The organism is Kitasatospora sp. NPDC056731 (assembly GCF_040687675.1).
Classification (GTDB): Bacteria; Actinomycetota; Actinomycetes; order Streptomycetales; family Streptomycetaceae; genus Kitasatospora.
The window spans coordinates 453,322-534,937 of sequence record NZ_JBFBNR010000001.1 but is presented as its reverse complement, the minus strand read 5'-3'; the positions used below and the strand labels follow the sequence as shown (position 1 = coordinate 534,937).

General features: G+C 73.3%; 63 protein-coding genes, 1 tRNA gene and 2 riboswitches (1 of these 66 cut by a window edge). Of the genes, 31 read left to right on the top strand and 33 right to left on the bottom strand.

Annotated elements, in window-relative coordinates; all coding sequences use genetic code 11:
* From AB0R04_RS02280 to AB0R04_RS02215, 14 genes are all read right to left on the bottom strand, one after another.
* Positions 1 to 1,075 (bottom strand): 1-deoxy-D-xylulose-5-phosphate synthase N-terminal domain-containing protein (locus AB0R04_RS02280; protein ID WP_363367307.1); only part of this gene is annotated, 1,075 nt, incomplete at its 3' end.
* A gap of 126 nt (positions 1,076 to 1,201) precedes the next feature.
* Positions 1,202 to 2,230, bottom strand: coding sequence for an adenosyl-hopene transferase HpnH (gene hpnH, locus AB0R04_RS02275; protein ID WP_363367305.1), 1,029 nt, complete (start codon positions 2,228 to 2,230; stop codon positions 1,202 to 1,204).
* A gap of 2 nt (positions 2,231 to 2,232) precedes the next feature.
* Positions 2,233 to 2,913, bottom strand: a complete 681-nt coding sequence (locus tag AB0R04_RS02270; protein ID WP_363367303.1) for a 1-hydroxy-2-methyl-2-butenyl 4-diphosphate reductase — start codon at positions 2,911 to 2,913, stop codon at positions 2,233 to 2,235.
* Positions 2,910 to 4,994: a squalene--hopene cyclase gene (shc, locus tag AB0R04_RS02265; RefSeq protein WP_244293508.1), complete on the bottom strand. Its 2,085-nt coding sequence runs from the start codon at positions 4,992 to 4,994 to the stop codon at positions 2,910 to 2,912. The genes AB0R04_RS02270 and shc overlap by 4 nt, the downstream gene beginning before the upstream one ends.
* Positions 4,995 to 5,001: 7 nt before the next feature.
* Positions 5,002 to 6,072 carry a polyprenyl synthetase family protein gene (locus AB0R04_RS02260; protein WP_063351559.1) on the bottom strand — a complete coding sequence of 357 codons (1,071 nt, stop codon included), beginning with the start codon at positions 6,070 to 6,072 and terminating at the stop codon, positions 5,002 to 5,004.
* A gap of 257 nt (positions 6,073 to 6,329) precedes the next feature.
* Positions 6,330 to 7,766, bottom strand: a complete 1,437-nt coding sequence (gene hpnE, locus AB0R04_RS02255; protein ID WP_363367301.1) for a hydroxysqualene dehydroxylase HpnE — start codon at positions 7,764 to 7,766, stop codon at positions 6,330 to 6,332.
* A 142-nt stretch (positions 7,767 to 7,908) separates the two neighbouring features.
* Positions 7,909 to 8,766, bottom strand: a complete 858-nt coding sequence (hpnD, locus tag AB0R04_RS02250; protein ID WP_063350097.1) for a presqualene diphosphate synthase HpnD — start codon at positions 8,764 to 8,766, stop codon at positions 7,909 to 7,911.
* Positions 8,767 to 8,807: 41 nt separating this feature from the next.
* A complete protein-coding gene (hpnC, locus tag AB0R04_RS02245) occupies positions 8,808 to 9,755 on the bottom strand; it encodes a squalene synthase HpnC (RefSeq protein WP_363367299.1) in 948 nt (315 codons plus the stop codon).
* 293 nt (positions 9,756 to 10,048) lie between these two features.
* Positions 10,049 to 10,858, bottom strand: coding sequence for an ABC transporter ATP-binding protein (locus AB0R04_RS02240; protein WP_363367297.1), 810 nt, complete (start codon positions 10,856 to 10,858; stop codon positions 10,049 to 10,051).
* A complete protein-coding gene (locus AB0R04_RS02235) occupies positions 10,851 to 11,792 on the bottom strand; it encodes an ABC transporter permease (protein WP_363367295.1) in 942 nt (313 codons plus the stop codon). The genes AB0R04_RS02240 and AB0R04_RS02235 overlap by 8 nt, the downstream gene beginning before the upstream one ends.
* A 136-nt stretch (positions 11,793 to 11,928) precedes the next feature.
* Positions 11,929 to 12,828: a glycosyltransferase gene (locus AB0R04_RS02230; RefSeq protein ID WP_063350093.1), complete on the bottom strand. Its 900-nt coding sequence runs from the start codon at positions 12,826 to 12,828 to the stop codon at positions 11,929 to 11,931.
* A complete protein-coding gene (locus AB0R04_RS02225) occupies positions 12,825 to 13,562 on the bottom strand; it encodes a CDP-alcohol phosphatidyltransferase family protein (RefSeq protein WP_063351558.1) in 738 nt (245 codons plus the stop codon). The genes AB0R04_RS02230 and AB0R04_RS02225 overlap by 4 nt, the downstream gene beginning before the upstream one ends.
* A 91-nt stretch (positions 13,563 to 13,653) precedes the next feature.
* On the bottom strand, positions 13,654 to 14,715 hold the full coding sequence (locus AB0R04_RS02220; protein ID WP_063350092.1) for an iron-containing alcohol dehydrogenase family protein: 1,062 nt from the start codon (positions 14,713 to 14,715) through the stop codon (positions 13,654 to 13,656).
* Positions 14,703 to 15,458, bottom strand: a complete 756-nt coding sequence (locus AB0R04_RS02215) for a phosphocholine cytidylyltransferase family protein (RefSeq protein WP_363367292.1) — start codon at positions 15,456 to 15,458, stop codon at positions 14,703 to 14,705. The genes AB0R04_RS02220 and AB0R04_RS02215 overlap by 13 nt, the downstream gene beginning before the upstream one ends.
* A gap of 516 nt (positions 15,459 to 15,974) precedes the next feature.
* On the opposite strand from AB0R04_RS02215, the gene idi reads away from it, so the two are divergent.
* Complete coding sequence (idi, locus tag AB0R04_RS02210; RefSeq protein WP_363367291.1) at positions 15,975 to 16,631, top strand: isopentenyl-diphosphate Delta-isomerase; 657 nt, start codon at positions 15,975 to 15,977, stop codon at positions 16,629 to 16,631.
* A gap of 32 nt (positions 16,632 to 16,663) precedes the next feature.
* Here idi and AB0R04_RS02205 read toward each other — a convergent pair whose 3' ends face one another.
* A complete protein-coding gene (locus tag AB0R04_RS02205) occupies positions 16,664 to 17,083 on the bottom strand; it encodes an ATP-binding protein (RefSeq protein ID WP_063351556.1) in 420 nt (139 codons plus the stop codon).
* A gap of 492 nt (positions 17,084 to 17,575) precedes the next feature.
* Between AB0R04_RS02205 and AB0R04_RS02200 the strand changes: the two genes are divergently transcribed.
* Both AB0R04_RS02200 and AB0R04_RS02195 read left to right on the top strand, forming a co-directional pair.
* Positions 17,576 to 17,660 (top strand) — tRNA-Leu (locus tag AB0R04_RS02200).
* Positions 17,661 to 18,018: 358 nt separating this feature from the next.
* A complete protein-coding gene (locus tag AB0R04_RS02195; RefSeq protein WP_363367289.1) occupies positions 18,019 to 19,701 on the top strand; it encodes an APC family permease in 1,683 nt (560 codons plus the stop codon).
* 125 nt (positions 19,702 to 19,826) lie between these two features.
* Here the strand turns inward: AB0R04_RS02195 and AB0R04_RS02190 are convergent, their stop codons facing one another.
* A complete protein-coding gene (locus tag AB0R04_RS02190; protein WP_363367287.1) occupies positions 19,827 to 20,807 on the bottom strand; it encodes a class I SAM-dependent methyltransferase in 981 nt (326 codons plus the stop codon).
* Between the two features lie 609 nt (positions 20,808 to 21,416).
* Between AB0R04_RS02190 and AB0R04_RS02185 the strand changes: the two genes are divergently transcribed.
* Complete coding sequence (locus tag AB0R04_RS02185; RefSeq protein ID WP_363367285.1) at positions 21,417 to 22,847, top strand: aldehyde dehydrogenase family protein; 1,431 nt, start codon at positions 21,417 to 21,419, stop codon at positions 22,845 to 22,847.
* 120 nt (positions 22,848 to 22,967) lie between these two features.
* Here AB0R04_RS02185 and AB0R04_RS02180 read toward each other — a convergent pair whose 3' ends face one another.
* Positions 22,968 to 24,458, bottom strand: a complete 1,491-nt coding sequence (locus tag AB0R04_RS02180) for a glycine hydroxymethyltransferase (protein ID WP_363367283.1) — start codon at positions 24,456 to 24,458, stop codon at positions 22,968 to 22,970.
* A 29-nt stretch (positions 24,459 to 24,487) separates the two neighbouring features.
* Positions 24,488 to 24,583, bottom strand: a riboswitch (ZMP/ZTP riboswitch).
* 305 nt (positions 24,584 to 24,888) lie between these two features.
* Here AB0R04_RS02180 and AB0R04_RS02175 point away from each other — a divergent pair.
* The 4 genes from AB0R04_RS02175 to AB0R04_RS02160 all read left to right on the top strand — a co-directional run bounded on the left by AB0R04_RS02175 (position 24,889) and on the right by AB0R04_RS02160 (position 30,553).
* A complete protein-coding gene (locus AB0R04_RS02175) occupies positions 24,889 to 25,854 on the top strand; it encodes an ABC transporter permease (RefSeq protein WP_363367281.1) in 966 nt (321 codons plus the stop codon).
* Positions 25,855 to 25,930: 76 nt separating this feature from the next.
* Positions 25,931 to 27,682, top strand: coding sequence for an ABC transporter substrate-binding protein (locus AB0R04_RS02170; protein ID WP_363367279.1), 1,752 nt, complete (start codon positions 25,931 to 25,933; stop codon positions 27,680 to 27,682).
* Positions 27,683 to 27,801: 119 nt separating this feature from the next.
* Entirely contained in the window at positions 27,802 to 28,794 is a 993-nt protein-coding gene (locus AB0R04_RS02165; RefSeq protein ID WP_063350084.1) for an ABC transporter permease, read from the top strand.
* Between the two features lie 118 nt (positions 28,795 to 28,912).
* On the top strand, positions 28,913 to 30,553 hold the full coding sequence (locus AB0R04_RS02160; RefSeq protein WP_363367277.1) for an ABC transporter ATP-binding protein: 1,641 nt from the start codon (positions 28,913 to 28,915) through the stop codon (positions 30,551 to 30,553).
* On the opposite strand, the gene AB0R04_RS02155 is transcribed toward AB0R04_RS02160, so the two are convergent.
* Complete coding sequence (locus AB0R04_RS02155; RefSeq protein ID WP_363367275.1) at positions 30,550 to 31,179, bottom strand: GNAT family protein; 630 nt, start codon at positions 31,177 to 31,179, stop codon at positions 30,550 to 30,552. The genes AB0R04_RS02160 and AB0R04_RS02155 overlap by 4 nt on opposite strands.
* Positions 31,180 to 31,220: 41 nt before the next feature.
* On the opposite strand from AB0R04_RS02155, the gene AB0R04_RS02150 reads away from it, so the two are divergent.
* Complete coding sequence (locus AB0R04_RS02150; protein ID WP_363367273.1) at positions 31,221 to 31,667, top strand: cytidine deaminase; 447 nt, start codon at positions 31,221 to 31,223, stop codon at positions 31,665 to 31,667.
* A gap of 105 nt (positions 31,668 to 31,772) precedes the next feature.
* Positions 31,773 to 32,336, top strand: a complete 564-nt coding sequence (locus AB0R04_RS02145) for an EF-hand domain-containing protein (RefSeq protein ID WP_063350081.1) — start codon at positions 31,773 to 31,775, stop codon at positions 32,334 to 32,336.
* 54 nt (positions 32,337 to 32,390) lie between these two features.
* Here AB0R04_RS02145 and AB0R04_RS02140 read toward each other — a convergent pair whose 3' ends face one another.
* Entirely contained in the window at positions 32,391 to 32,966 is a 576-nt protein-coding gene (locus tag AB0R04_RS02140; RefSeq protein WP_363367271.1) for a TetR family transcriptional regulator, read from the bottom strand.
* 149 nt (positions 32,967 to 33,115) lie between these two features.
* On the opposite strand from AB0R04_RS02140, the gene AB0R04_RS02135 reads away from it, so the two are divergent.
* From AB0R04_RS02135 to AB0R04_RS02115, 5 genes are all read left to right on the top strand, one after another.
* On the top strand, positions 33,116 to 33,709 hold the full coding sequence (locus tag AB0R04_RS02135) for a dihydrofolate reductase family protein (protein ID WP_363367270.1): 594 nt from the start codon (positions 33,116 to 33,118) through the stop codon (positions 33,707 to 33,709).
* Positions 33,710 to 33,864: 155 nt separating this feature from the next.
* A complete protein-coding gene (locus AB0R04_RS02130) occupies positions 33,865 to 34,284 on the top strand; it encodes a gamma-glutamylcyclotransferase family protein (protein ID WP_363367268.1) in 420 nt (139 codons plus the stop codon).
* 102 nt (positions 34,285 to 34,386) lie between these two features.
* Positions 34,387 to 35,625 carry a precorrin-6y C5,15-methyltransferase (decarboxylating) subunit CbiE gene (cbiE, locus tag AB0R04_RS02125; protein WP_363367266.1) on the top strand — a complete coding sequence of 413 codons (1,239 nt, stop codon included), beginning with the start codon at positions 34,387 to 34,389 and terminating at the stop codon, positions 35,623 to 35,625.
* Positions 35,622 to 36,383 carry a precorrin-4 C(11)-methyltransferase gene (gene cobM, locus AB0R04_RS02120; protein ID WP_363367265.1) on the top strand — a complete coding sequence of 254 codons (762 nt, stop codon included), beginning with the start codon at positions 35,622 to 35,624 and terminating at the stop codon, positions 36,381 to 36,383. The genes cbiE and cobM overlap by 4 nt, the downstream gene beginning before the upstream one ends.
* A gap of 5 nt (positions 36,384 to 36,388) precedes the next feature.
* The gene (locus AB0R04_RS02115) at positions 36,389 to 37,132 is read left to right on the top strand and encodes a cobalt-precorrin-6A reductase (protein WP_363367263.1); all 744 of its coding nucleotides are present in this window, start codon (positions 36,389 to 36,391) and stop codon (positions 37,130 to 37,132) included.
* Between the two features lie 249 nt (positions 37,133 to 37,381).
* On the opposite strand, the gene AB0R04_RS02110 is transcribed toward AB0R04_RS02115, so the two are convergent.
* Positions 37,382 to 38,911, bottom strand: coding sequence for a UDP-N-acetylglucosamine 1-carboxyvinyltransferase (locus AB0R04_RS02110; protein WP_363367261.1), 1,530 nt, complete (start codon positions 38,909 to 38,911; stop codon positions 37,382 to 37,384).
* Positions 38,912 to 39,048: 137 nt separating this feature from the next.
* Positions 39,049 to 40,188, bottom strand: coding sequence for a cobalt-precorrin-5B (C(1))-methyltransferase (locus AB0R04_RS02105; protein ID WP_363367362.1), 1,140 nt, complete (start codon positions 40,186 to 40,188; stop codon positions 39,049 to 39,051).
* A gap of 400 nt (positions 40,189 to 40,588) precedes the next feature.
* On the opposite strand from AB0R04_RS02105, the gene AB0R04_RS02100 reads away from it, so the two are divergent.
* Entirely contained in the window at positions 40,589 to 42,328 is a 1,740-nt protein-coding gene (locus AB0R04_RS02100; protein ID WP_363367259.1) for a TIGR03767 family metallophosphoesterase, read from the top strand.
* Between the two features lie 107 nt (positions 42,329 to 42,435).
* Here AB0R04_RS02100 and AB0R04_RS02095 read toward each other — a convergent pair whose 3' ends face one another.
* Genes AB0R04_RS02095 through AB0R04_RS02085 form a run of 3 tightly spaced genes read right to left on the bottom strand, consistent with a single transcriptional unit; the run spans position 42,436 to position 45,946 of the window.
* A complete protein-coding gene (locus tag AB0R04_RS02095) occupies positions 42,436 to 43,956 on the bottom strand; it encodes a precorrin-2 C(20)-methyltransferase (RefSeq protein WP_363367257.1) in 1,521 nt (506 codons plus the stop codon).
* Positions 43,953 to 44,579 (bottom strand): precorrin-8X methylmutase, encoded by a 627-nt coding sequence (locus tag AB0R04_RS02090; RefSeq protein WP_063350072.1) that lies wholly within the window; start codon positions 44,577 to 44,579, stop codon positions 43,953 to 43,955. The genes AB0R04_RS02095 and AB0R04_RS02090 overlap by 4 nt, the downstream gene beginning before the upstream one ends.
* On the bottom strand, positions 44,576 to 45,946 hold the full coding sequence (locus AB0R04_RS02085; protein ID WP_363367255.1) for a hypothetical protein: 1,371 nt from the start codon (positions 45,944 to 45,946) through the stop codon (positions 44,576 to 44,578). Before AB0R04_RS02085 ends, AB0R04_RS02090 begins: the two co-directional genes overlap by 4 nt.
* 167 nt (positions 45,947 to 46,113) lie before the next feature.
* Positions 46,114 to 46,199: riboswitch (cobalamin riboswitch) on the top strand.
* Positions 46,200 to 46,500: 301 nt separating this feature from the next.
* Between AB0R04_RS02085 and cobN the strand changes: the two genes are divergently transcribed.
* Positions 46,501 to 50,187 carry a cobaltochelatase subunit CobN gene (cobN, locus tag AB0R04_RS02080; protein ID WP_363367253.1) on the top strand — a complete coding sequence of 1,229 codons (3,687 nt, stop codon included), beginning with the start codon at positions 46,501 to 46,503 and terminating at the stop codon, positions 50,185 to 50,187.
* Positions 50,188 to 50,276: 89 nt separating this feature from the next.
* Entirely contained in the window at positions 50,277 to 51,965 is a 1,689-nt protein-coding gene (gene lnt / locus AB0R04_RS02075) for an apolipoprotein N-acyltransferase (protein ID WP_363367251.1), read from the top strand.
* A 102-nt stretch (positions 51,966 to 52,067) separates the two neighbouring features.
* Here the strand turns inward: lnt and AB0R04_RS02070 are convergent, their stop codons facing one another.
* The 4 genes from AB0R04_RS02070 to gdhA form a co-directional block, all read right to left on the bottom strand.
* Positions 52,068 to 52,832: a VOC family protein gene (locus AB0R04_RS02070; RefSeq protein ID WP_363367249.1), complete on the bottom strand. Its 765-nt coding sequence runs from the start codon at positions 52,830 to 52,832 to the stop codon at positions 52,068 to 52,070.
* A 76-nt stretch (positions 52,833 to 52,908) separates the two neighbouring features.
* The gene (locus AB0R04_RS02065) at positions 52,909 to 53,817 is read right to left on the bottom strand and encodes an NADP-dependent oxidoreductase (protein ID WP_363367247.1); all 909 of its coding nucleotides are present in this window, start codon (positions 53,815 to 53,817) and stop codon (positions 52,909 to 52,911) included.
* A gap of 239 nt (positions 53,818 to 54,056) precedes the next feature.
* Positions 54,057 to 54,926, bottom strand: a complete 870-nt coding sequence (locus AB0R04_RS02060) for an AraC family transcriptional regulator (protein ID WP_363367245.1) — start codon at positions 54,924 to 54,926, stop codon at positions 54,057 to 54,059.
* 202 nt (positions 54,927 to 55,128) lie between these two features.
* Entirely contained in the window at positions 55,129 to 56,517 is a 1,389-nt protein-coding gene (gene gdhA / locus AB0R04_RS02055; protein ID WP_363367244.1) for an NADP-specific glutamate dehydrogenase, read from the bottom strand.
* A gap of 348 nt (positions 56,518 to 56,865) precedes the next feature.
* Between gdhA and ribA the strand changes: the two genes are divergently transcribed.
* Positions 56,866 to 57,495, top strand: a complete 630-nt coding sequence (ribA, locus tag AB0R04_RS02050; RefSeq protein WP_063350064.1) for a GTP cyclohydrolase II — start codon at positions 56,866 to 56,868, stop codon at positions 57,493 to 57,495.
* Positions 57,496 to 57,620: 125 nt separating this feature from the next.
* On the opposite strand, the gene AB0R04_RS02045 is transcribed toward ribA, so the two are convergent.
* The 3 genes from AB0R04_RS02045 to AB0R04_RS02035 all read right to left on the bottom strand — a co-directional run bounded on the left by AB0R04_RS02045 (position 57,621) and on the right by AB0R04_RS02035 (position 64,352).
* Complete coding sequence (locus tag AB0R04_RS02045) at positions 57,621 to 61,037, bottom strand: hypothetical protein (protein WP_363367242.1); 3,417 nt, start codon at positions 61,035 to 61,037, stop codon at positions 57,621 to 57,623.
* A 233-nt stretch (positions 61,038 to 61,270) separates the two neighbouring features.
* Positions 61,271 to 63,385, bottom strand: a complete 2,115-nt coding sequence (locus AB0R04_RS02040) for an EAL domain-containing protein (RefSeq protein ID WP_363367240.1) — start codon at positions 63,383 to 63,385, stop codon at positions 61,271 to 61,273.
* A gap of 160 nt (positions 63,386 to 63,545) precedes the next feature.
* The gene (locus AB0R04_RS02035) at positions 63,546 to 64,352 is read right to left on the bottom strand and encodes an SAM-dependent methyltransferase (RefSeq protein WP_363367238.1); all 807 of its coding nucleotides are present in this window, start codon (positions 64,350 to 64,352) and stop codon (positions 63,546 to 63,548) included.
* A gap of 304 nt (positions 64,353 to 64,656) precedes the next feature.
* Here AB0R04_RS02035 and AB0R04_RS02030 point away from each other — a divergent pair, with 304 nt between their 5' ends.
* From AB0R04_RS02030 to AB0R04_RS01995, 8 genes are all read left to right on the top strand, one after another.
* Complete coding sequence (locus AB0R04_RS02030) at positions 64,657 to 65,121, top strand: SRPBCC family protein (protein WP_063351550.1); 465 nt, start codon at positions 64,657 to 64,659, stop codon at positions 65,119 to 65,121.
* 73 nt (positions 65,122 to 65,194) lie between these two features.
* Positions 65,195 to 66,340, top strand: a complete 1,146-nt coding sequence (locus AB0R04_RS02025) for an aminotransferase class I/II-fold pyridoxal phosphate-dependent enzyme (RefSeq protein WP_363367236.1) — start codon at positions 65,195 to 65,197, stop codon at positions 66,338 to 66,340.
* Positions 66,341 to 66,661: 321 nt separating this feature from the next.
* Entirely contained in the window at positions 66,662 to 67,951 is a 1,290-nt protein-coding gene (egtA, locus tag AB0R04_RS02020; RefSeq protein ID WP_363367234.1) for an ergothioneine biosynthesis glutamate--cysteine ligase EgtA, read from the top strand.
* Complete coding sequence (gene egtB / locus AB0R04_RS02015) at positions 67,948 to 69,291, top strand: ergothioneine biosynthesis protein EgtB (RefSeq protein ID WP_363367232.1); 1,344 nt, start codon at positions 67,948 to 67,950, stop codon at positions 69,289 to 69,291. Before egtA ends, egtB begins: the two co-directional genes overlap by 4 nt.
* Complete coding sequence (gene egtC, locus AB0R04_RS02010) at positions 69,291 to 70,040, top strand: ergothioneine biosynthesis protein EgtC (protein WP_363367230.1); 750 nt, start codon at positions 69,291 to 69,293, stop codon at positions 70,038 to 70,040. Before egtB ends, egtC begins: the two co-directional genes overlap by 1 nt.
* A gap of 45 nt (positions 70,041 to 70,085) precedes the next feature.
* Complete coding sequence (gene egtD / locus AB0R04_RS02005) at positions 70,086 to 71,057, top strand: L-histidine N(alpha)-methyltransferase (protein WP_063350058.1); 972 nt, start codon at positions 70,086 to 70,088, stop codon at positions 71,055 to 71,057.
* A gap of 143 nt (positions 71,058 to 71,200) precedes the next feature.
* Positions 71,201 to 72,625 (top strand): sugar porter family MFS transporter, encoded by a 1,425-nt coding sequence (locus tag AB0R04_RS02000; RefSeq protein ID WP_244293502.1) that lies wholly within the window; start codon positions 71,201 to 71,203, stop codon positions 72,623 to 72,625.
* Positions 72,626 to 72,745: 120 nt separating this feature from the next.
* On the top strand, positions 72,746 to 73,999 hold the full coding sequence (locus AB0R04_RS01995; RefSeq protein ID WP_363367227.1) for a nitric oxide synthase oxygenase: 1,254 nt from the start codon (positions 72,746 to 72,748) through the stop codon (positions 73,997 to 73,999).
* A gap of 85 nt (positions 74,000 to 74,084) precedes the next feature.
* Here AB0R04_RS01995 and AB0R04_RS01990 read toward each other — a convergent pair whose 3' ends face one another.
* Positions 74,085 to 74,810, bottom strand: coding sequence for a TetR/AcrR family transcriptional regulator C-terminal domain-containing protein (locus AB0R04_RS01990; RefSeq protein WP_363367225.1), 726 nt, complete (start codon positions 74,808 to 74,810; stop codon positions 74,085 to 74,087).
* 138 nt (positions 74,811 to 74,948) lie between these two features.
* Here AB0R04_RS01990 and AB0R04_RS01985 point away from each other — a divergent pair, with 138 nt between their 5' ends.
* The 4 genes from AB0R04_RS01985 (at position 74,949) to AB0R04_RS01970 (ending at position 79,997) form a co-directional block, all read left to right on the top strand.
* Positions 74,949 to 76,112 (top strand): acyl-CoA dehydrogenase family protein, encoded by a 1,164-nt coding sequence (locus AB0R04_RS01985; protein WP_363367223.1) that lies wholly within the window; start codon positions 74,949 to 74,951, stop codon positions 76,110 to 76,112.
* Between the two features lie 151 nt (positions 76,113 to 76,263).
* Positions 76,264 to 77,466, top strand: coding sequence for an acetyl-CoA C-acyltransferase (locus tag AB0R04_RS01980; protein ID WP_063350054.1), 1,203 nt, complete (start codon positions 76,264 to 76,266; stop codon positions 77,464 to 77,466).
* 109 nt (positions 77,467 to 77,575) lie between these two features.
* Complete coding sequence (gene fabG / locus AB0R04_RS01975) at positions 77,576 to 78,373, top strand: 3-oxoacyl-ACP reductase FabG (protein ID WP_363367222.1); 798 nt, start codon at positions 77,576 to 77,578, stop codon at positions 78,371 to 78,373.
* A 253-nt stretch (positions 78,374 to 78,626) separates the two neighbouring features.
* Positions 78,627 to 79,997: a S53 family peptidase gene (locus AB0R04_RS01970; protein ID WP_363367221.1), complete on the top strand. Its 1,371-nt coding sequence runs from the start codon at positions 78,627 to 78,629 to the stop codon at positions 79,995 to 79,997.
* A gap of 158 nt (positions 79,998 to 80,155) precedes the next feature.
* Here the strand turns inward: AB0R04_RS01970 and AB0R04_RS01965 are convergent, their stop codons facing one another.
* Positions 80,156 to 81,616 carry the 3' portion of a hypothetical protein gene (locus AB0R04_RS01965; protein ID WP_363367220.1) on the bottom strand. It continues 741 nt past the right edge of the window, so the window shows 1,461 of its 2,202 coding nt (coding positions 742-2,202); its start codon lies off the right edge, out of view — the gene reads right to left on this strand; its stop codon occupies positions 80,156 to 80,158.

Sequence of the window (81,616 nt, the reverse complement as noted above, 5' to 3'; positions counted from 1 at the left end):
GAAGGTGGCGATGCGCAACTGGCTCACACCGCACGACGGTACCCGCTCGCCGGGGGAGGGGGCGCGGCTTGAGCCTGTAGGGCATACCGGGTATAAGCTCGTCGCCGAACACCGAGGTCCAGGAGACTCCGCCGCTGGGCGAGATCGGCAGGCAGGTGTACGGGTCGATCGGGTTGACGGCGTGGAAGCGGTCGGCCTCGTCCTGTTCGGCGGGCCGGTAGCCGCGCCCCTTGACGGTGAGGCAGTGCACGATGACGGGGCCGCCGAAGTTGCGCGCCTGGCGCAGCGCCTGTTCGACGGCGCCGAGGTCGTGGCCGTCGATCGGCCCGAGGTACTTCAGCCCGAGGTCCTCGAACATGCCCTGGGGCGCGAAGGCGTCCTTGAAGCCCTTCTTGGCCCCGTGCAGCGCGTCGAAGATCGGCTGGCCGACGAGCGGGGTGCGCTGCAGCGCGCCCTTGCCGAGGGCGAGGAAGCGTTCGTACCCCTGGGTGGTGCGCAGGGTGGCCAGGTGGTTGGCGAGGCCGCCGATGGTCTTGGCGTAGGAACGCTCGTTGTCGTTGACGACGATGACCAGCGGCCGGTCGCGGGCCTCGGCGATGTTGTTGAGCGCCTCCCAGGCGAGCCCGCCAGTGAGCGCGCCGTCGCCGATCACCGCGACGGTGTGCCGGTCGTGCTGGCCGAGCAGTCGGGCGGCCTTGGCGAGGCCGTCGGCGTAGGACAGGGCGGTGGAGGCGTGCGAGTTCTCGACCAGGTCGTGTTCGGACTCGCCGCGCGAGGGGTAGCCGGAGAGCCCGCCCTTCATCCGCAGCCGGGAGAAGTCGTGGCGGCCGGTGAGCAGTTTGTGGACGTAGCTCTGGTGGCCGGTGTCGAAGACGATCCGGTCGTACGGGGAGTCGAAGACCCGGTGCAGGGCGATGGTCAGCTCGACCACGCCGAGGTTGGGCCCGAGGTGGCCGCCGGTGCGGGTGACGGCGTCGATCAGGAACGCGCGGATCTCGTCGGCGAGCAGCGGGAGTTCGGCCGCCGGAAGCTTTCGCAGTTCGGCCGGTGACGTGACGCTGGAGAGCAGTGACATGGGTACACCTCACGACTCGGAGTGGCGCGGTGGTGCCGCCGCCCGGCGGGGGCGGGGCCGGCCCGGGCGCGGGGCCCGGGCCGGACGGGGTGTCCTCGGGAGCGGTGGCGTGGTCGAACGACCGGCTCAGTGGCCGCGGTTGGCGCCGATGGTCTCGGTGATGGCGCGCAGCGACTCCTTGAGCGAGCCCATGGTGGCGAGTACGGCGGTCGGCTCGTAGCCGCAGTGCGCCATGCAGTTGGCGCAGCGCGGGTCCTTGCCGCGGCCGTACTTGCTCCAGTCGGTCTTCTCGACGAGTTCGCGGTAGGTGGGCACGTAGCCGTCGGCCATCAGGTAGCAGGGCCGCTGCCAGCCGAACAGCGAGTAGTTGGGGATGCCCCAGGGGGTGCACTCGAAGTCGGCCTTGCCCTCCAGGAAGTCCAGGAAGAGCGGGCTGTGGTTGAGCCGCCAGCGGCTCCGGTTGCCGCCGGAGAAGGCCTTGCGGAAGAGCTCCCGGGTCTGGTCGACGCCGAGGAAGTGCTCCTGGTCGGGGGCCTTCTCGTAGGCGTAGGCCGGGGAGATCATCATCTCGTCGACCTTGAGCTCGTCGTTGAGGAAGTCCAGCACCTCGATGATGGTCTGCGGGGTGTCGGTGTTGAAGAAGGTGCTGTTGGTGGTGACCCGGAAGCCGCGCCGCTTGGCCTCCTTGATCGCCGCCACCGCCTCGTCGAAGGTGCCCTCCTTGGCCACCGACTCGTCGTGCCGCTCGCGCATGCCGTCGATGTGCACGGCGAAGGTGAAGTACGGCGAGGGCTTGAACTTGTCCATCTTCTTGCGCATCAGCAGCGCGTTGGTGCAGAGGAAGACGTACTTGCGGCGCTCGACGAGCTGGCGGACGATCTCGTCGATCTGCGGGTGCATCAGCGGCTCGCCGCCGGCGATCGAGACCATCGGGGCACCCGACTCCAGGACCGCGCCGACCGCCTGGGCCACCGGCATGCGCTGCTTCAGCACACCCGCCGGGTGCTGGATCTTGCCACAGCCCTCACAGGCGAGGTTGCAGGCGAACAGCGGCTCCAGTTCGACGATCAGTGGGAACTTGTCCCGGCGCTTGAGCAGCTTCTGCTGCATGAGGTAGGTGCCGACCCGCACGGTCTGGCGCAACGGCATGGCCATGGCTAGCTCGCCTCCTGGGGGAGCGTCGAGGATGTGGGGTGGTTCAGGTCCGCGGGGCCGGGCCGGGACTCCTGCCGGTACCAGTCGACCAGGGCGGGGACCGCCGCCCGCAGGGTCCGCCAGGCACGCACCCCGGCCGGGAGGGTGCCGGGCCGCAGCAGTTCGCGCTCGGGGGTGTCCACGACCACCCGCAGGACGGCGGCGGGCAGCGTCGGCCGCCGTTCCCGCAGCGCGGCCAGCACGGCGGCGGCCTCCATGTCGACGGCGATCGCGCCCTGGAGGTGCAGGGCGCGCCGTTCGAGGCCGCGGACGACGTGGTCGGCGGTGTGGTGCACCCCGGCGTGCGCGGTCAGGCCGAGTTCCTTGAGGGCCCTGGCGAGCTCCGGCCCGGAGTCGACGGGGTACAGGTGCCCCTCCGCGTCGCGCACGCCGTCGGCGACCACGATGTCGCCCGGCAGCACGCCCGGGCCGACCGCGGCGCCGAAGCCGGCCACCACGACCGCGCCGTAGCCGCCGGGGGCGGAGCCGAGCAGCCGGCGGACGGTCAGCGCGGCCCGCCGCCGGCCCATGCCGGTGCGCACCAGCACCGGCGGCCCGCCGGCCGCGCCGCGCCAGTCGCCGCCGCGCAGCGCCCAGACCTCGGGGCCCAGCGCGCAGAGCACCAGCAGCGGGGCGGTGGTCACCGCGCCGCCCCGATCGCCGGGGTGTCGCCGTTGCGGCGGCCGAGGGCGGGGCTGCCGTGCAGGTAGCGGCCGAGCGCGGTGACCGGGAAGACCAGCCGGTACAGGTGGTAGTTGATGGAGAAGTCCCACGGGAAGCCGGTGCCGGTGAACTGCGGCTCGTCCCAGGTGCCCTCGGGCAGTTGGGTGCGCACCAGCCAGTCCACGCCGTGTTCCACCGCCGGGTTGGCCCGGCCGTCCGGGCCCTCGCCGGCCGCGAGCAGCGCCATCAGCGCCCATGCGGTCTGCGAGGCGGTGGAGTCACCGCGGCCGGCCCAGCGGGCCGGGTCCTCGTAGGAGCGCATGTCCTCGCCCCAGCCGCCGTCGGTGTTCTGCCGGTCCTCCAGCCAGCGGACGGCGCGCCGGATCGCCGGGTGCTCGTCCGGGACGCCGGCCGCGACCAGGGCGGGCAGCACCGAGCCGGTGCCGTAGATGTAGTTGGTGCCCCAGCGGCCGAACCAGGAGCCGTCCGCCTCCTGGTTGTGCAGCAGCCACTCGACGCCGCGCCGGGTGCGCCGGTCGCGGGCCCGGCCGGTCTCGGCGAGCATCTCCACCACGTGGGCGGTGACGTCGGCGGACGGCGGGTCGACCACCTCGCCGAAGTCGCAGAACGGCAGCTTGTTGGGCAGCGTGCTGGTGTTGTCGACGTCGAAGGCGCCCCAGGCGCCGTTCTTGGACTGCATGCCGAGGTTCCAGAGCACGCCGCGGTCCATCGCCGCATCGACCTTGGCCGGGTCGGGGTGGTCGACCCGGCCTAGCGCGAGCACCACCTCGGCGGTGTCGTCGATGTCGGGGTAGGTGTCGTTCTCGAACTCGAAGGCCCAGCCGCCGGGGGCCAGCGTGGGCCGCTGGACGGACCAGTCGCCGTCCTTGCGGATCTCCTCGCCGAGCATCCAGTCGACGGCCGAGACCAGCGCCGGGTGGTCGGCCGGCAGCCCGGCGTCGACCAGCGCGATGGTGGCCAGGCAGGTGTCCCAGACCGGGGACTGGCAGGCCTCCAGCCAGCGCCGGCCGTCCTCGGTGTGCACGGTGAAGCGGTCGAAGGAGGAGAGTCCGGCCTGCATCACCGGGTGCTCCAGCTCGTAGCCCTCCAGGTGCAGGGCGATCAGCGAGTACACGGCGGGCGGCTGGATGCCACCCCAGCAGCCGTCGGCCTCCTGCCGTTCAACGATCCAGCGGCAGGCCTGCGAGACGGCGAGCCGGCGCAGCGGGCGCAGGGCGCGGTGGTGGTAGGCGTGCAGGACCTTGTCGAGGCGCTCGAAGAGGCCGTCCCAGCTGGTGGCGGGGGCGAGCGGCCGGTCCGGGTAGGGGTGGTCCGGGTCGGTGTGCAGCTCGGTGAGCGGGAAGGGCGCCGGACGGACGGGGCGGTGGGCCGAGACGACGGTCAGCGGGACGATGGTCTGGCGGGCCCAGCAGCCGAAGGCGTAGATGTTCAGCGGCAGCCACTTGGGCAGGAAGATGATCTCGGGCGGCATCTCGGGGAGCCGTTCCCAGGGCCACCAGCCGAAGAGCGCGAGCCAGATCCGGGTGAAGACCCGGGCGGCCGCGATGCCCCCGGCGGAGCGGACGTACCGCGCGGCGGCCACCATGTGCGGGGCCTCGGGGTCGTCGCCGGCGAGTTTGAGGGCGACGTACGCCTCGACGGTGGTGGACAGTTCGGCCGGCCCGCCGTGGAAGGTGGCCCAGGTGCCGTCCTCCCGCTGCTGGGACCGGATCCATTCGGCGGTGGCCTTGGTCTGGTCCTCGGTCCGGATCCCGAGGAACTGCCGCAGCAGTAAGTCCTCGGCGTCCATGGTGACGTTGGTCTCCAGGTCGCCCTTCCACCAGCCCTCGGAGCTCTGCAGCGAGAGCAGGTGGGTGGTGGCGCGGGCCAGTGCCTCCCGCGCGTCGGCCGCTCCGAGGTCCGCCTCACCGGCCGGCCGGAGCTGGTCGGTGTCTTCGGGCTGCCACCGCCCGGCGCCCAGGAGGGTCGGGGGGCGGTCGCCCACCGCGACCGGCTCGGAATCGTACTCAGGGTCGAGCCGGCCGTCCGCGGTTGCTGTCAACGTAACGTCACCTCTCTCGTACCACCACGAATTCGGCGAGTGCGACGAAGTGCTCGCGCACCTCGTCGGACATGGGCACCTCGTCCAGGGCGGCGAGGGCAGTCGTGTGCTGGCGGCGGGCTTCCTCCTGGGTCCAGGCGCGGCCGCCGGCCTCCTCGATCAGCGCGGCCCGGGCGGCGAGCTCGGGCTCGCCCTCCTCGCCGCGGCCCTTCGGGTCGGCCAGCTGCTCGGCGAGCCGGCGCGAGGCCGCGCCGCCCTCGGCCAGCGCGGCGGCGACCGGCAGGGACTTCTTGCGCTGGCGCAGATCGCCCCAGTGCGGCTTGCCGGTGACCTCGGTGGCGCCCCAGATGCCGAGCAGGTCGTCCACCGCCTGGAAGGCCAGGCCCAGGTGGTGGCCGTAACGCTGGAGCGGTTCGGAGACCTTGTCGTCGGCCCCGGCCAGGACGGCGCCGATCGCCGAGGCGGCCGCCAGCAGCGCCGCGGTCTTGCCGCCCTCCATCTCCAGGCACTCGGCGACGGTGACGCTGTCGCGCTGTTCGAAGGCGACGTCCATGGCCTGGCCGTCGATCAGTCGGCGGGTCGCCGTGGTGAGCAGTCGGACGGCACGCGCGGCGTCGGTGGGGCTCGTACCGCCGGTCACCGCGGCGTCGAGCAGCACCTCCGTGCCGAGCGTCGCCAGGGCGTCGCCGGCCAGGATCGCCTGGGCCGGACCGAAGACCGTCCAGGCGGTGGCCCGGTGCCGTCGGGTCTCGTCACCGTCCATCAGATCATCATGGAGCAGGGAGAAGTTGTGCACCAGTTCAACCGCGACCCCGCCCGGCACGCCGACCTCGGCGGCGGCGCCGGTGGCCCGGGCGGAGAGCAGGGCCAGGGCGGGGCGCACGGCCTTGCCGCCGTCGCCCTTGGCCGGGGTGCCGTCCCGGTCGATCCAGCCGAAGTGGTACGCGGCGACGGTGTCCATCGGTGCGGCCAAACGGGCGACGGCGGACCGTAGCGGCGGGGTGCAGAGCGTGCGGCTGCGGGCCAGCAGCTCCGGCACCGAGACCGGTTCGGCGTGCGCCGTGCCTCCGACGGCGATGCCGGTGCGTGACTCCACGTGCGTTCCCTCTCCCTCGTGGTGCCGGACCGCCCGGGGCGGCCGGGTGCTTGCGCTGTCGGTGCGGCTGGTGTCGATGTGGCCGGTGTCGATGCGGCCGGTGTCGATGCGGCTCGGGTCGGTGCGGCTGGTGCCGGTGTCACCGCTGTCAGTGCCGCCGGTGCGGCCGGTGTCGTTACCGCCGGTGCGGTCGACGGGAGGCCCGCCGGCTCTGGCGGGGTCCCCGGCGGCGCCCGCCGTCACCGGGGCCACCTCCCGTCGCCCCGGTCCACCGGGAGCCGACTGCCGGCCGCGGCGAGCGCCGCGTCGGCCGCGGCGTGGCCGCTGCGCACGGCCCCCTCCATGGTCGCGGGCCAGCCGGTGGCCGTCCACGCGCCGGCCAGCAGCAGGCCGGGGACGTCCGTACGGGCCGACGGGCGCAGCAGCGCGCTGCCGGGCGCCGGGTCGAAGGTGGCGGTGCGCTCGCGGGTGACGAAGAAGTCCAGCACCTCGGCCCCGGCGGCGGCCGGGAGCAGCCGGGCCAGCTCCGGCAGGTACCGGCGGCGCAGCTCGGCGACCGGCAGGTCGATCTCGTCCTGGACGGCGGACTGCGAGAGCGCCAGGTACTGGGCGCCGGGGTGGGCCCGGCCGAGCCCGGTGCCGGCCAGGCCGGAGTGCGCGGTGCGGTCGAAGACCCACTGCACCGGGGAGCCGAGGGCGGCGAAGAACGGCCGGCGCAGCACCTTGCGGTCGTAGACCACGTGCACGTTGAGGATCGGCGCGGTGCCGAAGTCGGCCAGCCGGTCCTGGCCGGGGAGGGCGTTCGGGGGCAGCAGGGCGGCCGCGCTGTCCTGGGCGCCGGCCAGCACGACGGTCTCGGCGGCGAGCGGCTCCGCGCCGCCTTCCAGATGGACGGCGTGCTGGGGCACCGCCGGCTTGAGCTCCGTCACGCGGGCGCGCAGCAGCACCTTCACGCCGGCGCGTTCCAGCTCGGCGAGCGCCCGGTCGTGGTGGATCACGCCGAGCGGGACGGCGGCCATGCCGATGTCGGAGGCGCCCGGGTCGGAGAGCAGGCCGGTCTTGAAGACCATCGCCGCCAGCGCCAGCGACACCTGGTCGGCCCGGGCGTTCAGGGTGGCGACGCCGACCAGGTCCCAGAGGGCGGCGAGGGTGTTCGCGTTCTGCCCGTTGCGGCGCAGCCACTCGCCGAAGGAGATCTCGTCCAGTGCCGGGTCGGCGAGGTCCAGGCCCTGGAGCGCCAGCGCGCCGCGGACCACCCGGGCGCGGTCGGCCGGCCCGAGGTGCGGGTAGCGGGCGAGGCTGCCGGCCAGGTGCAGCGGGACGGGCAGGCCGGCCCGGCGCAGCCGCCCGAGGGTGCGCACCGGGGCCGCGTCCGGCCCGGCGACGGAGAGCACCGGGACGTCCAGCCGGTCCTGTACGTGGACCAGCCGGGCGGCGCCGAGCCGCTCCAGCAGGCCGCGGTAGGCGGTGCAGCAGCGCAGGTAGACGTGCTGGCCGTTGTCGACGGTCAGCTCGCCGCGCTGGAAGGAGAACGCCAGCCCACCGAGCCTGGGCCGCCCCTCGACCAGCGTGACCCGGTGGTCGGCCTCGGCCAGCCGCAGCGCGGCGGTGATCCCCGCCAGGCCGCCGCCGACCACCACGGCGGCCGGGCGCGCGGCATCGGCTCGCCCGGTCATCGGCCCTCCCCCTCGCGATTGCTGGACCGCCCTGCGGCGGTCGCTCCGGCCGGCACGCTCGTGACCGGCCCGGTCCTGGTCAACACTGCTCTGCCCGCTTGTGATTCCCCGCTGACACAGCGTGACAGAACTGCGGTGAGAATCAAGAACGCCCCCCGGCGAGCCCGGAAAGCGCGACGTACGCCTTCTCCCAGCCCGGCAGCGAGACCCGGCCGCGCAGGACGGACTCGGGGTCGGCGGCGATCCGGCCGAGCAGCCGGTGGTAGATCCCCGCCATCGCGGCGGTGCAGGCCCGGCTGCGGCGGTCGAGCATCGGCAGCAGCCGCAGGCCCTCCTCGAAGGCGGCCTGGGCGCGGGCGGCCTCGAAGGCCACCAGGCCGGTGAAGTCGGCGCCGACCGGCGGCCTGGGCAGCGCGAAGCCCTGCTCGCAGCCGAACCGGGCCAGGTCCTCGGCGGGCAGGTAGGTACGGCCGTTCAGGGCGTCCTCGCGCAGGTCGCGCAGGATGTTGGTGAGCTGCAGGGCCAAGCCCAGGGTGTCCGCGTAGCCCGCGCCGCGCTCGGGGTCGTCGCAGCCGTACACGCCGAGCGAGAGCCGGCCGACCGAGCCGGCCACGCAGCGGCAGTAGACCTTCAGTTCCTCGTAGGTCTGGTACTCGGCGCCCTTGAGGTCCATCTCGACGCCGTCGATCAGTTCGTCGAAGCCGCCGAGCGGGATCGGGAAGCGCCGGGCCGCGTCGGCCAGGGCGACCTTGATCGGGTCGGTGTCGTCCTCGGCGACCACCCCGGCGCGGACCTCGTCCACCAGTTCCCGGGTGCGCACCAGCGCCTCGGCCTTGCGGTCGGACGGAAGGTCCCCGTCGCCGATGTCGTCGACCCGGCGGGCCAGGGCGTACAGGGCCGACATGGCCAGCCGCTTGGGTTCGGGCAGCAACCGGATGCCGTAGCTGAAGTTGCGTGCCTGAAGTCCGGTGACTGCCTCGCAGTACCGGTACGCCGCCATGACCTGGGCCGACGCCAGTGGTGATGCCGCCACTCGGGCGTTCACCTTCCCTTCGCGAAGATTGCCGCCGCCTTCGCTGCGAGGCGGCGCTTGTCCGGCTTCGCCTGCTGCGCGAGCACGTCGTACCCGGCGTCCTCGATGGCCGCCAGGGCCGCGTACCCGCCGGCGGTGAATCCCGCCAGGAGCAGTCGAAGCCTCCCCCGAACCGTACCTACCAATGGCGCGCCGCGGTCGAGCAGGGTGCGGGCCCGCTGCACCTCGAAGGCGATCAGCTCGCGCACCGGGCCACTGGCGGTGGGGGCGGCGAGGTCCGCCTCGGTGACGCCGAACCGGGCGAGGTCCTCGGCGGGGAGGTAGATCCGCCCGTGGGCGAGGTCCTCGGCGACGTCCTGAAGGTGTTCGACCACCTGGAGGGCGCTGCAGATCGCGTCGGACAGCTCGATCCGCTCGGGGGTGGCGACACCGGCGATGGCCAGCACCAGGCGGCCGACCGGGTCGGCGGAGAGGGTGCAGTAGCCGATCAGGTCGTCGTAGCCGGCGTAGCGGGTGGTGGTCTGGTCCACCCGGTTGGCCTCGATCAGGCGGCGGAACGGCTCCGGGGTGAGCCCGTGCCGGTCGACCAGCGGGACGAGGCTGCGCAGCAGCGGGTGGCGGGGGCCCTCGGAGGCTCCCGGGTGGAGCGCCGCCTCGAAGACCCGGTCGAGATCGCGCTCCAGTCCGTCCAGCAGTGCGAGGCGGAAGGCGACCTCCTGCGGACTCGGCGGGCCGGACTGGGCCGAAGGGGTGGCGGGAGGCGTGGCCTCGACCCCGAGCAGGGCGGCGGTGGCGGCCGGATCGGCCAGGTCGCCGTCGCCGGCGTCGTCGACCAGCCGGGCGTAGCCGTAGACGGCCATCAGGTCGTCGCGCCAGGCCGCGGGCAGGAAGAACGGGGCGACCGGGAAGTTCTCCGCGCCCGCCTTGTCCAGGGTCTCCCCCGCGGAGCGGTTCACCGACGTATCTCTGGGCTGGGCCGAAGCCGACACTGCTGTCACTCCCCCGTTCTACACCGCTGGGCATCACCGGCCCGACTCGGACACGCGTCCGAGCGGGGGCGCCACCTCCGGCACACCGCCCCCGCGCATACAGCCTGACACCACGGGGCGCGCCGGAGAAGAGCGCCCCGCCCGGCGCACGGGGGCGCTCACCCCCGCGGCGGCGGGCCACCCGGGGCACCGGCGGGGGCGCACGAACAGGGGGCCGGCCCCGGAAAATCCCCGGAACCGGCCCCCTGGACGGCTTGTTATTACGGGCGCTCGCCGCGCTCGTAGCGGCCGACGACCTCTTCGGTCGGGCCGTCCATGATCAGCTCGCCGGCCTCGATCCAGATCGTCCGCTCGCAAACCTCGCGGATCGAGCTGTTGTCGTGGCTGACCAGGAAGACCGTACCGGCGGACTTGCGCAGTTCGTCGATCCGCTTCTTGCTGCGCTGCTGGAACGCCTGGTCGCCGGTGGCCAGCGCCTCGTCGATCAGCAGCACGTCGTGGGTCTTCGCGGCGGCGATGGCGAAGCGCAGGCGGGCGCCCATGCCGGAGGAGTACGTGCGCATCGGCAGAGAGATGAAGTCGCCCTTCTCGTTGATGCCGGAGAACTCGACGATGTCCTCGTAGCGGCTGCGCACGTCGGCCGGCGCCATGCCCATCGCCAGGCAGCCGAGGATGACGTTGCGCTCACCGGTGAGCTCGTTCATCAGCGCCGCGTTCACGCCCAGCAGCGAGGGCTGGCCGTTGGTGTAGATGCCGCCCTTCTCGGTCGGCAGCAGGCCCGCGATGGCGGCCAACATGGTCGACTTGCCGGAGCCGTTGGAGCCGATCAGGCCGATCGCCTCGCCCTTGTAGGCGGTGAAGCTGACGCCGCGCACGGCGTGCACCTCGCGCACGCCCGCGGAGCGCTTGCGGCTGATGATGCGGCTCATCGCCGAGGTGGCGCTGCCCTTGCCGGAGCCGGCGCCGTGCACCCGGTAGACGATGTGCACGTCGTCGACGACGACGGTGGGCTCGCGGGCGACGTCCGCGTCCCGGATGGTGTCCAGCTTGCTCAGTTCGACGTCAGCCACGGCCGTACTCCTCCTCGGCCTTCCAGAAGAAGACGTATCCGATCACGAACATCACGACCGCCCACCCGATGGCGAAGGTCCACTGGTGGTGCGGGAGTTCCTGGTGCGAGGGCTGGTGCGGGTTGTAGATGATCGGCGCGAAGGCGTGCCGCAGCAGGTCCATGTAGACCGAGGCCGGGTTGAGGGCCATCAGCGTCTGGATGTAGTGCGGCCATTCCTTGATCTTGTCCTCGATGCTGAACATCACGCCGGACAGGAACATCCAGGCCCGCATCACGAAGGGGATCAGCTGGGAGATGTCGCTGGTCTTGGAGCCGAGCCGCGCCATGACCAGGGCGATGCCCGTGTTGAACATCATCTGCAGCACCAGGGCCGGGATGATCAGCAGCCAGGTCCGGCCCGGCTTGATGCCGCTGACCAGCACGGTGCCGACCAGCACCACCATCGAGATCAGCAGCTGCTGGAGCTGGATCACGGTGAACGCGATCGGCAGCGAGGCCCGGGGGAAGTGCAGCGCTCGGATCAGCCCGAGGTTGTCGGCGATCGCCCGGGTGCCGGACTGCACCGCGTTCTGGGTGAACTGGAAGACGAAGACACCGATGCAGAGCCAGGCGATGTAGGTGTCCGGCGGGAAGTTGTCCTTGCTCTTCAGGATCACACCGAAGACCAGGTAGAACACCGCGCAGTTCAGCAGCGGCGTCACGACCTGCCACAGCTGGCCGAGCTTGGCGTCGGTGTACTGGGCCACCAGGCGGGCGGTGGCGAAGGCCCAGATGAAGTGGCGCCGGGCCCAGAGCTGCTTGGTGTAGGAGACCAGGCCGGGCCGCTTGCCGCTCACGGCCAGGCCGTACTTGTCCGCAAGCTGCTTGGGGGTCAGGCCCGCGTCCACCCCCCTGGGGGATGAGAGGCTGACGGGTTCACTCACTGTCGACACATTCGTCCTTCACGCGGGATCGGTCGGGGCGGCCGGTCGACGGGGGTCCGCCGGCCTTGCGCCGATGGGGATCCACTGGATCACGGGGAGAGTCCGGCCGGTGTGTGGCCACCGGCCGCAGCGATCGATCATTCGATCAGATGACCGGTGGCCGGCCCAGCCTGGTCAATCGCCAAACGGTACGCCATCGCATGGGCCGCCGCGGACCGCAGGGTTCGCGCCAGCCCGCCCGGAACCCGCCCCACCAGGCCTTCAGCGCCTCCGAGGAGGGGCGGCGGGCCAGGGTCAGCAGGAACCAGGTTCCCAGATAGAGAGGCACCAACAGGGCCGGAAGGTTCCGTCTGGCGAGCCAAACCCTGTTACGGGCGATGTTGTGGAAGTAGGTGGCGTGCCGGGCGGGCGAGGTCGTCGGGTGGTGCAGCACCACGTCCGCGCGGTAGTCGATGGCCCAGCCGGCGTCCGCCGCGCGCCACGCGAGGTCGGTCTCCTCGTGGGCGTAGAAGAACTCCGCGGGCAGCTGCCCGGCCTGCTCGAACACCGCGCAGCGCACGGCGGTCGCGCCGCCCAGGAAGGTGGTCACCCGGGACGAGCGCAGCGGGTCGCTGGCGCGCAGCCGGGGGACGTGCCGACGCTGGGTCACGCCGGTGTCGGGGTCGGCGATCCGGAAGGCCACGATGCCCAGCTCCGGGTCGGCGGTGAAGGCCTCGCGCAGCAGGCGGGCCGAGTCGGTGCGCGGCAGGTGCCCGTCGTCGTCCAGGAAGAGGACGGCGTCCACGTCCCGGCCGTCGCGGCCGAACAGCTCGATGCCGACGTTGCGCCCACCCGGGATGCCGAGGTTCTCCGGCAGCTCGACGCTGCGCACGCCCTCCGGCAGCGGCGGCAGCTCGGCGCCCTGGCCCACCACGGCCAGCTCGACCGCCGCGCCCTCCTGGGCGCGCACCGAGTCGATCAGGGCGGCCAGTTCCTCGGGGCGGTTGCCCATGGTGATGATGACGGCTCCGAGGCGGAAGCTCTCCGCGCTGGTCGGGGCGCTCATCGCAGCCTGCTGGAGAGGACGATGCTCAGCAGGTGCAGCACGGTCTGCAGCATGGCGATCGCCGCCAGCGCCACCACCGCGATCCGGGTGAAGAACAGCCCGCCGTGGACGGCGTCGGCGATCCCGGCCGCGAGGATCAGCAGCGAGGCCTCGACCGCGCCGACCAGGCGGTGGAACTTCAGGAAGGAGGCCGCCCGGCGGGCCTTGGCCACCGAGGACGAGCGCGGCACCGCGGCGCTGTCCTCGACCGCCGTCAGGCCGCTGCGAGCCCGGGCCACGTCCACCAGGTCCGTCTCGGACTTGATCAGGATCGCGCCGAGCGCGGCCAGCGTGCCCAGGAACGCCCACTCCCAGTGCGAGCCGCCGCCCTCGCGGTGCAGCAGGTCGGTGGCGCGCAGGCCCAGCCCGGTGAGCAGGGCCGCCTCGGACATGTAGTGGCCGACCCGGTCCAGGTAGACGCCGGTGAGCGAGGTCTGCCGGCGCCAGCGGGCCACCTCGCCGTCCACGCAGTCCAGCAGCAGGTAGACCTGGATCAGCAGGGCCCCCAGGACCGCGCCCGCGATGCCCGGCACGACCAGCGCGACGCCGGCCAGGACGCCGGTGAACATCATCAGGTACGTCAGGCCGTTCGGCGTGATCGCCGTCACGGTGGAGAGCACGCGGGTGATCCGCAGCGAGATCCGCCGCATGTACAGGCGCCCGGCCCAGTGCTCGGCGCTGCGGCGCTGGAGCATGCCCTCCGGGTGGATCACCGCGCGCAGTTCCTCGATCGAGGGCCGGCGGGTCAGGTCCACCGGGGGCCGCTCGGCGCCCGTGGTGGAGGGGTCAGCTGTTGACGGCTTGGACATAGTCGGCGTACGCGTCCCTGATTGCTGAGGGGGAGAGGTCGAGGTGCTCAAGGATGGTGAAGCGCCCCGGGCGGGTGTTCGGAGCGTAGTGCACCGCATCGGTGAACTCCGCCTCGGTGAAACCGATCTGAGCTGCGGTCACCGGCAGTCCATGGCTCGCCAGGCGCTCCACGATCAGACCGGTCAGCTCGCGCTCGCCCCGCAGGAAGCTGGCGAACGCGGCGCCGAGGCCGACCTGTTCGCCGTGCTGGGCGGAACGCTTGGGGTACAGCACGTCCAGAGCATGCGAGATCTCGTGGCAGGCACCCGAGGAAGGCCGGGTGCTGCCCGCGATGTTCATCGCGATGCCGGACAGTACCAGGGCTTCCGCGAGGGCCGTGAGGAGGTCCTGATCCTGAGTGTTACCTGGGTGCCGCAGCAGGTTCTCGCCGGCCGAGCGGGCCATCGCCACGGCCAGTCCGTCCACCGGCTCGCCGGTGACCGCGTGCGACAACTCCCAGTCCGCGCAGGCGGAGATGTTGGAGACCACGTCGCCGATGCCGGCTGCCACGAAGCGCGGCGGGGCCTGCCGGATCACGTCCAGGTCGACGATGATTCCGATCGGGCTGGGCACCCCGTAGGAGCCGCGCCCGGCGTCGTTGTCGAGCGTGGAGACCGGCGAACAGATGCCGTCGTGGGCCAGGTTGGTGGCGACCGCGACCAGCGGCAGGCCGACCCGGGCGGCGGCGTACTTGGCGGCGTCGATGATCTTGCCACCGCCGAGGCCGACCATCGCGTCGTAGTGTCCGCCGCGCACCGACTCGGCCAGGCGCACCGCGCTGTCCAGGCTGCCGTCGTCGACGTTGTACCAGTCGGCGCCGGGCAGGGCCGGCTCCAGGCGCCGGCGCATCGCCGCGCCCGAGCCGTTGCTGATCGCCACCGCGATCCGGCCCGAGGCGGACAGCCGCTGGTCGGCGAGGATGCCGCCGAGCGCGTCCAGCGCGCCCGGGCGGACCTCGACGAACAGCGGCGACGGGACCAGCCGGGTCAGTACTGGCACGCGATCTCCCGCGCCTTCGCCAGGTCGTCGTGGTTGTCGACCTCGACCCAGGAGACCTCGCCGATCGGCTGCACGTCGATCCGCAGGCCGCGGTTGACCATCTCCTGGTAGCCGTCCTCGTAGTACAGCTGCGGGTCGCGCTCGTAGGTGGCGCGCAGCGCGTCGGTCAGGTCGACGGCGGCGGCGGGGTTGATCACGGTGACGCCGATGTACTCGCCGGTGGCCTCCGTGGGGTCCATCAGCTTGGTGATGCGGCGCATGCCGGCGGCCGGGTCGACGACGACCTTCATCTCCTCGTCGGCGAGCTTCTTCACCGTGTCGAGGGCCAGCAGGATGCCGGGGGCGGTGCCGGCCTCGACGAGGCGCTGGTTGCCCTCCAGCATGGTGCGCTGCACGGACGCCGGGTGCACGGTGTCGCCGTTGGCCAGCAGCAGGCCCTCGGCGAAGAGCTCACGGGCGCACCAGAGCGAGTACGCGTTGTTCCACTCCTCGGCCTTGTCGTTCTCGACCAGGTGGAGCTTGACGCCGTACTTGCTCTCCAGGGCGTCCTTGCGGTCGTACACCGCTTCCTTGCGGTAGCCGACGACGATCGCGGCCTCGCGGATGCCGACCTCGGCGAAGTTGCCGAGGGTGAGGTCCAGCACGGTCCGCTCCCCGTCGACCGGCACCAGCGCCTTGGGCAGGGTGTCGGTGTACGGGCGCAGCCGGCGGCCGGCGCCGGCTGCCAGAACGAGGCCGATCATGCGGGGTCTCCTGATCCGTCGTGCGGTGCGCGGGGCGGTGCGCGCGGGGTGCCGGGGCACCGGCTTTCCGTCCGGCCGGGCCGCGAATCGGCGCGCCGGTGCCGCCGCGAGTGCGGGCACCGTGCCGTAAGCGATGGTAGGCGACCCGGGCGGCCGACCCGAACGCGGCCGGGGGCCGCGAGGTGACGGGAGGGTGGCGATGCGGTGATCGAACGCGGGGGCGAGGCGATGATCGAACGAGGGGGCGAAGCGGCGATCGAACGCGACTCGAACGAATGCCGAACAATTCTGCTATTCCGATGACCCTTCCGGGAGCGACTTGGACCCATCTGTGCCCGGAATCGACCTGCGGACGGTCATGATCTGCCCGGTTGTGCGTGGGACCCGTCCCCACCGCCACCCATACGGCAGACTGGAGCCCGACGCCGGCGCCGGTGCCCCCGCTGCGTCCGCTGCACCCGGTGTACCGGACGTACCCCGATGCTTCCGTTGCTCCCCCCTCCCGAAAGAGGCCCCATGCCCCAGAGCCTGCCGACCAACCCGACACACTTCGACTCCGAGATCGACACCGGTCTCGACGTCGAGACGGACGTGACGGTCGCCCCGGGGGCCTCGACCGGGACCGCCGGCACCGGTCCCGAGATCCTGCTGGAACTGGTCGACGACGAGGGCGTCACCACCGGCACCGCCGAGAAGCACTGGGCACACCAGCAGCCCGGCCGGCTGCACCGCGCGTTCTCGGTCTTCCTCTTCGACCGCCAGGGGCGGCTGCTGCTCCAGCGGCGGGCACTCGGCAAGTACCACTCCCCCGGCGTCTGGTCGAACACCTGCTGCGGCCACCCGTACCCGGACGAGCCGCCGTTCGTCGCCGCCGCCCGCCGCACCGCCGAGGAGCTCGGCATCGCGCCGGCGCTGCTCTGCGAGGCGGGTACGGTCCGTTACGACCTGCCGGACGAGGCCACCGGGCTGATCGAGCGGGAGTGGAACCACCTGTTCGTCGGGCTGGTGACCGCGCCCGTCGAGCCCAACCCCGACGAGGTGGACGACTACGCCTTCGTGACCGCGCAGGAACTGCGGGAACTGCGCGCCGAGCGGCCGTTCTCGGTGTGGTTCGAGACGGTCTTCGAGGCGGCGCTGCCGGGGATCCGGGAGATCGCCGGGCGGGACTGGTAGGCGGGCGGGACCGGTCGGCGGGCCCGCGGCGCTCAGTCGTCGGTCTCCGGAGGGACGGGCAGCGAGGCCCAGATGACCTTGCCGCCCTCCCCCGTCCGCTCCACGTCGCACACCCCGCCGGCCTGCAACGTCACGCTCTTCACCAGCAGCAGGCCGCGGCCACCGGTCCGCCCGGTGTCGCTCTCCAGCGCCTTCGGCCGGTACGGGTCACCGTCCTCGACCGACACCCGGACCCAGCCCCGGCGGACCGCCAGCTCGGTCGTCACCTCCGGCGACAGCTTCGCCGCGTGCGTCACCGCGTTGCTCACCAGCTCCGAGACGATCAGCAGCACGTCGTCCACCAGCTCCTGGTAGCGCACCCCGGCCATCCCCTGGGCCAGCAGGCGGTCACGGACCGCGTGCCGGGTCAGCGGCACCGAGGCCTCCTCGGCCGGCACCGGGAAGCGCCACACGCCCTCGACCGGTCCGGCGGGTGCGCGTTCCGGCCCGGTGCGTCTTGGCTCGGCGGGTGCGCGCTCCGGTCCGGCGCGTCTCGGCTCGGCCTTCGCCGCCCCGCTGATCTGCTCCACGTCCAGCCGCCCTTCGTCCGCGACCCGGGAGTGTCCGCGACCCGGGAATCAGGCGTTCCGCTCATGGCGCCCTCGATCCACAGAGGCTAGGAGAGGCACCGCCGGGACCGTGGCACCGTCGACAACTTGCCCGTGTCGGACCGCTTCCGGCCGGAACGGACCGCGGCCGCCGCCGGGGTCGACCGTTTCCTTCGCGCTCGCCACCGCTTCGGCCGGGGTTCGCGCACCGTGGCGACCCATCCCAGCCAGCCCGACCACCCCGACCGACCCGGACGTCCCCCCACCCGGGGAAACGCAGGTGAGAAGCACTCCAGAACCCTGGTAATGTTCTCTCTGTCGCCGAGGGGGCGAGAAAAACCCCGAAGCACACACCCTGTCCGGGTGGCGGAATGGCAGACGCGCTAGCTTGAGGTGCTAGTGCCCTTTATCGGGCGTGGGGGTTCAAGTCCCCCCTCGGACACAACCGAATTCCCCGTGGGATCCGAAAGGAACCCGCGGGGAATTTCTTTTTCCCGGCGTGCCGTCGCCATCCACGGGTTCTTCCGGGTCCTCTCGGATGCTCGCAGGTTCTCTCGGGTTCTCCGTGCGGACCGGGTGGCCACTGCGGCGCTCGCGACCCCCGCAACCGCTGTGACCCAGGCGACTTCTGCGGCTGTCGTGACCCGGAAAGCGGACACGAGATGGCAACGATCGGACAGTTTGAGCTTCCCTTGAGGTATTCGCCCGTTTTGGCCCCATAGGCTGTCGCCGTTTGTCCGGAAACCAGCGTAAAAACCACGACACCACCCGATGAAACCCCGAGCGAGAGGACCGATACGTTGAGTGAGCCAGAGTCTCCGACGGCATCACATCAGAACTACCGGCGATCGCTCGGCACCATCAGCCTCACCGCCGTGGGGCTCGGATCGATCATCGGATCCGGGTGGCTGTTCGGCGCCGAGCGCGCCGCCCGGCTGGCCGGCCCCGCGTCGATCCTGGCCTGGGTGATCGGGGCCGCCGTGGCACTGACCATCGCGCTCACCTACAGCGAGCTCGGGTCGATGTTCCCCAAGGCCGGCGGCATGGTCCGGTACGGCCAGTACTCGCACGGCTCGCTGGCCGGCTACCTCGCCGCCTGGGCCAACTGGATCGCCATCGTCTCGGTCATCCCCGGCGAGGCCACCGCCTCCGTCCAGTACATGAGCTCCTGGCACTTCGGCTGGGCACAGGGGCTGTACAACGGCAAGGAACTCACCCTGAGCGGGGTGGCACTGGCCAGCGTGCTGCTGGTCGGCTACTTCATCCTCAACTGGTTCGCCATCACGATGTTCGCCAAGACCAACACGGCGATCACCGTCTTCAAGGTCATCGTCCCGACCCTGACCGCCGGCGCGCTGCTGTTCGCCCATTTCGACACCGCCCACTTCACCGACCACGGCGGCTTCGCGCCGAACGGCTGGAGCGCCGTGTTCACCGCCGTCGCGGTGTCCGGCATCGTCTGGGCCTTCAACGGCTTCCAGTCCCCGCTCAACCTGGCCGGCGAGGCCCGCGACCCCGGCAAGTCGCTGCCCAAGGCCGTCATCGGCTCGATCCTGATCGCCCTGGTGATCTACGTCGCGCTGCAGATCGCCTTCATCGGTGCCATCCCGGCCGCCGACCTGTCGCACGGCTGGAGCAGCCTCGCCTACACCTCGCCGCTCGCCGACCTCGCGATGGTCTGGGGCCTCAACTGGCTCGCCCTGCTGCTGTACGCGGACGCCTTCGTCTCCCCCAGCGGCACCGGCATGATCTACGCCGCCACCACCTCGCGCATGATCCACGGCGTGCAGGAGAACGGCCACCTGCCGAAGATCTTCGGCAAGGTCGACGCCAAGACCGGCATCCCGCGCCCGGCCCTGGTGCTCAACCTGGTGGTCGCCTTCCTGTTCCTCGCGGTCTTCCGCGGCTGGGGCTCGCTGGCCGAGATCGTCTCGGTCGCCACCGTGATCTCGTACGTCACCGGCCCGGTCGCCGTGATGGCGCTGCGCCGCCTCGCGCCGGACCTGCCCCGGCCGGTCCGGCTGCGGGCCATGCCGGTCATCGCGCCCGTGGCGATGGTGTTCGGCTCGCTGGTCCTGTACTGGGCCCGCTGGCCGCTCACCGGCAAGGTCATCCTGCTGATGGCCGCCGGTCTGCCGATCTGGGCCTGGTACGAGCTGCGCAAGCCGTGGGCCGAGCTGAAGCCGCACCTGAAGGCGGGCGCCTGGATGGTCGCGTACCTGTTCGTGATGGCCGGCGTCTCCTGGGCCGGCAGCACCGACTTCGGCGGCCAGGGCTACCTGCCCGAGGGCTGGGACCTGCTGGTCGTCGCGGCCATCGCGCTGGCCTTCTACTACTGGGGCGTCGCCAGCGCCTGGGCCAACCCGTCCCTGGCCGCCGTCCGGCGCGAGCTGGCCGAGGAGGCCGCGGCCGCCGAGGGCTCCGACGGCTCTGCGGGCTCCGCGGGCTCCGGCCAGGAGCCGCGGGAGGCCTCGCGGGCCTGAGGGAACGGGCATCGCTGAAGGGCCGGTCGAGTTCGTCGACCGGCCCTTCGGCGTTGGCGGGGCGGGACAGGGCGGGGCCGAGTGTCGGGTGACAGTCGGACCCGTCGGCCGTCGGCGGGCGGCCGTCAGCCGCGGCGGGCGCGGCGGATGACGGAGGTGACGACCGGGGGCAGCAGGTCGCGGGCGGCGCGCTTGGCGACATTGGCCGGGCGGCGCAGTTCGGCGGCGCGGGCCCGGCGGGCGGCGAGGTCGCGGGCGGCCTCCTCCTGGACCGCTTGGCGGGACTGCGAGGCCTCGTCCCGGGCCGCCTCGGCGGCCAGCCGCCGGTGGTGGCGGGAGGGGCGGAACGCGCCGATCCCGTCCGAGTCGCCGGTCATCCGGAGCACCTGCTGCCCGTTCAAGGTCTCGGAGCTGAGGTAACAGCCGGAGGCGAGGTCCACCCGGTCGAGCAGATCACGCTGGAACGGCTCCGGATCCCCCCAGGTGCCGTAGAACTTGCACTCGGTCAACATGATCGGCTTGAGCCCGTGGTTGAAGACCGCGCCCCAGGTCGCGGCGGCCACGCCCGGGGTGTGCTGCGAGCGGTAGTCGTCCAGGACGACGACACCCTGGTCCTGGAGCGCGACACGGGCCACCTGGAGGTCGCCCACGACGTGCTCGTACAGGTGCGAGGCGTCGATGTGGATGAAGCGGAACGTGCCCGCCGCGATCCGCCCGCCGGCCAGGGCGGAGGTCGGGGCCTGGATTATCTCCGGCAGTTCCTCGTGGAAGGCGAGGTAGTTGACCTCGAAGGCCGAGCGGGTCAGCGACTTCCGGTAGGAGGTGTCCATCTCGGCCGCGTTCTCGTCGTCCGGCGCGTCCGAGTCGAAGAGGTCACAGACGGTGAAGGACTCGCCGGGCTGGAGGTGCTCGCCGATCACGATCGCGCTGCGGCCCAGGTACGCGCCCATCTCCAGCAGGTTACCGGTGACCCCGGTCTTCTCCTGCCGTCCCATGAACCAGTCGAACGAGTGCCGGTCATGGTCCCAGAACCAGCCCGGAACGTCCTCCAGCACGGCTGGTTCGGCAGGCCGCTGCGACTCGTCCTTCAACGCGGCATCGGTCACGGGATGCTCCTTATGCGGTACGGATGACCTGCGGATTTGAGCCAGACCTCAGCCCGGTGGAAGCCCCCGCCCGACCGTGGGACGCGCTGGTCCCGGACCATGTGCACCACTACGAACCACTGGCAACAGTAGTGCCTCACCGCTGAGTTCGCTGCAATCTACAGCGGTGCCCGCAGGCGTGAGGAGCTTTTCGCGCAATGATTTTCGCGGACCGTCGTTTCGCTGTCGGAGGGTGAACGCGGAGCCTTCGGGACGGTTCGTCCGGTGTCCCGCGACGGCGGACCGCCGCCCGGCTGGTCGCGCCGCACGCTGATCGTCAACTGGACGTCCGGGGGCGGGCGGTGGAGCTGACGGCGGAGGCGGTGACGAGGCCGGTGGGCGGGCGGCCGCCCCGGTGCCGTGGCCGTGCGAGGTCCTTGAGCGGTCGGACGAGCGGGGCGCGGGCGCGGGGACCGAGCCGTTCGACGAGTACACCGCGCGGTTCGCCCCGGGGTAACCCGCCGGCCCACCGGGCCGGATTGGCTCTTGCGCACGGCCGACCGGGCCGCCTTGACTGGCCCCTTGACTAGCGCTGTTGGTCAATCGGCCGACCGGATGAGAGGACACTCGGTGCAGCAGCACGCGGAGTACGGCGACCAGTACATCGACGGCGCCTGGCGGCCCTCCCTGGACGACGCCGGGTCGATCGAGGTGCTGAACCCGGCGACCGAGCAGGTGCTCGCCACCGTGCCGGCCGGCGGGTCGGCCGACGTCGACGCCGCGGTCGCCGCGGCCCGCCGGGCGGCCCGCGGCTGGGCGACGACCGCCCGCGCGGACCGGCTCGCCCTGCTGACCCGGCTGCGGGACGGAATCGCCGCCGCCCAGGAGGAGATCACCGCCACCGTGGTCGCCGAACTCGGCGCCCCGGTCGGCTTCGCCGCCGCCGTGCACGCCGGACTGCCGCTGACCGTGGCGACCTCCTACCTGACACTGCTCGCCGAGCACCCCTTCGAGGAACGGATCGGCAACTCGGTGGTGCTCGCCGAGCCCGCCGGGGTGGTCGCGGCGATCACGCCGTGGAACTACCCGCTGCACCAGATCGTCGCCAAGGTCGTCCCGGCCCTGGCGGCCGGCTGCCCGGTGGTCCTCAAACCCGCCGAGGACACCCCGCTGGTGGCCCGGCTGTTCGCCCGGCTGGTGCACGAAGCGGGCTTCCCCGCAGGCGCGTTCAACCTGGTCACCGGCACGGGCGCGGTGGCGGGTGCGGCGCTCGCCGCCCATCCGGGCGTGGACGTGGTCTCGTTCACCGGATCCACCGCCGTCGGCCGGCAGGTCGCCGAGACGGCCGGCCGGGGTCTGAAGCGGGTCTCCCTGGAACTCGGCGGCAAGTCCGCCAACGTGGTGCTGCCGGGCGCGGACCTGACCCGGGCGGTCAACGTCAACATCGCCAACGTGTTCGCCAACTCGGGCCAGACGTGCAGCGCGTGGACCCGCCTGCTGGTGCACCAGGACCAGTACGAGGAGGCCGTCGCGACAGCCGCGAAGGCCGCCGCCAAGTACGCCCCGGGCGATCCGACCGACCCGCAGACCCGGATCGGCCCGCTGGTCAACGCCAAGCAGCTGGCCCGGGTGCGCGGTTACGTCGAGGGCGCGCTCGCCGCGGGCGCCCGGCTGGTCGTCGGCGGCGCGGAGCCCGTCCCGGGTCTGCCCACCGGCTTCTACGTCCACCCGACCGTGCTCGCCGACGTCACGGGGGACATGGCGATCGCCCGGGAGGAGGTGTTCGGCCCCGTCCTGGTGGTCCTCCCCTACCGGGACGAGGACCACGCCGCCGAACTCGCCAACGACACCGAGTACGGCCTGGCCGGCGGCGTCTGGGCCGCGGACACCGACACCGCCGCCGCCTTCGCCCGCCGCCTCGACACCGGCCAGGTCGACCTCAACGGCGGCCGCTTCAACCCGCTCGCCCCGTTCGGCGGCTACAAGAGCTCCGGCCTCGGCCGCGAACTGGGCCGCCACGGGCTGGAGGAGTTCCTCCAGTACAAGTCGCTGCAGTACTGACCTCGGTACCGAGCGGGGTGCCGGCCTCGGCGCCGGCTCCGGGCCCGCCGCAAGTGGGGCGGCGGGCCCGGGGGTTCGGGTTTCGGGGTCGGTCGGACGAGTCCGGTCGGGCGGGGCCGGTCAGGTGAGGTCGACGCCCGGGTAGAGGGGGAAGGGGGCGAGGAGGTCGGTGGCGCGCTTGGCGACGCCGTCGCGCACGGCGTCGTCGAGGCGGTACTGGGCCTTGGAGGGGGCGCCGCCCGCGGTGGTGGTCGGGGTGGTAGCGCGCAGGACGGTGTCGATCAGGGCGGCGATCTCGTCCATCTCGGCGGTGCCGAGGCCGCGGGTGGTGAGGGCCGGGGTGCCGAGGCGCACGCCCGAGGTGTACCAGGCGCCGTTCGGGTCCTGCGGGACGGAGTTGCGGTTGGTGACGACGCCCGAGTCCAGCAGCGCCGCCTCGGCCTGACGGCCCGTCAGGCCGTAGCCGGAGACGTCGGCGAGGACGAGGTGGTTGTCGGTGCCGCCGGTGACCAGCCGGCCGCCGCGGCGCAGCAGGCCCTCGGCGAGCGCCCGGGCGTTGTCCACGACGGCGCGGGCGTAGGTCTGGAACTCGGGTCGGCGGGCCTCGGCGAAGGCGACCGCCTTGGCGGCCATGACGTGCGAGAGCGGTCCGCCGAGCACCAACGGGCAGCCGCGGTCGACGTGTTCGGCCAGTTCGGTGTCGCACAGCACCATGCCGCCGCGCGGGCCGCGCAGCGACTTGTGGGTGGTCGTGGTGACGATCTGGGCGTGCTGGACGGGGTCGTGGTCGCCGGTCAGCACCTTGCCCGCGACGAGGCCGGCGAAGTGCGCCATGTCGACCATGAGGGTCGCGCCGACCTCGTCCGCGATCTCGCGCATCCGCCGGAAGTCGACCAGTCGCGGGTAGGCGGAGTAGCCGGCGACCAGGATCAGCGGGCGGAACTCCCGGGCGGTCTCGCGCAGCGCGTCGTAGTCGATCAGGCCGGTGGCCGGGTCGGTGCCGTAGCTGCGCTGGTCGAACATCTTGCCCGAGATGTTGGGTCGGAAGCCGTGGGTGAGGTGGCCCCCGGCGTCCAGGGACATGCCGAGCATCCGCTGGTTGCCGAGCGACTGGCGCAGCTGCGCCCAGTCCTGCTCGGTGAGGTCGTTGACGCCCCGGACCTTGGCCCGCTCCAGCGCCGGGCTCTCCACCCGCTGGGAGAGGACGGCCCAGAAGGCGGTGAGGTTGGCGTCGATGCCGGAGTGCGGCTGGACGTAGGCGTGGTCGGCGCCGAACAGGGCGCGGGCGTGCTCGGCGGCGATGGTCTCGACGGTGTCGACGTTGCGGCAGCCCGCGTAGAAGCGCCGGCCCGCGGTGCCCTCGGCGTACTTGTCGCTGAGCCAGTTGCCCATGGCGAGCAGGACGGCCGGGGAGGCGTAGTTCTCGCTGGCGATCAGCTTGAGCGAGGCGCGCTGGTCCTCCAGCTCCTGGCCGATGGCGGCGGCGATCCGCGGCTCCACGCCGGCGACCACGTCGAGGGCGCTGCGGAAGGCGGTGTCGGCGGCCGCGCCGGCGGCGGTGTGCGGGGCCTGAGCGGCCTCAACGGCATGAGGGGTGTGCGGGGTGGCCAAGGCGGTCTCCTCGTGGTGCACGGACGAGTACGGACGGCCCAGGCGCTCGGCAACTGTCGTGCGGGTGCACGGAGCCGCTTCCCGATGGTCGGTTCCATCCGTGCGCGCCAGTCGCGGCTCCCCGGGATCGTACCAATGCCCGGGGGGATGTGGCGGAGATCTCAGGATTCGGGACGGCACGCCCGTTTCGCCCCTCGATGTCCGTTCTTCTGCAACGCCGGTATTGCGGCGCAATGACGCCGAATGAAGCCGCAATACGCGCCGAAACAATGCCGGGGAAAACCGCCGGAGGTGATTTGCGGACCTCCCCGCGCATCCGGTCTGATGGCGCTCGAACGGCCGACGGGAAACCCCCGGGGGCCGGTTCGGAAATGCACACCAGCGCACCCTCACCCACAGGGCGGCGGAGAATTCGGGGAGTACGCCTCTCATGGCCGTGGTCGAAACAGCAGCGGGCTCCGTCCCCGCACCCGCCGCGCCGAGGCTGCTCGGCCGACTCCTGCGCGACCGGGTCGGCGCCGCCGCCCTCGCCGTCGTCCTGCTCTTCCTGCTGCTCGCCCTCGCCGCCCCGCTGATCGCCGCCCTGTACGGGAAGAACCCGGTCGAGCACTACGGCCAGAACTCCCCCGGCCTGCTCAGCGACAGCGGCCTGCCCGTCCTGCCGAACGGCGGCATCTCGGGCGACTTCTGGTTCGGCCTGGAGCCGGGGCTCGGCCGGGACGTCCTGACCCAGCTGCTCTACGGCATCCGCACCTCGCTGCTGATCGCCTTCGCCTCCGCCGCCGTGACCACCACGCTCGGCGTGCTGGCCGGGGTCGCGGTCGGCTACCTCGGCGGGATCGCCGACCGGCTGTTCGGCTTCCTGGCCAACGTGCTGCTGGCCTTTCCGACCCTGCTCCTGCTCCTCGCGCTGAGCCCCGTCATCCAGTCCCGGCTGGTCGATCCGGGCGCCGCGGAACCGGAGTGGATGCAGTTCCTGGTGCTGATCCTGGTCTTCTCCGCGTTCGGCTGGATTCCGCTCGCGCTTTCCCTGCGGGCCACCGTGCGGTCGCTCCGGGAAAGGGATTTCGTGCAGTCCGCCCGGGCCCAGGGCGCCGGCCGATTCCATGTCGTCGTCCACGAACTGCTGCCGAACGTCCGCTCGCAGCTGCTGGTGCACGCCACCATGGCGGTGCCGACCTTCGTCGCCTCCGAAGCGGTGCTGTCCTTCCTCGGCGTCGGCATCACGGAGCCGATCCCGGACTGGGGGCGGATGATCTCCCGCGGCTCCGAGGTCTTCCAGGCCGATCCGACCTACATGGTCTTCCCCGGTGTCGCCCTGCTGCTCTTCGTGCTCGCCTTCAACCTGCTCGGCGATGCCGTCCGGGACGCGCTGGACCCGCGCGCCGCCCGCTGAGCCCCCGTCCTCCTCCGTCCATCACCCCAAGACCGCCCCGACCCGCCCCGACTCCCGGGGCAAGGAGAGATTCGCCATGCGCTGGACCAGACCGTCCCTCGCCGTCGTCGCCACCGCCCTGCTGGCGACCGCCTGCTCGGCCGGCGCGGGCACCGGCCCGGCGCCCGCCGGGGCGGCCGCCAAGGAGACGTCCCCGCTGACCGCCGCGCTCGGCGGCGAGAAGGAGAGCGCCGGCCCGGCCCCCGCCGTTGCCGGCGCCCGCGTGGGCGGCACCGTCAACGTGTACAACAGCGTCGAGTTCCGCCACCTCGACCCGCAGAAGGCCTACGCGGGCGCGACGTACAACGCCTCGCTGCTCTGGGGCCGCCAGCTGACGCAATATCAGATCGTCGACGGCAAGGCCAAGTTGGTCGGCGACCTGGCGACCGACACCGGCACCTCCGGCGACGGCGGGCGCACCTGGACGTACAAGCTCAAGGACGGCGTGGCCTGGGAGGACGGCAAGCCGATCACCGCCCAGGACGTCAAGTACGGCATCGAGCGCAGCTTCGGCAAGGGCTACGAGGTCGGCCCGCCGTACTGGCCGCAGTGGCTCACCGGCGAGGCCAGCTACGAGGCTGCGCGCGCCAAGTACGCCGGCCCGCAGGACGGCGACCTGGCCGCGATCGAGACGCCCGACGAGCACACCCTCGTCTTCCACTTCCCGCAGCCGCAGGCCGACGTCCCGTACATGGCCGCGCAGTCCTCGTCCTCGCCGGTGCGCCGGGACAAGGACACCGGGACGGACTACGACCGGCAGCCGTTCGCCACCGGCCCCTACCGGATCGTCGAGCACGTCCAGAACACCCGCATGGTGCTGGAGCGCAACCCCGCCTGGAAGGCCGAGACCGACCCGATCCGCAGCCAGTACCCGGACAAGTTCGTCTTCACGTTCGGCAAGGAGGCGCTCAACATCAACCAGGAGATCCTGTCCGGGCGCGACGGCGGCGCCAGCGCCACCACCGCCTCCGACGTGCTCTCCCCCGAGCTGTACCAGACCGCCGACACCGACCCGAAGGCCAAGGACCTGGTCGTCTCCGGGCGCCAGGGCGCCTTCGTCACCCAGCTGGTGATCAACAACGAGCGGGTGCCGGACGTCGAGGTCCGCAAGGCCCTGCACCTCGGCTACCCCCGCCAGCAGGCCCGCCAGGTCCAGGGCGGCTCCCGGATCGGCGAACTCGCCAGCACGCTCAGCTCGCCGGCACTGATCGACTGGGAGAAGTACGACCTCTACCCGGTCAAGCCCGAAGGCGACCCGGAGGCCGCCAAGGCCGCGCTCGCCAAGGCCAAGCAGGCGCCGACGAGCCTGACCTACGGGTACAAGAACACCCCGGACGGGCAGCGCACCGCGCAGGTGCTGGTGGACGGCTTCGCCAAGTCCGGCATCACCATCGTGCCCAAGCCGATCGACCCCAAGGCGTTCCTGGACGAGGTGCACCGCGCCGACTCCCCGTACGACCTGTTCGAGGAGACCTCCTCCGTCGACTGGCCGACCCCGTCCACGCTGATTCCGTTCTCCTTCGACGGCCGCGCCGGCAGCGACCTCAACTCCGCGCGCTACCGCAACCCGGCGGTGGACAAGGAGATCGACCGGATCAACCAAATCGGCGAGCCGCGTGCCAAGGCCAAGGAGCTGTACGCGCTGGAGAAGACCGTGATGCAGGACGTCCCGGTGCTGCCGTTCGTCTACGCGAACGTCAACCAGGTGCGCGGCTCCAACGTCGGCGGGGCGTTCATCCACCCCATCTACGGCACGGTCAGCCTGGCGTGGCTGTACCTGAAGTCCTGACCGCCGTACCCGCCCCCGCGCCGGTCGGTGCGGGGGCGGGCCCCTGAAGTCCTGCACTCCCCGTGTGCTCCACGTAGCCCTCGCGCACGCCTCCCCGTCCCGTCGACCCCGGACCGGCCATGCTCTCCTTCGCCCTGCGGCGGACCCTCCAGGCCCTCGCCGTCCTGGTCGCGGTCTCCGCCGCCGCCTTCGCCCTCTTCTACGCCGCGCCCGCCGACCCGGCCCGCGCCGCCTGCGGCCCGCGCTGCGACAGCGGCCAAGTCGCGGCGGTGCGCCAGAGCATGGGCCTGGACCAGCCGCTGCTCACCCAGTACACCGACTACCTCACCGGGGTCGTCGCCGGGCGCGACATCAGCGACGTGGACGGCTCGGTCATCCACTGCGACGCGCCCTGCCTCGGCTACTCCTACCGGCTGCACCAGCCCGTCACCGAGGCCCTGGCCGACCACCTGCCGGTCACCTTCTCGCTCACCGCCGGCGCCCTCGCCGTCCTGCTGGTGCTCGGCCTCGGCACCGGGTTCGTCTCCGCGCTACGGCACGGCGGCCGCACCGACCGGCTGCTCTCCGGCTTCACCCTCGTCGGCGCCAGCGTGCAGATCTACTTCCTCGGATACGTCGCCCAGTGGGCGCTGGTCTACTCCACCGGCCTGCTGCCACTGCCCTCCTACACCCCGCCGACCGAGGACCTCGCGGCCTGGGCGGGCGGGCTGCTGCTCCCCTGGCTCGTCCTCGGCTTCGTCAACTCCGCCGTGTTCGCCCGGCTTTCACGCTCCCAGCTGCTGGAGACGATGAACGAGGAGTACGTCCGCACGGCACGCGGCAAGGGCCTCGGCCGGCTGCGCGCCCACCTCAAGTACACCTCGCGCGGCGCCGCCGGACCACTGGTGCAACTGCTCGGCCTGGAGGCCGGGGTGCTGCTCGGCGGGGCGGTCATCACCGAGACGGTGTTCGGGCTGAACGGGGTCGGGCGGTTCGCCGCCCAGGCGGTGTCCGGGCAGGACCTGCCCGCGGTGGTCGGCGCGGTGCTGCTGGCCGCCTGCTTCGTGGTGCTGTTCGTCGCGCTGGCCGACCTGGTGGTGGCCTGGCTCGACCCGCGAATCCGCCTGAGCTGACTGGAGCCGTTCGATGACGTCCACTGTTGAATCCGTGTCCGGGGGCGTGCCCGGAGCCATGCCTGGAGCCGTGTCGGAGGCCGCTCCTGGGCCTGGTGCCGCGCCCTCCGCAGAGCCCGTGCTGAGCGTTCGCGATCTGACCGTCACCTTCGCCGACCCGCGCGGCGGGGCGCCCGCGACCGCCGTCCGGGGGCTCTCCTTCGACCTCGCCGCCGGTGAAGTCCTCGGTCTGGTCGGCGAGTCGGGCTCCGGCAAGTCGGCCACCGGCCTCGCCGTCCTCGGCCTGCACGACCCGCGCACCACCACCGTCACCGGCTCGATCCGGCTGGGCGGGCAGGAGTTGGTGGGCGCGACGGAGTCCACGCTGCGCCCGGTCCGGGGAGGCCGGGCCGCGCTGGTCTTCCAGGACGCGCTCACCTCGCTCAGCCCCTTCCACGGCGTCGGCGCCCAACTCGCCGAGATGTACCGGCTGCACCACCCCGGCGCCGGCCGCGCCGAGGCCCGCCGACGGGCCGCCGCGATGCTCGACCGGGTCGGCATCCCGGCCGCCCGGGTGCGCGACTTCCCGCACCAGTTCTCCGGCGGAATGCGCCAGCGGGTGATGATCGCCATGGCACTGATGAACGACCCGCAGGTGCTGATCGCCGACGAGCCCACCACCGCCCTGGACTCCCGGGTGCAGCGGCAAGTCCTCGACCTGCTCGGCGAGTTGCAGCGCGAGCACGGCACGGCGGTGCTGCTGGTCAGCCACGACCTCGGCGTGGTCGCCGGGACGACGGACCGCACGCTCGTGCTGCGCGGCGGCGTCGAGGTCGAGTCCGCGCCGACCGCCGAGCTGCTGGCCGCGCCGCGCGAACCGTACACCCGCGCACTGGTCGGGGCGGCGCTCACCCTGGACTCCGTACCCGGCTCGCCGTTGCCGACAGTTGACGACCCGTCACCCAGCGCCGAATTCGCGCCCCGGACGGTCGGACACCCCGAGCGCTGGCTCGTCGAGGTGGCGGACCTCGCCGTCCACTTCCCCGGGCGGCGCCGCCTTCCCAGCCTGCGCGCCGAGCCCGTCCGGGCAGTGGAGGGCGTAGGACTGCGGATCGCCCCCGGCGAGACGCTCGGACTGGTCGGCGAGTCCGGCTCCGGCAAGTCCACCACCGCCCGCGTCCTGGCCGGCCTCCAACAACCCACCTCGGGAACGGTCCTGTACGACGGCCAGGACGCCACCCGCCCGAGCCGGGAGCTGCGGCGCCGGCTCAGCCGGGAGATCCAGCTGGTCTTCCAGGACCCGTACGCCTCCCTCAACCCGCGCCGCACCGTCGCACAGACCCTCGACACCCCGCTGCGCCTGCACACCTCACTCGACGCGGCGCAGCGGCGGGAGCGCTCGGCCGAACTGCTGGACCAGGTCGGGCTGCCCGCCGCCCACCTGGACCGCTACCCGCACGAGTTCTCCGGCGGACAGCGCCAGCGGATCGGCATCGCGCGGGCCCTCGCCCCGCAGCCGCGCCTGATCATCGCGGACGAACCGGTGTCGGCCCTCGACGTCTCGGTCCAGGCGCAGGTGCTCAACCTGCTGATGGAGCTGCGCGAACGCCTCGGCGTCGCCTTCCTGTTCGTCTCGCACGACCTCGCCGTGGTGCGGCACTTCTGCGACCGGGTGGCCGTGATGCACCGGGGCCGACTGGTCGAGTCCACCGACCGCGACCGCCTGTTCAGCGCGCCGCACACCGAGTACACCCGGGAACTGCTGGCCGCGGTGCACTAATCCTGGGACCGGTCCTCGCTGGGGTCGGTTGCCGCGTGGTCGGGCGTGACCGTGCGGTCGGGCGTGGCCTCGCGGGGGTCGGTGGGGAGGAGTGCGTAGAGGTGCATGTCGCGGCGCTCGTCGCCGACGATGCGGTGGCTGCGCAGCAGGCCCTCGCACCGGAAGCCGGTCCGCTCGGCGGTCCGGAGGGACGCGGCGTTCCAGGGTTCGATGTACAGCTCCAGCCGGGCGAGGCCGAGGTCGTCCAACGCCCAGGCCGCGACCGTCCGCAGCGCGTGTCCGGCCACCGCACGGCCGCGCGCCGAGGGGGCCGTCCAGTAACCGATGGAGGCCCTGCCGTCGGCCTGCGGGAACAGCCCGACGAAGCCGACGGCCCGGTCGTCCGGCCGCGACGCCACGGTGAAGGAGTAACCGGTGCCGTCCGCCGCCCTCGCCCACTGCCGTTCGACGAACGCCCGATCGGCCTCGTCGTCGTACCCGGCGGAGGCGGCCGGGACGGTGGTGACCAGCGGGATGTACGGGTCGGTGCCCGCCTCCCGGACCACGGCGAGGTCGGTGAGGCGCCAGGGGCGAAGGGTGAAGGGGCCCGCGCAAAGCGTTGGCACGGTCAGGGGCGGTCGGTCCATGCTCGAAGCCTGTCATGTGCGATCAAGGAGTCCCAGCGAATATGTCCGCCAGCGATCAATCCGACCCCGTAGGAGACCGCGCAGCCGTCGACCAGGAGCTCGTCGAGGCCGCCCGGGCGGTGGCCCAGCGCTTCTCCCGGGGCGACAACCACACCGTCGCGGCCGCCGGACGCAACGCCGACGGGCGGATCGTCACGGCCTTGAACGCCTACCACTTCACCGGCGGCCCGTGCGCGGAGCTCGTCCTCATCGGCGCGGCCGCCGGCCAGGGCGCGTACGACCTCACCACGGTCGTCGCGGTCGGCGACCGGGGCCGGGGCGTCGTGCCGCCGTGCGGCCGCTGCCGGCAGGTGCTGCTCGACTACTTCCCGACAGTCGAGATCATCGTCAAGCGGGGAACGGAACTGCTCGCCCTGCCCGTCCTCGACCTGCTCCCCGAGGCGTACGTCTGGGCCGAGCACCAGGACGGCCAGCAACCTCGCCCTTGAGTTGCGCCCGTGTGGTCGTTCGCCCGTCGTTCGGCTGCGCGAGCGCGACTCCAGGCACTAGCGTGCTGGCGACGTGTCGTAGTGATCGCCAACAGAGGGGGCACATTGTCGGACGACCTGCTCACAGCAAAGATCAACCACGGGTTCGACCACCTCGACGCCGACGGCGACGGACTCCTCACCGAACGGGACCACGTCCTCATGGGCATCGCCGTCGCCCGCTCGCTCGGCCACCAGGAGGGCTCGGAGGCCGAGGCCGTCATCGTCCGCGCCTACCTGACGGTCTGGCACGACCTGCACCTGGCCCACCTGCCCGCCGGCACCGAGGCGATCACCCGCGAACAGTTCGTCCGCTCGACCGGCGCCCTCTCCGACGACCCCGAGGCCGCGCGGACCAGCTTCGGCGCACTCGCCGACGCCTTCCTCGCCGTCGCCGACACCGACCGCAGCGGAACGGTCGACGCCGGCGAGTTCTTCGTCTTCCAGCGCGGCCACTTCGCCGGCCTCTCCCGCGACGACGCCGACGAGGCCTTCCGCCACCTCGACCGCGACGGCGACGGCACCCTCTCCGCAGCCGAGTTCACCAGTGCGATCATCGAGTTCTGGACCAGCCGCGACCCCGACGCCCCCGGCAACTGGTGGACGGGCAGGCCCCCGCACACCCTCTGACACCCCCTCCGGCACAGCCGCCCCCTCGCCCGCCGAAACGCGAGGCCGGCAGGGTCAGGTCGCGGGGACGATTCGCTCGACGATGGTGTCGAGCAGGGCGGGCAGGGTGTCGGTGCCCAACACCTCGGGCAGGGTGAGGTGTTCGACGATCAGGCCGGTCATCGCGAGGTAGAGGACGAGGACGGTCTCGCGGTCGCCGGGCAGTCCTCCGTCGAGGTGGTAGGCGACGTTGGCCTCCAGTTGCTCGCGGATGGTGCCGGTGAGCTGGGCCCGCAGGCCGGGGCGGCGGGTGGCTTCCAGGCGCAGTTCGAGCATCGCGAGGTAGCCGGCCCGGTCGGCGGAGATGCGGCGGATCAGGTCGCGCATCAGGGCGGCGACCAGAGCGCGGTCACGCGGGGCCCGCAGCAGGTCGGCGATGACGGCCGGGTCCGGGGTGAGCCGGTGGTGGATGTGCCGGGCGGTCTGGTGGAGCAGGTGGTCGCGGTTGGCGAAGTAGTTGGAGGCCGTGCCGTTGGGGACGCCGGCCTGCACGTCGACCGCGCGGAAGGTGAGGCCGCGGGCGCCCTCGCGGGCGAGGACCTCGATGGCGGCGTCGGCGAGGGCGGTGCGGCGGGCGGGGTTCTGGACCATGGGTCGATTCTCTCTCGCGGGGTTTTCGGGGGCCGGGGCGCCCGGGTCCGAAAGCACCTCGGCAACCACTACAGCTGGAGCACTATAGTCGGAGTGGTTAGGCGGCGGGCCGCACAGCCCGCGCCACTTCCCGACCCCAAAGGACCTGCATGCGCAAGCTCACCTACTTCATCGGCACCACCATCGACGGCTTCATCGCCGGCCCGGACGACAGCTTCGACTTCTTCGCGCCGTTCCTCACCGAGGACTACACCTCGACGCTCTTCGCCGAGTGCCCGGAGACCATCCCCACCCCCGGCCGCGCGGCGTTCGGCATCGCGGAGGCACCCAACAAGCGCTTCGACACCGTCGTCATGGGCCGCGGCACCTACGCACCGGGGCTGGCCGTGGGCCTCACCAGCCCCTACGCCCACCTGCGGCAGATCGTGGTCTCCCGCACCCTCGGTACCAGCCCGGACCCGGCGGTGGAGGTCGCCGCGGAGGACCCGGTGGCCCTCGTCCGCCGGCTGAAGCAGCAGGACGGGCTCGGCATCTGGCTCTGCGGCGGCGCCGACCTGGCCGGCCAGTTGCTGCCCGAGATCGACGAGTTGATCATCAAGCAGTACCCGGTGGTGGTCGGATCGGGCATCCCGCTGTTCCGCGCGGAGTTCGGGCCCCGCGCCTTCACGCTCACCGACAGCCGCGTCTTCGAGCGCGGCAACGTCGTCCTCACCTACGCGCGGACCGCCCCGGACGCCGCCTGACGCCCACCGCCCGGCGGACGCGCGGGGCACGGGACGCGGGGCACGGGACGCGGGGCACGGGACGCGGGGCACGGGACGCACGAGGCAAGAGGCGCTATCGCGGCGCGGGCGCGAGGACGTACCGTGGGCGCTCCCCCAGCCGAGAGGTCGAACCCGTGCCCGAGGAGGCCCTGCCGTTCTTCGTCTACGGCACCCTGCGCAGCGGCGGCCGCAACCACGCCGCCCACCTGGCCGGACGCTGCGCCGACATCCGCCCGGCCGTGCTGGACGGCGCCACACTGCACGACGGCCCCGGGTACCCGTACGCGGTGCCGGACGCGACGCCCGGGCGCCGGATCGTGGGCGAGCTGATCACCGTACGGCCCGGCGCGTACGCCGGAGCGCTCGCGGCGCTGGACCGGCTGGAGGACTGCCGGGCGGACGAGACGGGCCTGTACGTACGGCGGCGGCTGCCGGTGCGGACGGCGGCGGGCGAGCTGCGGGAGGCCTGGGTGTACTTCGCCGGGCCCGTCGTCGAGAGCCGACTGCGGGAACGGCCCGAGGTGATCGACTCGGGGGACTGGGCGGACCGGTAGCGGGGGACGGGCGGGATACGGGCGGCCGGATACCGCCAGGTAGGCTGCCCCGATAGCTATTTTTTCTACTCACGGCGCCCGCCGAACGACAGGAGCCACCCGGTGCCCGAGCTGCCACCCCCGATCACCGTCGTCGGGATCGGGGCCGACGGCTGGCCCGGCCTCTCCACCGCCGGCCGGGCCGCCCTGCGGGCAGCCGAGGTGGTCGTCGGCGGCCCCCGGCAGCTGGACCTCCTCCCCCGCGACGAGGTCGCCGCCCAGCGCGTCCCGTGGCCGTCCCCGCTGCGCCCGGCCGTTCCCGGGCTGTTCGCCGCGCACACGGACCGCCGGGTCGCCGTCCTGGCCAGCGGCGACCCGATGTTCTACGGCATCGGCCGCACCCTCGCCGAGACGGTCGGCGCCGAGCGGCTGCGCGTCCTGCCGCACCCCTCCTCCGTCTCCCACGCCTGCGCCCGACTCGGCTGGCCGCTGGAGTCCACCGAGGTGGTCAGCCTGGTCGGCCGCCCGCTGGACACCCTCGCCCTGGCCCTGAACCCCGGCCGCCGCCTGCTCGTGCTGAGCGCCGACGCCGCGACCCCGGCCGCCGTCGCCGCACTGCTCACCACGCGCGGCTACGGCGCCGCCCGCCTGCGCGTGCTCGAACAGCTCGGCGGCCCGGCCGAACGCCGGCTCGACGGCACCGCCGACGGCTGGCCGCACCCGCCCGGCGACCCGCTGAACGTCATCGCGGTCGACCTCGGCGACGGCCCCCGCAACCCGCTCGTCCCCGGCCTGCCCGACGCCGCCTACGAGAGCGACGGCCAGCTCACCAAGCGGCACGTGCGCGCCGCCACCCTCGCCGCCCTCGCCCCCTCCCCCGGCGAACTGCTCTGGGACGTCGGCGGCGGCTCCGGCTCGATCGCCGTCGAGTGGCTGCGCGCGCACCGCGACTGCCAGGCCGTCAGCATCGAACGCGACCCGGTGCGGGCCGAACGGATCGCCCGCAACGCCGCCGCCCTGGGCGTGCCACGGCTGCGCGTGGTGACCGGCCCGGCCCCCGCCGCGCTCGCCGAACTCCCCGCCCCCGACGCGGTGTTCATCGGCGGCGGCCTCACCGCGACCGGCCTGCTGGACAGTTGCTGGGCCGCCCTGCGGCCGGGCGGCCGGCTGGTCGCCAACACCGTGACGCTGGAATCCGAGGCGCTGCTCACCGAGTGGTACCGGCGCCACGGCGGGGAGCTCGTCAAGCTCGCCGTCGCGCACGCCGTCCCGGTGGGCGGCTTCACCGGGTGGCGGCAGGCCATGCCGGTCACCCAGTGGTCCGCCGTCAAGCCCAACACCCCTCAGGAGAACGCGTCGTGACCGTCTACTTCATCGGAGCCGGCCCCGGCGCCGCCGACCTGATCACCCTGCGCGGCCAGCGCCTCCTGGCCCGCGCCGAGGTCTGCCTGTACGCCGGCAGCCTGGTGCCGCGCGAACTGCTCGACGAGTGCCCGCCCGGCGCCCGCCTCGTCGACACCGCTCAGCTCAACCTGGACCAGATCATCGCCGAGCTGGTCCGCGCGCACGAGGCCGGACAGGACGTGGCCCGGCTGCACTCCGGCGACCCGTCCGTCTTCTCCGCCGTCGCCGAGCAGATGCGCCGCCTCGACGCGGCCGGCGTGCCGTACGAGATCGTCCCCGGCGTGCCCGCCTTCGCCGCCGCCGCGGCCGCGCTCAAGCGGGAGTTGACCGTCCCGACCGTCGGCCAGACCGTCATCCTCACCCGGATCGCCAAGCGCGCCACCCCGATGCCCGAGGGCGAGGACCTGGCCACCCTCGGCCGCAGCGGCGCCCTGCTGGTGCTGCACCTGGCCGCCGGATACGTGGACGACGTCGTCGAGCAGCTGCTCCCGCACTACGGCGCCGACTGCCCGGCCGCCGTCGTCGCGATGGCCAGCCGGCCGGACGAGCTGGTGCTGCGCGGCACCCTCGCCGACATCGCCGAACAGGTCAAGGCCTCGGGCGTGGTCCGCACCGCCGTCATCCTGGTCGGCCGGACCCTGGCCGCCGAGCAGTTCCGCGACAGCCACCTCTACTCGGCGGAGCGCGAACGCCCGCACGAGCCCTGCGGGGCGTGAACCCCATGACCCGGCACGTCCTGATCCTCGGCGGCACGACGGAGGGGCGGGCGCTGGCCGCCGCACTCGTCGAGCTGCCGTCCCTGCGGGTCACCAGTTCGCTGGCCGGCCGGGTCGCCCAACCCCGGCTGCCCGCCGGAGAGGTGAGGATCGGCGGCTTCGGCGGCCCGGACGGGCTGGCCGACTGGCTGCGCGGCGAACGGGTGGACGCGGTCATCGACGCCACCCACCCGTTCGCCGCCGGGATGTCCCGCAACGCCGCCCTCGCGGCGGCCGCCGCCGACGTGCCGCTGCTGGCGCTGCGGCGGCCCGGCTGGGCGCCCGTCGCCGGGGACCGCTGGCACCACGCACCCTCGCTCGCCGCGGCCGCCGAACTCCTGCCCGGCCTCGGGCGACGGGTCTTCCTCACCACCGGGCGACAGGGCATCGCCACCTTCGCCCACCTCGACCACCTGCACTTCCTCGCCCGCTCGGTCGACCCGCCCGAGCCGCCGCTGCCGTCCACGCTCGAAGTCCTGCTGGACCGGGGGCCGTTCACGCTCGACGGCGAACGGGCGCTGCTGCGCGAGCACCGGATCGACGTCGTGGTCACCAAGGACAGCGGCGGCGCCGCGACCGCGCCCAAACTCACCGCCGCGCGCGAACTCGGGCTCCCGGTGGTCGTCGTGGAACGCCCGCCGCTGCCCGACGGCGTACCGGCGGCCTCGGACGTACCGGGCGCGGTGCGGTGGTTGCAGCACCTGCGCTAGGACGGCCGGCCGGATCGGGTCGGGTCGGGTCGGGTCGGCCGAATGTCGACGCCGACACCGCCGACCCGGACGAAGCCTTCGCGACCTGGCGCCGCGAGTGCGACCACGTCCGTCAACTCGTCGCCGCCGCCGAGTCGTTGGAAGTCCTGGGGCACTACGGCGAGGAGGTGCGACTAGCCCGAAATGGCCGACCGGCCGCAACGCGTGCGGCCGGTCGGCCATCTGATCGTGCTTCAGATCCGGATCGGATCAGATGTCGCGGAAGGTCTCGATCTGCGCGCCGATGGAGTTGAGGCGCTCGGCGAGGTCCTCGTAGCCGCGGTTGATGACGTAGACGTTGCGCAGGACGGAGGTGCCCTGGGCGGCGAGCATCGCGAGGAGGATGACGACCGCGGGGCGCAGAGCCGGCGGGCACATCATCTCGGCGGCGCGCCAGCGGGTGGGGCCCTGGACCAGGACGCGGTGCGGGTCGAGGAGCTTGACGTCGGCGCCGAGGCGGGTCAGCTCGGTGAGGTAGATCGCACGGTTGTCGTAGACCCAGTCGTGGATCATCGTGGTGCCGTGGGCGGCCGCGGCGATGGCCGCGAAGAACGGCACGTTGTCGATGTTGATACCGGGGAACGGCATCGGGTGGATGGTGTCGATCGGCGCGGTCAGCTTGGACGGGCGCACGGTGAGGTCGACCAGGCGGGTGTAGCCGTTGTGGGCCCGGTACTCGGGGGTCCGGTCGTAGTCGAGGCCCATCCCCTCCAGCACCGCGAGTTCGATCTCCAGGAACTCGATCGGCACCCGGCGGATCGTCAGCTCGGAGGAGGTGACGACGGCGGCGGCGAGCAGGCTCATCGCCTCCACCGGGTCCTCGGCCGGGGTGTAGTCGACGTCGCAGGTGATCTCCGGGACGCCGTGGACGGTGAGGGTGGTGGTGCCGACGCCCTCGATCCGTACGCCCAGCTTCTCCAGGAAGAAGCACAGGTCCTGGACCATGTAGTTGGGCGAGGCGTTGCGGATGACACTGACGCCGTCGTGCCGGGCGGCGGCCAGCAGGGCGTTCTCGGTGACGGTGTCCCCGCGCTCGGTCAGCACGATCGGACGGTCCAGCGGGGTGCCCGGCTCGACCGAGGCGTGGTAGGCGCCGCCGGTGGTGGCGACCTCCAACCCGAAGCGGCGCAGCGCGGTCAGGTGCGGCTCGACGGTGCGGGTGCCGAGGTCGCAGCCGCCCGCGTACGGGATGGCGAAGCGGCTGGCGCGGTGCATCAGCGGGCCGAGGAACATCAGCACGCTGCGGGTGCGGCGGGCCGCCTCGACGTCCATCGCCGCGAGGTCGAGCTCGGCGGGCGGGGTGAGTTCGAGGTCGCGGCCGTCGTTGGTCCAGCGGCTCTTGACGCCGATGCTGGTGAGCACCTCGAGGATGCGGTAGACCTCTTCGATCCGGGCGACGCTGCGCAGCGTGGTGCGTCCGGTGGTCAGCAGCGAGGCGCAGAGGATCGCGACGCAGGCGTTCTTGCTGCTGCGGACGTCGATGGCGCCGGAGAGTCGGGTGCCGCCGGCGACCCGCAGGTGCATCGGGCCGGAGTAGCCGAGGGAGACGATCTCGCTGTCGAGGGCTTCGCCGATGCGCGCGATCATCTCAAGGCTGACGTTCTGCTTGCCCTGCTCGATGCGGTTGACCGCGCTCTGGCTGGTGCCGAGGGCCTCGCCGAGCTGCGCCTGGGACCAGCCGCGGTGCTGGCGGGCGGTACGGATGAGGGTGCCGATACGGGTGAGGTAGTCGCCTGTCACTCGCCAGACCATATCTCATGGTTGAGATGGCGACAGAATCAGGGGTAGGCGTGACACTCCTTTTGTCCGTTTCTCGCCCCGTATGAACGTCAGATCTTCACATCACCAGGCGGTATTGCCGTGGAACTGTGAGAGTGTCACGGCCCGAGCGGCTCCACCCGGCCGACGACGGTGCCCGCGCGGTCGATGCAGATGACGTCCACCGCCACCGGCGAGCCGACCAGCACGCCGAGCGCCGTCGCCCGCGCCGCCTCGGCGACCAGATCGCCCAGCGGCACCCCGGCCGCCCGGCACAACTGCACCGCCTCCAACCCGGTGTTGGCGGCGGCCACCGCCTCGGCCAGCGCCCCGTCGGCCCCGCCCCGCCGCGCCAGTTCGGCCAGGTACCCCTTGTCCACCTGGGAGCGCGCCGAATGCAGGTCGAGGTGGCCGGCGGCGAGCTTGGACAGCTTGGCGAAGCCGCCCGCGATCGTCAGCCGGGGCACCGGGTGGCGCTTGAGGTACTTGAGGACGGCGCCCGCGAAGTCGCCCATGTCGAGCAGTGCGTCCTCGGGCAGTCCGTGCACGGCGACGGCGACCTTCTCGGAGGTCGAGCCGGTACAGCCGGCCACGTGGGTGCGGCCCGCCGCCCGGGCCACGTCCACGCCGCGGCGGATGGAGTCGATCCAGGCGGAGCAGGAGTAGGGGACGACGATGCCGGTGGTCCCGAGGATGGACAGGCCCCCGAGGATGCCCAGCCGTGGATTCCAGGTGGAACGGGCGATCTCCTCGCCGTGGTCCACGGAGATCTCGACCACCACGTCCCCGCTGCCGCCGTGCGCGGCGGCCACCTCCGCCACGGCGTCGCGGATCATCTGCCGGGGCACCGGGTTGATCGCGGGCTCGCCGACGGGCAGCGGCAGGCCCGCCTTGGTGACCGTCCCCACCCCCGGGCCGGCCCGGAACACCACGCCGGCGCCGGGCTCGCCGGCCCGCACCGTCGAGCGGATCAGCGCGCCGTGGGTGACGTCGGGATCGTCGCCGGCGTCCTTGACCACGGCGGCCATGGCGCTCGCCGGCCCGGGCGGGACGGCGGCTCGGCCCCCGGCCGCGAGGACCCCAGCCCTGGCTGTCAATTCCTCGGCGGCGAGAGCGAAGGCCGGCTGCTGGCCCTTGGGAAGGGTGATGGTCACCGGGTCCGGGAACTCACCGGTGAGCAGCGCGGTGTAGGCGGCCTTGGTGGCGGCGGTGGCGCAGGCGCCCGTGGTCCAGCCGTGCCGCAGGCCGCTGCTCTTCAGCTGGCCGGCCCGGCCCCCGGCTTCGACTCCAGCCTTGGCCGCCGCTTCGGCCCCAACTTCGACCCCCGCCTCGGCTCCCGCTTCGGCTCCCGCTTTGGCCACCTGCGTCTCGCTTCCGGCTCCGTTGAGGTGCGGCCGCACCGGCCGTCGGTACCGATTTTCCCCCATTCGCCTGGCCGCGCCCCGACCGGGGGCGGTGGAGCGGGGCCCCGCGGCCCGGTGTCCGAGTCGGGGAGCGGCCGCTGCCCCGCGTTCCCGAAGAGTTCTCCGCACGGGCCTCGCACCCCGCTCCTACCAGTGAGTAATCTGGCGGTCCGCCAGAGGGCGGGTTCATGACACGGGGTCCGGTGGCCGGGTTGTCCGGCCGGGCCATCAGCATGTGGGGGTTTTTGTGGCAGGGATGAGTCGGCGTACGTTCCTCACCGGTACGTCGGTGGCCGCCGCCTGGTCGGCCTTGTCGCTGGGCGGCGGGCAGTTCGCCTCGGCGGCGGAGCGCGAGCGCGCACTGACGGCCACCGCCGCGCGGGCGGTCAGGACGACGGGCACCACGCTCGACCAGGTGGCCACGCCCGTCGGCACCGGCGGGTACAAGCGGCTGACGGCCGGGCCGGGCTGGCCGCTGGTGGTGCGCGGCGACCTGGCGGCGCCGGGCACCGGGCGGGACGACCGACGGACCGGGCTGGCCAGCTTCGTCCAGTTCAGCGACCTGCACCTGGTGGACACCGAGTCCCCGGTGCGATTCGAGTACCTGGCCCGGTTCACCGGCAGCGCGTACCGGCCGCAGGAGGCCCTGAACGCCCGCGGCGTCTCGGCCCTCGTCGAGCGGGTCAACGCGCTCGACGGCGGCCCTTACACCGGGATGCCGTTCAGCATGGTGATGGCCACCGGCGACAACACCGACAACCACGAGCAGGCCGAACTCGACTGGTACCTCACCGTCATGGGCGGCGGCCGGCTCGCCCAGAACACCGGTGACCCGAACCGCTACGAAGGCGTGCAGAACTCGGGCAACGCCGCCTACTGGAACCCCGAACTCGCCTACAACGACGGCTACAAGGCGAAGGGCTTCCCGCAGATACCGGGCTTCCTGGACGCCGCCGGCCGGCCGTTCGACGCGCCGGGCCTGCGTACGCCCTGGTACACGACGGTCGGCAACCACGATGACAGCCTTGAGGGTTCACTGCCGGACCTCGGACTGCTGAACGACCTCTACACCGGCCAGTACAAGCTGGAGGGCTGCAACGACGCGGACGCGGCCCGGCTGATGGACTCGCTGCGCCGCGACCCGGCCGGCGCCGCGCTCCTGCTCGCGAAGCTGCTCGCGAGCGGCGACGCGGTGCGCCGGATCACCCCGGACGAGCGCCGACGGCCGTTCACGCTCAAGGAGTTCGCCAAGGCCCACCTGAACCCGGCGCACACCGGCGCCGGCCCGTACGGGCACGGTTTCACCTCGGACATGGTGGGCAGCGGCAAGCTCTACTACACCTTCCGCATCTCGGAGAAGGTGCTCGGCATCAGCCTGGACACCACCAACCAGGCCGGATTCGCGGACGGTTCACTGGGCACCGCGCAACTGCGTTGGCTGGAGCAGCAGTTGAAGGCGCACAGCGGGCACTGGTACGACACCGACGGACGCAAAGTGACGGGCGGCAGCACGGACGAGGTGATCCTCCTGTTCAGCCACCACACGAGCACCACCATGGGCAACCTGCTGCCCGACCCGCGCAACATCTTCGAGAAGCGGCACGACGGCAACGAGCTGGTGGCGCTGCTCCAGCGCTACCCGAACGTGATCGCGTGGGTGAACGGCCACACCCACATGAACAAGGTCACGGCGCACGGCCACGCGGTGCCGGAGCGGGCGCTCTGGGAGATCAACACCGCCTCGCACATCGACTACCCGCAGCACGGGCGCATCATCGAGATCGCGGACAACGGGGACGGCACGCTCTCCCTGTTCACGACGCTGATCGAGTCCTCCGCACCGTACGGCACGGACTTCGGCAGCACCTCGGACGCCAACCTCGCCGCGCTGTACCGCGAGCTGTCGTACAACGACCCGAACGGCCGGCCGGCGGCGCTGCTGGGCGCGGGCGAGGACCACAACACGGAGCTGGTGATCGCCAAGCCGACCCGCTGACGGCGAGGCGGGGGCTCCGGGCGGCGAACAAGTAACAGAAAACAGATGACAGCTAACAGATGATGAAATCTGTTAGCTGTCATCTGTTTTCTGTCAGTCGTCGCCCGCTACTCCTCCGGGTACCGCCGCGGCGTCCAGACGACCTTCACGCCGCCGCCCCGCTCGACCGCCTGGGTCTGCGAGGAGCCGATCAGCAGGATCGTCCGCATGTCGACCAGTGCCGGATCCAGCTCGCCCAACCGGACGATCCGCACGCGCTCGGTCGGTCCGCCGACGTCACGCGCCATCACCACCGGCGTCTCGGGCGCGCGGTACTCCAGCAGCAGGTCCCGGGCGAGGGCGACCTGCGTGGTGCGCGACTTCGAGCCCGGGTTGTAGAGCGCGAGCACCAGGTCCGCCTCGGCCGCCGCGCGCAACCTGCGGGCCACCACGTCCCAGGGCTTGAGCCGGTCCGACAGCGACACCACCGCGTAGTCGTGCCCGAGCGGGGCGCCGGCCCGGGAGGCGGCCGCGTGCGCCGCGGTCATCCCCGGGACGATCCGCACCGGGACGTCCCGGTAGGCCTCCTCGCAGGCGACCTCCAGGACGGCGGTGGCCATCGCGAAGACGCCCGGGTCACCCGAGGACACCACCGCGACCTTGTGCCCGCGCCGGGCCAGTTCGAGGGCGTACTCGGCGCGCTCCGACTCCACCTTGTTGTCCGAGCCGTGCCGCCGCTGCCCCGGCCGCTCGGGCACCCGGTCCAGGTAGGTGGTGTAGCCGACCAGGTCGGTCGCCTCGGCCAGGACGCCGCGCGCCTCGGGGGTGAGCCAGAGCGGCCCGGCCGGACCGGTGCCGATGACGGCCACCGCACCCGCGCCGTCCGTCCGCCGCTCCACCGGCTCCAGCGCCGCGACCTTGCTCGGCAGCACCGCCACCGAGAAGTACGGGACGGTCTCGCCCTCGACCTCCGCGAGCGGCAGGATGCGCTCCCCGTCCATGAACGCACGCTCGACGTACTGCGCGTCGTCGAGCCGGCCGGCCCGCTCCAGCGCCCGCCGGACGGCCGGGAAGGTGCGCCCCAGCTTCATGATCACGGCGGAGTCGGCGGCGGCGATCCGTGCCGTCAGCTCCTCCTCGGGCAGCGTGCCCGGGATGACGGTGAGCGTCTCCTCGGCCTCGGTCAGCGGCTGGCCGAGCCGGGCGGCCGCGGCGCTGACGGAGGTCACGCCCGGCACCACCTCGGTCGGGTAGCGGTGCGCGAGCCGCTTGTGCATGTGCTGGTACGAGCCGTAGAACAGCGGGTCGCCCTCGGCGAGGACCACGACGTCGCGACCGGCGTCCAGGTGGGCGGCCAGCCGGGCGGCGGCCTCCTCGTAGAAGTCGTCCAGCGCGCCCCGGTAGCCGCCCGGGTGGTCGGTGGTCTCGACCGTGATCGGGTAGACCAGCTTCTCCTCGATCTGACCACCAGTCAGATAGCGTTCGGCGATCGAGCGCGCGATGGACCGGCCGTGCCGGGCGCTGTGATAGGCCACCACATCGGCCTTGCCGATGAGTTCGGCCGCCCGGACGGTCACCAGCGACGGGTCGCCGGGGCCGAGCCCGACCCCGTAGAGCCGGCCGACACCAGAGATCTGACGATCCGTCACTCTTCTTCGCTCGCAATCGCGTTGACGGCGGCGGCGGCGATCGCGCTGCCGCCGCGCCGGCCGCGCACCACCAGATGCTCCAGGCCGGACGGGTGCTCGGCCAGGGCCTGCTTGGACTCGGCGGCGCCGATGAAGCCGACCGGGACACCGATCACCGCGGCCGGGCGCGGCGCGCCGGCCTCGATCATCTCCAGCAGCCGGAACAGCGAGGTCGGCGCGTTGCCGACGGCCACCACCGCGCCTTCCAGCCGGGGCAGCCACAGTTCCATGGCGGCGGCGCTGCGGGTGTTGCCCATCTTCCGGGCGAGCTCCGGCACGGACGGGTCGGTGAGGGTGCACACGACCTCGTTGTCGGCGGGCAGCCGCTTGCGGGTGACGCCGCTCGCCACCATGTTCACGTCGCACAGGATCGGCGCCCCGGCCCGCAGCGCCGCGCGCGCGGAGGCGACCACGCCCGGTGAGTACACCAGGTCCTCGACCAGGTCGACCATCCCGCAGGCGTGGATCATCCGCACCGCGACCTGGGAGACGTCCGCCGGGAGGGCGGCCAGGTCGGCCTCCGCACGGATGGTGGCAAAGGACTGGCGGTAGATGGACGCGCCGTCCTTCTCGTACTCGATCACTTCGTGGTCCTCCTGGCCTCGGCGACCGCCTCGGCCATCTCCTCGTTCGTCACGTCCACGGCCGGCCCGGCGGCCGCCGGACCGTTCACCGTCACCCGGTAGCCCTGCCCGGTGGCGAGCACGTCCACCCACCGCCCGGCCGGATGACCGCAGCGTCGTTCACACCCCGACCAGTGCACCGGGAGACCGGCGGTCGGGAGGCCGGCCATCGGAAGGCCCGCGGTCGGAAGGCCGGTAGCCGGAAAGCCGGTAACCGGAAGGCCGGTAGCCGGAAGGCCGGTAGCCGGAAGGCCGCCGACCGGCGGGCTCCCGGTGGCGGCCGCCGCATCGAGCGCCCGCGCCGCGTCGGCGCGGACGTCGGCCCGCGACTTGGCGCACCCCGGCAGTCCGGTGCAGGCGGTGGCCCGCTCCCAGGGCGAGCCGGGCGCGGTCCGGAACCCGGCCGCCGCCAGCGCGGGCAGCCGGTCGGCCGGCGCCCCCGGCAGCACCGCGCCGCGCCAGGGCGTCAGCCGGATCTCCCCGGCGCAGGCGCCCGCGAGTTCCCGCCACTGCGCGGCGCCGGCCCGGCCGAAGCGCATGCCCACCGACAGCCCGCCCGCCACCTCGGGGAACGAGCCGGCCGTGCGGACCACGCCGACCGCGGGCGCGGCCCCGGCGAGGGCGGGCACCGGCACGGGCCCGGCCGGCAGCAGCTCGGGGACCTCGCGCAGGTGCCAGGCCTTGCGCCCGCTCTCGCGCAGCACGTCCAGGAAGGTCCGGGCCGCGTCGAGCACGGCCGCCACCTCCTGCCCCGCCGGCACCGGACGCCCGTGGGCGGCCCGTCCGAGGCGCAGCAGCGCCGACCCGTCCGGGCCTGCGATCAATGTCACATCGGCGTCGAACGCGGCGACGTCGCCCCGCCCGTCGTCCAGCGCGAACAGGAACTTGCCGGAGAGCCCGGCTGCCCAGTCGCTCGCGCACAGCCGCGCGTCCAGCTCCCGCACCCAGGCCTGCACGTCGGCGAAGCCGTGTCCGTCGAGCCCGGCGAGCGGGGAGGCCACGATGTTGCGGACCCGTTCGTGCGTGTCCGAGGGCAGCAGGCCGACGGCGCGCAGCCGTTCGGCGAGTTCGGCCCCGCAGTGCGAAGCCAGGCCGCGGAGTTGGACGTTGCCGCGGGAGGTGGTCTCCAGTTCGCCGTCGCCGAGCGCCTCGGCGGCGTCGGCCAGCGCCAGCGCCTGACGGACCGTCAGCAGACCGCCGGGCAGCCGGACCCGGGCCAGGGCGCCGTCGTCGGCCGGGTGTAGACGAAGGGCCCCTGGGCAGGCGTCCGCGCGCCCCCGGTCGGGCACCGCGGCGCCCGGCGCGGTGGCGTCGGGTGTCGGTGGCATGGCCGCGAGCATACAGATGATCCGATCGGTTGCCTTTGTCCGTCGCCTCACACCCCGGGCGCTCCGGGCGGCCTCCCCGGGATCGCCCTCCCCCAGGTCAGCCGCACCCCGTACGATGCTGGCGGACGGTCCCCGCGGACCGTCCGCACGCCAGCGACGGCGCAGGGGAGGAAACCGGTGCAAGCCCGGTGCGGTCCCGCCACTGTGACCGCGGTTCACCGGGAGACCGGACGGCCGCGGGAGCCAGGAACTCCTGCCGTCCTCCACCGGCCCGGGGCGCGGACCCCGAGGAAGGCTCGAAGAGCAATGCGCTGCCGCATGCCCGCGCCCGGGTCCCCGGGCGCCTCACGCCCGCCCGACTCCGGGCGCTTCGCCGACGTCTCGGCGCTCCTTCGGTCGCCGGTCACGCGCCGTCGCTCGCTTTCGTCCGCCGCATGCCACGCGCCTTCGTCCGTCGCATGCCACGCGCTTTCGTCCGCCGCTCGTCACTCGTCACTTTCCACGCCGGCGCGCCCTTCGGCTCGGGGCGGCTCCGAGGCCGGGAGGGCCTTCGCATGATCCTGCTGCTGTCGACGTCCGACACCGACCTGCTCAGTGCCCGCGCCGCCGAGGGCCCGGTCCGCTACCGGCTCGGCAACCCGGCCCGGCTCACCCCCGAGGACCTGCCCGCGCTGCTGGAGGGCACCGACCTCGTCGTGGTCCGCCTGCTCGGCGGTCGCCGCGCCTGGCAGGAGGGCCTGGACACGCTGTTGGCCGGCCCCCGCCCGGTGATCGTGCTGACCGGTGAACAGGCCCCCGACGCCCAGCTGATGGAGCTGTCCACCGTCCCGGCCGGCATCGCCGCCGAGGCGCACGCCTACCTCGCGCACGGCGGCGCCGCCAACCTCGCCGAGCTGGCCGCCTTCCTCTCCGACACCGTGCTGCTGACCGGCCACGGCTTCGCCCCGCCCGCCTCCGCCCCGGCCTGGGGGCCGCTGGAGCGCGAAGCCCGTACGCAGGACGGCCCGACGGTCGCGGTGCTCTACTACCGCGCCCACCACATGAGCGGCAACACCGCCTTCGTCGAGACGCTCTGCCAGGCGATCGAGGACCAGGGTGCGCAGGCCAGGGCCTACTACTGCGCCTCGCTGCGCGGCGCCGAGCCCGAGCTGCTGGCCGCGCTCGGCGAGGCCGACACGCTCGTCACCACCGTGCTCGCCGCCGGCGGCACCCGCCCGGCCGACGCGCAGGCCGGCGGCGACGAGGAGGCCTGGGACGCGGGCGCGCTCGCCGCCCTGGACCGGCCGATCCTCCAGGCGCTCTGCCTCACCTGGTCGCGCGCCCAGTGGGAGGCCAGCGACGACGGCCTGTCCCCGCTGGACACCGCCACCCAGATCGCGGTGCCGGAGTTCGACGGCCGGCTGATCAGCGTCCCGTTCTCCTTCAAGGAGCTGGACGAGGACGGCCTCACCGTCTACGCCGCCGACCCGGAGCGCGCCGCCCGGGTGGCCGGCACCGCCGTCAAGCACGCCCGACTGCGGCACATCCCGGCCGCCGAACGCCGCCTGGCGCTCGTGCTGTCCGCCTACCCGACCAAGCACGCCCGAGTCGGCAACGCCGTCGGCCTGGACACCCCGGCCAGCGCGATCCGCCTGCTGAACCGGCTGCGCGCGGAGGGCATGGACCTGGGTTCGGACCTCCCCGGGCTGGACGGAACGAACGGGGACGGCCACGACGGCTCCCGCGACGCCTCGTCCGACGGCTCCCACGACGCGTCCCAGGACTCCTCCCTCGACGCCTCCCACGAGGGCGACGCCCTGATCCACGCCCTGATCGCGGCCGGCGGCTACGACCAGGACTGGCTCACCGAGGACCAGCTGGCCCGCAACCCGGTGCGCATCCCCGCCGCCGACTACCGCCGCTGGTACGCCACGCTCCCCCAAGGACTGCGCGAGCACGTCGAGGAGCACTGGGGCCCGGCCCCCGGCGAGCTGTACGTCGACCGCTCGCAGAACCCGGACGGCGACATCGTGCTGGCCGCGATCCGCTCCGGGAACCTGCTCGTCCTGATCCAGCCGCCGCGCGGCTTCGGCGAGAACCCCGTCGCCATCTACCACGACCCCGACCTGCCGCCGAGCCACCACTACCTGGCCGCCTACCGCTGGATCGAGGCCGCGCAGGCCGACGGCGGCTTCGGCGCGCACGCCGTCATCCACCTCGGCAAGCACGGCAACCTGGAGTGGCTGCCCGGCAAGACCGCCGCGCTGTCCGCCGAGTGCGGTCCGGACGCCGTCCTGGGCGATCTGCCGCTGATCTACCCGTTCCTGGTCAACGACCCGGGCGAGGGCACCCAGGCCAAGCGCCGCGCCCACGCCACCCTGGTCGACCACCTCGTCCCGCCGATGGCCCGCGCCGACTCCTACGGCGACATCGCCCGCCTGGAGCAGCTGCTGGACGAGCACTCCAACATCGCCGCGATGGACCCGGCCAAGCTGCCCGCGATCCGCGCGCAGATCTGGACCCTCATCCAGGCCGCCAAGCTGGACCACGACCTCGGCCTGGACGAGCGCCCCGAGGACGACGGCTTCGACGACTTCCTGCTGCACGTCGACGGCTGGCTGTGCGAGATCAAGGACGCCCAGATCCGCGACGGCCTGCACGTCCTCGGACAGGCGCCGGCCGGCACCGACCGGGTCAACATCGTGCTCGCCATCCTGCGCGCCCGCCAGATCTGGGGCGGCGTCAGCGCGCTGCCGGGCCTGCGCGAGGCGCTCGGGCTGGACGAGGCCGCGCTCACCCTCGGGGCCACCGACGCCGCCGAGGCCCAGGCCCGCGCCCTGGTCGAGGCCATGGAGGCACAGGACTGGGCGGTCGAGGCGGTGGAGAAGGTCGCCGCCGGGCTGCCGGAGGCCGTCCACGACGTGCTGACCTTCGCCGCCACCCAGGTGGTGCCGCGGCTGGCCGCCACCACCGACGAGCTGGACGCCGTGCTGCACGCGCTGCGCGGCGGCTTCGTCCCGGCCGGGCCGTCCGGCTCGCCGCTGCGCGGCCTGGTCAACGTGCTGCCGACCGGCCGCAACTTCTACTCCGTCGACCCGAAGGCCGTCCCGAGCAAGCTCGCCTGGGAGACCGGCCAGGCGCTCGCCGCCTCGCTGGTCGAGCGGTACACCGCCGACAACGACGGCGCCTACCCGCCCTCGGTCGGGCTGTCGCTGTGGGGCACCAGCGCGATGCGCACCGCCGGCGACGACATCGCCGAGGCCTTCGCCCTGCTCGGCGTCCGCCCGGTCTGGGACGACGCCTCGCGCCGGGTCACCGGCCTGGAGCCGATCGCCCTCGCCGAGCTGGGCCGCCCGCGCATCGACGTGACGCTGCGCATCTCCGGCTTCTTCCGCGACGCCTTCCCGCACGTGGTCGCCCTGCTGGACGACGCGGTGCGCCTGGCCGCCGCCCAGGAGGAGCCCGCGGAGCAGAACTTCGTGCGCGCCCACGTCCAGGCCGACCTCGCGGTGCACGGCGACGAGCGCAAGGCCACCGTCCGCGTCTTCGGCTCCCGCCCGGGCACCTACGGCGCGGGCCTGCTCCAGCTGATCGACAGCCGGGACTGGCGCACCGACGCCGACCTGGCCGAGGTGTACACGGTCTGGGGCGGCTACGCCTACGGGCGCGGACTGGACGGGCGGCCGGCCCGCGAGGAGATGGAGACCGCGTACAAGCGGATCACCGTCGCCGCGAAGAACACCGACACCCGCGAGCACGACATCGCCGACTCGGACGACTACTTCCAGTACCACGGCGGCATGGTGGCCACCGTCCGGGCGCTCACCGGCAAGGCGCCGACCGCCTACATCGGCGACTCGACCCGCCCGGAGACCGTCCGCACCCGGACGCTGACCGAGGAGGCCGCCCGCGTCTTCCGCGCCCGGGTGGTCAACCCGCGCTGGATCGAGGCGATGCGCCGGCACGGGTACAAGGGCGCGTTCGAGATGGCCGCGACGGTCGACTACCTGTTCGGCTACGACGCCACGACGGGCGTGGTCGCGGACTGGATGTACGAGAAGCTCACCCAGGAGTACGTGCTCGACCCGGTCAACCGGGAGTTCCTGACCGGCGCCAACCCGTGGGCGCTGCACGGGATCAGCGAGCGGCTGCTGGAGGCGGCCAGCCGCGGGCTCTGGGAGCAGCCCGACCCGGAGCTGATCGCGCAGTTGCAGGCCGCGTTCCTGGAGACCGAGGGGGACCTGGAGGGCGACGAGGGCTGAGTCACGGGGGTGGCCACCAGTGTTCCCGTAGTCCATTCGGGTGACAGGGACACTGGTGGCGCAGTCCGTCCGAGCGGACAATACGGGGCATGCCCCGCCGCCTCGCCCTCACCAGCCCCGCCCGGCGCACGCCGCACCGAGAGCACTCCGAGCGCCGCGAGCACCCTGAGCACTCCTCGCATCCCGAGCACTCCTCGTATCCCGGGCACCCCCGGCGCCCCGAGCCTCCCGGGCACTCCGAACACGGCGGGCAGCCCGGACACGGCGGGCACCCGCAGGCGCGCCCGCACCGCTACCGCGCGCGGTTCGGCGCCCTGGCGGCCGGGGCGGTACCGGTGCTCGCCTTCCCGGCGCCGGGGCAGGCCTGGCTGGCGTGGGTCGCGCTCGTCCCCGGGATGCTGCTGATGCAGCGCGCGCCCGGCGGGCGGGAGGCGGCGGTGCGCGGGTGGTGGTTCGGGGCTGGCTTCATCCTGACCGCGATGTACTGGCTGATCCCGTCCATCGGGCCGGGGCTACCAGTGCTCGCCGTGCTGTTCGGGGCGCTCCAGGGCGGCTTCGGGTACGCCATCCACCGGCTGCTGCACCAGCCGCTGACCGGCCGTCGGGCGCTGCTCGCACTGCTCGTCGTCCCGGCGGTCTGGGTGACCACCGAGTACGCGCGCTCCTGGGACGCCCTCGGCGGGCCGTGGGCACTACTCGGCGCCACCCAGTGGCAGCACCCGGCGATCCTCGGGCTCGCCTCGACCGGCGGAATCTGGCTGGTCAGCGCGGCCGTCGCGGCCGCCAACACCGGGGTGCTGATCGTCCTGACCGCCGTGCACCGGCGGCCGCGCGCCCTCGCGGCGCTGACCACCGTCCTGGTCCTGGCCGCCGGCCCGCTGCTGTTCGCCCTGCGCGACGCCCCCGCCCCGGCCGGGGCGGTCACCGTCGCGCTGGTCCAGCCCGGCATCGTGGACGACCCGCAGGCCCGGTTCGAGGCCAGCGCCCAGGCCACCGCCGCGCTCGGCGGGCAGCCGGTGGACCTGGTCGTCTGGGGCGAGAGCAGCACCACCGCCGACCTCGACCGCGACCCGGCCGCGCTCGACCGGCTGCGCCAACTCTCCACCGCCACCGGGGCGCAGATCATCGCCGGGGAGGACGCCCGCAAGGCGGACGGGCGGATCTCCAAGGACGCGGTGCTGGTCTCCCCCGCGGGCGTGCTGGACCGCTACCGCAAGATCCGGCTGGTGCCCTTCGGCGAATACATCCCGCTGCGGCCGGTGCTCGGCTGGATCGCCGGCGTCAGCCGGGCGGCCGGCGAGAACCGGGTGTCCGGCACCGCCTTCCACGTCCTGCCCGCCACCGACCGGGCGGGCGGACCGCTGCCGGTCGGCGCGCTGATCTGCTTCGAGTCGGCCTTCCCCGACCTGGCCCGCACCGCCGCGCGGGACGGCGCCCGGGTGCTGGTCTACCAGTCCTCCACCTCGACCTTCCAGCACACCTGGGCACCCGAACAGCACGTCTCGCTGGCGGCGATCCGGGCCGCCGAGACCGGCCGGCCGGCCGTGCAGGCCTCGCTGACCGGGGTGTCGGCGGCCTTCGACGCGCAGGGCCGCGAGCTCGCCCGGCTCGGTACCGACGGCACCGGCGCGCTGACCGTCCGACTGCCGCTCACCGAGCCCGGGGCGCTGACCTGGTACGACCGGATCGGCGACGTGGTGCCGATCGGCGCGCTGCTCGTCACCGCGGGCGCGACGGCGGCGGCGTGGCGCTCCAGCCGCAGCCGGCGCCCGGCGTGAGGGCGGAGACTGCGCCCGACGGGAGGACGTCGGGGTCCTCGGCAGGGACGTGGGCAGCGGCGTCGGCAGGGACGCGGGCGGGGGCGCGGCCTCCCGGGGGGGTCAGCCCTCGGTGCCGGCCAGGTAGACGCCGAACGACGCGCCCTGCGGGTCGCGCAGCACGGCGATCCGGGGGCCGTCCGGCACGTCGGTGGCCCCCATCAGCACGTCCGCGCCGAGGCCGCTCGCCCGGGCGACGGTGTTGTCGACGTCCGCGACCGAGAAGTACGGCAGCCAGTGCGGCGGCACCTGCGGCGGGAAGCGGTCGTCCATCACCAGCATGCCGCCGAAGTCGGCGCCGTCCAGGCCCCACTGGGTGTACTGCTCGGACGGGCTGACGGACCAGCCGAAGACCGCCGGGTAGAAGGCGGTCGCACCGGCCGGGTCGCGGGTGAGCAGTTCCACCCAGCCGAGCGAGCCCGGCTCGTTGAACACCTCGGCGCCCGCGAACGCACGGGCCTGCCAAAGCAGGAAGACCGCGCCGGAGCTGTCCCCGACCACCGCGAAGCGGCCAAGGTCGGACACGTCGGTGGGCTCCTTCAGGACCTTGCCGCCGGCGTCCTCGACCTTCGCGACGGTGGCGTCGGTGTCGGTGACCGCGAAGCAGGTCGACCAGGCGATGGGCTGCTGCGGCGCGAACCGCGGGCTGACGGCGGCCGCCGTGGCGTCGCCGAGGAACATCTGGGTGTAGCCGCTGGCCTCGGGGCGCACATCGGCCTCGGCCCGCCAGCCGAACAACTCGCCGTAGAAGGTGCTGGCGGCGGCCGGGTCGGAGGTGCCCAGCTCGACCCAGCAGGGGCCGCCGATGGTCACGGAGTTCTGCTTCATGGCTTCTTCTCTCGACTTCTTCTCTCGGTTCTCGATCTCTCGGTCTTTGTTGACTGATCGTCACTCTTGCCTTGTGTCACGCGACTTCGAGCACCACCTTGCCGCGGGCATGGCCGGATTCGACGAAGGCGATCGCCTCGGCGGCCCGGGCCAGCGGGTAGCGGCCGGTGATGTTCGGGTCCAGCTCACCGGCGGCGACCAGGGCCGCCAGCGCGGACAGGGTCTCGGACGTCGTCGAGCGGGTGATGTAGCGGCCGCCGAGTTCGGCCACGGTGGCCGGGTCGGCGGTGCTGACCAGCTCCGTACGGTCCTTGCGCACGGGGACGGCGGCCCGCAGGGCGTCGCCCCCGACCAGATCGAGGATGCCGTCGACGCCGTCGGGCGCCGCGGCCGCGATCCGTTCGGCGACGCCGTCACCGTAGCGGACCGGCACCGCGCCGAGGGACTCCACGTACCCACGGTTGGCGTCGCTCGCGGTGCCGAGGACGATCAGGCCGCGACTGCGGGCGATCTGGGCGGCCGCGCTGCCGACACCGCCGGCGATGCCGAGGATCAGCAGCGTCCGGCCGGCGCCGAGGCCGAGGTCACGGACGGCGTCATCCGCGGTGGCCGCCGACACGGGCAGGACGGCCGCCTGGTCGAAGCCGACGCCCTCGGGCTTGAGCGCGCTCAACTCGGCGCGCATAAGCGTCTGTTCGGCGTAGGCACCGGCGGCCGCGAGGCCGAACACCTCATCGCCCGGGGTGAATCCGGTGACCCCGGGGCCGACTTGCAGGACCACGCCCGAGGCCTCCTGGCCCATGACGGCGGGGAGTTCGCGCTCCCGGCCGAGCAGGCCCGTGCGGATCTTCCAGTCCACCGGGTTCACCCCGGCCGCGCCGACCGCGATCGCCAGCTGCCCGGGGCCGGGCTCCAGCACCGGGCGGTCCAGGAACTCCTGTGTCTCCGGCCCGCCGTAGTCGACGAAGCCGAATGCCTTGGCCATCGGTGATCCCACTCCTCGGGTAGCGGTTGCGATCCCCCGTCCTCCCCCGCCCCAGCATGCGGGCGGGGGAGGACGGGTGCGGGCGCTGCTGGGCCGAACGGGGGCGGGCGGGGCGGCGGGCGGCGGCAGTGACCGCGGTGGGCGAACAAAAAACAGATGACAGATAACAGATTTCGAAATCTGTTATCTGTCATCTGTTAGTTGTCGGCTGTCACCTGTTGGCTGTCAGCGGCCGTCCATCAGCGCAGCGCCCGCGCCACCGGAATCCACAGCTGGGCCTCCGCCTGGCCGTCCGACAGGAACCGGGTGCGCAGGATCTCCGGCCCCGGCCGGAACTCGTACGGGTTGGACGGGAACCACTGCGTGAAGACGTCCCGCCACATCTCCTGGAGGGCCTTCGGGAAGGTCCCGGTGTTGGAGAAGGCCGCCCAGGTGCCCGCCGGCACCTCCCGAACGTCCAGGCCGTCCGGGACGACGGTGCCCGCGTCCGCCACCACCGCGTGGTAGTAGTCGAGTTCGACACCCTCTTCGCGGCTCTCCGAGAAGAACTCGGTGACCGAGAGGATGCCTTCCGGCTCACGGCCCGAGAGCGCCGAGATCCGGTCGACGGTCTCCTGGCCGAGCCCCTTGATGAACGAGGCGATGGCCGGGTTCACGCCCTCGTGCACCAGCGGGACCCGCGCCCGCCGACCGATGATCCGGAAGTCCGGCTGCTCGATGATCCGGTATTCCATACTGCTGCTTCCCTCCACGACGAGTCGGAAGGACATCCGGGGCTGGGACTTGAGCACCGCGCCCTCGCGCCGGGCCTCACCGGGCCCGACCCCGTGCATCGCCCGGAACGCCCGGGCGAACGCCTCCCCCGAGGTGTAGCCGTACCGGATCGCGACCTCCAGCAACGTCCGCTCCCCGCCGAGGACTTCGGCCCCGGCGACGGTCAACCGCCGGCGCCGGACGTAGTCCGACAGCGGCATCCCGGAGAGCATCGAGAACAACCGTCGGAAGTGGTACTCCGACGTCATCGCGATCCGGGCCAGCTCGGCGACCTCGACCTCCTGGTCCAGGTTCCGTTCGATGTGCTCCATCGCCCGGTTCAGGTGTTCCAGCACTCCGACCCCGTCCTTCCCTTACTGATCACCACCGTAGGAAGGACCCACCCTGCCGCACCCGACAATCGGTGCCCGCTCCGGTCGGGTACCGATCGCCGGGTGACGGCGAGTCGCGCCGTCGGCGCCAAGCGAAGGACCGCGGGCGCCAGGCGGAGGGGCGCCGGGCGGAGGGGCGCCGGCGCCGGGCGAAGGGCGGCAGGGCTCAGATCAGGCCCTGGGCCAGCATCGCGTCCCCGACCAGCTCGAAGCCGGCGATGTTCGCGCCCACCACGTAGTCGCCCGGGTGTCCGTAGCGCTCGGCGGTGGTGAAGCAGGAGTCGTGGATGTGCTTCATGATCCCGGCCAGCCGCTCCTCGGTGCGGGCGAAGGTCCAGGAGTCGCGCGAGGCGTTCTGCTGCATCTCCAGGGCGCTGGTGGCCACGCCGCCCGCGTTCGCCGCCTTGCCCGGGCCGAAGGCCACCCCGGCTTCCTGGAACACCCGGACCGCCTCCGGGGTGGTGGGCATGTTGGCCCCCTCGGCGACCGCCAGCACCCCGCCCCGCACCAGGGCCAGCGCGTCCGTCTCGGTCAGCTCGTTCTGGGTGGCGCAGGGCAGCGCGACGTCGCAGGGCACGCTCCACACGCCAGGGCCCTCGACGAACCGGACGTGGCTGCCGCGCAGTTCGGCGTAGTCGGCGACCCGGCCGCGCCGGACCTCCTTGACCTCCTTGAGGAGCGCGAGGTCGATGCCCTTCTCGTCCACCACGTAGCCGGTGGAGTCGGAGCAGGTGAGCACGGTCGCGCCGAGCTGCTGTGCCTTCTCGATCGCGTAGATGGCGACGTTGCCGGAGCCGGAGACGACGACCCGGCGCCCGTCCAGGCTCTCGCCGCGGCTGCGCAGCATCTCGGCGGTGAACAGCACGCAGCCGTAGCCGGTCGCCTCGGTCCTGGCCTGCGCGCCGCCCCAGCCGAGGCCCTTGCCGGTGAGCACGCCGGTCTCGTAGCGGTTGGTGATCCGCTTGTACTGGCCGAACAGGTAGCCGATCTCCCGGCCGCCGACGCCGATGTCCCCGGCGGGGACATCGGTGTGCTCGCCGAGGTGGCGGTACAGCTCGGTCATGAAGGACTGGCAGAACCGCATGACCTCTGCGTCCGAGCGGCCCTTGGGGTCGAAGTCGGAGCCGCCCTTGCCGCCGCCGATCGACAGCCCGGTGAGCGCGTTCTTGAAGATCTGCTCGAAGCCGAGGAACTTGACGATGCCGAGGTTCACCGAGGGGTGGAAGCGCAGCCCGCCCTTGTACGGGCCGAGGACGCTGCTGAACTCCACCCGGAAGCCGCGGTTCACGTGGATGTCGCCGGAGTCGTCCGTCCACGGCACCCGGAACATGAGCTGCCGCTCGGGCTCGCAGATCCGCTCGATGATCCGGGCGTCGACGAACTCGGGGCGGCGGGCGAGCACCGGCCCGAGGGTCTCCAGGACCTCGCGGACCGCCTGGTGGAACTCCGTCTCACCCCTGTTCCGGCGGACCACGTCCGCGTAGAGCGCCTCGATCACGCGCTGCTCGGCGTCGAAGGAGGTCGGGGAGGTGGCGGCGGGAGGGGTTGTGGGCATCTGATCAGGACCTTCCGTGGTCGTCGGTGCTCGTGCGCGAGGCATTCCCGTGCCCAGGAAACGGGGAAATCCTCGCAGTGTCCACGGTCCGGCTCCCGACGCATCCACATGCTGAAACCCCCACGCCTCGCGGACCGTACGATCCACCAGCGCCCTCGCGTCCGCACGGAGCCCGGCTGAACCACAGTCCGTAGTCGAACCGGGCACGGACAGTATTTAGTTGTTCAAATTGGAACTACCGAGTACGGTCATCGACATCCGATCCACCCCGGGCCGGCCGGCCCGCCCCTCTCGACCCATCGGTTCGTCGGTTCGCCGACCCATCTCCTCATCGACGGAGGCCCACCCATGCCGCAGCCCGGCCCCGCCACGGTGCGCTCGCGTGTGCGCATCCCGCTGACCTTCCACGACGGCTACCGCGCCGAGGCGGAGGCCTTCACCTTCCACGACCTCGCCGACGGCGCGGAGCACCTGGCGCTCGCGTTCGGCGAGGTGCCGGAGGGCGGGACGCCGCTGGTGCGCCTGCACTCGGAGTGCCTGACCGGCGACGTCTTCGGCTCGGACCGCTGCGACTGCGGCCCGCAGCTGCGCGAGTCGGTCGAGCGGATCGCCGAGGCCGGCGGCTACCTGCTGTACCTGCGACAGGAGGGCCGGGGCATCGGGCTCTACAACAAGCTGGAGGCCTACTCCTTGCAGGACTCCGGATTGGACACGTACGACGCCAACACGGCGCTCGGCCTGCCCGAGGACGGCCGGGACTACACCGCCGCCGCCCAGATGCTCGCCACCCTCGGCGCCACCGGCATCGACCTGCTGAGCAACAACCCGGACAAGGCACAGCAGTTGGCCGACCTCGGGATCACGGTGCGGCGGCGGGTGCCGACCGGCGTGCACCTGTCCGCGAGCAACGTGCGCTACCTGCGGGCGAAGGTGGAGCGGACCGGGCACTCGATCGAACTGTCCCGGCTGGTCGGCTGAGCCGGATGGCGGCTGGATCGCCGGCGGCGGGCGGCTGACAACTGACAGATAACAGCCAACAGATAACAGATAACAGATTTCAAAATCTGAAAGCTGAACTCTGTCATCTGTCAGCCGTTCGCCCGTCAACCGCCCGCCCCCGTACCCGCCCCCCGCGCCCGGGCCGTGCGCAGCACCCCGTACGCCGCGAGCGGGAGCGCGACCAGCAACGCGGCCCAGAACGCGCCGTGCCCCCAGAACTCCGCGACGGCCGTGAACTGCCCCTGGAGCACCGGGATCCGCAGCGCCTCGACCGGGCCGAGCGGTCCGGGCCAGGCACCGAGCACCAGCGTGACGGGGATCCAGCAGCCGAGGAGCGCCCGGGCGGTGACCGACGTCCCCAGGGTGCTCGCGAGGGAGACGACGGCCAGCAGGACGACGAACCCGGACTGGTAGGCCGCACCGGTCTGGCCGGTCCCCCAGGAGGCCGGCGTCGGGTGGTGCCCGGTGGCCGCCAGCCGCACCTCGACCGCCGCCCACAGCAGCAGGGCGAGCACACAGGTGCTCCCGAGCGCGAACAGCGCGCGGTCGCGGGCGCCCACGGGGCCCGTCCGCCACTGCTTGCCGTCCCACCGTGCCGCCGCGCCCCGCCCGGCGAGCCGCCGCCAGGCCTCCCGCACCTGCCGCCGGGCCTCGTGCGCGGGCTTCAGCAGCCGGTTCGCCGCGCGCTCGATCAGCACGAACGACGCCACGATCGCCGCCACCGCCGCGAGGCCGGCCCAACTGCCCATCCCGCCCTCGAACAGCACCACCCGCTCGGCCACCGGTTTCGGCATCTCCAGGCCCGTCATCGGCGGTCCGAGCCGCAGGTAGCCGATGGTGAAGGCCCCGACGCCGGTCAGGGCCGCCGTGCCGAGGCCGACCCGGGCGGGGAAGAAGGCGAGGACGGCGGCGGCGACCAGCGCCGCTCCCAGTTGGCCGACCACCTGCTGGGCCGCGTGCTCGCCGGCCTTCTTCAACGGCCCGCCGAAGGCGCCGTCGGGCGAGATCTTGAGCTGGACCCCGGCCTCGACGGGGTAGCGGAACACCGCCCCCGCCCACAGCAGCAACCCGAGGGCGAGGAACAGCAGCAGCACGGCGCCCGCCCGACGCGGCAGACCGGTCCGGGCGTGCGGCCACCACTCCCGCAGCCGGGCCGGCCAGTCCACCGGCGTCCGTTCACGCCCGCCCTGCCACAGCCGCCCCAGCCACCGGTCCCGGGCGGCCCGGTTCTCCCGGCCTTCCCCGCCCTCCCGGCCCTCCGCGCCGTCGGGCCGCTCGCCCCGGCCCCGGCCGCGTGGGCGCAGCGTCTCGGCGGCGACCAGGGCCGCGCGCCCGGCGTCGTCCCCCGGGTCGGCGCCCACCGCCCGCCGCCGCAGCGCCGACCAGCGGCGCCGGACCGCCTCCGGCGCGGCGGTCGGGTCCGGCGCGGGCCGGCGCACTGCGGCACGTACGGCCGTGCGGAGCCCGGAGCCGGCGGCCAGGGCCGCGTCCACCACCACCGCCGCGACCAGGGCGGCGAGCTCCGCCACCCGTTCGGGCAGCGGCAGCCGGTGCAGGGCGGTGGGCAGCGGCGAGAGCCGGCCGAGCAGCCGGTCGCATTCCTCGGGGCGCACGCTCAGCCACACCACCAACCGGTGCGCCTCCTCGCGCTCCTGCGGGCTGAGCCCGTCACCGCCCCGCCGACCGCCGCCGACGGTGCGGGCGGCACGGTCCACTTCGGCCAGGACGTCCGGGAGTTGGGCCAGGGCGAGCAGTCGGGAGCAGTGCTCGCCGGAGCACTCGGAATGGAAGCAGTCGTAGCGGGCGGCGACGGCCGGGGCGCCGACCCGGACCAGTGCGTCGATGAACGCGGCGCCGTCCGGTTCGGTGGCGACGCGCTCCAGCCCGGGGGTGTCGATCGGGCGGTCGAGGTAGTAGGGGGTGGCGGAGGGGGCGAAGGCGGCGCCGAAGGCGAGCACCGCGAGGGCGGCCACGGCATCGCGGCGGGAGCCGGGCGCCCGGGCGACGTCGGTCAGGTGGTGCAGGTCGAAGACGTTGTCCTGGACGTCGTCGCGCAACCAGTCGCGCAGCCGCTCCGCTCCCCCGGCGGAGAGCCAGCGGGCCGCGTCGCCGGAGCGCCGGAGCAGGACCTCGGCGAGCTTGGCCGGGTCGGTGAAGGGGGATCCGAAGAAGGTGATCGGCCGGTGGGTGCGGCCGGTGTCGGCCCGGGTCTGTCGCCGGACCACCGCGGGGCTGCCGCCGGCCAGCCAGCTGCGGACCTGCGGGGCGGTCCAGCGGTCCTCCGGATTCTTGGTGAACAGCCCTTGGAGGAGCAGCAGTTGGCGGGGGTCGGCGAGGGCCGAGAGGTCGACCTCGTCACCCAGGACCAGTTCCAGTTGCAGTACCTCGTCGCTGATCAGCAGGCCGTCCGCGCCGAGGAAGCGAGGTCGGCCGGTGAACAGCTCGTACAGGACGTTGCCGAGCGCCCACCAGGGCCCGGCCTCGTGGTTGCGGCCGGCCAGGAGCTCGGGGGCCATGTACGGGATGGTGACGATCGTCTCGGGCGTGAAGCGGCGGCTGGCGGTGAGCCGGGCGACGCCGCCGAAGTCGGCTATCACGAACTCCCCGGGCTCGCGGCCGGGGCGGACCAGGACGTTGGCCGGCTTGAAGTCCAGCGGGTTGCGCTCGATCCGCCGTTGCCAGAAGTCGAGCAGGGCGACGAGCTCGTAGACGATCCGCTCGGCCTCCCGCCGGTCGGTGTGCCGGCCTCGCTTGCGCAGTTCGGCGAAGTGGTCGGCGAGGGTGACCGGCAGGTACTCCATGGCCACCCAGTCGAGTTCGGCGCCGTGGTGGCCGACCCGGCCGAAGTCGACGATGTGCGGGACGTGGCGGCGGTAGTCGTCGTTGCGCAGGTAGCCGAGCAGGTCGGCGTCCATGGCGTGGCCGGCGGTCGTCACCTTCACCGCGGCCTCGCCGCCGCCGTCGGTGCGCCGGACGTGCCAGACGGTGCCCTCGGTGCCGGAGCCGGCCACTCCGAGCGGGGCGAAGCGGCCGCGCAGGGCGTCGGGGAAGGCGCCCGCGAACCGTCCGCCGGCGGGCCCCGCACTCTCCGACGCCCCGCCCTCCGGTATCCCATCCCCTGACACCCCACCCATGGGGCCCTCGCCGCTCCGACTGGGCCCGGGGCCGACGTTGTCGGCCCAGCCGGGGGCGGCGGCACGCCCGGTGCCCACGCGCCGCTGGACCTTGGTCGGGGCTTCCGGGTCGACCCGCTCCGGCGCGGCCCGCTGGACCCTGGTCGGCGCCTCCGGGTCGAAGCGGGCCCCGCCGTCCGGCTCCCGCCCGGTCGCGGCATCGGGGTCCATCCGGGTGCGCGGGACGGCGCCGAGCCGGGACGGCCGGTCCGGTACGACACCGAGGCGCCGCCCCCACGGCCGCCGGTCCACCCTGGTCGAGGGCTCGGGCCGGGGCCCGGGGCCGCTCTCCGGCCAGGGGCCTCGTCGGTCGTCGTCGGCCGGGCCGGCGTCCTCCGGTGTGGCCATGGCGGCGCTCTCCTCCCCGCTTCCCGGGGCCGGCGCGGGGCCGTAGCCACGCACCACACGGCCCCGGGTGGTGATTTTGACGCGCCATCATCCCGCATGGTGGGCCGTGGTGTTGGCCGATTTTCCGGAACGCGACCGAGCGGTTGCACGACCGCCGCCGAACGCCACCGCGGGCCTTCCCCACCTGCTCGGCCCCTGCCCCCTGACGGCCCCGACGCGTCAGCCCCGACGCGTCAGCCCCCGACCGGGCGCCCCCGGGGCTCCTCGGCGATCCGGCGGGCGATCTCGGCCGGCCGCACCGGGCGGCCGAAGTGCCAGCCCTGCGCCCAGTCGCAGCCGATGGTCCGCAGCCGTTCGGCGTCCTTGCGGGTCTCCACGCCCTCGGCGGTGACGGTCAGCCCGAGCGCGTGCGCCATCGACACCAGGCCGCTGACGATCCGCCACCCGGTGGACTCGTCCTTCTCCGGATCGTGCAGGTCGCCGACGAAGGAACCGGCGATCTTCAGCCCGGAGACCGGCAGGTCGCGCAGGTACGCGAGGTTGGACCAGCCGGTGCCGAAGTCGTCCACGGCCAGCGACACGCCGAGGTCCACCAGCCCGTGCAGGGTGCGCAGCGCCTCGTCCTCGGGCCCGACCACGGTCGACTCGGTGATCTCCAGCTGCAGCCGGGCCGGATCGAGGCCGGTCGCATCCAGGATCCGGCCGAGGTCGGTGACGAGCGCCGCACTGCGCGCCTGGCGGACCGCCAGGTTGACGTTCAACTGCGGCGCGGCGTCGCCGAAGCGCTTGACCCAGTCCGCGGCCTGGCCACAGGCCTGCTCCAGCACCCAGCGGCCGAGCGGCATGATCAGCCCGGTCTCCTCGGCGGTGGTCACGAACTCGTCCGGGCCGAGCACGCCGAGCTGCGGGTGGCGCCAGCGCACCAGCGCCTCCACCGCGGCCAGTCGGCCGTCCGCCAGCGCGTACAGCGGCTGGTAGTCGATGAAGAACTCGCCCCGGTCGAGGGCGGCCGGCATCCGCACCGACACCGCGTAACGGCTGACCGCGCGGGCGTTCTCCTTGGGGTCGAACAGTGTCCAGCGGCCGCGGCCGGCCTCCTTGGCCCGGTACAGCGTCAGGTCGGCGGCCCGGACGGCCGCGCCCGGGGTGGTGGTGGACACCCGCCGCTCCAGCACTCCGACGCTCGCGCCCACGGCCAGCTTGTGGTCGCCGATCAGCACCGGCCCGGCCAGCGCCTTGAGCACCGTCTTCGCCGCCGCGACGGCCTCCTGCTCGCCCCGGCAGTTCTCCAGCAGCACCACGAACTCGTCGCCGCCGAGCCGGGCCACCAGGTGGCCGAGCGGGTTGAGCGCGGCCTTCAGCCGGGCCGCCACGGCGGACAGCAGCTCGTCCCCGGTGTCGTGGCCGAGGCTGTCGTTGACCACCTTGAAGCCGTCGAGGTCGACGTAGCAGAGGCCGAACCTGGCGCCCGGATCCGGATCCTCGAACAGCTTCTCCAGCCGCTCGAAGAAGGCCGCCCGGTTCGGCAGGCCGGTCAGCGGGTCGTGGGTGGCCTGGTGGCGCAGCCGCTCCTGGAGCCGGTAGCGGTCGGTGACGTCCTCCAGCATCGCGACCTGGTACTGCGGGACGCCGTCGTCGTCGCGGATCAGCGAGACGGTCAGATGGGTCCAGACCACCTCGCCGTCCTGGCGGTAGTACGGCTTGTCGAACTGGAAGTAGTCCCGCTTGCCGCTGATCAGCTCCTCGTACGCCTCCCACACGCCCGGGGTGTCCTCGGGGTGGACGAGATCGCCGACCCGGCGGCCGGTCATGTCCTCCGGGCTCGCGCCGAACAGCTCCTGGAGCGCCTTGTTGACCGCCAGGATGTTGCCGTCGGTGTCGCCGATGCCGATCCCGATGGCCGCGCTCTCGAACAGCGCCCGGAACCGGGCCTCGGAGTCGCGCAGCGCCCGCTCGGCCTCCTTGCGGGCGGTGTCGGCGGCGGTGCGGATCGCCTCCTGCTCCCGCAGCGTGCGCTCGCGCAGGGCGGCGGCCCAGCCGGCCGCGAAGGCGCCGGTCAGGGCCGGGCCGCGGTCGTCGCCGAGCGGCTGCACCTGGAGCAGTTCCACCGCCCGGGCCAGCACCACCGGGTCGGTGAAGTGCGCGTCGACCAGTTCCGCGCCGGCCTGCTCGGCCAGCCGGGGCTCGAACGGCTCGCCCAGCTGCGCGCGGTGGAGCAGGGCGGCGGTGCGGGCGGTGAGGCGGCCGAGCAGCCCGGGGTCGACGGCCGTGCCGTGGTCGGCGGAGAGCAGTCGCGCCCAGGCCTCGTGGAACCGCTCAGCGCTGCCGGCGACCGGGGCGGCGTTCATGCGTCCGCCCGGGTGCGTGCGGTCACCGCTGCGGGGTGGCCGCCGCAGACGGCGGCGGGCCGGGCGGGGGGCGCGGTGGTCCGCGCGGCGGGCACGGTGGGGTGACCGGCGGCCGCTTCGCGGAGCCCGCGGCCGTCGGTCACTCGCCCGATCCGTCCGCTCAAGGGCGGAACCCCACGCCCGCCACCCCGGTCATCCGCTCGGGGTGCTCGCCGACCGTCTCCGGCTGGTCCGGACGCCACTGCGGCAGGTAGACCACGCCCGGTTCGACCAGCTCGAAGCCGGCGAACATCCCGCTGATCTGCTCGTGGGTGCGCATGGTCAGCGGGGTCGGCGTCCTGCGGTAGAGCTCCTGGTGGTCCTCCGCCTGGTCCGGTCGGCCCTCCAGGGAGGCGTGCGAGAGGACCAGCGCGCTGCCGGGCGGGAGCGCGTCACGGAGCGTGCCGATCAGCTTCCAAGGGTCCTCGTCGTCGGTGACGAAGTGCGCGACGGCGACCAGCAGGACGGCCACCGGCTCGCCCTGCGCCAGCAGGGCGGCCACCTCGGGGCGGGCCAACAGGTCGTGGATGTCGCGCAGGTCGGCCTGGACGACCTCGCTGCCGGGGTCGTCCTCCAGCAGCAGGCGGCTGTGCGCGACGGCGACCGGGTCCCGGTCCACGTAGAGGACCGTCGCCTCGGGGCGGATCGCGCGGGCGATCTCGTGCACCGCGCCGAAGGTCGGGATGCCGGAGCCGATGTCCAGGAAGCGGGTGACGCCGCGCTCGGCCAGGAAGGACACGGCCCGCCGCAGGAAGGCCCGGTTGGAGCGCATGATCTGCGGCAGCTCCGGCCACAGGGCCATCGCCTTGCGCGCCATCTCCCGGTCGACCTCGAAGTTGTGCGAGCCCCCCAGGTAGTAGTCGTAGACCCGCGCGGCGTTCGGTTTGTCCAGGTCCGTGCCCTCCGGTACCCAGCTCGGTCGCCGCATGCCTGTGACTCCTTCACTCCGTTTTCCGGGGATGCAGTGCCTCGCGACAACTGCTGTGACAGACGAGACTACAAGCACACAAGATCCTCCCCTGCACCCCGAACGGCCGCAAGCGGAACACCTCCCTCCTGGCATGCGACGTTTACGGAGCGTTCGCCTCCCGTCTCACCGGCACCGGACCGACCGACGGCCGGGCCGACACAGGGGCCCACGCAGGGGCCTACACAGGGACCCGGTCCGGGCCGACGAGGGAACCCGACCGAAACGGGCCGGCTCCGGACCGGAGCGTCCTAGGGTGGGGCCCGTGGACCCCAACCACTACCGTTTCCGGGGCACGTGGCGACTCGCGGCGCCGGCGCCCGACGTGTACGCGGCACTGGAGGACGTACGGAGTTACCCGCTGTGGTGGCCCGAGGTCCTCGAAGTCCGGCAGACCGGCGAGGAGTCCGGGGACCTCGTGGTGCGCGCGCTGCTGCCGTACCGGCTGGTGATCCGCCTGGAGACCCGACGGCGCGACCCGGCCGCCGGAGTGCTGGAGGCGGCCATGCGGGGCGATCTCACCGGGTGGTCACGGTTCACCGTCACCTCGGACGGGCCGGGCAGCCGCGTGCTCTTCGAGGAGGACACCCGCCCCGGCAAGCCCCTGCTGCGCCGCCTCGCCCTGCCCCTGCACCCGCTGTTCCGGGCCAACCACGCGGTGATGATGCGCCGGGGGCGGCGGGGGCTGGCGGCCCACCTGGGCAGCGGGGGCGGGCCGGCGAAGAGGTGACCACGCGGCCGGTGGCGGCCAGGACCCGTCCGGCTCTAGCGTGGCGGCGCACCCCCGACCACCGGAGGCCGTCATGCCCATCACCGCACCGGACGCGTTCGGCTTCGCGGCCCCCTTCGACCGGACCGGGACGGGCAGCAGCAAGTGGGCCCGCGCGGGGGCGCCCGGGGTGATCGCGATGGGCCTGGCGGACATGGACCTGCCCGGGCCCCCGGCCGTGGCCGCCGCGCTGGAGCGCCGGGCCCGCCACCGCGCGTACGGGTACACGGTGTGCGACCCGGCCGGGCGGGCGCTGGTGGCCCGCTGGTACCGCTCGCGGCACGGCGTCGAGGTGGATCCGGACTGGGTGCTGCTGCTGCCCTGCGGCCCGCGCACCGCCCTGCGCCTGCTGCTGGAGACCGTGCGCCCGCAGGCGCCGGTGCTGTTCCCGACGCCGGAGTGGGGCGGCTTCGCCCAACTGTGCCGGGCGGCCGGCCTCCCGTACCGGGAACTGCCCCTGGCCGTCGGCCCGGACGGCTACCGGCTCCCGGACGGCCCGCTCCCCCACCCGGCCGGAGCCGTCCTGCTGAGCAGCCCGCACAACCCCTCCGCCCGGGTCTGGCCGACCGCCGAACTGCGGTCCCTCGCCGAGCGGGCGGCGGAGGCCGGCGCGCTGCTGGTCTCGGACGAGGTGCACGGCGATCTCACCCACCCCGGGTACGTCCACCCGGTGGCGGTGGCCACCGTCGACGCGGAGCTCCGGCCCCGGGTGGTCACGCTGAACTCGGTCGGCAAGACCTTCAACTGCTCCGGCCTGCCGAGCAGTTTCGCGCTCGTCCCCGATCCGGGCCTGCGCGCCCGGTTCACCGAGGTGCTGGCCGGCTTCGGCCTCTGGGAGGGAGGCCTGCTGGAGCAGACCGTCCAGCGGGCGGCGCTGGCCGAGGGCGGGCCGTGGCTGGACGCGCTGCTCGCCCACCTCGCCGCCGCCCGCGCCCGGCTCACCGGCCGGCTGGGGACCGCCGTCCGCTCCGCGCCGCAGTCCTCCTACCTGCTCTGGCTGGACGCCGCCGCCCTGGGGCTGCCGCCGGACGGGGCCCGCCGGGCGCTGCTGGAGCGCTGCGGCCTGGAGGCCTCGGACGGCGCCGAGTTCGGCCCCGGCGGCCGGGGCGCGCTGCGGCTGAACTACGCCCTGCCGGGCCCGGTGCTGGACGCCGTCCTGGAGCGCCTCGACCGACGGTGACCGAACCGCCGGGGCACCTTTCCCGACGCCCGCGCGCTCCTGCCCACTGCTCCCCGACGCGCCCTCCCGACGCCCTGCCCGACAGCCCCGCGCACGCCCGAAAAGCCGCCCCGGATCCCCGGATTCACCCGATCGCGCCACCCCTGACCTGCAGAAACGAACGTTCACACGATATTTGCGAAGCGCCCCCGCATGCTCCGTAGCAGACTGGGCAGGGTAGTTCGGGCCGCAATCCTGACCCCGAGGATGGTAAGTCCGGTGATACCAACATCCCGCACCACTCCGCCCGACCGGCAGAGCCCCCCAGCGCCCCCGCCGGGGGTGACCCCGCTGACCGAGTCGGGGGCGCTCAGCCACGTGTCGGGCGTCTGCTTCAAGATCGGACCGCCCCGGCTGGTGGGCGTCGAGGTCGAGTGGTTCGTCCACGACGACCGATGTCCCGGCAAGCCCGTCCGACCGGAACTGGTCCACGCCGCACTGGAGTCGCTGCCACTCGGCGGCCCGGACGGGACCTCGCTCCCCTCCGGCTCGCGGCTCACGCTCGAACCCGGCGGGCAGGTCGAGCTCAGCTCCCCGCCCGCCACCGGCCTCCTGGCCTGCGTCGAGGACACCCGACGCGATCTGACCGCCCTGCGGGCCGCCTTCGCGGCGCAGGGCCTGCGCCTCACCGGCACCGGGACGGACCCGCTGGCCCGCCCCCGCCTGATGGTCCTGGACCACCCCCGCTACCTCGCGATGGAGCGGTTCTTCGACTCCGCCGGCCCCTGGGGCCGGATCATGATGACCGGCACGGCCTCGGTGCAGGTGTGCCTGGACGCCGGCGACGCGGACGGCCCGCACGCGGTGGAGCGCCGCTGGCGGCTGACCCACCTGCTCGGCCCGGTCCTGGTCGCCGCCTTCGCCAACTCCCCGCTGCTGGACGGCAGGCCGACCGGTCACCGGTCCACCCGGCAGACCGTCTGGTCCCGGATGGACCCGACCCGCACGCTCGCCCCGGAGCCGGACCACGGCGACCCGCGCGAGGCCTGGGCGCAGTACGTACTGGACGCCGAGGTGCTGTGCGTGCGCCGCCCGGAGGGGCTGCCGTGGACGTCCCCGCCCGGCCTGACCTTCCGCGACTGGGTCCGCGGCGGCGGTGAACGCCCGCCCACGCTGGCCGACTTGGACTACCACCGGACCACCCTGTTCCCGCCGGTGCGCCCGCGCGGCCACCTGGAGCTGCGCATGATCGACGCCCAGCCCGGGGACGGCTGGGTGGTGCCCACCGCCCTGGTCACCGCGCTGCTGGACGACCCGCTGGCCGCCGAGGCCGCGCTCGCCGCGCTGGAGCCGCTGGACCGCCCGGACGGTCCGCGCCCGCCGCGCAGCGACGTCTGGCGCCGGGCCGCGACGCTGGCCGTCGCCGATCCCGAGCTGCGCCGCGCCGCCCTGACCTGTTTCGCCGCCGCCGACGCCGCGCTGGGCCGCCTGCCCGGCGCCGGGCGGCTGCGCGCCGCCGTCGCCGAGTTCGCCGAGCGCTACCCCGCGCGCGGCCGCTGCCCCGCCGACGACCAGCTGGACGCCCTGCGCTCCGGCACCCGACGCACTCCTCCGGAGGAGGCCGCACCATGACCGACGTCCGCCCCCCTGCCGCCCCGGCGGCGGGCACCGAGGAGTTGCGCGAGACCATCGCGGCCGAGCTGCTGGCCGCCCGCGCCCGCACCGCCGCGCTCACCGACTGCGTCGAGGACGGCGACCTCACCGCCCAGCACTCGCCGTTGATGTCTCCGCTGGTCTGGGACCTGGCGCACATCGGCAACCAGGAGGAACTCTGGCTGCTGCGCAACGTCGGCGGCCGCGACCCGATGCACCCGGAGATCGACCCGCTGTACGACGCCTTCCAGCACCCCCGGGCCGAGCGGCCGAGCCTGCCGCTGCTGGCGCCCGCCGAGGCCCGGGCGTACGCGCACGAGGTGCGCGGCCGGGTGCTGGACCTGCTGGCGGCCAGTCCGCTGGAGGGGGCGCCGCTGCTGGACGCGGGGTTCGCGTTCGGGATGATCGCCCAGCACGAGCAGCAGCACGACGAGACGATGCTGATCACCCACCAGCTCCGCCCGGGGGAGCCGGCGCTGGCCGCTCCCCCGCCGCCGCCCGCCCCGGCGGACGCGGCCGCGCTGCCCGCCGAAGTGCTCGTCCCCGCAGGGCCGTTCACAATGGGCACCGACACCGAGCCGTGGGCGCTGGACAACGAGCGCCCCGCGCACGTGGTCGAGCTGCCCGCCTTCCTGCTGGACACCACGCCCGTCACCAACGCCGCGTACCAGCGGTTCATCGCGGACGGCGGCTACGACGAGCCGCGCTGGTGGACGCCCGAGGGCTGGGAGCACCGGCGGCGGGCCGACCTGACCGCCCCGCTGTTCTGGCGCCTGGACGGCGGCCAGTGGCTGCGGCGCCGGTTCGGCGCGGTGGAGCCCGTCCCGGCGGACGAGCCCGTCCTGCACGTCAGCTGGTACGAGGCGGACGCCTACGCCCGGTGGGCCGGACGGCGGCTGCCGACCGAGGCGGAGTGGGAGAAGGCGGCCCGGCACGACCCGGCGAGCGGCCGCTCCCGCCGCTACCCGTGGGGCGACCAGGCCCCCGGAGCCGAGCACGCCAACCTCGGGCAGCGGCACCTGCGCCCGGCCCCGGCCGGCGGCTACCCGGCGGGCGAGTCCCCATACGGCGTACGGCAGTTGATCGGCGACGTGTGGGAGTGGACGGCCAGCGACTTCCGCCCCTACCCGGGGTTCCGGGCCTGGCCGTACCAGGAGTACTCGGAGGTCTTCTTCGGACCGGAGTACAAGGTGCTGCGCGGCGGCTGCTTCGCGGTGGCGCCGGTCGCCTGCCGGGGCACCTTCCGCAACTGGGACTACCCCGTCCGGCGGCAGATCTTCGCCGGGTTCCGCACCGCCCGCGACCTGGAGGTGGCCTGATGTGCCGCCACCTCGCCTACCTGGGTGAGCCGGTGGCGCCGCAGGAGCTGCTGGTGCACCCGCCGCACGGCCTGTACCGGCAGTCCTGGGCGCCCCGGGCGCAGCAGTACGGCACGGTCAACGCGGACGGCTTCGGCCTCGGCTGGTACGCGGACGGCGACGAGGTGCCGGCCCGCTACCGCCGGGACGGGCCGATCTGGGCGGACGCCGCGTTCGCCGACCTCGCCCGGGTGATCCGCACCCGGGCGCTGCTGGCGGCGGTGCGCTCCGCCACCGAGGGCTGCGCGGCGGGCGAGAGCGCGGCGGCGCCGTTCGCGGCCGGGCACTGGCTGTTCAGCCACAACGGCGCGGTAGCGGGCTGGCCGGGCAAGCTGGACGCGCTGGCCGCCCTGCTCCCGCCGGCCGAGCTGCTGGAGCTGGAGGCGCGCTCCGACTCGGCGCTGCTGTGGGCCCTGGTCCTGCACCGGCTGCGGGCGGGGGCCGGGCTCGGCGAGGCGCTGGCGGGCACCGTCGCGGACGTCACCGCGCACACCACCGGCCGGCTCAACCTGCTGCTCACCGACGGCCGCACACTCGCCGCGACCGCCTGGGGCGACACCCTGCACCACCGCGACCTGCCCGGGCTCGGCACGGTGGTGGCCTCCGAGCCGTACGACGACGCCCCCGGCTGGACGGCCGTTCCGGACGGCTCGCTGGTGGTGGTCGACGAGCGCGGCGTCACCGTCCGTCAGCTCCTCGGCCGCTACTGATCCTCCATCGCCCCTTCATCTTCTGAACAGAGGACCCACCCTGTCATGGACACATTTGATCTCACCCGGCTGCTGCCCGCCGACCACTTCAGCACCGCGCTGCGCCACGACGTGCAGCACGGGCTGACCTCCGAACCCAAGTGGCTGCCGCCGAAGTGGTTCTACGACGCGCGGGGCAGCGAGCTGTTCGAGGAGATCACCCGGCTGCCGGAGTACTACCCGACCCGCGCCGAGCGGGCCATCCTGACCGCCCGGGCCGGCGAGATCGCCGCCGCCACCGGGGCCCGCACGCTGGTCGAGCTGGGCTCCGGCTCCTCCGAGAAGACCCGGCTGCTGCTGGACGCGCTGCGCGCGCTCGGCACCCTGGAGACGTACGTCCCGGTGGACGTCAGCGAGAGCGCGCTGACCGCCGCCGGCGTCGCGCTCGCCGCCGAGTACCCCGGGCTCGCCGTGCACGGCGTGCTGGCCGACTTCACCGCCCGGCTCGGCCTGCCCCCGGAGGGCGGCCCCCGGCTGGTCGCCTTCCTCGGCGGCACCCTGGGCAACCTGCTGCCCGAGGAGCGGGCGGCCTTCCTGCGCGGGCTGCGCGCGGCCCTCGACCCGGGCGACTTCCTGCTGCTCGGCACCGACCTGGTCAAGGACCCGTCGATGCTGGTCGCCGCCTACGACGACGCGGCCGGGGTGACCGCCGAGTTCAACCTCAACGTGCTCAACGTGCTCAACCGCGAGCTGGGCGCCGACTTCGACCCGACCGCGTTCGCGCACGTCGCGCGGTGGGACCCGGACCGGGAGTGGATCGAGATGCGGCTGCGCTCGCTGCGCGCGCAGACCGTGAAGATCCCGGCGCTGAACCTGCCGGTGCACTTCGACCGGGGCGAGGAACTGCGCACCGAGGTGTCCGCCAAGTTCCGCCGGGAGCGGGTGTCCGCCGAGCTGGCGGCGGCCGGGCTGCGGCTGAGCCACTGGTGGACGGACGAGGAGGGCCGGTTCGGGCTGTCACTGTCCGCCCCGGCGTAGGGAGGTTCGGCGCAGCCTAATTTGCTTGTTCACCTTACGAATACTCAGAGCAAAAATTGAGGTTTCCGATGTACAAGACTTAAACGAATAGGGGTTACGATCTCGGCTACCGAGCTCAGCGTTGAGTACCAGGAGTCAAGATCGTGAGCGTCACCAAGCAGCCCTCCGGGGCGGTCGAGGCCTCCGCGCCCGGCCGCCTCGGCTTCGTCGTCTTCATCACCGCCGCCGCAGCCCTCGGCGGGTTCCTGTTCGGCTACGACAGTTCCGTGATCAACGGCGCCGTCTCCGGAATCCAGGAGAAGTTCGGCGTCGGCGACGGCGTGACCGGTCTGATCGTCTCCTCCGCCCTGCTGGGCTCGGCTATCGGCGCCGCGCTGGCCGGCCGGTTCGCCGACCGCTACGGCCGCATCAAGGTCATGAAGGCGGGCGCGCTCCTCTTCGCGGTCAGCGCGATCGGCTCGATGCTCCCCTTCGCCGCCTGGGACCTCGCCTTCTGGCGCGTGCTCGGCGGCGCGGCCATCGGCATCGCCTCGGTGATCGCCCCGACCTACATCGCCGAGGTCGCGCCCACCAAGTACCGGGGCCGGCTGGCCTCCTTCCAGCAGGCCGCGATCGTGCTCGGCATCGCGATCTCCCAGCTGGTCAACTGGCTGCTGGCGAACGCGGCCGGCGGCGACACCCGCGGCCAGCTGCTCGGCCTGGAGGCCTGGCAGTGGATGCTCGGCATCTGCGTCGTCCCGGCCGCGGTCTACTTCACCCTCGCCTCGGTGATCCCCGAGTCCCCGCGCTACCTGATCCAGGCCGGCCGGCTGGACGACGCCCGCGCCGTGCTCGCCCAGGTCGAGGGCCAGGACATCGACACCGACGCCCGGATCGCCGAGGTCCAGGGGCTGATCGCCTCCGACCACCGCCCGCGCTTCGGGGACCTGCTCGGCGGGCGCTTCGGCCTGCTGCCGATCGTCTGGGTCGGCATCGGCCTGTCGGTCTTCCAGCAGCTGGTCGGCATCAACGTGATCTTCTACTACTCGTCGATCCTGTGGCAGTCGGTCGGCATCGACCAGAGCAACTCGCTGCTGATCAGCTTCGTCGGCTCGGTCATCAACATCCTCGGCACCGTCGTCGCGATCCTGCTGGTGGACCGGATCGGCCGCAAGCCGCTCGCCCTGATCGGCTCGGCCGGCATGGCCGTCGCGCTCGGCGCGGCCGGCTGGGCGTTCTCCTCCGCCACCGGCAGCGGCGACAACGTCACGCTGCCCGACCTCCAGGGCACCGTCGCGCTGGTCGCCGCCAACGCCTTCGTGCTGTTCTTCGCGATGTCCTGGGGCGTCGTCGTCTGGGTGATGCTCGGCGAGATGTTCCCGAACCGCATCCGGGCCGCCGCGCTGTCCGTCGCCGCCTCCGCGCAGTGGATCGCCAACTGGGCGATCACCGTGTCGTTCCCGTCGATGTCGCGCTGGAACCTGTCGGCGACCTACCTGGTGTACGCGGCGTTCGCGGCGCTGTCGATCGTCTTCGTGGCGAAGTTCATGAAGGAGACCAAGGGCGTCCGGCTGGAGGACATGGGCTGATCCGACAGTCCGACCATCGGCCCCCGCACCCTAGCGCGATCAGCGCGGGTTCGGGGGCCGAATCGTTCACTCCCTGCGGTGGCCCGGACACCTCCGGTACTCCTGTTCGCCAGGAGGGATGTGTCCTTGATCTTCAACCGGCTCCGCGCCCGCAGACCAGCCGCCGCCCCCGCCGGCGGCTGCCCGTACGCCCATGCCCATACCCCGGCCGGGCACCCGGCCGCGGCCCGGCCGTCGCCCACGCCGCCGTCCACACCGCCGCCGCCGCCGTCGCCGTCGCCGTCGTCGTCGTCGTTCACCGACCCGGAGCAGGCCGCCGAGTTCATCCGCCGCTTCCATCACGAGCAGCCCGCCACCGGGGCCCCGGACGCCCGGATACGGGCCGTCCTCGACGAGATCGAGCGCACCGGCAGCTACGAGCACACCCCCGCCGAACTCGCCTACGGCGCCAAGCTCGCCTGGCGCAACGCCGCCCGCTGCATCGGCCGGCTGTACTGGCGCAGTCTGGTGGTGCGCGACCTGCGCCACCTCGACTCGGCCGACGACATCGCCGCCGAGTGCTTCGAGCACCTGCGGCTGGCCGGCAACGGTGGACGGATCCGCCCGGTGGTCTCGGTGTTCGCCCCCGACCGCCCCGGCCACCCGGCCGCCCGCATCGTCAACCAGCAGCTGGTCCGCTACGCCGGCCACCGGGTCGGCGACGCCGTCGTCGGCGACCCGGCCGGCACCGAACTCGCCACCCGCGCCCGCGACCTCGGCTGGAAGTGCGCCGAGGACCGCTTCGAGGTGCTGCCGCTGCTCGTCCAGGAACGCCCCGACGAGCGCCCGCGCTGGTACGAGTTGCCGGACGACACCACGCTGGAGGTGCCGCTCACCCACCCCGCGTACGACTGGTTCGCCGGCCTGGGCCTGCGCTGGTACGCGGTGCCCGCGATCAGCGACATGACGCTGGAGATCGGCGGCGTCCGCTACCCGGCCGCGCCCTTCAACGGCTGGTACATGGGCACCGAGATCGGCGCCCGCAACCTCGCCGACGCCGACCGCTACGACCTGCTCGGCACCGTCGCCGAGCGCCTGGGCCTGGACACCTCCAGCGAGCGCACGCTCTGGCGCGACCGCGCGCTGATCGAGCTCAACATCGCGGTGCTGCACTCCTTCCAGGAGACCGGAGTGACGATCGCCGACCACCACACCGAGTCCGAGCGCTTCCTCCGGCACGTCGCCCAGGAGAAGCGGCTCGGCCGGCCGACCCCGGCGGACTGGAGCTGGATCGTGCCCCCGGTCTCCGGCGGGCTCACGCCCGTCTACCACCGGTACTACGACCCGGTGGACCCGTCGCTGCGGCCGGCCTTCCTGGCGCGCGAGCCCTGGTGAGGCGGGGGGCGGCGGGGGCATCGGGGGCGGGGGCAGCGGAAACAGCGGGACGGTGGGACAGGGGGAAGGCCGGCGGCGGCAGGGTCTAGGAGCGTTCGGTGAGGCGCTCGAAGCGCAGGACGAGCCCGTCGAGCAGCGCTTCCAGGCCGGTCTCGAAGGCGCCCTCGTCCACCGTCCCGCGGTGCCCGGCCAGCCGGTGCGCCTCGCCGAGGTGCGGGTAGTCGGCCGCGTCGTACACCTCGGCGTCCGCGGGGAAGCCGGCCGCGAAGGAGGCCAGCGCCGAGCCGGTGACGAAGTAGCGCATCAGCGCGCCGATCCGGGTGGCCTGGCCGCGCGGCCAGCCGGCCTCGACCAGGTGGCCGAAGACCGCGTCGGCCAGGCGCAGCGCGTTCGGCCGGCGACCCGGGCCCTGGGCGAGCACCGGCACGATGTTGGGGTGGGCGGCGAGGGCGGCGCGGTAGGAGCGGGCCCAGGCGCGCAGCGCGTCCGGCCAGGGCGTCGGCCGGCCGCTGGGCGTAGCGGTGGGTGCGTCGTCGGGCGTGCCGTCGGGCTTAGCGGTGGGCGTAGCGGTGGGCGGGCCGTCGGGCGCGCCGAACATCGACAAGTCGACCTCGCCGATCACGCTGTCCACCACCGCGTCCAGCAGTTCGTCCTTCGTCGCGACGTGGTTGTAGAGCGAGGGACCGCTGACCGACAGTTCGGTGGCGAGGCGGCGGGTGGAGAGGGCCGCCAGGCCCTCTGCGTCGATCAGTCGCAGAGCAGCGGCGACGATGCGCTCGCGGCTGAGCAGCGGGGTGCGCGGGCGGGCCATCGGGGTGCTGCCTCCGGTTCCTCCGGTCGGGTGGGGCGGGGACCGATTCTGGCAGGTGCCCCTTCCCAGCGCGGGCCGGCCGGGGCTACAGTCCCTCCATAAAACTTGCAGCGCTAGTTTAATGGATCTGGAGCCGCCGTGAACCTGGAGCTGTCCGAGGAGCAGAGCGCCGTCCGGGACCTCGCCGCCTCCTTCACCGATCGCGAGATCGTTCCGCACGCCGCCGCGTGGGACCGTGCCGAGTCCGTCGACCGCGCGATCATCGGCAAACTGGCCGGGCTCGGCTTCCTCGGCCTCACCATCCCCGAGGATTACGGCGGCAGCGGCGGCGACCACCTCGCGTACTGCCTGGTCCTGGAGGAGCTCGGCCGCGGCGACTCGGCCGTCCGCGGCATCGTCTCGGTCACGCTCGGCCTGGTCGCCAAGTCCGTCTACGGCTACGGGACTGAGGAGCAGAAGCAGCACTGGCTCCCCCGGCTCACCTCGGGCGAGTCGCTCGGCTGCTTCGCGCTCACCGAACCCGGCACCGGCTCCGACGCGGCCAACCTCAGCACCCGCGCCGTCCGGGACGGCGACGACTGGCTGATCAGCGGCGCCAAGATGTTCATCACCAACGGCACCTGGGCCGACGTCGCCCTGGTCTTCGCCCGCACCGGCGGCGACGACCCCGACCGACAGGGCCACAAGGGCATCACCGCTTTCCTGGTGCCCACCGACCTGCCCGGCTTCACCCGCACCGAGATCCACGGCAAGCTCGGCCTGCGCGGCCAGGCCACCGCCGAGCTCGCCCTCGACCGGGTCCGGGTGCCCGACAGCGCGCGGCTCGGCGAGGTCGACAAGGGGTTCCGGGTGGCGATGTCCGCGCTCGCCAAGGGCCGGATGTCGGTCGCGGCGGGCTGCGTCGGCATCGCCCGCGCCTGCCTGGAGGCCGCCGTCCGCTACGCCGGCGAGCGCGAGCAGTTCGGCCGCCCGATCGCCTCGCACCAGCTCGTCCAGGAACTGCTGGCCGGCATCGCCGTCGACGTCGAGGCCGCCCGACTACTCACCTGGAAGGTCGCCGACCACATCGAACGCGGCCTGCCGTTCGCCACCGAGTCCTCCGTCGCCAAGCTCTACGCGAGCGAGGCCGCCGTCCGGGCCGCCAACAACGCGCTCCAGGTGTTCGGCGGCTACGGCTTCATCGACGAGTACCCGGTCGGCAAGTACCTGCGCGACGCGCGGGTCATGACCCTCTACGAGGGCACCAGCCAGATCCACCAGTTGCTCATCGGCCGCGCCCTCACCGGGCTCAACGCCTTCTGACCAGCCCGTTCATCCCATCCGATCAGCCAGGACGGGTCCATAGGACCACCCAGACCACCCGGATCACCCGGACCGTCCTGACTGCTCGGATCACCCTGACTGCTCGGATCACTCGGATCACTCGGATTCAACCGGATAGGAGCCCGACGACGTGCGTCCCGTCTACTTCGCCGCAGCCCGCCGCACACCCATCGGCCGGCTGCGCGGAGCGCTCGCCACGGTCCGCCCGGACGACCTCTCGGCCACCGTGCTGCGCGCCCTGCTCGCCGACGTCCCCGCCCTCGACCCCGCCCGCATCGACGACGTCTACTGGGGCGCCGCCAACCAGGCCGGCGAGGACAACCGCAACGCCGCCCGGATGGCCGTCCTGCTGGCCGGCCTGCCGGAGACCGTCCCCGGCGCCACCGTCAACCGGCTCTGCGCCTCCGGGCTGGAGGCCGTCACCCTCGCCGCCCGGGCCATCGGCTCCGGCGAGGCCGACGTCGTCCTGGCCGGAGGCTGCGAGTCGATGACCCGCGCCCCCTTCGTCCTCCCCCGCCCCGACGAGGCCCTCCCGCACCGGATCGAGACCTACGACACCCGGCTCGGCTGGCGGCTCACCAACCCCCGGATGGCCGAACTGCACGGCGTGCTCAGCATGGGCGAGACCGCCGAGGAGGTGGCCGGCCGGTACGGCATCGGGCGGGAACGCCAGGACGCCTTCGCGCTGCGCAGCCACCAACGGGCCGCCGCCGCCCGCAAGGACGGCCACTTCGACGCCGAGCTGATCCCGGTCGAACGGCCCGACGGCGTGACGGTCGGCCAGGACGAGGGCATCCGCGAGGACACCAGCCTGGAGAAGCTCGCCCGCCTCAAGCCCGCCTTCCGCCCCGGCGGCACCGTCACGGCCGGCAACGCCTCGCCGATGAACGACGGCGCGGCCGGGCTGCTCCTGGTCGGCGAGGAGGCGCTGCGCGACCTCGGGCTGCGGCCGCTCGGCCGGTACGTGGCCGGCGCCTCCGTCGGGGTGCACCCCGACGTGATGGGCATCGGCCCGGTGCCGGCCACCCGCAAGGTGCTCGGCCGGGCCGGCTGGTCGCTGGCCGACCTCGACACCGCCGAACTCAACGAGGCCTTCGCCGCCCAGGCCCTGGCCTCCGCCGACGGCATCGGATTCACCCCCGAACAGGCCGACGAACTGGTCAACCCGAGCGGCGGGGCGATCGCGCTCGGCCACCCGCTGGGCGGCTCCGGCGCGCGCATCCTCACCACCCTGCTGCACCGGATGCGCCGCACCGACGCCCGGCGCGGCCTCGCCACCATGTGTGTGGGGGTCGGTCAGGGCACTGCCGTCCTCGTCGAGAACGTTGACTGAGTGCGGGCCCGCGTTCGCGGCCGAGTTCACGGTCGAGGCCGCGTCCGAGTTCACGTCCGAGTTCACGTCCGAGTTCGAGTTCACGTCCGAGTTCAAGGGAGCACCGGGAATGACTGAAGTAGCCGCAGCGGCTGAAGTGACGGGCCTGGCAGGCAGGTTCGCGGGGAGGGTCGCCGTCGTGACCGGCGCCGCGCAGGGCATCGGCGCGGCCACCGCCCGCCGGCTCGCCGAGGAGGGCGCGGCCGTCGCCGTCGTCGACCTCACCGCCGAACGGGCCGCCGGGACGGTCGCGGAGATCACCGCCAAGGGCGGCACCGCAAGGGCGTACGGCTGCGACGTGGCCGACTACGACGCCGTCGAGGCGGTGTTCGCGCAGGTCGCGGCGGACCTCGGCGGGGTGCACATCCTGGTGAACAACGCCGGGATCACCCGGGACAACCTGTTCTTCAAGATGCCGAAGGCCGACTGGGACGCGGTCCTGACCGTCAATCTGACCAGCGCGTACAACTGCAGCCACGTCGCGCAGAAGTACATGGTGGCGCAGAAGTACGGGAAGATCGTCTCGCTCAGCTCGCGCTCCGCCCTCGGCAACCGGGGGCAGGCCAACTACGCGGCCGCCAAGGCCGGCATCCAGGGGCTCACCGCGACCCTCGCGATCGAGCTGGGGCCGTTCAACATCAACGTCAACGCCGTCGCCCCCGGGTACGTCGCCACCGCGATGACCGCCGCCACCGCCGAGCGGGTCGGCAGCACGGCCGAGGACCAGCACGCGGAGGTCTCCGCCCGGACCCCGCTGCGCCGGGTGGGACAGCCGGAGGAGATCGCGTCCGTGGTCGCCTTCCTGGCCAGCGAGGACGCCTCGTACGTCAGCGGGCAGACGCTGTACGTCAACGGCGGGGCGCGGTAGGGCTGGCCCGGGCGGGGATCGTCAAGAACCGTTCAGCATTAGTACGATAATACTGACGTGTCGTCACATGACCGTCCCGGGCGTGGGGTTACCTTCACCTGGGACGGTCTTTACCTTTTCGCGTGGCCGAGCATGACCATGCCCCTGATCAGGCGACCCCACCAAATGACTATGGCATGATCATGCGGCAGTCGATGGGATGGCCGGACCGACCCGACCGGACCAGGTCGGGCCCTGCGCCCCAAGGAGTCCCATGGGCAGCCCCGCCCCCCTTCGCCGTGCCCTGGCTCTGCTCGCCGTCGGGGCCACCGCCCTCACGGCCGGCACCATCGCCGTCCCGGCGGTCGGCGCCGCGACCGCCGCCCCCGCGCACGACCTCACGGGCGTCCACGTCCGCCCCGCCTCCTTCGGGCACCACAACGCCCAGGGCCGCACCGCCCCGCTGACCACCACCCAGTGCGTCAGTCAGATCGGCATCCACTGCTACTCGCCGCTGCAGTACCGGAACGCCTACAACCTGAACCCGCTGTACCAGGAGGGCATCACCGGCAAGGGCCGCACGATCGTCATCGTCGACTCCTTCGGCTCGCCGACCATCCAGCACGACCTGGAGGTCTTCGACAAGCAGTGGGGCATCCAGGACACCAACGTCGAGGTGGTCAAGTGGGGCAACGTCCCCGCCTTCGACCCCAAGAACCCCGACCACACCGGCTGGGCCGGCGAGACCACGCTGGACGTCGAGTACGCCCACGCCATCGCCCCCGACGCGCACATCGTCCTGGTCGAGACCGGCGTCGCCGAGACCGAGGGCACCACCGGTCTGCCCGAGATGATGGACGCCGAGAAGGCCCTCATCAAGGCCGGCCGCGGCGACGTCATCTCGCAGAGCTTCGGTGCCACCGAGAACACCTTCCCGGGGTACGACAAGGGCGACTTCAAGTCGCTCACCGACCTGCGCTACGCCTTCAAGGCCGCCGCCGACCACAACGTCACCGTGCTCGCCGCCTCCGGCGACAACGGCGCCACCGACGCGCAGACCAACGGCACCGACCTGTACCCGTACAAGGTCAACTCCTGGCCGTCCTCCGACCCGCTGGTCACCTCCATCGGCGGCACCCAGCTCACCCTGGACGACAACGGCGCGCGCACCGCGCCCGACAAGGTGTGGCACGACAAGTCCGGCGCCGGCGGCGGTGGCGTCTCCGGCATCTTCGAGCGCCCGTGGTACCAGGCCGGCGTCGCCAACGTCACCGGCAACCACCGCGGCACGCCCGACATCAGCATGAGCGCGGCCGTCGACGGCGGCGCTTGGACCTACGAGTCATACGACCCGACCTCCGTCGGCTGGCACCTCACCGGCGGCACCAGCGAGGCCACCCCGCTGTTCTCCGGCGTCGTCGCCCTCGCCGACCAGCTCGCCGGCCACCGCCTCGGCCAGCTCAACTGGCGCCTGTACGGGCTCAACCTGCTCCCGGGCGCGCGGACCGGCATCACGGACGTGAAGGAGGGCGACAACTCCTGGGGCGGCGTCACCGGCTACACCGCCACCGAGGGCTACGACCTCTCCAGCGGCCTCGGCACCATCGACGGCGCGAAGTTCGTCCACGCCATCGCCGGTCGCTGACGGGCAGTGACGGGTAGCAAGTAACAACTAACAGCGAACAGATAACAGATTTCGAAATCTGTTATCTGTTCGCTGTTTTCTGTTTTTTGTTATCTGTTCGGTGTTAGTTGCTCGCGGCCCGGTGCCGGTCGTCCGGCCCGGCCGCGCGGCGCGAAGGGTCAGACGCGGTCCGCCGGGGCGGAAGCGGGCTCCGGGGCGGGCGCCGCTGCGGGCTCCGGGGCGGCGGCCAGTTGGGCGAGGTAGCGCTCGGCGGCGCGGAGCTTGCGGCCGTCAGAACCCGGGAGGTAGGCGCGGAGCTCGATGATCTCCGGTGCGATCCGAAGGGCCGCCGCGCGGTCGGGGACCGAGCGCCAGCAGGCCTCGGCGTTGGTGGCCGCCCGCTGGGTCTCCGGGTGGTCCGGCCCCTGCGAACGGAGCAGCGCCAGGGCCACCTCGCGGTAGATGTCCGCGGCCTCGGCCGGCCGGCCCGCGAGACGGCACACGTGCGCCCGGACCTGGCGCACCTGGAGGACCGGTTCGGAGACGGCGCCGTGCTCGGCGATCGCCTCCAGTTCGAGGGCGAAGGCGAGTTCGGTGGCGGCACCGTGCTCCCCGGCGTCCGCGCTGCGGACGATCCGGCCGATGACCTCCCGGTAGTCGGCACGCGGCCGGCCGGACGCCGGAGCGTCGACGGGCACCACATCGGCAGGTACCTCGTCTGCTGGCACCGCGTCCGCTGGGGCCTCCGCCACCGGGACCGCGTCCGCGGGGGCTTCGTCGTCGGCCGGGTCCGTGTCGTCCGGCGCTTCCGCCGTCGGCACCGCATCGGCGGGGGCCTCGTCAACGGGAGGGGCCTGCGTCGGGGCGGCGTCCTGCGGTTCCGCCGTCGGCGTGGCGACGTCCGCCAGCGCCTGCTCCCGCTCCCGCTCCCGCTCGGACTCCAACTCCGGCTCCGGCCCCGGCTGCTGGGGCTTGGCCAGCGTCACGCCTGCGGACGGCTCGACGGCCTCAGGCGTCGCGTCCGCCGGAGCGTGCTTGTGCAGGGTCACGCCAGCCGGGCCGGCAGGCTGCCCCTTCAGCAGGCTGACCGGGCGGGCCGGCCTGGGCGGGGCGGGCGGCACGCCGGGCTTGAGCAGGCTCACCGGACCGGCCTCGGTCGCGGGAGCCGGGGAGGCCGACGACGGCAAGGCCGGGGGCGCCACGGACGGTTCGACGACGGCGTCCTGCGACTCCGCCCGATCCGGCACCGGCGGCACCGACAGCACGGCCGGCCCGGACGACACCACATCGGCCCGCACGGCGTCGACCGGCGGCACCACGTCAGCCCGCACCGCATCGACCGGCGCCGACACGTCGGCCGGCGGACCGTCGCCACGGCGGGCGGTGTTGCGGAAGACCGGCCGGTCCGGGGCGTGCGTGGCCAGGATGACGACGTCCGGCCGCAGCACCGAGTACACCTGTTGCCGCAGTTGCTCGGGCGCGAGCACGTCGCCCGCGCCGGGGCGGCCGCCGTGCAGCGCCTCGATCAGGGCCCGGGTGAAGGTGCCGATCTGCTCCGGGTCCGGGCTGACGACCGCCCAGAGCGGGATGCCCTCGCTGAGCGGCGAGGCGGCGCCCTGGAGGTACGGCCAGGCGTTCTG

Coding starts and splice junctions, on each gene's coding strand:
- AB0R04_RS02040 (WP_363367240.1), bottom strand. CDS start 63,385: ATGAACGCCGCCCCGGTCGCCGGCAGCGCTGAGCGGTTCCACGAGGCC.
- egtB (WP_363367232.1), top strand. CDS start 67,948: ATGACCGACGTCCGCCCCCCTGCCGCCCCGGCGGCGGGCACCGAGGAG.
- ribA (WP_063350064.1), top strand. CDS start 56,866: ATGCCGCAGCCCGGCCCCGCCACGGTGCGCTCGCGTGTGCGCATCCCG.
- AB0R04_RS01990 (WP_363367225.1), bottom strand. CDS start 74,810: ATGGCCCGCCCGCGCACCCCGCTGCTCAGCCGCGAGCGCATCGTCGCC.
- AB0R04_RS02175 (WP_363367281.1), top strand. CDS start 24,889: ATGGCCGTGGTCGAAACAGCAGCGGGCTCCGTCCCCGCACCCGCCGCG.
- AB0R04_RS02070 (WP_363367249.1), bottom strand. CDS start 52,832: ATGAAGCAGAACTCCGTGACCATCGGCGGCCCCTGCTGGGTCGAGCTG.
- idi (WP_363367291.1), top strand. CDS start 15,975: ATGCCCCAGAGCCTGCCGACCAACCCGACACACTTCGACTCCGAGATC.
- AB0R04_RS02025 (WP_363367236.1), top strand. CDS start 65,195: ATGCCCATCACCGCACCGGACGCGTTCGGCTTCGCGGCCCCCTTCGAC.
- fabG (WP_363367222.1), top strand. CDS start 77,576: ATGACTGAAGTAGCCGCAGCGGCTGAAGTGACGGGCCTGGCAGGCAGG.
- AB0R04_RS02065 (WP_363367247.1), bottom strand. CDS start 53,817: ATGGCCAAGGCATTCGGCTTCGTCGACTACGGCGGGCCGGAGACACAG.
- AB0R04_RS02165 (WP_063350084.1), top strand. CDS start 27,802: ATGCTCTCCTTCGCCCTGCGGCGGACCCTCCAGGCCCTCGCCGTCCTG.
- hpnD (WP_063350097.1), bottom strand. CDS start 8,766: ATGGCGGCGTACCGGTACTGCGAGGCAGTCACCGGACTTCAGGCACGC.
- AB0R04_RS02135 (WP_363367270.1), top strand. CDS start 33,116: ATGCGCAAGCTCACCTACTTCATCGGCACCACCATCGACGGCTTCATC.
- hpnE (WP_363367301.1), bottom strand. CDS start 7,766: ATGACCGGGCGAGCCGATGCCGCGCGCCCGGCCGCCGTGGTGGTCGGC.
- AB0R04_RS02035 (WP_363367238.1), bottom strand. CDS start 64,352: ATGCGGCGACCGAGCTGGGTACCGGAGGGCACGGACCTGGACAAACCG.
- egtD (WP_063350058.1), top strand. CDS start 70,086: ATGGACACATTTGATCTCACCCGGCTGCTGCCCGCCGACCACTTCAGC.
- cobN (WP_363367253.1), top strand. CDS start 46,501: ATGATCCTGCTGCTGTCGACGTCCGACACCGACCTGCTCAGTGCCCGC.
- egtC (WP_363367230.1), top strand. CDS start 69,291: ATGTGCCGCCACCTCGCCTACCTGGGTGAGCCGGTGGCGCCGCAGGAG.
- lnt (WP_363367251.1), top strand. CDS start 50,277: ATGCCCCGCCGCCTCGCCCTCACCAGCCCCGCCCGGCGCACGCCGCAC.
- AB0R04_RS02150 (WP_363367273.1), top strand. CDS start 31,221: ATGTCCGCCAGCGATCAATCCGACCCCGTAGGAGACCGCGCAGCCGTC.
- hpnH (WP_363367305.1), bottom strand. CDS start 2,230: ATGGCCATGCCGTTGCGCCAGACCGTGCGGGTCGGCACCTACCTCATG.
- AB0R04_RS02230 (WP_063350093.1), bottom strand. CDS start 12,828: ATGAGCGCCCCGACCAGCGCGGAGAGCTTCCGCCTCGGAGCCGTCATC.
- gdhA (WP_363367244.1), bottom strand. CDS start 56,517: ATGCCCACAACCCCTCCCGCCGCCACCTCCCCGACCTCCTTCGACGCC.
- AB0R04_RS02045 (WP_363367242.1), bottom strand. CDS start 61,037: ATGGCCACACCGGAGGACGCCGGCCCGGCCGACGACGACCGACGAGGC.
- AB0R04_RS02155 (WP_363367275.1), bottom strand. CDS start 31,179: ATGGACCGACCGCCCCTGACCGTGCCAACGCTTTGCGCGGGCCCCTTC.
- AB0R04_RS01970 (WP_363367221.1), top strand. CDS start 78,627: ATGGGCAGCCCCGCCCCCCTTCGCCGTGCCCTGGCTCTGCTCGCCGTC.
- AB0R04_RS02100 (WP_363367259.1), top strand. CDS start 40,589: ATGAGTCGGCGTACGTTCCTCACCGGTACGTCGGTGGCCGCCGCCTGG.
- AB0R04_RS02140 (WP_363367271.1), bottom strand. CDS start 32,966: ATGGTCCAGAACCCCGCCCGCCGCACCGCCCTCGCCGACGCCGCCATC.
- AB0R04_RS02085 (WP_363367255.1), bottom strand. CDS start 45,946: ATGCCACCGACACCCGACGCCACCGCGCCGGGCGCCGCGGTGCCCGAC.
- AB0R04_RS02215 (WP_363367292.1), bottom strand. CDS start 15,458: ATGATCGGCCTCGTTCTGGCAGCCGGCGCCGGCCGCCGGCTGCGCCCG.
- AB0R04_RS02115 (WP_363367263.1), top strand. CDS start 36,389: ATGACCCGGCACGTCCTGATCCTCGGCGGCACGACGGAGGGGCGGGCG.
- AB0R04_RS02225 (WP_063351558.1), bottom strand. CDS start 13,562: ATGCTCCAGCGCCGCAGCGCCGAGCACTGGGCCGGGCGCCTGTACATG.
- AB0R04_RS02170 (WP_363367279.1), top strand. CDS start 25,931: ATGCGCTGGACCAGACCGTCCCTCGCCGTCGTCGCCACCGCCCTGCTG.